This window comes from Cupriavidus sp. FW216-B1 (assembly GCF_058789195.1).
Genome location: NZ_JBYTEL010000013.1, coordinates 1 through 115,343, shown reverse-complemented (window position 1 = coordinate 115,343; position 115,343 = coordinate 1). Strand labels below are relative to the sequence as shown.

At 70.2% G+C, this 115,343-nt stretch carries 88 protein-coding genes and 1 pseudogene (1 of these 89 running past the window's edge); 53 read left to right on the top strand and 36 right to left on the bottom strand.

Annotated elements, in window-relative coordinates:
- Both AC3WXD_RS23995 and AC3WXD_RS23990 read left to right on the top strand, forming a co-directional pair.
- Window positions 1-1,199, top strand: partial view of a polysaccharide biosynthesis tyrosine autokinase gene (locus tag AC3WXD_RS23995; RefSeq protein ID WP_492324866.1) — the 3' portion only. 1,177 nt of this gene lie to the left of the window's left edge; only the last 1,199 of its 2,376 coding nucleotides appear in the window; its start codon lies off the left edge, out of view; its stop codon occupies window positions 1,197-1,199.
- A gap of 218 nt (window positions 1,200-1,417) precedes the next feature.
- Window positions 1,418-3,241, top strand: a complete 1,824-nt coding sequence (locus tag AC3WXD_RS23990; RefSeq protein WP_492324851.1) for an alpha/beta fold hydrolase — start codon at window positions 1,418-1,420, stop codon at window positions 3,239-3,241.
- A 12-nt stretch (window positions 3,242-3,253) separates the two neighbouring features.
- Here AC3WXD_RS23990 and AC3WXD_RS23985 read toward each other — a convergent pair whose 3' ends face one another.
- The 3 genes from AC3WXD_RS23985 to AC3WXD_RS23975 form a co-directional block, all read right to left on the bottom strand.
- Window positions 3,254-4,507 carry an alpha/beta hydrolase fold domain-containing protein gene (locus AC3WXD_RS23985; protein WP_492324850.1) on the bottom strand — a complete coding sequence of 418 codons (1,254 nt, stop codon included), beginning with the start codon at window positions 4,505-4,507 and terminating at the stop codon, window positions 3,254-3,256.
- A 59-nt stretch (window positions 4,508-4,566) separates the two neighbouring features.
- Complete coding sequence (locus AC3WXD_RS23980; protein WP_492324849.1) at window positions 4,567-5,730, bottom strand: porin; 1,164 nt, start codon at window positions 5,728-5,730, stop codon at window positions 4,567-4,569.
- A 74-nt stretch (window positions 5,731-5,804) separates the two neighbouring features.
- Window positions 5,805-7,778, bottom strand: a complete 1,974-nt coding sequence (locus AC3WXD_RS23975) for a cellulase family glycosylhydrolase (RefSeq protein WP_492324848.1) — start codon at window positions 7,776-7,778, stop codon at window positions 5,805-5,807.
- Window positions 7,779-7,915: 137 nt separating this feature from the next.
- Between AC3WXD_RS23975 and AC3WXD_RS23970 the strand changes: the two genes are divergently transcribed.
- From AC3WXD_RS23970 to AC3WXD_RS23945, 6 genes are all read left to right on the top strand, one after another.
- On the top strand, window positions 7,916-8,530 hold the full coding sequence (locus AC3WXD_RS23970) for a TetR/AcrR family transcriptional regulator (RefSeq protein ID WP_231401609.1): 615 nt from the start codon (window positions 7,916-7,918) through the stop codon (window positions 8,528-8,530).
- Window positions 8,531-8,701: 171 nt separating this feature from the next.
- A complete protein-coding gene (locus AC3WXD_RS23965; RefSeq protein WP_492324847.1) occupies window positions 8,702-9,934 on the top strand; it encodes a formylglycine-generating enzyme family protein in 1,233 nt (410 codons plus the stop codon).
- Window positions 9,935-9,992: 58 nt separating this feature from the next.
- Window positions 9,993-11,819: a sulfatase family protein gene (locus AC3WXD_RS23960; protein ID WP_492324846.1), complete on the top strand. Its 1,827-nt coding sequence runs from the start codon at window positions 9,993-9,995 to the stop codon at window positions 11,817-11,819.
- Window positions 11,820-11,877: 58 nt separating this feature from the next.
- Window positions 11,878-13,557 (top strand): sulfatase-like hydrolase/transferase, encoded by a 1,680-nt coding sequence (locus tag AC3WXD_RS23955; RefSeq protein ID WP_492324845.1) that lies wholly within the window; start codon window positions 11,878-11,880, stop codon window positions 13,555-13,557.
- Window positions 13,558-13,613: 56 nt separating this feature from the next.
- Window positions 13,614-14,042: a DUF2141 domain-containing protein gene (locus tag AC3WXD_RS23950; RefSeq protein WP_155888084.1), complete on the top strand. Its 429-nt coding sequence runs from the start codon at window positions 13,614-13,616 to the stop codon at window positions 14,040-14,042.
- A 74-nt stretch (window positions 14,043-14,116) separates the two neighbouring features.
- Window positions 14,117-14,425 carry a hypothetical protein gene (locus AC3WXD_RS23945; protein WP_059412010.1) on the top strand — a complete coding sequence of 103 codons (309 nt, stop codon included), beginning with the start codon at window positions 14,117-14,119 and terminating at the stop codon, window positions 14,423-14,425.
- A 34-nt stretch (window positions 14,426-14,459) separates the two neighbouring features.
- On the opposite strand, the gene AC3WXD_RS23940 is transcribed toward AC3WXD_RS23945, so the two are convergent.
- The 4 genes from AC3WXD_RS23940 to AC3WXD_RS23925 form a co-directional block, all read right to left on the bottom strand.
- The gene (locus tag AC3WXD_RS23940; protein WP_492324844.1) at window positions 14,460-16,706 is read right to left on the bottom strand and encodes a polysaccharide biosynthesis tyrosine autokinase; all 2,247 of its coding nucleotides are present in this window, start codon (window positions 16,704-16,706) and stop codon (window positions 14,460-14,462) included.
- Window positions 16,703-17,167: an arsenate reductase/protein-tyrosine-phosphatase family protein gene (locus tag AC3WXD_RS23935; RefSeq protein WP_492324843.1), complete on the bottom strand. Its 465-nt coding sequence runs from the start codon at window positions 17,165-17,167 to the stop codon at window positions 16,703-16,705. Before AC3WXD_RS23935 ends, AC3WXD_RS23940 begins: the two co-directional genes overlap by 4 nt.
- A gap of 5 nt (window positions 17,168-17,172) precedes the next feature.
- A complete protein-coding gene (locus AC3WXD_RS23930; protein ID WP_029043679.1) occupies window positions 17,173-18,267 on the bottom strand; it encodes a polysaccharide biosynthesis/export family protein in 1,095 nt (364 codons plus the stop codon).
- 413 nt (window positions 18,268-18,680) lie between these two features.
- Window positions 18,681-19,553 carry a helix-turn-helix transcriptional regulator gene (locus AC3WXD_RS23925; protein ID WP_020203300.1) on the bottom strand — a complete coding sequence of 291 codons (873 nt, stop codon included), beginning with the start codon at window positions 19,551-19,553 and terminating at the stop codon, window positions 18,681-18,683.
- A gap of 868 nt (window positions 19,554-20,421) precedes the next feature.
- On the opposite strand from AC3WXD_RS23925, the gene AC3WXD_RS23920 reads away from it, so the two are divergent.
- The 7 genes from AC3WXD_RS23920 (at window position 20,422) to AC3WXD_RS23890 (ending at window position 28,453) form a co-directional block, all read left to right on the top strand.
- Complete coding sequence (locus AC3WXD_RS23920; RefSeq protein WP_043366688.1) at window positions 20,422-21,291, top strand: class I SAM-dependent methyltransferase; 870 nt, start codon at window positions 20,422-20,424, stop codon at window positions 21,289-21,291.
- Window positions 21,292-21,298: 7 nt separating this feature from the next.
- A complete protein-coding gene (locus AC3WXD_RS23915) occupies window positions 21,299-22,486 on the top strand; it encodes a glycosyltransferase (RefSeq protein WP_492324842.1) in 1,188 nt (395 codons plus the stop codon).
- A 4-nt stretch (window positions 22,487-22,490) separates the two neighbouring features.
- Window positions 22,491-23,813 (top strand): lipopolysaccharide biosynthesis protein, encoded by a 1,323-nt coding sequence (locus AC3WXD_RS23910; protein ID WP_492324841.1) that lies wholly within the window; start codon window positions 22,491-22,493, stop codon window positions 23,811-23,813.
- Window positions 23,810-24,949, top strand: a complete 1,140-nt coding sequence (locus AC3WXD_RS23905) for a glycosyltransferase family 4 protein (protein ID WP_059412016.1) — start codon at window positions 23,810-23,812, stop codon at window positions 24,947-24,949. Before AC3WXD_RS23910 ends, AC3WXD_RS23905 begins: the two co-directional genes overlap by 4 nt.
- Window positions 24,949-25,884, top strand: coding sequence for a DUF6625 family protein (locus AC3WXD_RS23900; protein ID WP_059412017.1), 936 nt, complete (start codon window positions 24,949-24,951; stop codon window positions 25,882-25,884). The genes AC3WXD_RS23905 and AC3WXD_RS23900 overlap by 1 nt, the downstream gene beginning before the upstream one ends.
- Before the next feature lie 100 nt (window positions 25,885-25,984).
- Window positions 25,985-26,971 (top strand): glycosyltransferase family 2 protein, encoded by a 987-nt coding sequence (locus AC3WXD_RS23895; RefSeq protein WP_492324840.1) that lies wholly within the window; start codon window positions 25,985-25,987, stop codon window positions 26,969-26,971.
- A 33-nt stretch (window positions 26,972-27,004) separates the two neighbouring features.
- Window positions 27,005-28,453, top strand: coding sequence for a hypothetical protein (locus AC3WXD_RS23890; protein WP_492324839.1), 1,449 nt, complete (start codon window positions 27,005-27,007; stop codon window positions 28,451-28,453).
- 92 nt (window positions 28,454-28,545) lie between these two features.
- Here AC3WXD_RS23890 and AC3WXD_RS23885 read toward each other — a convergent pair whose 3' ends face one another.
- From AC3WXD_RS23885 to AC3WXD_RS23860, 6 genes are all read right to left on the bottom strand, one after another.
- Window positions 28,546-29,817, bottom strand: a complete 1,272-nt coding sequence (locus AC3WXD_RS23885) for a glycosyltransferase WbuB (protein ID WP_492324838.1) — start codon at window positions 29,815-29,817, stop codon at window positions 28,546-28,548.
- A 38-nt stretch (window positions 29,818-29,855) separates the two neighbouring features.
- On the bottom strand, window positions 29,856-30,923 hold the full coding sequence (locus AC3WXD_RS23880; RefSeq protein WP_492324837.1) for a glycosyltransferase: 1,068 nt from the start codon (window positions 30,921-30,923) through the stop codon (window positions 29,856-29,858).
- Window position 30,924: 1 nt separating this feature from the next.
- The gene (locus AC3WXD_RS23875) at window positions 30,925-31,926 is read right to left on the bottom strand and encodes a GDP-L-fucose synthase family protein (RefSeq protein WP_020203309.1); all 1,002 of its coding nucleotides are present in this window, start codon (window positions 31,924-31,926) and stop codon (window positions 30,925-30,927) included.
- Window positions 31,919-33,136 carry a GDP-mannose 4,6-dehydratase gene (gene gmd / locus AC3WXD_RS23870; RefSeq protein ID WP_454732528.1) on the bottom strand — a complete coding sequence of 406 codons (1,218 nt, stop codon included), beginning with the start codon at window positions 33,134-33,136 and terminating at the stop codon, window positions 31,919-31,921. Before gmd ends, AC3WXD_RS23875 begins: the two co-directional genes overlap by 8 nt.
- Window positions 33,123-34,547, bottom strand: a complete 1,425-nt coding sequence (locus AC3WXD_RS23865) for a mannose-1-phosphate guanylyltransferase/mannose-6-phosphate isomerase (RefSeq protein ID WP_454732529.1) — start codon at window positions 34,545-34,547, stop codon at window positions 33,123-33,125. Before AC3WXD_RS23865 ends, gmd begins: the two co-directional genes overlap by 14 nt.
- A 218-nt stretch (window positions 34,548-34,765) precedes the next feature.
- Window positions 34,766-35,092 (bottom strand): hypothetical protein, encoded by a 327-nt coding sequence (locus tag AC3WXD_RS23860; protein WP_492324836.1) that lies wholly within the window; start codon window positions 35,090-35,092, stop codon window positions 34,766-34,768.
- A 686-nt stretch (window positions 35,093-35,778) separates the two neighbouring features.
- Here AC3WXD_RS23860 and AC3WXD_RS23855 point away from each other — a divergent pair.
- The 5 genes from AC3WXD_RS23855 (at window position 35,779) to AC3WXD_RS23835 (ending at window position 49,423) form a co-directional block, all read left to right on the top strand.
- Window positions 35,779-35,904, top strand: a complete 126-nt coding sequence (locus AC3WXD_RS23855; protein ID WP_020203314.1) for a hypothetical protein — start codon at window positions 35,779-35,781, stop codon at window positions 35,902-35,904.
- A 33-nt stretch (window positions 35,905-35,937) separates the two neighbouring features.
- Window positions 35,938-36,381: a cyanase gene (gene cynS, locus AC3WXD_RS23850; protein WP_454732531.1), complete on the top strand. Its 444-nt coding sequence runs from the start codon at window positions 35,938-35,940 to the stop codon at window positions 36,379-36,381.
- Window positions 36,382-37,055: 674 nt separating this feature from the next.
- Window positions 37,056-37,391: a type II toxin-antitoxin system ParD family antitoxin gene (locus tag AC3WXD_RS23845; protein WP_492324835.1), complete on the top strand. Its 336-nt coding sequence runs from the start codon at window positions 37,056-37,058 to the stop codon at window positions 37,389-37,391.
- A gap of 135 nt (window positions 37,392-37,526) precedes the next feature.
- Window positions 37,527-49,271 (top strand): hemagglutinin repeat-containing protein, encoded by an 11,745-nt coding sequence (locus AC3WXD_RS23840; RefSeq protein ID WP_492324865.1) that lies wholly within the window; start codon window positions 37,527-37,529, stop codon window positions 49,269-49,271.
- 17 nt (window positions 49,272-49,288) lie between these two features.
- Entirely contained in the window at window positions 49,289-49,423 is a 135-nt protein-coding gene (locus AC3WXD_RS23835; RefSeq protein ID WP_492324834.1) for a hypothetical protein, read from the top strand.
- A gap of 1,108 nt (window positions 49,424-50,531) precedes the next feature.
- On the opposite strand, the gene AC3WXD_RS23830 is transcribed toward AC3WXD_RS23835, so the two are convergent.
- A complete protein-coding gene (locus tag AC3WXD_RS23830) occupies window positions 50,532-50,894 on the bottom strand; it encodes a hypothetical protein (RefSeq protein WP_492324833.1) in 363 nt (120 codons plus the stop codon).
- A 309-nt stretch (window positions 50,895-51,203) separates the two neighbouring features.
- Here AC3WXD_RS23830 and AC3WXD_RS23825 point away from each other — a divergent pair, with 309 nt between their 5' ends.
- A complete protein-coding gene (locus tag AC3WXD_RS23825) occupies window positions 51,204-52,940 on the top strand; it encodes a ShlB/FhaC/HecB family hemolysin secretion/activation protein (protein WP_492324864.1) in 1,737 nt (578 codons plus the stop codon).
- Window positions 52,941-53,931: 991 nt separating this feature from the next.
- Here AC3WXD_RS23825 and AC3WXD_RS23820 read toward each other — a convergent pair.
- Window positions 53,932-54,534 (bottom strand): response regulator, encoded by a 603-nt coding sequence (locus AC3WXD_RS23820; RefSeq protein WP_020203316.1) that lies wholly within the window; start codon window positions 54,532-54,534, stop codon window positions 53,932-53,934.
- 450 nt (window positions 54,535-54,984) lie between these two features.
- Between AC3WXD_RS23820 and AC3WXD_RS23815 the strand changes: the two genes are divergently transcribed.
- Together AC3WXD_RS23815 and AC3WXD_RS23810 are read left to right on the top strand one after the other, a co-directional pair.
- Complete coding sequence (locus AC3WXD_RS23815; RefSeq protein ID WP_492324832.1) at window positions 54,985-57,075, top strand: ATP-binding protein; 2,091 nt, start codon at window positions 54,985-54,987, stop codon at window positions 57,073-57,075.
- Window positions 57,072-58,760, top strand: a complete 1,689-nt coding sequence (locus AC3WXD_RS23810; RefSeq protein WP_492324831.1) for an EAL domain-containing protein — start codon at window positions 57,072-57,074, stop codon at window positions 58,758-58,760. The genes AC3WXD_RS23815 and AC3WXD_RS23810 overlap by 4 nt, the downstream gene beginning before the upstream one ends.
- A gap of 276 nt (window positions 58,761-59,036) precedes the next feature.
- Here the strand turns inward: AC3WXD_RS23810 and AC3WXD_RS23805 are convergent, their stop codons facing one another.
- Complete coding sequence (locus AC3WXD_RS23805) at window positions 59,037-59,219, bottom strand: hypothetical protein (protein WP_020203319.1); 183 nt, start codon at window positions 59,217-59,219, stop codon at window positions 59,037-59,039.
- Window positions 59,220-59,355: 136 nt separating this feature from the next.
- On the opposite strand from AC3WXD_RS23805, the gene AC3WXD_RS23800 reads away from it, so the two are divergent.
- Both AC3WXD_RS23800 and AC3WXD_RS23795 read left to right on the top strand, forming a co-directional pair.
- The gene (locus AC3WXD_RS23800) at window positions 59,356-59,610 is read left to right on the top strand and encodes a hypothetical protein (RefSeq protein ID WP_155888087.1); all 255 of its coding nucleotides are present in this window, start codon (window positions 59,356-59,358) and stop codon (window positions 59,608-59,610) included.
- A 28-nt stretch (window positions 59,611-59,638) separates the two neighbouring features.
- Entirely contained in the window at window positions 59,639-60,334 is a 696-nt protein-coding gene (locus AC3WXD_RS23795) for a phosphoribosyltransferase (RefSeq protein ID WP_020203321.1), read from the top strand.
- 49 nt (window positions 60,335-60,383) lie between these two features.
- On the opposite strand, the gene AC3WXD_RS23790 is transcribed toward AC3WXD_RS23795, so the two are convergent.
- Genes AC3WXD_RS23790 through AC3WXD_RS23775 form a run of 4 tightly spaced genes read right to left on the bottom strand, consistent with a single transcriptional unit; the run spans window position 60,384 to window position 64,144 of the window.
- Window positions 60,384-60,926, bottom strand: coding sequence for a LeuD/DmdB family oxidoreductase small subunit (locus AC3WXD_RS23790; RefSeq protein ID WP_020203322.1), 543 nt, complete (start codon window positions 60,924-60,926; stop codon window positions 60,384-60,386).
- Window positions 60,923-62,257 carry a 3-isopropylmalate dehydratase large subunit gene (locus AC3WXD_RS23785; RefSeq protein ID WP_492324830.1) on the bottom strand — a complete coding sequence of 445 codons (1,335 nt, stop codon included), beginning with the start codon at window positions 62,255-62,257 and terminating at the stop codon, window positions 60,923-60,925. Before AC3WXD_RS23785 ends, AC3WXD_RS23790 begins: the two co-directional genes overlap by 4 nt.
- Window positions 62,254-63,312 (bottom strand): tripartite tricarboxylate transporter substrate binding protein, encoded by a 1,059-nt coding sequence (locus AC3WXD_RS23780; protein WP_454732535.1) that lies wholly within the window; start codon window positions 63,310-63,312, stop codon window positions 62,254-62,256. Before AC3WXD_RS23780 ends, AC3WXD_RS23785 begins: the two co-directional genes overlap by 4 nt.
- 52 nt (window positions 63,313-63,364) lie before the next feature.
- Entirely contained in the window at window positions 63,365-64,144 is a 780-nt protein-coding gene (locus AC3WXD_RS23775) for a GntR family transcriptional regulator (RefSeq protein ID WP_059412027.1), read from the bottom strand.
- A 665-nt stretch (window positions 64,145-64,809) separates the two neighbouring features.
- Between AC3WXD_RS23775 and AC3WXD_RS23770 the strand changes: the two genes are divergently transcribed.
- From AC3WXD_RS23770 to AC3WXD_RS23740, 7 genes are all read left to right on the top strand, one after another.
- Window positions 64,810-66,315 carry a hypothetical protein gene (locus tag AC3WXD_RS23770; RefSeq protein WP_059412028.1) on the top strand — a complete coding sequence of 502 codons (1,506 nt, stop codon included), beginning with the start codon at window positions 64,810-64,812 and terminating at the stop codon, window positions 66,313-66,315.
- A gap of 194 nt (window positions 66,316-66,509) precedes the next feature.
- Complete coding sequence (locus AC3WXD_RS23765) at window positions 66,510-66,953, top strand: hypothetical protein (RefSeq protein WP_059412029.1); 444 nt, start codon at window positions 66,510-66,512, stop codon at window positions 66,951-66,953.
- On the top strand, window positions 66,950-67,645 hold the full coding sequence (locus AC3WXD_RS23760) for a C39 family peptidase (RefSeq protein WP_492324829.1): 696 nt from the start codon (window positions 66,950-66,952) through the stop codon (window positions 67,643-67,645). Before AC3WXD_RS23765 ends, AC3WXD_RS23760 begins: the two co-directional genes overlap by 4 nt.
- A 10-nt stretch (window positions 67,646-67,655) precedes the next feature.
- Window positions 67,656-68,903: a hypothetical protein gene (locus tag AC3WXD_RS23755; protein WP_492324828.1), complete on the top strand. Its 1,248-nt coding sequence runs from the start codon at window positions 67,656-67,658 to the stop codon at window positions 68,901-68,903.
- 211 nt (window positions 68,904-69,114) lie between these two features.
- A complete protein-coding gene (locus AC3WXD_RS23750) occupies window positions 69,115-70,530 on the top strand; it encodes an acetate kinase (protein WP_059412031.1) in 1,416 nt (471 codons plus the stop codon).
- Between the two features lie 230 nt (window positions 70,531-70,760).
- Window positions 70,761-71,273, top strand: a complete 513-nt coding sequence (locus AC3WXD_RS23745) for a hypothetical protein (RefSeq protein ID WP_020207109.1) — start codon at window positions 70,761-70,763, stop codon at window positions 71,271-71,273.
- A gap of 937 nt (window positions 71,274-72,210) precedes the next feature.
- Window positions 72,211-72,969 carry an SDR family oxidoreductase gene (locus tag AC3WXD_RS23740; protein WP_492324827.1) on the top strand — a complete coding sequence of 253 codons (759 nt, stop codon included), beginning with the start codon at window positions 72,211-72,213 and terminating at the stop codon, window positions 72,967-72,969.
- Window positions 72,970-72,984: 15 nt separating this feature from the next.
- On the opposite strand, the gene AC3WXD_RS23735 is transcribed toward AC3WXD_RS23740, so the two are convergent.
- Complete coding sequence (locus AC3WXD_RS23735) at window positions 72,985-73,890, bottom strand: LysR family transcriptional regulator (RefSeq protein WP_492324826.1); 906 nt, start codon at window positions 73,888-73,890, stop codon at window positions 72,985-72,987.
- Window positions 73,891-74,076: 186 nt separating this feature from the next.
- On the opposite strand from AC3WXD_RS23735, the gene AC3WXD_RS23730 reads away from it, so the two are divergent.
- From AC3WXD_RS23730 to AC3WXD_RS23710, 5 genes are all read left to right on the top strand, one after another.
- A complete protein-coding gene (locus AC3WXD_RS23730) occupies window positions 74,077-75,456 on the top strand; it encodes an acyclic terpene utilization AtuA family protein (RefSeq protein WP_492324825.1) in 1,380 nt (459 codons plus the stop codon).
- Window positions 75,453-75,815 (top strand): AtuA-related protein, encoded by a 363-nt coding sequence (locus AC3WXD_RS23725; protein WP_492324824.1) that lies wholly within the window; start codon window positions 75,453-75,455, stop codon window positions 75,813-75,815. Before AC3WXD_RS23730 ends, AC3WXD_RS23725 begins: the two co-directional genes overlap by 4 nt.
- 72 nt (window positions 75,816-75,887) lie before the next feature.
- On the top strand, window positions 75,888-76,874 hold the full coding sequence (locus AC3WXD_RS23720) for a Bug family tripartite tricarboxylate transporter substrate binding protein (RefSeq protein WP_492324823.1): 987 nt from the start codon (window positions 75,888-75,890) through the stop codon (window positions 76,872-76,874).
- A 103-nt stretch (window positions 76,875-76,977) separates the two neighbouring features.
- Window positions 76,978-77,568, top strand: a complete 591-nt coding sequence (locus AC3WXD_RS23715; protein ID WP_020206095.1) for a nuclear transport factor 2 family protein — start codon at window positions 76,978-76,980, stop codon at window positions 77,566-77,568.
- 56 nt (window positions 77,569-77,624) lie between these two features.
- Complete coding sequence (locus AC3WXD_RS23710) at window positions 77,625-78,626, top strand: MBL fold metallo-hydrolase (RefSeq protein ID WP_492324822.1); 1,002 nt, start codon at window positions 77,625-77,627, stop codon at window positions 78,624-78,626.
- Between the two features lie 34 nt (window positions 78,627-78,660).
- On the opposite strand, the gene AC3WXD_RS23705 is transcribed toward AC3WXD_RS23710, so the two are convergent.
- Both AC3WXD_RS23705 and AC3WXD_RS23700 read right to left on the bottom strand, forming a co-directional pair.
- Window positions 78,661-79,095 (bottom strand): EamA family transporter, encoded by a 435-nt coding sequence (locus tag AC3WXD_RS23705; protein ID WP_020206093.1) that lies wholly within the window; start codon window positions 79,093-79,095, stop codon window positions 78,661-78,663.
- Window positions 79,096-79,106: 11 nt separating this feature from the next.
- Window positions 79,107-79,496: a GNAT family N-acetyltransferase gene (locus AC3WXD_RS23700; protein ID WP_020206092.1), complete on the bottom strand. Its 390-nt coding sequence runs from the start codon at window positions 79,494-79,496 to the stop codon at window positions 79,107-79,109.
- Between the two features lie 171 nt (window positions 79,497-79,667).
- Between AC3WXD_RS23700 and AC3WXD_RS23695 the strand changes: the two genes are divergently transcribed.
- The gene (locus tag AC3WXD_RS23695; RefSeq protein WP_059412059.1) at window positions 79,668-81,164 is read left to right on the top strand and encodes an AMP nucleosidase; all 1,497 of its coding nucleotides are present in this window, start codon (window positions 79,668-79,670) and stop codon (window positions 81,162-81,164) included.
- Between the two features lie 151 nt (window positions 81,165-81,315).
- Here the strand turns inward: AC3WXD_RS23695 and AC3WXD_RS23690 are convergent, their stop codons facing one another.
- A complete protein-coding gene (locus tag AC3WXD_RS23690) occupies window positions 81,316-81,966 on the bottom strand; it encodes an OmpW/AlkL family protein (protein WP_020206090.1) in 651 nt (216 codons plus the stop codon).
- A gap of 955 nt (window positions 81,967-82,921) precedes the next feature.
- Between AC3WXD_RS23690 and AC3WXD_RS23685 the strand changes: the two genes are divergently transcribed.
- A complete protein-coding gene (locus tag AC3WXD_RS23685; protein ID WP_492324821.1) occupies window positions 82,922-84,307 on the top strand; it encodes a hypothetical protein in 1,386 nt (461 codons plus the stop codon).
- A gap of 218 nt (window positions 84,308-84,525) precedes the next feature.
- On the opposite strand, the gene AC3WXD_RS23680 is transcribed toward AC3WXD_RS23685, so the two are convergent.
- The 3 genes from AC3WXD_RS23680 to AC3WXD_RS23670 are packed head-to-tail and all read right to left on the bottom strand — an operon-like array spanning window position 84,526 to window position 87,056.
- Window positions 84,526-84,840: a DUF6587 family protein gene (locus tag AC3WXD_RS23680; protein ID WP_492324820.1), complete on the bottom strand. Its 315-nt coding sequence runs from the start codon at window positions 84,838-84,840 to the stop codon at window positions 84,526-84,528.
- Window positions 84,841-84,857: 17 nt separating this feature from the next.
- Window positions 84,858-86,729, bottom strand: coding sequence for a ferrous iron transport protein B (gene feoB, locus AC3WXD_RS23675; RefSeq protein ID WP_029044258.1), 1,872 nt, complete (start codon window positions 86,727-86,729; stop codon window positions 84,858-84,860).
- A gap of 21 nt (window positions 86,730-86,750) precedes the next feature.
- Window positions 86,751-87,056: a FeoA family protein gene (locus AC3WXD_RS23670; RefSeq protein WP_020206086.1), complete on the bottom strand. Its 306-nt coding sequence runs from the start codon at window positions 87,054-87,056 to the stop codon at window positions 86,751-86,753.
- 314 nt (window positions 87,057-87,370) lie between these two features.
- Between AC3WXD_RS23670 and AC3WXD_RS23665 the strand changes: the two genes are divergently transcribed.
- Window positions 87,371-87,670, top strand: a complete 300-nt coding sequence (locus tag AC3WXD_RS23665) for an antibiotic biosynthesis monooxygenase family protein (RefSeq protein WP_059412063.1) — start codon at window positions 87,371-87,373, stop codon at window positions 87,668-87,670.
- A gap of 185 nt (window positions 87,671-87,855) precedes the next feature.
- On the opposite strand, the gene AC3WXD_RS23660 is transcribed toward AC3WXD_RS23665, so the two are convergent.
- Window positions 87,856-88,731 carry a LysR family transcriptional regulator gene (locus AC3WXD_RS23660; RefSeq protein ID WP_454732543.1) on the bottom strand — a complete coding sequence of 292 codons (876 nt, stop codon included), beginning with the start codon at window positions 88,729-88,731 and terminating at the stop codon, window positions 87,856-87,858.
- A 282-nt stretch (window positions 88,732-89,013) separates the two neighbouring features.
- Here AC3WXD_RS23660 and AC3WXD_RS23655 point away from each other — a divergent pair, with 282 nt between their 5' ends.
- From AC3WXD_RS23655 to AC3WXD_RS23640, 4 genes are all read left to right on the top strand, one after another.
- Entirely contained in the window at window positions 89,014-90,840 is a 1,827-nt protein-coding gene (locus tag AC3WXD_RS23655) for an acyl-CoA dehydrogenase family protein (RefSeq protein WP_492324819.1), read from the top strand.
- Between the two features lie 234 nt (window positions 90,841-91,074).
- Window positions 91,075-92,055, top strand: a complete 981-nt coding sequence (locus AC3WXD_RS23650; protein ID WP_020206081.1) for a Bug family tripartite tricarboxylate transporter substrate binding protein — start codon at window positions 91,075-91,077, stop codon at window positions 92,053-92,055.
- A 174-nt stretch (window positions 92,056-92,229) separates the two neighbouring features.
- Entirely contained in the window at window positions 92,230-92,691 is a 462-nt protein-coding gene (locus AC3WXD_RS23645) for a PaaI family thioesterase (protein WP_020206080.1), read from the top strand.
- Window positions 92,692-92,763: 72 nt separating this feature from the next.
- The gene (locus tag AC3WXD_RS23640) at window positions 92,764-93,927 is read left to right on the top strand and encodes a CaiB/BaiF CoA transferase family protein (protein WP_029044257.1); all 1,164 of its coding nucleotides are present in this window, start codon (window positions 92,764-92,766) and stop codon (window positions 93,925-93,927) included.
- 859 nt (window positions 93,928-94,786) lie between these two features.
- Here AC3WXD_RS23640 and AC3WXD_RS23635 read toward each other — a convergent pair.
- From AC3WXD_RS23635 to AC3WXD_RS23620, 4 genes are all read right to left on the bottom strand, one after another.
- On the bottom strand, window positions 94,787-96,511 hold the full coding sequence (locus AC3WXD_RS23635) for a lactate permease LctP family transporter (RefSeq protein WP_492324818.1): 1,725 nt from the start codon (window positions 96,509-96,511) through the stop codon (window positions 94,787-94,789).
- A gap of 194 nt (window positions 96,512-96,705) precedes the next feature.
- On the bottom strand, window positions 96,706-98,184 hold the full coding sequence (locus AC3WXD_RS23630) for a LutB/LldF family L-lactate oxidation iron-sulfur protein (RefSeq protein ID WP_020202417.1): 1,479 nt from the start codon (window positions 98,182-98,184) through the stop codon (window positions 96,706-96,708).
- The gene (locus AC3WXD_RS23625; RefSeq protein WP_492324817.1) at window positions 98,181-98,885 is read right to left on the bottom strand and encodes a LutC/YkgG family protein; all 705 of its coding nucleotides are present in this window, start codon (window positions 98,883-98,885) and stop codon (window positions 98,181-98,183) included. Before AC3WXD_RS23625 ends, AC3WXD_RS23630 begins: the two co-directional genes overlap by 4 nt.
- On the bottom strand, window positions 98,882-99,673 hold the full coding sequence (locus tag AC3WXD_RS23620) for a (Fe-S)-binding protein (RefSeq protein WP_059412069.1): 792 nt from the start codon (window positions 99,671-99,673) through the stop codon (window positions 98,882-98,884). The genes AC3WXD_RS23625 and AC3WXD_RS23620 overlap by 4 nt, the downstream gene beginning before the upstream one ends.
- A 168-nt stretch (window positions 99,674-99,841) precedes the next feature.
- Here AC3WXD_RS23620 and AC3WXD_RS23615 point away from each other — a divergent pair, with 168 nt between their 5' ends.
- The gene (locus AC3WXD_RS23615; RefSeq protein ID WP_029043472.1) at window positions 99,842-100,537 is read left to right on the top strand and encodes a FadR/GntR family transcriptional regulator; all 696 of its coding nucleotides are present in this window, start codon (window positions 99,842-99,844) and stop codon (window positions 100,535-100,537) included.
- Between the two features lie 44 nt (window positions 100,538-100,581).
- Here AC3WXD_RS23615 and AC3WXD_RS23610 read toward each other — a convergent pair whose 3' ends face one another.
- Window positions 100,582-101,619, bottom strand: coding sequence for an AI-2E family transporter (locus AC3WXD_RS23610; RefSeq protein ID WP_029043473.1), 1,038 nt, complete (start codon window positions 101,617-101,619; stop codon window positions 100,582-100,584).
- Window positions 101,620-101,869: 250 nt separating this feature from the next.
- Window positions 101,870-102,883 (bottom strand): helix-turn-helix domain-containing protein, encoded by a 1,014-nt coding sequence (locus AC3WXD_RS23605; protein WP_492324816.1) that lies wholly within the window; start codon window positions 102,881-102,883, stop codon window positions 101,870-101,872.
- A gap of 222 nt (window positions 102,884-103,105) precedes the next feature.
- On the opposite strand from AC3WXD_RS23605, the gene eat reads away from it, so the two are divergent.
- From eat to AC3WXD_RS23575, 6 genes are all read left to right on the top strand, one after another.
- The gene (eat, locus tag AC3WXD_RS23600; protein ID WP_020202423.1) at window positions 103,106-104,545 is read left to right on the top strand and encodes an ethanolamine permease; all 1,440 of its coding nucleotides are present in this window, start codon (window positions 103,106-103,108) and stop codon (window positions 104,543-104,545) included.
- 9 nt (window positions 104,546-104,554) lie between these two features.
- The gene (locus AC3WXD_RS23595; RefSeq protein WP_454732550.1) at window positions 104,555-105,937 is read left to right on the top strand and encodes an ethanolamine ammonia-lyase subunit EutB; all 1,383 of its coding nucleotides are present in this window, start codon (window positions 104,555-104,557) and stop codon (window positions 105,935-105,937) included.
- Window positions 105,938-105,947: 10 nt separating this feature from the next.
- Window positions 105,948-106,760: an ethanolamine ammonia-lyase subunit EutC gene (gene eutC, locus AC3WXD_RS23590; RefSeq protein ID WP_492324815.1), complete on the top strand. Its 813-nt coding sequence runs from the start codon at window positions 105,948-105,950 to the stop codon at window positions 106,758-106,760.
- A gap of 94 nt (window positions 106,761-106,854) precedes the next feature.
- Window positions 106,855-108,150, top strand: a complete 1,296-nt coding sequence (locus AC3WXD_RS23585; RefSeq protein ID WP_492324814.1) for a haloacid dehalogenase-like hydrolase — start codon at window positions 106,855-106,857, stop codon at window positions 108,148-108,150.
- Window positions 108,151-108,256: 106 nt separating this feature from the next.
- Window positions 108,257-108,535, top strand: a complete 279-nt coding sequence (locus AC3WXD_RS23580) for a type II toxin-antitoxin system RelE/ParE family toxin (RefSeq protein ID WP_492324813.1) — start codon at window positions 108,257-108,259, stop codon at window positions 108,533-108,535.
- Window positions 108,536-108,547: 12 nt separating this feature from the next.
- Window positions 108,548-108,862, top strand: coding sequence for a HigA family addiction module antitoxin (locus tag AC3WXD_RS23575; RefSeq protein WP_059412076.1), 315 nt, complete (start codon window positions 108,548-108,550; stop codon window positions 108,860-108,862).
- Between the two features lie 19 nt (window positions 108,863-108,881).
- On the opposite strand, the pseudogene AC3WXD_RS23570 reads toward AC3WXD_RS23575, so the two are convergent.
- Window positions 108,882-110,308 (bottom strand): annotated as a pseudogene (locus AC3WXD_RS23570) (FAD-binding oxidoreductase).
- Between the two features lie 108 nt (window positions 110,309-110,416).
- Window positions 110,417-112,015 carry a MocR-like pyridoxine biosynthesis transcription factor PdxR gene (gene pdxR, locus AC3WXD_RS23565; RefSeq protein ID WP_492324812.1) on the bottom strand — a complete coding sequence of 533 codons (1,599 nt, stop codon included), beginning with the start codon at window positions 112,013-112,015 and terminating at the stop codon, window positions 110,417-110,419.
- A gap of 178 nt (window positions 112,016-112,193) precedes the next feature.
- Here pdxR and AC3WXD_RS23560 point away from each other — a divergent pair, with 178 nt between their 5' ends.
- Complete coding sequence (locus AC3WXD_RS23560; protein ID WP_020202430.1) at window positions 112,194-113,543, top strand: ArgE/DapE family deacylase; 1,350 nt, start codon at window positions 112,194-112,196, stop codon at window positions 113,541-113,543.
- 88 nt (window positions 113,544-113,631) lie between these two features.
- The gene (locus tag AC3WXD_RS23555) at window positions 113,632-115,248 is read left to right on the top strand and encodes an ABC transporter substrate-binding protein (protein WP_020202431.1); all 1,617 of its coding nucleotides are present in this window, start codon (window positions 113,632-113,634) and stop codon (window positions 115,246-115,248) included.
- Window positions 115,249-115,343: the final 95 nt, after the last annotated feature.

Here is a 115,343-nt window from a genome sequence, read left to right as displayed (position 1 = left end):
ACCGCGAGCAGCAGCTCTCGCTGGCGCAGTCCGACCGCTCCAGCACCATGCGCATCGTCGACCCGGCGCTGCCGCCGGCGCGCCCGGACGGCCCGGGTCCGCTGCCGCTGGCCGGCGGCGGCGCGCTGCTCGGCCTGTGCCTGGGCCTGATCGGCGTGGCCGCGCGCCAGCGCCTCAAGCCCTCGGTGGCCGACGCGGCCGACGCCGAGGCGCGGCTCGGCATGCCCATGCTCGGCGAGATCGCCTTCAGCAGCGAGCAGGCCGAGCTCGAGCAGCAGGCCGAGGTGCATCGCCGCCTGGGCATGATGATGGGGTTCGCCGGCGCGCCCGGCCCGCGGCTCTACGCCCCGGCGCCCGGCACCGCGCTGGCCGAGCCCGGCGAGTTCGCCTCCAGCGAGGGCGACCGGCTGCTGCGCTGCGGCCTGCACGACCGCTTCCTGCTGGCGCGCCGCTCGCCGCATTCGGTCGCGGTGGAAGGCCTGCGCAGCGTGCGCGCGGCGCTGCATTTCGCCGTGCGCAACGCGCCCGACTGCGTGCTCGCGGTGACGAGCCCCGCGCCCGGCGCGGGCAAGACCTTCGCCGCGGTCAACCTCGCGGTGCTGTTCGCCGAGGCCGGCCAGCGCGTGCTGCTCATCGACGCCGACCTGCGCCGCGGCAGGGTCGCGCACTGGTTCGACCAGGCGCCCGAGCCGGGGCTGGCCGACCTGCTGGCGGGGCGCGCCGATCCCGCCACGGTGGTGCGGCCCACGGTGGTGTCCGGCCTGTCGCTGATCACCGCCGGCGCCACGCCGCCCAACCCGTCCGAGCTGCTGATGATGCCCGCGCTGGCCGAGACGCTGCGCATCTGCAAGGCGCGCTTCGACCTCGTCATCATCGACACGCCGCCGGTGCTGGCGGTGGCCGACGGCACGCTGGTGGCCAACCTCGCCGGCGCCACGCTGCTGGTGGTGCGCGCCGACGTCACGCCGGCCAGCCAGGTCGACGAAGCGCTCAAGCGCCTGGCGCGCGCCGAGGCCCGCCTGGCCGGCGGCATGCTCAACGGCGTCACGCGCCGGCGCAGCAACCGCGCGGACTTCGCCGCGATGAACCCGTACCTGGGCCTGCCGCTGCCGCCCGCGCGGCCCGAAGCGCTGGCGCTGGAGGCGCGCGCCGCGCCCGCTCCGGGCGCGGACCAGCATGGCTCCATGCCGGCGGCCTGACGGCCCGCGGCATGGCGCGGCGGCCGGCAGCGTACCCGTTTCTGCGTGCCCGCGGGCAGGCCGCGAGTGGGGCGCAAACGCGGTGCTTTCCGGCCCCGCATGCGCGCCGGCAGCGGGCTTCGGCGCCGCCGCCGGCACGCGCGCAACAACAAAGCGTACCCGTTTCTGCGTGCGCAAGATGCCAGGGGCCCAAGCCCCGTTTTTCATTGGGAGAGGTGATGAAACCGGTCTTGTTCGAAGGATGCGCCGGCTGGCTGCATGAAGCCGCGGGCAGCACGGGCGTGGTGCTGTGCAACCCGCACGGCCACGAGGCGATGTGGTCCCACCGCGCGTTCCGGCACCTGGCCGACGACCTCGCCGCGGCCGGGGTGCCGGCGCTGCGCTTCGACTATCCCGGCACCGGCGACGCCGCCGGCAGCGGCGCCGAGCAAGAGCACATCGCGTGGTGCGTGCACGGCATCCTGGCCGCGGTCGGCACCCTGCGCGAGCAGGGTGGCGTGGAACGCGTGGTGCTGTGCGGCCTGCGCCTGGGCGCGGCGCTGGCGGTGCTCGCGGCCGAGGCGCTGGCCGCGCGCGACCCCGCCGTGGTGGCCGGGCTGGTGCTGCTGGCGCCGGTGGTAAACGGGCGCAACTACCTGCGCGAACTGCGCGCGCTGCATACCGGCTGGCTCAACAACGTGATCCCCGACATCGCGCAGGCGCCGCCCGCCGACGGCGCGCTCGACGTGCTCGCCTACCGCTTCCAGGCCGACACCGTGGCCGCGCTCGAAGGCCTGCGCCTGGCGCGCCGCAAGGGCTGCCCGGCGCCGCGCGTGCTGCTGCTCGACGCCTGGCCGGGCACCGCGTCGCCGGTCGCAGAAATGGGTACGCTTTACCGCGCGTCGGGCGCCGAGGTCACGCTGGACGGCTTTCCCGAGTACGCCGGCATGATGCAGGCGGCCGAGTACGCTCGCGTGCCGGAGGCCGCCTGGCAGGCCGTGCTGGCGTGGCTCGGCCCGGTGCCCAGGGCCGCCGCGCGCGCCGCGCCGGCGGCGCAGGAGCCGCGCCCGGCGCTGGAGTGGGAGGTCGACGGCGTGCGCGAGCAGCGGGTCTGGCTGGACCACGGCCGCCAGTTCGGCATCCTGTGCCAGCCGGCGCGGCGCGCGCCCAACGGCGTGGCCATCGTGTTCCCGAACACCGGCGGCAACCACCACGTCGGCGACGGGCGGCTGTTCGTCATGCTGTCGCGCGAGCTGGCGCGCCACGGCGTGACCGCGCTGCGCCTGGACCTGTCGGCGCTCGGCGACAGCCCCGCGCCGGCGCGCCAGATGAGCATCCCCGCCGTATACGACCCCTGCGCCTGCGAGGACGCCAGCGCCGCGGTGGACTGGCTGCGCGCGCAGGGCCTGCGCCGCGTGGTGGTCTCGGGCGTATGCTCGGGCGCCTACATCAGCCTGCACGTGGCCCTGCGCAACCCCAACGTGTCCGGCGTGGTGCTGGCCAACCTCGCCAAGTTCCGCTGGGACGAGGCCGACACGGCCGCCGCCAGCGAGCGCGTGCAGTCCATGCGCGGCTACGCCGCCGCGGTGCGCCGCGTCGAGAACTGGCAGCGGCTGCTGCGCGGCGAGGTCAGGGTGGTGCCGATCCTCCACGGCTTCGTGCGGCGCGGCGCGCGCCGCCTGGGCCAGCGCGCCGCGTCCGCGCTGGCGCGCTGGCGCCGCGGCGAGGACACCACCACCGTGACCGGCTTCGCGCGCGCCGCCATGCGCGAGCTGGACCGGCGCGGCGTGCAGACCGACTTCCTGTTCGGCATGAGCGACCTCGGCCTGGAAGAAGCCAGGGACCGTTTCGGCGGCAACCTGGAGGCGCTGCAGGGGCTCGCGCACATCCGCGTGCGGACCCTGCCGAAGTTCGACCATTCGCTGTTCCTCGAGGAAAGCCGCGCGGCGCTGTGCGCCTACCTGGTGCGCTACATGGAGCAGCAGGCCGCGCGCGGCGAGGCGGCCGGCAGCGGCGAGCGCGTGGAGCTGGCCGACGCCGTGGCGGGCAGCGCGGGCGCCTGAGCCCGGCGCGGTTCAGTGGTTGTCGCCGGCAGCCGGCGCCGCCGCGCCCGCGTAGCGCTCGAGGAAGGCCGCGATCCTGGCGCGTGCGATCTGCGTGGCAAAGCCGCCCCAGTGATGGGCGAAGGCGTGGTCGGTGGCGCGCAGCAGGCAGGTTTCGTGCGGCACGCCGTGGCGGGCCAGCGCGTCGTCCAGCAGCCCGGCCTGCTCGGACGCGATCACGCGGTCGCTCAGGCCGATGAGCGTGATGGTGGGCGGGGTTTGCGCGCCGACGTGGCTCAGCGGCGACAGCAGGCGGTAGCGCTGCGGCTGCGCCGCGGGCGTGCCGCCGGCATACGCCCGCAGGGCGGCCCGTATGTGCGGCGGCGTGGCCGGCGCATCGTGCAGCCGCGCCAGGTCGGCCGGGCCGAACAGGTTGACCACGCTCCTGACCGCGACCGGCCGCGCCGCGCACGACGGCGGCAGGCGCGCGTCGCCCGCGCTGTAGGCGGCCAGCGCGGCGAGGTTGCCGCCGGCGGAGCTGCCCATGATGCTGATGCGCGCGGGGTCGACGTGGTAGTCGGCCGCATGCGCGGCGACCCAGCCCAGCGCGCACTTGACGTCGCCGACCTCGTCCTGCCAGCGCGCATTCGGCGGCATGCGGTATTCCACGTCGAACACCTCGTAGCCGAGCCCGTTCAGCCAGCGGTTCCAGTCCGGCGTCATGCTGCGGTTGCCGCGCACCCAGCCGCCGCCGTGCACCTGCACGATGGCCGGGCGCAGCGGGCCGTCGCCGGGCCGGCCGCTGCGCCACACGTCCAGCACCAGCCGGGTGCCGTCGGCGGCGGTGCCGTAGACCACGCTGCGCGCCGGCTGCGCCGGGCCCTTGTTGACGTGGCGCGCATTGGCGAGATAGTCGCGCAGCGACAGCGGCACCCCGAGCGCGCGCGCCTGCTGCCACGTGGCGATGGCCGGGACCAGGCCCATCGCCGCGGTCAGGATGGCCACCACCGCGGACAGCGCCGCGGCCAGCCTGGCGCCGGCGCGCAGCGCCGCGTACCACGACACCACCGCCGCGGCCGTGACCAGCAGCAGGTGCAGCGGGAACGAGAGCGCGAGCATCGGCACCAGGTAGGACAGCACTGCCCCGGTCCTGCCCGGCCCGCCCCAGTGCCACGGGATGAGCAGGCAGAGCGTCAGCGGCGCCGTGATCGCCACCAGGGCGCAGGCCAGCAGGGTCCAGGGCCACGTCCGGGCGCGGCGCGTCCCCAGGCTTGCGGTCTTGTGCATCGTTTTGTCTCCGCGATGTCGCGTGCCGCCAGCCGGTACCCCGGCATGGCCGGCACGGCTCAGAACTTGGTCCGGATGCCGAGCGTGGCGGCGAACATGCTGTCCTTGCCGCTGGCGAGATAGTAGCCGTTGACGAAGCCGCCCGCGGCGGTGTCCAGGCCGATGCCGGCGTGCTTCGCGTAGGCGCCGAGCACGTAGACGTTGGTGCGCCTGGACAGGCTGTAGTCGGCGATGAACAGCATCTGCCAGGGGTTCTTCGCGTTGGTGGCGGGCAGCCGGTTGAGGCTGGCGTTGGCGAGCTTGATGTCGTCGTAGTAATACGCCAGCATCAGGTTCAGCGCCGGCGTGGCGAGATAGTTGGCGCCGATCCAGTACATGTTGTCGCGCATCAGCGTGGCGCCCGCGCCGTTCTTGTCCAGGCCCCAGCGCACGCCGCCCTGCAGCGTGAGCGCGCCGTTGACGTAGTTGCCCGCGACGCCGGCGCGCCGGAAGGTGCCGCTGTCGCCGGCCGCGGTCAGGGTCGGGTTGTACTGGTCGTAGGCGACGGCGACGCCGTAGCGGCCGAGCGCGTAGTTGAGCGCCGTGCCGTAGCCGGTGTCGCGGCGGAACTGGCCCGGCACCTCGCCCGACGAGAAGATGCCGTTGCCGAAGGACCAGTGCGCCAGCGCGATCAGCGGGCCGACCTGGGCGGCGAACTTGGCCATGTTGTCCGAGCGCGAACTGTAGCCCCCGAGCGCGCCGGCCGGCTCGTATTTCGTGTACGCGGCCGGCGCGAAGTTGGCGAAGCCGTCGTAGATGGAGGTGCTCTGGCGGCCGAAGGTCACGCGCCACGCGCCGTGGCCGCCGAGGCCGACCAGGGCCTGGCGCCCGAACAGGCGGCCGTTGAAGGCCAGCCTGCCGTCGTCGGCGGTGAAGCCGCTTTCCAGCACGAACAGGGCCTTGAGGCCGCCGCCGAGGTCTTCCTCGCCGCGCATGCCGAAGCGCGAGCCGGCCAGGTTGCCGGAGCTCATGCGCACCGTGTTGTGGCCGGCGCCGGTGGCGTAGCCGTTGGCGGCCGTGGGGACCTTGTCGGAAAAGTGGCTCAGGTATTCGATGCCGGCGTCCATCACGCCATAGAGGATCAGGTTCGACTGCGACTGCGCCTGCGCCGATCCGGCGATCAGCGCGGTGCCGCCGGTCAAGATGGCGTTGCGCAAGTGCTTGCATGCTTGGGGCTGCTTCATCCTTGTCCACTCCTTTTTTCCAGTTGTTGGCGACATGGATCGCCGGCCGCCGCGGCTGGCGCGCCGCGCGCCGGTCATGCGCCGCGCGGCGCGGCGCGGCGGCGGCACGTGACGCGCACGGCGCCGTCCGCGGCGGCCCAGATGCGGGCCCGCCCGCCGCGCCGGTCTTCCTCGCTGTGCCGCACCGGGCCGCTGGCGGTGATCTCCGCGCCGTGCGGAAACTGCGCGCGCGGCAGCACCAGCTCGGTCGGCGCCGGCACCGCCGCGTCGGCCTCGTACTCGACGACGAACAGGCCCGCGCCGCGCTCGAAGGACATCGCGCCCAGGCGCCCCTGCACCGCGCACGCATAGGGCCGCGCGAAGCCGGCCACCGCGCGGCCGCCGTCGCAGGCCGGGTCGGCCGGGTCGATCTGGTCGGCCGAGAAGATCGAGAGGTCTTCCTGGTTCCACTGGTCGCCGATGCGCGGGTCGTTGCGGTTGCCCGCCGTGTAGTTCCACTGCGTGGCGCTGAGCAGCAGCCGGTCCAGCGCCTCGTACATCAGCTCGAGCGCCACCGTGTGCGGCGCGAAGGCGTCGCGCCTGCCGGCGGCCCACTGCGTGTAGGCCAGGCCGTCGTCGAGATCGTAGGGAATGCCGAATTCGCCGATCAGCGTGGGCGCGCCGCCGCCGGGAAAGCGGCGCGCGGCGTCCCTGAGCGCGGCCAGTTGCCGCACGTGCCGCTCGCGCAGCGCCGCCGGCCCTTCGGCGCGCTCGCCGGTCAGCAGGTCGACGCTGGCGCCGGGGTCGAAGGTTCTGGCCATCACCAGCGCCAGGTCGTACCAGTGGCAGGTGTTGACCGACTGCGCCGGCATGCGCGCGGGATAGTCGCGCCCGGTGAGCATGCCGATCGGATCCATCTGCGCCATCAGCAGCCAGTCGGCGCGGTGGGCGCGGATGCGCGCCGCGGCCTGGGTGAAGAACGGCGCGAACACGTCCTCGGCGATGTCCAGCCCGCGGCCGTCGACGCGGTCGAAGGCGTGTTCGTCGAGCGGCACGGCGATGCCGTCGTCGAGCCGGTAGATGCCCGCGCGCTCGAACGGGCAGGCCGCGCCGTCGCGCCAGATCGGGCGGGCGGCCGCGTTGAGCACGCGGGTGGCGCGCGGCGCGGCGGCGCTCGACGGGTCCAGCGGATTCGACGGATTCAGCGCGACCTCGGTCGGGATGCCGCGCGCGGTCGCCAGCGCCGCGAGCGGCGTGACGACGGGCCCGGGCAGCGGCAGGCCGCGGTCGGTCGAGAGCGCCTGCCCGAGCCAGCCCAGCCCCGGCTCGTTGAGCATGTCGAAGCCGATCACGTGCGGCAGGTCGCGCACGCGCAGCGCGATCTGCTCGGCCGCGCCGAGGAAATGCTCCAGCAGATAGTCCTGCACGTTGCGTCCCGCGATGCGGAAGTCCGGCGTCAGCCGGCGGCCGGCCCAGAACAGCGTCCACATGATGCCGTTGGCCGCCAGCCGGTAGTTGAGCGGCCAGCTCATGCGCGCATAGCCGGGCTGGAGCGGGCTGGCGTCGGCGAAGTCGAAGCGGTGCTGCATGACGTGCGCCGCGTCCGCGGCATCGAACGCGCGGCAGTCGAGCCCGACCGCCTCGAGCGTCCAGCCCGGCGCGCCGTCGCCGCCGCTCATGCGCGACCACGCATCCTGGTGGAGGTCGACGAACACGTACAGGCCATGCTCGCCCGCCTTGCGGCAGATTGCCGCGAAGTAGTCCAGGTAAGCGTGGTCGTATTGTCCGGGGCCGGCATGCTCGATGGCCTCCCAGGTGGCGAGCAGCCGCAGGCAGTTGAAGCCCCAGCCGCGGATGCGCGCGAGGTGCGCGTCCGCCTCCGCCAGCGGAAACGGGCGGCCGACGAACGAGACCTCGCGGTGGTCCGCGAAGTCGGTCGGGTACTGGGTGCCGCCGCGCGGATAGGGGACCTTGCTGTCGCCGCCGAGGTTCACGCCGCGCAGCAGGATCTGCCGGCCCTGGACATCGATGAATCGTTCGGCTTCGGTATGCAGGCGTGTCAGTGTCATGTCGTTCCCTGTCGTTCCCATGTCGGAGGTCGCAAGTTATTAACTTTCCAGTAGGTTAGTTTGTTTGCGCGAAAAGTACACATGGGGTTTACAATGGCACGCGGCAATTGCCCCCAAATCCGAAATCGGAGCCATCAGTGAAGCCCAGGAGAACGCGCGAGCACAGCACGTCCAACGCCGAGATGTCCGCGCAGACCAAGGCCGGGATCCTGAACGCCGCGATCGCGTGCCTGGCCGAGCTCGGCTACGCCGGCACCACGATTTCGGAAATCGCCGATCGCGTCGGCCTGACGCGCGCGGCCCTGATTTACCATTTCGAGAGTAAACACGCGCTGATGGCGGCCGTGATCGACGCCATCTACGACGAGATGGCGGCGCGCTTCGCCGCCGCGGCGCCGCCGTTCCTGGCGCCGCGCGAGCGCCTGCTGGCCTTGCTCGACTCCGCCGGCAACCACGCCTCGTCGGTCAACCAGATCGCGCTGCTCGAGCTGCTGCTCGCGGCGCGCCGCGACCCGGGCTTCCAGGCCGAGGTGCTGCCGGCCATCGCGCAGCGCGAGGCCGCGTTCGACGGCGCCTGGCGCGAGGCCATCGGCGGCCTGCCCAACGCGCCGCGCCTGGAGATGCTGCGCGACCTCAGCGTCGCGGTGCTGCGCGGCGTCACCATCGGCCGCTCGCTCGGCCATGACGTGGTCCGCATCGACCACCAGCTCGCGGAGCTGCGCCGCCTGTTCGTCGAAGCCATCACGCCCTAGGCGGCGGGCGCGCCGTTCAGGGTTTGTCCCGGTTGTCCATGATATTTACTGATGTGATAGTAAATTATCGACGGCGCCGTGGCGCCGCCGCGACCGCAGCCGCGGCCGGCCCCGTGCCGCCGCGGTCCGCTCATGCCGGCATGGCGCCGGCGCCATGACCGGAAATGCCACATGCCCGCACGATCCTCGCGTTTTCGTCCGGTAGTCCCGATTGCCGCGCTCACCGCGCTCGCGGTGGTGGCCGCCGCCATCGGCATCGCCGGCGGCGGCGTCGCGTCGCTCGCCGGCACGCGCGCCGCGCCGGGCGGCCCGGCCGCCGCGCAAGCCATCGTCGGCGACGGTCTCCACGGCCCGCGCGGCATGGCGTGGATTCCCGGCGGCCGGTTCATGATGGGCAGCGACCACGAATTCGCGCAGGCCAACGAGCGCCCCGCGCACGAGACGCGCGTCAGCGGATTCTGGATGGACGTGCATCACGTGACCAACGCCGAGTTCCGCGCGTTCGTGGCGGCCACCGGCTACGTCACCAGCGCGGAGAAGGCGCCCGGCTGGGACGCGCTCAAGGCCCAGTTGCCGGCGGGCACGCCGCGCCCGCCGGACGGCGCGCTGGTGCCCGGCGGGCTGGTTTTCGTCGGCACCGAGCGGCCGGTGCCGCTGCACGATTATTCGCGCTGGTGGCGCTTCGTCGCCGGCGCCGACTGGCGGCACCCGGGCGGGCCCGGCAGCGCCATCGCGGGCAAGGACGACCATCCCGTGGTGCAGGTGTCCTGGCAGGACGCGCAGGCCTATGCGCGCTGGGCCGGCAAGCGCCTGCCGACCGAGGCCGAATGGGAGTTCGCCGCGCGCGGCGGGCTGGAGCAGGCCACCTACGCCTGGGGCGACCAGTTCGCGCCGGGCGGCCGGCAGATGGCCAACGTCTGGCAGGGCCGGCAGCCCCAGCCGTTCCCGGTGGTCAGCCCCAGGGCCGGCGGCGCGGCCGGCACCAGCGCGGCGGGCACGTTCCCGGCCAACGGCTACGGGCTCTACGACATGACCGGCAATGCCTGGCAATGGGTGGCCGACTGGTATCGCGCCGACCAGTTCCGGCGCGTGGCGCGCGCGGGCCGTGTCGAGGCCGACCCGCGCGGCCCGGACCATAGCTGGGATGCCGCCGGCGTGCCCGCGCGCGCGCCGAAGCGCGTGATGCGCGGCGGCTCGTTCCTCTGCAGCCAGGACTATTGCCTGAGCTACCGCCCGAGCGCGCGGCAGGGGACCGACCCGGACAGCAGCATGTCGCACCTGGGCTTCCGGCTGGCGCTGGACGAGGCCGCGTGGCAGGCGCAGCGGGCCGCGCAACAACCAGCACCGCAAGCCGCGCCACAGTCCGCACCACAGGTTGCACAACAGGCCGCCGCCGGCGGCTGAAGCGCGCGCCGGCGCGGACCCCTCCGCCCCAACCAGCCGACACGGGAGGCATCACCGCATGAATCCACGCAACCGCATGAGGGCCGCGCGCGCCGGCCTGGCCCGCGCGCTGCGCCACGCCGCGCGCTGGGCCGCCCTGCCGCTGCTCCTGTGCGCGGGCACGCCGCACGCGCAGCCGCAGCCGCAGCCGCAGCCGCAAGCCCGGCCGAACATCCTCTGGATCACGGTGGAAGACATCACCACGCTGATCGGCGCGTATGGCGACCGCGCCGCCAGCACGCCGAACATCGACCAGCTGGCCCGCGAGGGCGTGCTCTACACCCACGCCTACCAGACCGCCGGCGTGTGCGCGCCCGCGCGCGCGGCCATGATCACCGGCACCTATCCGACCTCGGTGGGCGCGCACCACATGCGCACCGGCAGCGCGGAGCTGCCCGGCGGCGGCGCTAGGCCCAGGCCGGAAGGCATTCCCGCGAGCTATTCGGTGGTGCTGCCGCCGCAGGTCAAGGCGTTCCCCGAGCATCTGCGCAAGGCCGGCTACTACACCACCAACAACCAGAAAGAGGACTACCAGTTCGAGGCGCCCGTCACCGTGTGGGACGAAAGCGGCCCGGCCGCGTCCTACCGCAACCGTCCCGCGGGCAAGCCCTTCTTCGCGGTCTACAACTTCTTCCTGACCCACGAGGCGATGGTGGCCCTGCGCAAGGACGCGCTGCTGGCGGAGCCGGCCGCGGTGGCGGTGCCGCCGGTCTTCCCCGACACCGCGGCGGTGCGCGGCGACATCGCCCGCATGTACACCAATATCGCGCTGATGGACCGGCAGGTCGGCGAGCTGGTCCGCATGCTCAAGGACGACGGCGTGTACGACGACACCGCGATCTTCTTCCTGGCCGACAACGGCGGCAGCCTGCCGTGGATGAAGCGCGAAGTGCTCGAGCGCGGCACGCGCGTGCCGCTGATCGTGCGGCTGCCCGGCGGCCGGCGCGCCGGCACGCGCAGCGACGCGCTGGTCAGCGGCGTCGACCTCGCGCCGACCGTGCTGTCGCTGGCCGGCGTGCCGGTGCCCGGCTACATGCAGGGGCAGGCGTTCCTCGGCGGGCCGCCGGCGCAGGCGCCGCGCAAGTACGTATTCGCCGCGCGCGACCGCATGGACACCGAGTACGACCGCGTGCGCATGGTGCGCGACGCGCGCTACCGCTACCTGCGCAACTACATGCCGGACAAGCCGTATTACCAGAACCTGCGCTTTCGCCTGATGCTGCCGATGATGCAGGACATCCTGCGGCAGCGCGACGCCGGCACGCTGTCCGCCGCGCAGGCGGCGTGGTTCGGGCCCAAGCCCGCCGAGGAACTCTACGACGCCGAGCAGGACCCGTGGGAGCAGCGCAACCTGGCCGGCGACCCGCGCTACCAGGACAAGCTCGCCGAACTCCGGCAGGCCCTCGACGCCTGGACCATGCAGTACGGCGACCTCGGCGCCGTGCCGGAGCGCGACATGCTGGCGCGCATGTGGCACGGCGCGAGCGAGCCGCCCGCGACCGCCACGCCCGAGGTGATCGCGGTGGCCGACGGCGTGCGCATCGCGTGCGGCACCGACGGGGCGTCGATCGGCTACTGGATCGAGCGCCGCGCCGCGCCGCCGCCCGCCGCCGCCCACATCGTGCAGAGCTGGGACTACGAGCGCCTGGCCGGCGAACTGTTCGGCGGCAACTTCGCCCGGCTCGGCGACAAGCGCCCGGCCGCGCCCGCGTGGACGGTCTACGGCGGCGAGGTCATCCCGCTCGCGCCGGGCGAGATCCTCCACGTCAACGCGATGCGCATCGGCTATCGCGCGGCGCGCGTCGACTACGCCGACGGCCGCGCGGTCGTGCCGCCGGCGCGCTGATGCGCGCGTCCTTATGCGTGCATCCTTATCCGCCAACACAGGCAAGGGAGAAAAACCCATGACAATCCGTTCGCGCATGCGCGCCGCCGCGCTGCTGGCCGCCGCGTTTGGTGCCGTGTTTGGCGCCACGTTTGCCGCCGCATCCGGCGCCGCGCCCGACGCGGCGCGGGCCGCGGCACAGACGCCCACACAAGCGCCCACACAAGCGCCCGCACAAGCGCCCGCACAAGCGCCCGCACGGACAGCCGCGCCGACGCGCCCCAACATCGTCGTGCTGGTCGCCGACGACCTCGGCTGGGGCGATCTCGGCAGCTACGGCCATCCGGTGTTCCGCACGCCCAACCTGGACCGCATGGCGGCCGAGGGCCAGCGCTGGACCAATTTCTACGTGAGCTCGCCGGTCTGCTCGCCGAGCCGCGGCGCCATGCTGACCGGCCGCGTCGAAACCCGCACGGGCCTGTACGGCGTGGTCAACATGGTGCAGATCGAGGACGATCCCTACGGCTTCCCGGACCGGGAGACGACCGTCGCCAGCCTGCTGCGCGACGCCGGCTACGCCACCGCCCTGTTCGGCAAGTGGCATCTCGGCGACGCGCCGCGCGCCTACCCGACCCGCCACGGCTTCGATTCCTGGTGGGGCACGCCGATGTCGAACGACGCCTACTTCATCGGCGGCGTGTCCACCAGCGAGCTGCGGCGCCGCTACGCGGCCGGCGAATCGCCGCTGGCGCTGTTCTCGCTGTACTACGAGCAGGCCACCGCGAGCTTCCGCCATCCCAGGAGCGAGTACTGGAACCTGCCGCTGATCCGCAGCGAGCGGATCGCGAAGGCGGGCGGGGCCGGCTATCGCGACGAGGTCATCGAGCGGCCGATCGACCAGCGGCAGTACAACCGGCGGCTGACCGACCAGGTGGTCGGCTTCGTCGGCGGGAAGCACGACAAGCCGTTCCTGGCCTGGGTCGGCTACGAGAAGCCGCACCTGCCGCACCTGCCGGCGCCGGAGTTCGCCGGCAGCAGCAAGGGCGGCCCGGTGGGCGACGCCATCGCGGAGCTCGACCACAGCGTGGGGCGCGTGCTCGATGCGCTGCGGCGCAGCGGCAACGCCAAGGACACCGTGGTGGTCTTCGTCTCCGACAACGGCCCCTGGATCCTGTACGAAGACATGGTGGGGTCGGCGGGCATCCTGCGCGACGGCAAGGCATCCACCTACGAAGGCGGCTCGCGCGTGCCGGCGCTGTTCTGGTGGCCCGGCACGATCCGTCCGGCCGTGGTGGACGGCATCGGCGCGACCTACGACTTCCTGCCGACCCTGGTCGCGCTCGCCGGGGCGAGGCTGCCCGACGCGGCCATCGACGGCGTCGACCTCGGGCCGGCCCTGCGCGGGCGCGCGCCGAGCGCGCGCCAGGTGCTGCCGTACTACTACAAGGGCCGGCTGCAGGCGTGGCGCGACGGCGACTGGAAGCTCAACCTCTACGAAACCAGCGGACGCCCGGGCGGCCCGCAGCGCAAGCTGGACAAGCCCACGCTCTATCACCTCGGCCGCGATCCCGCGGAGAAATACGACCAGGCGGCGGCCGAGCCGGCGATTGCCGAACGGCTGGCGCGCGCGGCGCTGGCCTTCGAGGCATCGATCGCCAGGGCCGAGCCGGAGTTCGACCGCGTCAATGCGGCATTCGCGCCGCCGGCGGCCGGCGGCGCGGAGCCGAAGCGGAGTTCAGACGGAGTCGAAGCGAAGTAACAGTGCAGCAGAAGTGAAATCGAAGCGCAACCGAAACAAAAAAGGAGACGAGGAACATGCAGAGAAAGATATCGCTCATGCAGTGCGCGGCCGCCCTGCTGGCATGCGCGGCCGGCGCGGCCAGCGCGGGAGACCTGAAGGTGGTGGTCCGCAACGTCCAGGGCAGCGAGGGCACGGTGCGCGTGGGACTGTTCAACAATGCCGGCGAGTTTCCGAAAGGCCCGCTGTTCCGGGGCCAGGAGCAGGCCGCCGCGCCGGGCGAGGTCGTCGTGATGTTCAAGGACCTGCCGGCCGGCGATTATGCGATCATCGCGTACCAGGACAGGAACGGCAACGGCGACCTCGACAAGAACGTCATCGGGATCCCGGTCGAGCCGCTGGGTTTTTCCCGCGGCGCGTGGATCACGAGCGGCCCGCCGGCCTTTGGCGAGGCGAAGTTTTCCTTCGACGGCGCCAGCCAGACCCAGGCCGTCGGGCTGCGCTAGGCGCGGCGGGGCGGGCCGCGCGGGGCGGCGCCGCATTGTTTCATGTTGGATCGGATCAGCAGCAGAGGAAGTTCATGACGGCAGAAATCAGCGGCCAGTGGGATTGCGTCTCGCAGACGCCCAACGGCGAGCAGCACTCGGTGCTCACCATCGTCGGCACCGGCGCCGGCACCTTCGGCGGCACCAACGCGAGCGAGAAGGCCTCGGTCGAGGTCACCGACGGCGAACTGGACGGCGACCGCGTGAGCTTCAGGATGAAGCTCACCTCGCCGCTGCCGCTGTCGCTCAAGGTGGAGGCCGTGCTGGCCGGCGACACGCTCGAAGGCACCATCGCCGCCGGCATGTTCGGGCGCTTTCCGATGCGGGCCACGCGCAGGGCCTGAGCGCGCCCGCCGTGCCCGCCGCGCGCCGGCGCGGTCAGCGGCCCTGCACCACCTCCGCGTCCTGGTAGCGGTAGCTCAGGTAGCGGTACTTGCCGAAGTTGTAGTGCGCGCGGTACCAGCGGCCCTGCACGTTCAGGCCGTTGAACAGCACGCCCCTGACCTCGCCGCCGCCCTGCCGGATCGCCTTGCCGGCCGCCTCGAGCTCGTCCATCGTGGTGGCGTCCGCGCGCGCGACCATGAACACGGCGTCGGCCTTGGTGGCCAGGATGCCGGTGTCGGACGCGGCCAGCACCGGCGGCGTGTCGATCAGCACCACGTCGTAGCTCGACTTCAGCGCGGCGAGCAGCGAGTCCATCATCGGGCTGAGCAGCAGGTCGGCGGAATGCGTGGGCAGCGTGCCGGTGGGAATGAAGTCGAGCCCGGGCACCACCTGCCGGCGCACCGTGTCCTCCACCGGCGCGCCGTGCAGCAGCTCGGTCAGGCCGGGGCCGCGCGCGGTGTCGAAGCGGTGGTTGAGGTTGCCGCGGCGCAGGTCCGCGTCGATCAGCACCACGCGCTTGCCGCCGGCGGCCAGCACCGCGGCGAAGTTGGCGCAGATGAAGGACTTGCCCACGCCCGGCGAGGGGCCCGTGACCAGCACCACCGGATGGCGCGTGCCCAGCAGCGAGAACTGCAAGGCGGTGCGGAAGCTGCGCAGGCTCTCCATCGCCGGGTCCTCCGGCATGCGGCAGGCCAGCAGCGCGTTGGGTCCGCCCTGCGCCGCCAGGCGCGACTGCTCGGGGCTGAACGGGATCGTGGAGTAGACCGTGAAGCCGGTCTGGTTCTCGATGTCGTCGGCCTCGGACACGGCGCCGTCGAGCAGGTGGCGCAGGAACACCACGATCAGCGCGCCGGCCGTGCCGAGCAGCGCGGCGAACATCACCAGCAGCTTGCGGTCGGGCCGCACCGGCTGCAGCGGCACCTCGGCCGGGTCGACCAGGCGCGCGGTGCCGACCTTGCTGGCCTTGGTCAGGCGCAGTTGCTGCGCGTCGTTGAGCAGGGTCTGGTACATCTCGGTGCTGACCTTGACGTCGCGCATCAGCCGCACCACGTTCTGCTCCACCTCGGGCAGCTTCTGGATGCGCGTGGTCACGGCGGCCAGCGCGGTGTTCAGGCTGCCGATCTGCTCGTCGATGATGCCGATGCTCGGATGGTTGCCGGTGAAGCGCGTCACCAGTTCCTGGCGCTTCTGGCGCAGCTCCTGCAAGCGGGTCTGGATCTGCACCGACTGCGCCAGGATCAGCCGCGACTCCTCGGTCAGGTCGATGGTGCCGCGCTGGTTGCGCAGCGCGTTGTAGCGCGTCTCGGCGGTCTCCACCTGCTGCTTGACCTGCGGCAGCTGCTGCTCGAGGAAGGCCAGCGATTTCTCCGCCTCCTCCGCCCGGCGGCGCACGTTCTGGTCCACGTACTCGGTGCCGATCTCGTTGAGCGTGGCGGCGATCAGGTCGGGGTCGGGGCCTTCGAGGGTGATGCCGATCACGCCGCTGGACTTGCCGCGCTCGGAGATCTGCAGGGTCTGCTGCAGCAGCGCGATCGCGTTGGCGCGCGGCACCCGCGTCACCGTGAATTCGGCGCCGGGCCGCGCGTCGAGCTCGGCCACCACGATCTCGACGTTGCCGCGCGCGGTCGGCGCCAGCAGCGTCTGGCCCACGGTGCCGGTGGCGCCCTTGTCGTCGCCGTCGACGGCCAGGCGGTAGCGCTGGCCGTCGAGCGCGGTGATCCGCATGCGCTTGCCTTCCAGGCGCGCCGGCACGTCGAGCCGCGTCACCGCGATGTGCTCGTCGCCCCAGACGAAGCCGCCCCAGCCGAACAGCCCGGGCTCGGACAGCCCCGGGTTGTAGCGCGCCAGCGGCTGGCCGATGAGCGGGAAGTAGCGCGGCCGCGCGTCGATGAACAGGCGCAGGTTGTCCACCGCCTTGCCCACCACCATGCGCGAATGCAGCAGCTCGATCTCCGCCGACGCGGCCGGCTTGACCTCGAACACGGGCGCGATGCTGGCGGCGAGCTTGCCGCCGGCGTTGCTGTTGCCGGTGTCCTCCACCTGCACCACGATGTCGGCGCGGTAGACCGACCTGGTGAAGAATGCATAGGTCGCGCCCAGCAGGAAGATCGTGCCGGCCACCGCCACGAAGGTCCAGCGGTAGCGCACCAGGATGTCGAGATAGCCGGTCAGGTCGATCCCTTTCTCCCGGGCCGGGTGCGGCGAGCCCGGCAGTATGTCGTGCGGATTGATCGTGTTCATGCTACCTCCCCGTGGTATGGATCCCGTGCCATGGCGCGAATCCGCTCCGACCATGTGTCGACGCCCTGTCCGACGAGCCCGAGCACGATCCGGAACATGTTCTGCGAACAGCCGTAGGGGTCGGGTACGTCAGCGTGCATGAACTCGCAAAGCCGGTAGATCTTGCCGCGTGCCTGCGGAAACTGGCGCTCCAGCGCCTCTCTTTGTTCTGTGTCCATCACCAGCACCAGGTCGGCGCCGCTGACCATGCCGCCGTCCAGCGCGCGCGCGCGGTGGCCGGACAGGTCCAGCCCCCGCTCGGCGAGCAGCCGCACGGCATGCGGGTCGGCCGCGGCGCCCTCCAGCGGCGCCAGCCCGGCCGAGGCGATCGCGCATCCGGGCAGCGCGTCGCGCAGCAGGTACTGCGCCATCGGGCTGCGGCAGGTGTTGCCGATGCACACGACCAGGATCGAGCGGATCATGGCATCTACTTGATGGCCGTGGCCGAGCCGATGACCGGGCCTGTCGACGGAATCAGCAGGTTCATCACGCGGCTCCAGCGCACCAGCTCGCGCGCGTCCACGTAGACCACGTCCTTGGCTTCCAGCTCGAAGCCTTCGGCGATGGCCAGCGCCACCGGCGAGGTGCCGTCGAGGTGGTAGACCTTGGGCTTGCTGTCGGTGTCCTTGCGGATCACGAAGATCTGCTCGGCGTTGGCCGAGCCGGGGTTGACGCCGCCGGCGTCGCCGAGCGCCTCGTTGAGGGTCATGCGGCCGTTGCGCATGAGCAGCGTGGTGGGGCGCACGACTTCGCCGGTGACGAAGATCTTGCTGTCCTCGCGCTGCTCCACGCGCACGATGTCGCCGTTCCTGAGCAGGATGCGCGACGGGTCCACGCCGCGCGCCAGCAGCGCCGGGATGTTGATGCGCCAGCTGCGCTCGCCGCGCGTCAGGCGGATGCGGCTGTTGTCGCCGGTCAGGTTGACCACGCCGCCGGCGCGGTTGAGCGCCTCGATCAGCGTCATCGGCGCGTCGTCGATGGGCAGCATGCCGGGCGTGCGCACTTCGCCGTCGACGTAGACGCGCTGGCTGCGGAAGGCCAGCACGCGCACCGTCATCTGCGGGTCGCGCACCACGCGCGAGAGCACGCGCGCGATCTGGTCGCGCACCTCGTTGGCGGTCTTGCCGGCGACCTTCATCACGCCGGCGTACGGAAACTGGATGTCGCCCTGCGCGCTGACCACGTAGCCAGGCACGTTGGCGCCGCCGCCCACCGCCGGGATCTCGTAGGCCGCGCCGATGCTGTAGGTCTGGTTGGGGAACACCAGTTCGGGGTGGTCCCACACCACCACCGAGACGATGTCGCCGGGGCCGATGCGGTAGGGCTCGGGCGTGGCGAACAGTTCGTCGATCTTGTCGAGCTCGCGCTGGGCCACGTTGCGCTGGTTGCGCACCAGGTCGAGCGTGATCGGCGTGATGTCCGGCGTCGCGTCGGGGCCGACCGCGGTCACTGGCGCCTTGGCGTCGAAGTGCATGCCCGGCGAACTCGCGCACGCGCCCGCCAGCAGCGCCGCGCACAGCATGGCGAACGCGGCCAGCGGGCGCCCCGCGCGGCGCCGGCCATGCGCCTGTCCGCTCCGTGGTTCATCCCGCTGTTCGTCCGTGCCCCGCGCTTCCTGGTCGATGGTCTCGTTCACGGCAGCCTCCCCGCTCTGACGGGCCCGGCGCAACGACTGCGACAGTCCCCCGTGTTGTCATCCTAGGACGCCCGGCACCTCCCATCGGTGCGCTGTCCCACATTGGCGGGGGCTCGCGGAACCGGCGCAAAGCGGCGCCGGGCAAGGCGCGGCGGGCCGCGCGGGGGGACGCCGGCGGGCGGCTGGCGATGATCGATTGGCGGCTCGCGACGACAGAATGGCGAGGCCCAGAAGCACGGCGGGAAGCGCCGCCGGACAGACCCGGCCGCGCTTCCCGCGCGGGCGGCGCGGCGCGGGCGCTAGCGCATCGCCGAGGCGCCGGCGCCATACTCGGCGGCGGCGCGCACCGTGGCGCGCGGCGCGGCGTCGTCGCCGCTGACCCACTCCAGCGAGGCGCCGCGCTGGAGCGCCGCGTAGACCGCCTCGCCCTTGTTGCGCACCTTGAGCCGCTGGTACAGCGTGCAGGCGTGGCTCTTCACCGTGGCCACCGAGATATTGAGCATGCGGCTGACGGTCTTGATCGGGTGGCCGCGCGCGAGCAGCACCAGCACCTCGTACTGGCGCGGCGTGATCTGCAGCATCTCGGCCTCGTCGTAGGCGGTCTCGCCGTGGCTGCCGGCGTCGCCCGCCGGCGCGCCCTGGCGCGCCACGGCGGCCAGCGAGTCGCGCGAGCACGGCGTGGCCTGGATGCGCCCGCCCGCCGGGCCGCAGGCGGCGCCCTCGGCCAGCGGCGCCAGCACCGGCACGCGCCCGCCCGGCGGATAGCCGCCGACCGGCACGCCGGCCTGGCGGCCGCCGACGCCGCGCACGTGCTGGCCGCCCACCATCGCCAGCCGGATGCCAGCCTCGAGCACGGCCAGCGAAGCGGACTTGGGCAGGCAGCCGCAGATGCCCTGCGCCATCGCCAGCGCCGGGATCTGCAGGGGCAGGACGTCGGCGAGCAGCAGCAGGCGCTCGGCGCTGAGCACGGTGCGCACCTTGTTGAGAAGCTGCCAGCCGGTATCGGTGTCGGCCGGCATGCCGAACACGAGGAGGTCGCAGTGATTGCCGTCGAGCAGGGCGACGTCGGCCGGGTCGACGGTGATGACGTGGTCCACGCCGTGGATGCGTTCGAGCATCTGCAACAGGCCCAGACGCAACAGAGGATGACCCTCGATGAGCAGCGCGTTCATGTTCTTATTCCCCCGTTTGATTGCGGCAGGAAACAGGTTGAACGCAGCGGAATATGGACCTGCACGACCCAAGCTGCTGGCTTGCGTCGCCCCGATTTATCCCCGTACTACCGTCAGGCCGGTCCCGCTCGTCTTTATTTGTCGGAACCTGACTGCATGCCGGAAGGCTGACCCCCTGAACCCACCCCAAATGCCATTCGTCTTAAAACGAATTAAGGTCATCTTATGGTCTGCTTTGCGTTAAATCAAGTTGCTTTGCCGGCGCCTGGAACGGGGTGGAGGCATTTCCTTTCATCATCCGGAAAGCCTTGGTGGAAGCCGGATGGCGGGGTACCCGAAAGGGTGAGGCATATTCAAAAAGATTAAGTTTCAGCGGTGAAACAGTAATTCCGCGATTATGTTTCACCGCTGCAACGGATAGACCGCCGGAACGGGATTTTCAAAGCGCGCGGCGCGGCCGCGGCGGTGGCCTGACACAGATCTGAAACTTGTCCCCGGGGTGGAGCGTGGCGCATCCGCGCCCCCGCGGCGGGCTCCGCGCCCGTGCCGCCGCGCGACGCACGGATGAGAGTCATATCAGCCATCAGGATGAGGGGGATGGCCGCGCTCCGCCGGCGTCGGCGTGCTCGCGGACCGCCGCGCCGGCGCGGTCCGCGCATGCGGCGGCGCCGCTCCCCGCGCTCCCCGCGCTCCCCGCACTCCCCGCGCCGCATCGCGGCATGCCGCACCGCAGCGTGTGTGCCAACGAACAGAACCCGCCCCACCGCCCCGGCATCCTCGATGCAACGCAGGCCGCTGGCCCCGCCGCCGACGGCGGGACACGGCGGCGCATCCGTTCGCGGCGGCTTTTTCCTTTCCCGAGGTTCCCATGACAGCAGACACGGTGCAGGACCGCATCAACCGGCACGCCTGGCGCAGCTGGGGCGCGCGGCGGTGGTTCGGCACCGCCAGCGACTGGACCGATCCCGGCGAGGCCGCCGCCATCGCCTGGGTGGCCGACCAGGTGCGCGGCCAGCCGATCCTCGACGTGGGCGTGGGCGGCGGACGCACGGTGCCGCCGCTGCGCGCGCTCAGCAGCGACTACACCGCGGTCGACTACATGCCCGAGATGGTCGCGATCTGCCGGCGCAACCACCCGGGCGTGCGCGTCGAGCAGATGGACGCGCGCGACATGGCGGCGCTGCCCGACGGCCATTTCGCGCTGGTGATGTTCAGCTTCAACGGCATCGACGCGGTGGACCACGCGGGCCGCGAGGCCATCCTGCGCGAGTTCGCGCGCGTGCTGCGCCCGGGCGGGCTGGTGCTGTTCTCCACGCACAATCTGCGCGGGCCCAGCTACCGCGAGAATCTCTCCAAGTTCCTGCGCCTGCCGCGCCTGTCGGCCAACCCGGTCGCGGTGGGCGTCGACGCCGCGCGGGTGCTGTGCAACCTGCCGCTGGCCACCTTCAACTACCTGCGCCACTCGCGCCTGAACCGCGAGTTCGACGGCTACGCGATCCGCGTGTGCGCCGCGCACAAGTTCGGCATCGTGATCTTCTACACCGAGCTCGAGGCGCAGCGCCGCGCGCTGGCGCGGCTCGGCCTGCACACCGAAGTGGTGTTCGGCAACGTGGACGCGGCGCCGCTGCGCGACGGCCAGGATCTCGGCGAGGTCTACTGGTTCCACTTCATCGCGCGCAAGGCGGCCGGCGCCGCGCGGCAACCGGCGGGCAATGAGCGGGCGGTGAACGAGCAATGAGCCGGCCATGAAGCTCCTGCACGTCATCTCGTCGATCGATCCCGGCGGCGGCGGCCCCATCGAGGGCGTGCGCCAGTTGCGCGCGCCGCTGCGCGAGCGCGGCGTGCAGGTGCAGGTGTGCTGCGGCGACGCGCCCGATGCCGCGTGCGTGCGCGACAGCGAGCTCGACGTGATCGCGCTGGGGCCGTCCACGCTCAAGTACGGCTTCAACCGCCGCATGGTGGCGTGGCTGCGCGCGCACGCCCGCGACTACGACGCGGTGGTGGTCGAGGGGCTGTGGCAGTTCCACGCGCTCGCCGTGTGCCTGGCGCTGCGCGGCCAGCCGGTGCCGTACTTCGTCTTCGCGCACGGCATGCTGGACCCGTGGTTCCGCCAGCACTATCCGCTCAAGCACCTGAAGAAAAGCCTCTACTGGCTGCTCGGCGACTACTGGGTGCTGCGCGGCGCGCGCGCCGTGCTGTTTACCTCCGGCGAGGAGCGGTTGCGCGCCAGCGGCGCGTTCTGGCCCTACCGCTGCCATGAAGTGGTGGCCACCTACGGCACCGCGCGGCCGCCGCAGGATGCCGCGCGGCTGCGCGCGGCGTTCTTCGCCGCCTTTCCCGCCGCGCGCGGCAGGCGCAACGTGCTGTTCCTCGGCCGCATCCATGAAAAGAAGGGCTGCGACCTGCTGGTTGAGGCGTTCGCCGGCGTGGCCGCGCAGCATCCGGCGCTGCACCTGGTGATGGCCGGCCCGCAGGACGCGGCCCTGCGCGCCGCGCTGGAGCGGCGCATCGCCGCGCGCGGGCTGGCGGCGCGCGTGACGTGGACCGGCATGCTCGCCGGCGACCTCAAGTGGGGCGCGTTCCACGCCGCCGAAGTCTTCTGCCTGCCCTCGCACCAGGAGAACTTCGGCGTGGCGGTGGCCGAGGCGCTCGGCTGCGGCGTGCCGGTGCTGATTTCCGACAAGGTCAACATCTGGCGCGAGATCGTCGGGGAGGGCGCGGGCCTGGCCGGCCCCGACACCGAAGCGGGCACCCGCGCCTGCCTGCAGCAGTGGCTGCGCATGGACGCCGCCGCGCAGGCCCGCATGCGCGCGGCCGCGTCGCGGGCCTTCTGCGGGCATTTCCAGGCGGAGCGCGCGGCGCAGCGCCTGCTCGAGATCATCGGCAGCGAGGCCGCCGGCATTCCCGCGGCGGCCTCCGCGGTGGCGGGCTGACGCCATGCAGCCCGGCACCCACTTCCGCTTCGCGCCCGGCCGCCTGGCAAGCCTCTTCCACGTGGTGTGGGGCCAGGTGCTGCTGGCCTTCGTCGCCATCGCCGGGGTCCGCGTCTACACCGAGCTGCTGGCTACTACGGAGTTCGGTTACGTCATGCTGGCCCTCGGCGGCTACACGCTGCTGGACGGCCTGGTCGTCATGGCGTTCAGCCAGACCCTGGCGCTGTACTGCAGCCGCCAGAAGGAGGCCGAGGCGCGCCGCAGCCTCGCCGCCGGCCTGTACCTGGCATGCCTGCGGTGGTGGCTGATGCTGTCGCCGGTGGTGGTCGCGGGCGTCGCGGCCTTCTGCCTGCTCACCGGCCGGGGCGGCATTTCCGCCATCCTGCTGAGCCTGTCCACCTGCCTGTACCTGGCCGCCGAAACCGCCAAGGCGGCCATGACCACCCTGCTGAACGTCGACAGCGAGCATGCGCGGTTTTCCGCGTGGATCGTGGCGGAGGCCTGCGTCTGTTTCGCCGCCGTGACCGGCGCGCTGTGGTTCGGGCCGCGCGACGCAGCCACGTTCATCCACGCCTACGTCATCGCCAAGATCGCCACCACGGTTTTCTTCCACCATCGCTTCTACGGCGGCAGGTTCTTCCTTTCGGTCGACCGGAGCGTGCTGTCGGCGTGCCGCGCCGAGGCCTTGCGCTACGGCCTGCCGTTCAGCGTGATGGCCGTCATCGGCTGGCTCGGCAGCTACGTCGACCGCTACATCCTGAACTTCGCCGCGGCGCCCGGCACGGTCGGCGTCTATGCGGCGGCGGCCGGCACCATCGGCCGCCCGTTCGCCATCAGCGGCGCGATCCTGTCCAACTATTTCCGGCCGATCCTGTTTCGCCTTACCTCGCAGGACAACGCCGCGCAGGCGCAGGCGGTATTCCGCGCGTGGTGCGCGGCCGCCGCCTTCACCGGCGTCATGGGCATGCTCGGCGTCCATTACCTGGGCCCCCATCTGCTGCCGTTCCTGCTGGCCAGGCCGTACCGCGAAGGGGCGGTCACGATCATGCTGATCCTGTCGCTGGGGTTCTCCGCGACCATTGTCTGCCATGCGCTCGACAACATGATCTTCGCCGGCGGGACGAGCCGTTCGCTGGTGATGCCGCAGGTCGGCTCGGTGGTGGTCGGGGTGGTGGCGGTCGTGATCCTCGCGGGCCTGCATGGCGCGGTCGGCGCGGCGATCGGCAAGGTGGTGGGCGACGTGGCCAAGGTGCTGCTCACGGCGCTGCTGCTGGCGGCGCGCCGGCGCCAGGCCGGCAAGGCCGAAGCCTGCGGAGTGGCGCCATGAAGATCGCCATCGCGACCACCACGGGATTCCATCTCGTCCACCTGGCGCGCGAGCTGATCGCGCGCGGCAACGACGTGACCTACTACTCTTCCCATCCCCTCTACCGCATCGTCAGGGACGGCGTTCCGCGGCGCCATGCCCGCGCCCAGTTCGCGGCGCTCCAGCCCTTCGCCACCGGCGCGTTGCAGCGCGTGCTGCCCGCGCTCCAGGGGCGCTGCGTGGAGTCGATGCTGGAGCGGATGGACGAGCAGGTCGCGCGCCGGCTGGAGCCCTGCGACGTGTTCATCGGCCTGTCGGCGATGATGGACAAGTCGGGCGAGGCCGCGCGGCGCATGTACGGCGCGCGGGTGGTCGCCGACCGCGGCGCCATGCACGTGCTGACCCAGCGCGCGCTGACCGCGCACAACGGCGTGTCGACGCTGTCCGAGCGCTACGTGCGGCGCGAGCTGCGCAGCTACGAGGTGGCCGACTATGTCGCGCTGCCCTCGAGGAACTGCGTGCGCAGCTTCGTCGAGCACGGCGTGCCCGAGCGCAAGCTGTTCCTCAACCTGTACGGCGTCGACCTGGCGCGCTTCATGCCGACGCCGCGGCCCGCCGGCGACTTCACCGCGATCTTCGTCGGCAACTGGTCGCGCACCAAGGCCGTGGACATCATCTGCGCCGCGGCGCGGCGGCTGCCCGACGTGACCTTCCTGCACGCGGGCACCGCCGGCGACTGCCACATGCCGCAGATGAAGAACCTGCGCTCGCTCGGGCACGTTCCCAACGGCATGCTGCGCGAGACCTACGCGAAGGCGCACGCCCTGCTGCTGCCGTCGCGGCAGGACGGGTTCGGCATGGTCATGCTCGAGGCGCTGGCCTCCGGGCTGAGCGTGATCGCGAGCGAGAAGACCGGCGCGCCGGACATACGCCAGAGAATATCGAACAAGCACGCCGTGGAGATCGTCGAGGCGGAGTCGGTCGAGAGCCTGGTCGGCGCGATCACGCGCACGCGGCAGCGGGTCTGCGCGCAGCCGGCGCATGAACCGCGCCACCTGATGAGCGACGCGGACATCGCGTACTTCGGCTGGCAGGCCTACGCGCGGCGCTATGCGGCATTCATCGCCGCGATCGGCGGCGCCGGGGAGGGGGCGTGATGCCGCCGGTCGCCATCATCGCCGTGTACTTCGGCCGGCTTCCCTCGTATTTCGATCTGTGGCTGACTTCCTGCCGCTTCAATCCGGGGTTCGACTGGCTGGTGTTTACGGACTGCGACTGGCGCGCGTTCGACATCCCCGCCAACGTGCACATGCACGCGCTCACGCTGGACGAGTTCAGGCGGGTGGCGGCCGACGCCCTGGGCATACCGGTGCGGTTCGGCTCGCCGTACAAGGTGTGCGATTTCCGGCCGGCCTACTGGATGCTGCTGCCGCTCGCGGGCCGGCCATACGCGTACTGGGGGCATTGCGACCTGGACATGATCTTCGGGCGGCTCGACCGCTTCATCTGCGCCGACATCCTCGACGGCGCCGAGAAGATCTTCTCGGTCGGCCACCTGACGCTCTACCGGAACTGTCCCGAGGCGAACTTCATGTTCCGGCGCCATCACCCCGAACTGAACTGGGTCGAGATCCTCTCGGACGAGCGCCACCGCGGCTTCGACGAGCACATCGGCGTCAACCGGATCTGGCGCTATCACGGCGGCCGGACCTACGTGGACGAAACCATCATCGCCGACCTCGACCCCCACGTCAGGCGGCTCGAGTTCGTCAACGCGCTGCGCAACCGGCGGCAGCAGCTTTTCTATTTCGACCAGGGCAAGGTCCTGTGCGGGGTCTACTCGGGAGGGCGGTGGAGCACCAGCGAATACATGTACGTGCATTTCCAGAAGCGCGCGATGGCCAGGCGCAGCTGCGACCCCTACGCAAGCCGCTTCGCCATCGCGAGCGACGGCTTCGGCGGGCTCGCGGCGGTGCCGCCGGGCAAGGACCTGATCCGCGAGTACAACCCGGCGCGTCTCGCGGATCTTTCGAAGGAGCTGCCGCACCGGGTCAGGCGGCTGATCAGGAGCGTCAGGGGCAAGATCGCCTGAGGACGGGCGCGCCGTGCCGAGGGCGGCAGGGAACCGCCAGCGGGCATCCGCCGCGCCCGGCGATATGAATCGACATCACAATGACAGGTGTCCCATGAGAATGGATGCGAAATTCATCAGTGTCGTCATGCCGGTGCACAACGGCGCCCGCTATCTCGCCGAGGCGGTCGACAGCGTGCTCCGGCAGTCGTATGCCAACTTCGAGCTGATCGTCGTCGACGACGGCAGCACCGACGAGACCAGCCAGATCCTGGCGGGCTACCGCGATCCGCGGCTCGTCGTCGCCAGGCGGGAGCGGCTGGGCCTGGTCGGCGCCCTGAACGAAGGGCTGCGGCTGACCCGCGGCGCCTACATCGCGCGCATGGATGCCGACGACATCTGCGAGAACACGCGCCTGGAGGTCCAGGCCGGGTTTCTCGACAGCCACCCGGACATCCACCTGATCTGCACCGACATCACCACCATCGACATGAACGGCCGCGTCATCGGCAAGGAAACCGAGCGCGGCCTGACCAGCCGGGCGCTGGCCAACGCCCTGCTGTTCCGGGGCAAGATCAAGCCGATCATCCATCCGTCGGTGATGATGCGGCGCGAGGTGTATCTGCGCGTGGGCGGCTACCGCAATTTCGTCGGCGCCGAGGACTCGGACTACTGGCTGCGCTGCGTCGACGATTTCGAGTTCGCGCGCCTGCCGGAGCCGCTGCTGCGCTATCGCATCAACGTCGACGGCATCTCGTTCAAGCGGACCAGCCAGCAGGTGCTCAGCGCGATGCTCTGCGCCGTCACGCACAGGGTGAGCTCGACGACCGGGGTGGACATCTACGAGACGCGCTCCGACCTGTGGTCGCTGGCCGAGACCTTGCTGTCCGCGGAGGATCTCCTGCCGCCGACGATCAGGTCGATCGACCACTTCCGCGACTTCAAGTGGGCCCTGCGGCGCGGCTCGCCGGCGGCGGCCTACCGCGCCTTGCTGCGCGGCATGCTGGACAGCGGCCTGCTGCTGATTCCCTACGTGCACATGAAGCGCCTGACCGGCGCGGTGGACGCAGTCACCGGCATCATCGAAGCCAAGGTGCTGAAGGCCTGACCATGCTTCGTCAACGCTGACGCGGAGGTAACGATGGACATCGCCATTGGCTCGCTGTATTTCGCGGTCTGCATCACCCTGCTGGTCCGCATGCTCTCCCGGGGCTCGCTGCTGTCGATCCATCTCGGCCTGCTGGCCCTGTTCTCGATCGGCTACATGATCGTGCCGCTGCTGATGAAGACGGAGTCGCTGCTCGCACCGTTCGACCCCGAGACCATCGCGGTGGCGCTGTCCATCCACTTCCTCTACTTCCTGTCCCTCCTGCTGGGGTTCGCCTGCGTGGCCGCGGCGCGCAACATCCGCACCTTCTCGGCGCCGCGCCTCGATACGCTGATCGACACCCACCGCGGGCTGCTCTTTTGCGCATGCTTCGTCATCTATGTGATCTATTTCTTCACCAACGACCTGACCAGCTACTCGTCGGACGATTTCGAGCGGTTCTTCCACGAGCGCAGCCCCTACTCCGCGCTGATCGCGGCGGTGGCGGGCTATGCCCAGGCGCTGATGGCCGTGACCTTCGCGCTGAGCGCGCAGCGCTCGTCCCGCCTGGCGCGGCTCGCGATGGGGGCCGGCTTCGCCGTCATACTCGTTTTGCTGCTGTCCGCGGGGCAGCGGCTGGCCGTGCTGGCGCCCTGCATCATGCTGTTCGTGGCATTCGCCAACTTCGGCCAGAAGCGCAAGGCCTTCAAGATCCTGGCCGGCTCGGTGGCGATCCTGCTGCTGCTCAGCCCGTTCGCGGTCTATCTGCGCGAAGCCAGCACGCTGGCCACCGGCAAGGCCAAGATCCTGGAGGCCGCCTCGGGCTTCAGCTACGGCGACAGCACCGCGGGCACGGCGCTCAAGTCGATCGCGGAGCGGGCCGACCTGCTGGTCAACACCATCCACCTGAAGACGTACATCGACCATCACGACTACGTCGGCCCCGAGTACTACTATTCGGTGCTGATCAGTCCCGTTCCCCGCCTGCTGCTCGGGGAAAAGCCCTATCCGGTCAGCTCCGACGGCACCATAGACGGCGAGATATCCAATCTGGCGTGGCGCATCATCGTCGGCTGGTCCACCGGCAGCCTGACCGCGTTCGGCGCGATCACGGCGTACCGGCAGGGCGGCTGGCTGGTGCTGATCATCGATGGCCTGCTGGCCGGCGCGCTGGGCGCCTACCTGTGCCGGAAGCTGGCGGGGGGCGGCGGCGTCGGCGGGATGTTCTACGTCATCATCCTGCCGATCATCGCCGTCAAGCGGGTGCCCGCCAGCCTGATGGAGGCGCTCGCGGACATCCTGCCGATGCTGCCGGTATTCCTCCTGCTCGTGGTGCTGGACCGGGTGCTTCAGGGGCGGGCCCGGCGGCGCGCCCGCCGGTACGGGTACAAGGCGGCGCCCGGCTTCGGCGCGCGGCCCGGCCCGGCCGCGGCCATCCCGGTCGCGCCGGCTAGTGTGGCCAGCGCCGCGGCGCGCGAACCGACCCTGCCGGCGGGGCAGTGAGCCCCGGCGGGCCGGCATCGCGCGCGGCGCGGTGCGATGTCGTGAGTCGGCGTGAGTTGGCGTGGGCCGGCGTGAGTTGGCGTGAGCCGATGCTATTCCTGGCTCACGCGCGCGGCCGCGGAAGTCTGCGCGGGTTGCGGCCGCGCCAGCGCGAACAGCGCTTTCTCCAGTTCGCCGAGCACCATGTCGCGGTCCAGGTGCTGCTCGGCCCAGCGGCGCCCGGCCGCGCCCAGGTGCGCGCGCAGCGCGGGCTGCGCCGCCAGCGTGCCGATCGCGTCGGCCAGCGCCGCGGCGTCGCCGGGCGGCACCAGCACGCCGCACTGCGCCAGCGCGCGGCCAAGCTCGGTGGCCGGCTGCGCCGTGGCGACGACGGGCCGCGCGCTGGCCAGCATGCCGGTCAGCTTGGACGGCATCACGAGGTCGGCGGCGCCGGCGCGCTGCGGCAGCAGGTGGATGTCGGCGGCGCACAGCAGCGCGGCGAACATGGCGGCCGGCTGCAGCGGCAGGAAGCGCACGCGCGGCAGCCCGGCGCAGTCCGCCTCCAGCGCGGCGCGCCCGGCGCCGTCGCCGCAGAAGACGAAGTGCAGCGTGTCGTGGTCCTTCAGCAGGCGCGCGGCCGCGGCCATGACGTCGAGCCCCTGCTTGGCGCCCATGTTGCCGGCGTAGAGCGCGAGCACGGCGCCGGGCGGCAGTTCGAGCATGCGCCGCGCCAGCGTGGCGTCGGCGCCGCCGGCGGCGCCGATCTCGCGCAGGTTGACCCAGTTGGGCAGCAGCGCGGCGCGCTGCGCCGCGGCGCCCTTGCCGCGCGCCAGCGCGACCATCGCCTGCGAGATCGACGAGACCCGGTCGAAGCGCGCCATCAGGTGCTGCTCCACGCGCCGCGCCAGGCGCTGCAGCCAGGGCCGGCGCAGCAGCCCCAGCGCGAAGGCGGCGTCGACCTCGTAGTCCTGCACGTGCAGCCAGGTCTTGCAGCCGCTCCAGCGCGCGAACAGCAGCGCGGCCGGCGCGCACATCAGCGGCGGCTCCACCACGAACAGCACGTCGGGGCGCCAGCGCAGCTGCAGCATCAGGCTGGGCAGGCTGGACACGGCGAAGCTGGCCAGATGCAGCAGGCGCGCGAGGCCGGTGGGCCGGGCCGGCACCCACAGCGGCGCGCGGAACACCTCCACCCAGCGGCGGCGCTCGCGCCGGTACCGCCAGGCGCGGTAGCCCTCGGCCACGCGCCACGCCGGGTAGTACGGCGGCGCCGTGACCACGCGCACCTCATGGCCGCGCGCGGCCAGCCATTCGGCCTGCTCGCAGGTGTACTTGCCGATGCCGGTCAGCTCGGGCGCGTAGTTGAGGCAGTACATCAGTATCTTCATGGCGCGGCGTCCCCGGCATGGTGATGTGGCGGCGCGCGTCAGCCGGCCGTGTCCATGATCCGCACGCAGCCCGCGGCGATGGCGCGGCCCGCCGCGCCGGGCGAGTGGGCCAGCGCGGCGGCCTGGCAGCGCGCGGCGCTGGCGGCGTCGCCGAATTGCGCGGGCACCTGCGCCAGGCGCCGGGCCAGCGCGGCGGCGTCGCCGGGCTTGAAGTACAGGCCGGTGACGCCGTCGCGCACCAGCTCGCCGGCGTCGTCGTTGTTGACGCTCACCACCACCGGGCAACCGTAGCTCAGCGCCTCGCGCACCAGCGGGTGCCAGCGCTGGTCCGCCTCGGGCAGCACCAGGCAGCTCGCCTTGCGGTACTCGACCGCGACGTCGGCCGGCGCCATCGCGCCGAGAAAGCGCACCGAGGCGCCCAGCCCGAGCGCGTTGGCGGCCGCGCGCAGGGCGCCGTAGCCGGCGCCCTTGCCGACCAGCGACAGCGTGGCTGCGGGCCACTGCGCGCGCGATGCGGCGAACGCGCGCAGCAGCAGCGTCATGGCGGCGCTGTGCACCAGCGCGCCCACGTACAGATAGTGCGGCGCGTGCGGCGGCGGCGCCAGCTCGGCGCGCGCGCGCAGCTCGGCGGCGGCGTCGAAGCCCTCGGGCAGCGCCGCCGGCGGGCGGCAGGCGAAGATCCGGCGCGGCGGCACGTCGGCGGCGATGGCGCGCGCGCAGCCGCGGTCGGTGCCGACGAACACGCCGTGGCAGCGGCGCAGCAGCACCGCGTCGGCGAACGCGCCCAGGCGCCCGGGCATGCTGGCGAAGGCCGCGCCGTGGAAGAACGCCGCGCGCCGCCGCTGCATCGCCATGCTGGCCAGCAGCATGGTCCAGTTCTCGATGCGGGTCTGTCCGGCCAGGATCACCAGCGCGCCGGGGCTCAGCGCGATGGCGCGCACCTGCTGCAGGCAGCGCCGCCACAGCCCCGCGCCCGCCGCGCCGGCGGGAAACACGATCTGGCCCGGCCACAGGCCGCCGGCGCCCGGCGCCGCGGCGGGGGTCGCGCTTGCCGGGGCGACGCGCGCGGGCGCCGGCTTGTCGGGGTTGCGGAACAGCGGCTTCATGTCAGGCCTCCACACGTTGTGCGGGCGCGGTGCCGTGCGGCAGCCTCCCGCTCTGCAATGCATCCAGGTACGCCAGCCGCAGGCCGTCGCGCAGCGCCACCGCGGGCTGCCAGCCGGTGGCGGCGAGCGCCGCGCAGTCCAGCCGCTTGCGCGGCGTGCCGTCGGGCTTGCGGTGGTCGAAGACGATGCCGCCGCGAAAGCTCACGGTCTGCGCCACCAGCGTGGCCAGCTCGCGGATGCTGACCTCCTCGCTGCTGCCCACGTTGAGGAAGCCGGCCGGCGCGGTGCGGCGGTACACCTCGCGCGGCAGCGCCATCACGTGCAGGCAGGCCGCGGCGAGATCGTCGGCATAGAGAAATTCGCGCAGCGGCGCGCCGCTGCCCCACACCGGCACGTGCTCGGCGTGCGCCATGCCGGCTTCGTGGAAGCGCCGCAGCAGGCCCGGGATGACGTGGCTGTTGTCGGGGTGGTAGTTGTCGCCGGGGCCGTACAGGTTGGTCGGCATCACGCAGCGGTAGTCGGTGCCGTACTGGCGGTTGTAGCTCTCGCACAGCGCGATGCCGGCGATCTTGGCCAGCGCGTAGGGCGCGTTGGTGGGCTCCAGCGGCCCGGTCAGCAGCGCGGCCTCGCCGATCGGCTGCGGCGCGAACTTCGGGTAGATGCAGCTCGAGCCGAGGAACAGCAGGCGTGTCACGCCGGCGCGCCAGGCCTCGTGGATGACGTTGGCCGCGATCATCAGGTTCTGCTGGATGAACTCGGCCGGATAGGTGTGGTTGGCGTGGATGCCGCCCACACGCGCGGCCGCGAGGTAGACCTCGTCGAGCGCCTCGGCGGCGAAGAACGCGCGCACCTGCTGCTGGTCGGTCAGGTCGAGCTCGGCATGCGCGCGCGTGACGGTCTCGGCCTCGGCGCGCGCCTGCAGCGCGCGCACGATGGCCGAGCCGGCCATGCCGCGGTGGCCCGCGACGAAGACGCGCGGTGGCCGCGCGGCGCGCTCACTCATGATGGTCGTAGGCCCGGAAGCCGGCCAGCTTGACGAAGGCGTCGCGGCGCGCGGCGGCGAAGTCGGCCTGCACCATCTCGCGCACCAGCTCGGCGAAGCGCGTGCGCGGCGCCCAGCCGAGCCGCTCGCGCGCCTTGCCGGCGTCGCCCAGCAGGGTCTGCACTTCGGTCGGGCGGAAATAGCGCGGGTCCACGCGCACGATCACGTCGCCGACCTTGCAGCGCGCCGCCACCGGCGCCGCGTGGCGGTCGATGGCGGCCACCACGCCGGTCTCCGCCTCGCCCTCGCCCTCGAAGCGCACCGCGATGCCCAGCTCGGCCGCCGCGCACTGCACGAACTCGCGCACGCTGTGCTGCTCGCCGCTGGCGATCACGTAGTCCTCGGGCTGGTCCTGCTGCAGCATCAGCCACTGCATTTCCACGTAGTCGCGCGCGTGGCCCCAGTCGCGCAGCGCCGACAGGTTGCCCAGGTACAGCGTGTCCTGCAGCCCCAGCGCGATGCGTGCCACCGCGCGCGTGATCTTGCGCGTGACGAAGGTCTCGCCGCGCTCGGGGCTTTCGTGGTTGAACAGGATGCCGTTGCAGGCGTACATGCCGTAGGCTTCGCGGTAATTCACCGTGATCCAGTAGGCGTAGAGCTTGGCCGCGGCGTAGGGGCTGCGCGGATAGAACGGCGTGGTCTCGCGCTGCGGGGTCTCCTGCACCAGCCCGTACAGCTCGGAGGTGGAAGCCTGGTAGAAGCGCGCGTGCTTTTCCATGCCGAGGATGCGCACCGCCTCGAGCAGGCGCAGCGTGCCCAGCGCATCGGTGTTGGCGGTGTACTCCGGCTCCTCGAACGACACCTGCACGTGGCTTTGCGCGGCCAGGTTGTAGATCTCGTCGGGCTGCGACTGCTGCACCACGCGCACCAGGCTGGCGGTGTCGGTCATGTCGCCGTGGTGCAGGATCAGGCTGCGCCCGGGCGCTTGCGGGTCCTGGTACAGGTGGTCGATGCGCTCGGTGTTGAACAGCGAGCTGCGGCGCTTGACGCCGTGCACCTCGTAGCCCTTGGCGAGCAGCAGCTCGCACAGGTAGGCGCCGTCCTGGCCGGTGATGCCGGTGATCAGCGCGCGCCGCGCGCGCGGCGGCGTGCCGCCGCCGCCGGTGCCGGGCTCGGGCAGCGTTTCGCGCGCCGCGAGCCGGCCGAGGGGATCGAGTTCATGTGCGCCCATAGATGTCTGCCATGCGGATGATGTCGTCTTCGCCGAGGTAGGAGCCGGACTGGATCTCGATCAGTTCGAGCGGGATGCGGCCGGGGTTTTCGAGGCTGTGGGTCTCGCCGATCGGGATGTAGGTGGACTGGTCCTCGGTCAGCAGGTATTCGACGTCGCCGCGCCGCACGCGCGCGGTGCCCGACACCACCACCCAGTGCTCGGCGCGGTGGTGGTGCATCTGCAGCGAGAGCTTGGCGCCGGGTTTGACCGAGATGCGCTTGACCTGGTAGCGCGCGCCGTGGTCCACCGCGTCGTACGAGCCCCACGGCCGGTACACCTGCCGGTGCCGGGTGGCCTCGGGGCGGCCCTGGCCGCGCACCAGCTCCACCAGCTGCTTGACGTCCTGGCAGTGGTTCTTGTGCACCACCAGCACCACGTCGGGCGTCTCCACCACCATCACGTCGTCCAGCCCGGCCACCGCCACCAGCCGGTGCGAGGCATGCACCAGGCAGCCCTGCGCGCGGTGCGTGACCACGTCGCCGATCGCCACGTTGCCGTCGGCGGTCTTGTCCGCGGCCTGCCACACCGCGTCCCACGAGCCGACGTCGCTCCAGTCGGACGCCAGCGGCGCCATCTGCGCGTCGCGCAGGTGTTCCATCACGGCGTAGTCGATCGAGTCCGCGCGGCAGGCGGCGAACGATTCGGCATCGAGCCGGAAGAAGTCGAGGTCGCGCTGGCCGCGCACCATCGCCTCCTGCGCGGCCAGCAGGATGTCCGGCGCGAACTGCTCGAGCGCGGCGAGATAGGTCGAGGCGCGGAACAGGAAGATGCCGCTGTTCCAGAAGCAGTTGCCTTCCTGCAGGTAGGCCGTGGCGACGTCCAGCGAAGGCTTCTCGACGAAGCGCGTGACCGCCATCAGCGCGGCGGCGTTGCTGGGCACGGCCTTGATGTAGCCGTAGCCGGTGGCGGGAAAGGTGGGCGCCACGCCGAGCGTGACCACCACGCCGGTGGCGGCCACCGCGCCGGCCTCGCACACGGTGCGCGCGAACGCGGCGCGGTCGTGGATCAGGTGGTCCGAGGGCAGCACCAGCAGCACCGGGTCGGCGCCGCCCGTGCGCGCGTGCAGCGCGGCCACGGCCGCGGCCGGCGCGGTATTGCGCGGGTGCGGCTCGAGCATGATGGCGCCCAGCTCGCAGCCGGCCTCGCGCGCCTGCTCGGCCACCACGAAGCGGTGCGCCTCGTTGCTGACCAGGATGGGACACTGCGCGCCGGGAATCTCGCGCACGCGCAGCAGCGTGTCCTGCAGCAGCGAGTCGCGCCCGAGCAGGCGCAGGAACTGCTTGGGATGGCCGTCGCGCGACAGCGGCCACAGGCGCGAGCCGGCGCCGCCACACAGGATGACAGGCACGATCCGGTTGTCGTCAGGCATGGCACGCTCCTTCACGCAACACGAAGTCCGGCGCGCGCGGCGGGCCGGGTGGCGGGTAGTGAGCAGACTGTATGCCGCGCCCCGGACGGGGACTGTTGGCTAGCACACACAGGGGCGGGGGCCCCGAAAGCAACGTCCCCGCCGGGGCGGGGACGTTCGTTGCGAAGGTACTGCGACGGATATTGCGACGGATATTGCGACGATATGCGGCGCGCGCGTCAGCGCGCCCAGTAGCCGGGCCGCATGGTCCAGCCGCGCGGCCCCTGCACCCAGCGCTCGGGCACGTAGCGCTGGCCCGCGCGGGCGCGGGTCCAGTAGCCGCCGCGCCAGTCGTAGCGGTTGCCGGCGGCGACCCAGTGGCCGGGCACCCAGGCCTGGCCGGGACGCGCGCCCGGGCGCGGCTCGTAGCGCGGCGGCGGCGGGGCCGGGCGCACGTAGGCCGGCCCGCCGTGGTAGCCCGGCGGATAGGCCTGCGCCGGCGAGATGATGCCAAGCGCGGCGCCGGCGGCGATGGTGGTGAGGGCGAGCAGCAATTGGCGTTTCATGATTCGGCTCCCAGTGATGCGGTTGGTGCGTATGGTGCGTATGGTGCGGGTGGTACGGCCGCGGCGGTGCCGGCCGCGCGGCGCTCAGTAGCGGTCGTGGTAGCGGTAGGGCGGCGGGCCGCCGCGCGGCGGCACCACGATGCAGGCGGACAGCAGCGCGGCCGTGGTGGAAAGCAGGACGACGAGGGCGATGGCGCGTTTCATGTCGGGGGCTCCGTGACTGGCGTGGGGTTGAACACGGCTTCACTGTAGCCAGCGGCATGGCGCCGGTGTGCTTGCACTTGTAAGGGGTGTTCACATTTGCGCGGGCCCGCGCGGGGCGCGCGCGGCGCTTTCGCGCGAGTCCCGCGGCGGCTCGCCAGGCCTTGCCGGCATTGGGCGCGCGGCCCGCGCCGCGTACCTCGCGCGGCACCCGCCGCGCCGGCGCGAAGTCCCGCGCAGGCGTAATGTGGCGTTACATCGGAAATAATTCGCGCAAGGTTTTGCGCGTGCGGGCGGCGCGTTCCGGGCCTGCCGCCGCGTGTCCGCCGGCGCGCGCGGCGGCGCTGCACTGCTTGGGGGCGCGGCGGCCGGCGGCGGGTGCGCACTGCCGCCGGCGATCCCCGCGGCAGTGCGCCGGCGCCGCGCACGCCACGCCGGCCAGTGGCATGAACCTTGCGCGGTGCGCTTCGTCACGGGAGAACGCCATGCCCATCCTCGTCGTCGTACTCGCGCTGCAGGCCCTGGTGCCGGGCGCCACCACGTTCGTCGCGATCGCGCGCTACGACAGCGCGCGCATTGCCGCCAGCGCCGGGCCGGGCGGGCTGCCCTGACCTCATCCCAACCGCCGACAGGAGGCCAGTGAAATGAACCGTAGCGACGTAACCGACCTGATCATCGAAGCCAAGGTGACAAAGGGCATCCGCTGGGCCGACGTGGCCGCCAAGGTCGGCAAGAGCAAGGAGTGGACGACCGCGGCCTGCCTCGGCCAGATGGCCTTCGACGCGCCGGGCGCGCAGGCGGTGATGGAGATCTTCGGCCTGCCGCCCGAGGCCGGGCCCTGGCTGCGCGAGGTGCCGTACAAGGGTTCGCTGCCCACGGCGGTGCCAACCGATCCCCTGATCTACCGCTTCTACGAGCTCGTCAGCGTATACGGCACCACCTTCAAGGCGCTGATCCACGAGGAGTTCGGCGACGGCATCATGAGCGCGATCGACTTCCGCATGGACCTGCGGCGCGAGCCCGACCCCAACGGCGACCGCGTGCGCATCGAGATGTCGGGCAAGTTCCTGCCTTACAAGACCTACTGAAGCCCGCCGGGCATCCGGCGGCGCATCGCGCAGAAACGGGTACGCCCGCAGGGATTTCGCAAGAAAACCTCCGCAGAAACGGGTACGCACCCGGTGCCGGGAACGGGACCGGGGTGCGCTTTTTCGTGCAATCCGGCTGCCCCGACCGGCCCAGGGAGGCTGGCGCGCGCGTGAAACCGCCCGCGCGTCGGCTTTTCGGGGGGCTGGCGGCCTGCCGGCACGGCCGCCGCGATCACGCAGAAACGGGTACGCAACCGGGTTTTCGCTGCCCGCAGAAACGGGTACGCTGCGCGCCGCAGGCGCTGCGGGGTTCCCTCGATTCCCGTGCAATTTGCCGTGGTAGCCACTCCTACCCTAGCAGCCATGCGGGTCCGCGGGCGACGTTTGCCTGAAACCTCAATCAGATCAGCCACCTTCTGACTGGTCCTTTTCCCGCGTCTTTCAACTCGTGGTAGACCTTTCAGGCCGCTCACCGTGGCCCGCGGGCTCCGGTACCAGTTTCGGCAAGACAATAGGACGGATGAGCCGCCCCACGGCAATACCTGGGCGGGTTCGTGTCAGTGATATGAGATTAAGGATTTTCCGAATAAATACTGCCGGGGCAGTGATTGACCATCCGGATGCCTGGGTCTTGTTCAAATGGGTCGTATGGGATCGCAACCGCGCTTCTGATCTTGGCACGCTTTCCTGAAAACAGGAGGGCGATTATGCCGCGCGATTTATCAGCAACTCTCGGTGATCATTTTGTTGGATTCATTGACGCACAAGTGCGATCTGGCCGCTATGGGTCAGCAAGCGATATTGTTCGGACGGCGTTGAAGGCGGGTGAGTCGGGTGCACACAACCCGTTGGGCAACAAGAGTCTTCTGACCCGGATGCGTGCGGTTCAGCGGCTGGCAGTGTCCGGCCTCTTCCCGCTCTTGCTGCTCTTGCTGCTCTTGCTGCCTTCCGTTCGGCTTGCCACAGTTCTACTCAAATCAATTATCTATCTCAAATGTCAAAAATTGTGACGGCCGCTTAGATTCAGATTTTTCCGCATATTTTCGTCCAGTGCCGCCCGTACTATCGCGCTCAATTAGCGCGGCAGAGGGGCGTCGGTCAATGAGCTCTTCGTCGTTTCCCCATAGCACTTGAGCTTCAACAGCATGAACAAGGACAGTTTCCGCCTGGTCTACAGCCGGACCAAGGGCATGATGGTTGCCGTCGAAGAGACGGCGCTCGGCATGGGGAAAGGGCGCCAGGGCGGAACACGGGCGGCGCGGCGCGGCCGTCCAGCGATTGCCGCGCAGGCCGTCACGCTACCGACCCGATGGCTGTCCACGCCATTGGTATTGGCGGCGCTGTTGGGGATGACCGCTCCTGCCGGGGCGCAGATCGTGGCCGACCCGAGCGCCGGCGCCAATCGCCCGGGCGTGATCCAGACCGCCAATGGTCTCCCGCAGGTCAATATCACGCGGCCCTCCTCGGCAGGGGTGTCGGTGAATCACTACACGCAGTTCGACGTCAACCGGCCCGGGGCGATCCTCAACAACTCGCCGGTGATCACAACCACGCAGCAGGCTGGCTACATCAACGGCAACCCCAATCTGCTGCCTGGGGGCTCGGCACGGATCATCGTCAACCAGGTCAACAGCACGTCACCGAGCCAGCTGCGCGGCTACCTCGAAGTGGCCGGGGGACGGGCCGATGTGGTGATTGCCAATCCAAACGGACTGCTGGTCGACGGCGCAGGCTTCATCAACACCAGCCGCGTGACGCTGACCACCGGCACGCCCGTCTACGGCGGCAGTGGCAGCCTGGATGCCTTCCGTGTGACCGGCGGCCAGATCAGCGTCGAGGGCGCCGGCCTCAATGCTGCGAGCACCGACCAGGTGGACCTGATCGCGCGTGCGGTCAAGGCCAATGCCGCGATCTATGCGAACAGGCTCAACGTGGTGGCCGGCGCGAACCAGGTCGACTACAACGCGCTGTCAGCCAGCGCGATCGCTGGCAACGGACCGGCCCCGGCGGTCGGCATCGACGTGAGCGAGCTGGGCGGCATGTACGCCAACAAGATCCTGCTGGCGTCAACGGAGCTTGGTGTCGGGGTCTCGAATCGGGGTGTGCTGGCGGCGCAGGCCGGCGAGCTGACGCTGACCGCGCAAGGCAAGCTCGTGCTGGCCGGCCAGACGAATGCCACCGGCAATCTCGCGGTCTCGGCACGCGACGGCATCGACAATAGCGGCACGACGTATTCGGCCGGTGCTGCTTCGCTTCGCACCGATGGCACATTCTCCAACGGTGGCACGCTGGCGGCGCAGCAGTCGCTTGGCATCCATGCGCAGAGTGTGGTATCGACGGGCACGCTCGCGGCTGGTTTGAACCCGGATGGCACGCCGGGCCCGGCAGCCGACCTGACGGTGAGCGCAACCGGGGCCGTGTCTGCCACAGGCCGGAACCTGGCAAGCGGGAACGCCACAATCCAGGGCGCCAGTGTCAGCCTGGCAGGCAGCCAGACCGCGACAAATGGCAATCTGGGTCTCACCGCAAGCGCCGGCAATCTCGATCTGACGGGGGCGACGGCTGCCGCGGGCGCGGCCCTGGTCGTCAATGCGCAGGGGGCGCTCGTCAACGACCGGGGCCAGATGTCCAGTGGCGCGGTCACCAGCCTGAGCGCCGGCAGCCTGTCCAACCAGGGTGGCCAGATCGTGTCGCAGGGCGCCATGTCGATCCGTTCGGCTGGGGTCGTGAACAATGCCGGTGCAGACGTGCAGGCCGGTGGCGCGCTGAACGTCGATGCGGGAGCGCTGGACAATACGGCGGGGCGCTTGGTCTCCCTCAACGGCGACGGCCTGACCATCGCCGTGACGGGGGCATTGACCAACGTCGCCGGCGTGGCAGCGAGCGGCGCGCAGGGTGGCGTGATCGGCGGCAACGGCGCGGTGCGCCTGAAGGCGGCGGCGCTGCGCAACCACGGCGAGGTCGATGCGCAGACGACAGCCAGCCTCGATGCGCAGTCGCTGGACAACGACCAGGGCAGCATCGTGGCTGGGGATGCCATTGCAGCCAATACCGCCGGCGCGGTGAGCAACCGGCAAGGCACGCTGTCAGCGGCGAAGGTCGATGTATCTGCAGCCTCGCTCGATAACGACACGGGCCGTATCGAGGCCGACGCCCTTGGCATCCGTACCGTGGGCGACCTGTCGAACCGGGGCGGCACCATCAGTCAGTTCGGCCAGACCGACACCACGATTGTTGCTGGTGGTGCGCTCGACAACGCTGGCGGCGCGTTCGTCTCGAACGGACAAGACCTGTCCATCGAGGCGCTATCGGTGGCCAACGGCGGTGGCCGTATCGCTCTTGCAGGCGCCGGGGTCCTTGCCGTGACGAGCCGCGGCGCGCTGGACAATACCGGCGGCATCCTGCAGACCAATGGCGCCCTGGAAGCGCGTGCCGGCGGCGCGCTGGCGAACACGGCCGGGCGCATCGAGGCCGTCGGCGCGCGGGGTTCGCTGTCGCTGGATGCAGCCAGCCTGGACAACACGGCCGGGCGCGTCGTCAATGTGGGCGACGGCTCGACGCGGGTCCGGACCACGCAGGACCTGCTTAACGCCGAGGCCGGCCTGATCGGCGGCAATGGCGATGTGCAACTGCTGGCCGGCGCGCTGGCCAACCACGGACAGGTGACGGCCAAGGGCAATGCCAGCCTGGATGCGCAATCGCTGGACAATGACCGCGGCAGTATCACGGCAGGCCAGGCGCTCACCGCCAACGTGGCCGGGATGGCAAGCAATCGGCAGGGCCTGCTTTTCGGCGCGGCGCTCAAGCTGGCAGCCGGATCGATCGACAACGAGGCCGGCAGGGTGGAGGGCGACGAAGTGGCGGTCCGCGCGACGGGCAATCTGTCCAACCGAGGCGGCACCATCAACCAATTCGGGCTGTCGGGCACCACGGCAATCGGTGCGGGTGGCACGCTCGACAACAGCGCGGGCACGCTTGCCGCCAACGGCCAGAACCTTGCCATCGACGCCAATGCGCTCGACAACGCAGATGGGCGTATCTCGCATGCCGGCGACGGCATGCTGGCGGTGTCGTCCCAGAGCCAGCTTGGCAATGCCGCCGGTGTCATTCAGACCAATGGCGCGCTCGACGTCCGGGCCAGCGAGCTCGACAACGCCCGTGGCACTGTTTCCGCGCAAGGGAATGGCAAGATCGCCGTGCAGGGCGCACTCGACAATACCCAGGCAACTCTCCACGCCGGCAGCACGCTGGCGATCCAGGCGGGCGGCGCGTTGACCAATGCGGATGGCCGTGTCGAAGCGGCGGATGCGCATGGCGCGCTCTCTCTTGCGGCTGCCAGCATCGACAACAGCGGTGGGCGCATCGTCAACGCGGGCGACGGGCTGACCCGCGTCCAGGCGCAACAGTCGCTGCGCAATGCCGGCGCCGGACTGATTGGCGGCAATGGCGACGTGCAGGTGGTCGCAGCGGATGTGGCCAATCGCGGCCAGATCACTGCCAAGGGCGACGCAAGCCTGGACGCGCAATCCCTGGACAATGCGCAGGGCAGCATCACGGCGGGCCGGTCGCTGAACGCGAGTATCGCAGGCGCCCTCGGCAATCGGAATGGTGTGCTGTCGGCGGGTGCGGCCGATGTATCCGCAGCCTCGCTCGACAACGACACGGGCCGTATCGAGGCCGACGCACTCGGCATCCGCATCGCGGGCAACTTGTCCAATCGCGGCGGCAGCATCAGCCAGTTCGGTACGGCGGACACGGCGATCCGCGCCGGCGGTACATTCGACAACACCGCAGGCACGCTGGCATCGAATGGACGGAACCTGACCGTGGATGCCCTGGCGGTGACCAACGATGGCGGCCGTATCGCGCATGCTGGCGACGGTACGCTGGCCGTGACGACCGAAGGCGCATTGCGCAATGCCTTAGGCACGATCCTGACCAACGGCCGGCTGGTCGTGCGCGCCGCGGCGCTGGACAATATCGCCGGCAGGATGTCCGCGCAGCAGGCCGCAATGCTGACCCTCGGCGCGGACCTGATCAACCGCCAGGGCGTGCTCTATGGCCAATCCGGCCTGGAGATTGCCAGCCGCGGCGGAATGGACAACGCAGGCGGCACGGCGCAGACCGGCGGCGACCTGTCGGTCTCCGTGGATGGCGATCTGAGCAACGCAGGCGGCACGCTTACCGCCAACGGCGCGCATGGCAACGTCACCGTTGCGGCAGCCGGCATCGACAACCGCGGCGGCCGCGTGGCCAACGCCGGCGACGGTGCCACCCACATTGTCTCGGCCGGGGCGCTGGCCAATACGGGCGGCACGCTGGGCGGGAATGGCGACGTGACCATTGCCGCCCGGGATCTGGCGAACGACACCGGCGCGCAAGTCGTGGCGGCCGGTGCGCTGAAACTCGAGACCAACCGTAGCGTGGACAACCGCGGCGGCAGGCTCTACGGCGGCCAGGGGCTGACATTGGATCAGGCCGCGGTCACCTTCGCCAATGACGGCGGCGAAGCGCTTGGCGGCACCGACGTGCGGCTCAAGGTTGCCGCCATGACCAATCAGGGCGGCGCGGTGCGCGCCAACCAGGACATTGGCGTATCGAGCGGCAGTACCGCCGCAGGCAGCGGTGAGATGACCGCCGGGCGCAATCTGTCGCTGGACGTGGCGGGTGACTATACCAATGACGCCGCCAACAAGCTGCGCGCCGACGGCGACATGCAGATCCGGGCAGGCGGCACGCTGGCCAATACCGGCACGCTGGCCGCAGGCGGCAGCTTGACTGCGCGCGGAGCAGACATCAACAATGCGGCGGGCGCCGTTATCAACGCGCAGGCCACCACCGTCCAGGCCGACAATGCCATCGTCAACGCAGGGCGGATCGAGGGCGACACTGTCGCGACCTCGAGCAGCACGCTGGCCAACACAGGGGCGATCATCGGCAACGCCGTGCGGGTACAGGCGGCCGATGTGACCAATGCCGGCCCCGCCGCGGTCATCGCGGCAGCACAAGACCTCAAGGTCTACGGCACGAACGCCGTTTCCAATCTCGATGGCGCGCTGATCTACAGTGCGGCAAACCTGCAGATCGCCCGCGACGGCACGCGCGACCCGAGCACGGGCTTGCTGGTCAATCAGGTCAATGTACTCAACAATCGCTCTGCCTTCATCGAGGCCGATGGCGATATCGACATCGCCGCACGGACCGTCAACAACACGCGCACCAGCGTGGTCACGGAAGCCGGTACGCCGCAGACCAGCACGCAGACACTGACGCTCTGGCAGGCGGGGCTGAGCGGCGATGAGCTCAATACGCACTATAGTTACACGTTTCCCGGGTGGCGGTGGAACGGCCAGCTGTCGAGCATCAGCGCGGATCAGGTGAACGCGTTGCGTGCCCCGATCTCGGTGGTGGTGCCGAAATCCGCCGTGGCCAATCTCGATGCCGCCACGAAGTCGTTTTCTTTTTTGCAGGCGCCGGTCGAGCAATATGGCGGGGCGGCGATCTGCGATGCCACCGGCTTCTGTAGCAGCAATGACCAGTCGCGGCCACTGACCACCAACCCGACCCAGTACTACCAGACCATCCAGGACACCGGATCCACCTACCGGATCACGTTCTGGCCAGATTGGGACCCGGCCAAGCACATCCGCCCCGACGAGGTCCGTGTGCGCTACGACCTGGGACCGGACGTCCACGACTACAACGAGATCTCCCGCACGACCACCACCGCCATTGCCACCGACCGGTTGGTCAGCGCTACCCCGGCAGCAAGAGTGCAAGCCGCGGGCACGATCCGCATCAACAGCGACGGGGGCACCATCCTCAACCAGTCCTCCATCATGGCCGCAGGCGGCGATCTGGTCCGCCACGCCGCGGCCGGTGAGGTGCAGGACGTCGGCACGGTGCTGCAGCAGACGGTGAGCACCACCGACACATCCACCTTCTACTGGCACCAGAAGAGCGGTGGCAACAGCGACACGCAAACGGTGCCGTATCCCACGGTGCCGCAAGCGCCCAGGACGGTAGACGCATTGCCGGCGCTGGCCACCGCCAACGGGACGGTGCAGACCACCGCGCAGGACATCACGATCAATTCGGTCAACCGGGTCGGCCAGACCGTCGGCGGCAGTGGCGTGGCAGGTGGCGGCGCCTCCGGCACGCTGCTCGATGGCGTGTCCGGTACCGTGGCTGGGGGCGCGCCGCTGACAGCGGGTACCCCCGGCAGCGTAGGCGCAGCGTCTGGCGCGAGCGGTAACGCACCAACGCTCGGTGCCGGCGCCGTGGCAACCACCACTGGCGCGACCGGCCGGCCGCAGACGCTGGGCACGGCCACGGGCGGCCTCCCCAACCTGACCCTGCCCACCAACGGCCTGTATACCTTGCGCCCCGCCCCGGCCACGCCTTACCTGATCGAGACCGACTCACGCTTTACCAACTACAAGACCTTCCTTTCCAGCGACTACATGCTGGGTGCGCTGGGCCTGGACCCGCAGAAGGTACAGAAGCGCCTGGGCGACGGCTTCTATGAAGAAAAGCTCGTGCGCGACCAGGTGACGGCGCTGACCGGCCGCACATACCTGGCCGGCTACACCGACCAGATGGACGAATATCAAGCGTTGATGGACAGTGGCGTGACCTACGCCAAGTCATTCGGCCTTGCGCCTGGCGTGGGGCTGTCGGACGAGCAGATGCGCCAGCTCACCACCGACATGGTCTGGCTGGTGGCGCAGGACGTCACGCTGCCGGATGGCACGCAGCAGTCGGTGCTTGTGCCGAAGCTCTACCTTGCGCAGCCCAACACCGTCGACCTCAACCACAGTGGCGCGATCGTCGCAGGCAATCAGGTCGTGCTCGCCGCCAGCGGCGACGTGAACAACAGCGGCCGCGTCGTCGGCGATATGGCGACGCAGGTGCTGGGCAGCAATATCGTCAACCGCGGTGCCATCGGCGACGCGGCCGGCATCACCGTGGTCCAGGCCGCGCAGGACGTGCGCAACCTGGGCGGGCGCATTGGCGGACAGGATGTCCTGGTTCGGGCCGGGCGCGATGTGGTCAACGAAACCCAGACCATCACCGAGGTCCGGAAGATCGGCCCCAACGGCTACAGTGCCGGCGCCACCGGCGTGGGGGCGGTTGCCAGCATTGCCGCCACCGGCAATGCGGCCGTGCTGGCCGGGCGCGACATCGATTTGGTGGGATCCTCGGTGACGGCGGGCAACAGCCTGCTGCTCGGTGCCGGGCGTGATCTGAACGTCGGCGCCGTTGCGCTAGGCACCACGCAGGATGCGGTGTCGCGCGGTGGGCAGAGCTATGCTCATGACAAGACGATCACCATCGCCGGGAGCACGGTCAAGGCGGGTGAGAATGTCACGGCCGTGGCCGGACGGGATACGGTGCTGGCCGGCTCGCGTCTGGAGGCTGGCGCCGATGTCTCGCTGATCGCCGGCCGGGATCTGGCGGTCGCCGGACTCAAGGACGTCAGCGTCCATAGCGAAGGTTCGCTGGGCGGAAACAACGCGTCGTACACGAAAGCCAGTCAGGATGACACCGTGCGGGGCAGCACGGTAGCGGGCGGCAACCGCGTCACGCTGGCGGCCGGGCAGGCGCCGCTCGCGGCGGGACTGCTGGAGGCCACGGGCATCGCCGCGGTGCCGGTGGACGGCAAGGGCAGCGTGACGCTGATCGGTTCGGACGTCAGCGCGGGGACCGCGGGCAAGACGGGATCTTCGGTCAGTATCGTGGCCAGCCAGGATGTCACCATCGGCGAAGCGCGGGAAGTGCATGATGCCAGCGCCGAGAGCAGGAGCCGGCGCAGCGGCTTTCTCTCACGCAGTTCCAGCCATGACCAGAGCAGCAGCCATGTCGACCTCGGCGTGGGCAGCATGGTGAGCGCAGACAACGTGCGCGTGAGCGCCGGCAACGATCTCACGGTGCGCCAGAGCGCCATCGCGGCGGCGGACGGCGTTGCCCTGACCGCGACCCAGGGCAACGTGCTGATCACGGCGGGCCAGAACGTGCGGGAATCTAGCGTCTCGCACGAGGAATCGAAGTCTGGCGTGTCCGCCTTCGCGGGAGCCGGCGGCATCGGCGTGTCGGTGGGCAGCAGCGGCGGCAGCGCAAGCGACCATGTGCTGGCGGTGACGCAGAGCGATGCGCGCTCGACGGTCGGGGCGACCGATGGCAACGTGACCATCCTGGCCGGCCAGGATGCCACCGTCATCGGCAGCGACGTGATCACGGGCCGCAAGGACGGCAACGAGGATGTCGGCCATATCGACATCCTGGCGAAGAACGTGACGATCGCCGAGGGCATCGACCGCATCGCGCGGGAATCGAGCGCCAGCAGCCGGTCGAGCGGCCTGTCGGTGGCGCTGGTGGGTACCCCGTTGGATACGGCCAACAATCTGCGGGATGCGCAGCAGAACCCGAGCGGCGTGACGCGCGCGAAGCAGACGCTGAGCGAGCTTGGCGCCGCGGCCGGTACCACGCCGCAGGTCGCCATATCGTTCAGCAACAGCAAGAGCAGCAGCCAGTCGTCGAGCGTGGCCACCATCAGCAGCGGCAGCAGCCTGAGCGGCGCGGGCGACGTTCGCGTGCGGGCCACCGGCAACGGCGAGACCGATGCCAACGGGCGCGCATTGGACGGGAACATTCTCGTCTCGGGCAGCACCATCAGCGCCGGCCAGGCCGCGGTGCTGGACGCCGCACGCGACGTGGCGCTGCGGGCTTCCACCGATACCTACACCGAGTCCAACAGCGCCACTAGCAGCGGCTGGAAGATCAGTACCGCGACGCCCAGCCTGGGCGATATTGGCCGGCACATCGAGGGCGGTCCCAACAACAGCGGCGTGAGCATGGTGCCCTACGGCAGCCAGCGCGCCGATGCCAGTGGCGATCTGGCCAGCAGCCAGCAGAACGCAAGCGTCATCACCGGCAACACCGTGGGCGTGAAGGCGCGCACGGGCGACATCACCATCGCGGGCAGCGGCATTGCTGGCGAGGGCGACGTGACGCTGTCGGCGGCCAAGGGCAAGATCGACATCCTGTCCGGGCAGGACACGTTGTCGCAGCGTTCGGACAGCTCCAGCCGACAGATTGGCGACCTGGGCGGCACCGGCTATGCCGGCACCGTGGGGGTGCGCAGCGAATCGCACCACACCGACACCAACCAGGCGACGCAGAACACCATTCGCAGCCAGGTGGTCAGTCACACCGGAAACGTGGCGATGGTGGCCGGGGACGACATCACGGCGCGCGGCGCGGACATTGCGGCGGGCAATGACGTGACGATGATCGGCAAGAACGTCATCCTTGATCCGGGCACGGACTCGGCCAGCCAGAACGAAAGTCATCGCGTGAGCCAGTATGGCTCGACGCTCGCGCTATCGGGCTACACGGTGCAGGCGGCACAGGCCGTCGAGAATGCGGCCCGGGCCATCGAAGACGGCAAGGATGCTCGGGTTGCCGCCCTCTATGGTGTGCAGGCGGGTATTGCTGCGCTCAACGCGGTTAGCCCGCAACCGGTGAGCACCGCCGAGACCGGCAACCCGTCCAACAGCAACGGCGGCAGCGCCCTCGTCAAGGTAACGGCGAGCATCGGCGGCGGTAGCCAGAGCAGCGAATCGCACATGCAGGCCAGCGGCAACCAGGGCACCACAGTCACGGCAGGCAACGCGGTCACTATCGTGGCGACCGGCTCCGGCCAGAAGGACATCGAGGGCTTCTCGTCCGATGGCGAAATCCGTGGGCGCGGTGTGCAGATCAGCGGCAAGGACGTAACGCTGGCGGCTGCGCGCGACGTGGACCTGCAAAGCGCGCAGGACGTGTCCAGCCAGACCAGCCAGTACAGCGGCAGCAATGCGAGCATTGGCGTGGGCTTCGGGCTGGGCGGCACTCAGAATGGCTTCACGCTGGAGCTGGCCGCGAGTCAGAACCGGGGCAATGCCAATGGCGATGCCGTCACGAATCAGGATACCCACGTGGCGGCGAGCGACACGCTGACGATATCGAGCGGCCGTGACACCAACCTGCAGGGTGCGCAGGTTGCCGGCGACAAGATCGTGGCGGACGTGGGCCGCAACCTGAACATCGAGAGCCGGCAGGACACCGATACCTATCACAGCAAGGAATCGTCATCGGGGGCGCAAGTCAGCTTGTGCGTGCCGCCGTTCTGCGCGGGGACCACGGTGAGCGGCAGCGCCAGCGTGAGCAGCGGCAACACCGACAGCACCTACCAGTCGGTCACCGAGCAGAGCGGGCTGTACGCGGGTAACGGTGGCCTGGATGTGACTGTGAAGGGCAACACGGATCTGAAGGGCGGCGTGATCGCCAGCACGGCCGATGCAAGCCAGAACAAGTTCACCACCGGGACGCTGACGACCCGCGACATCGAGAACAAGGCCGAGTACAAGAGCGATAGTTCGACGATTGCGGGGAGCTTCAGCAGCGCCACGTCGGGCCTGCGCAATTTGACAAACTCCGCCATGTCCACGGCTATGGGCAACGCGGTCGCGCCGAGCACGGGTGCCGCCTCCGGCGTGACACACAGCGCCATCGCCCCCGGCACCGTCACGATCACCGACAACGCCGGCCAGTTGGCGCTGACGGGCAAGACGGCGGACGAGACCGTCACCGGGCTGAACCGGGACACGGCGAACGCCAATCAGGCGATCGGCAAGATCTTTGATGCGCAGCAGGTCAAAGACCAGCAAGACCTGCGGAAGCTGGCCGGGCAGACCGTGCAACAGGCCATGCCGATCGTGGACAAGCAGATTGGCGAATGGCTGGAAGACAAACCGGAAGCCGTGAAGGTGGCGGTGCACGGTCTGGTGGGCGGGCTGATCACGGCAGCAGTCGGCGGCGACTTCGCGAAGGGCGCGGCGGGTACGGCGGCCGCCACCGCAGCGATCGCGGCGCTCAACGACAACCTCGGCAGCCTGGGCATGGACGAACCCACGCGCAACGCGGTACTGCAGACGGTTGGGATGGTGGTGGCGGGCGCGGTGGCGGGCGGCGGAGCCAATGGGGCGGCTGCAGCGGGGGCGGCAGGTATGGCGGATGCTTACAACCGGCAACTGCACCCGGATGAACGCGCGCTAGCACGACAAATTGCGGCGGCCAGTGGCGGGAAGTACACCGACCAGCAAGTGAGCGATGCCATGCGAGTGGCCAGTAACAGCAAGCTGGGCGAAAACGTGACGACCGGAATGGTCGTAGACGGTGTCAGCAATCCACAGGGGGTCTACGACCAGGGCGCGAGCTTCACGGTACCGTCCGGCGACGGGCGTACGCTAGTGCAATCTGTGCCCAGCCAAGTAGATCCAAGCTTGGCAAGCTATATCCAATCGATGACGGGTGGCAAATCGTCTGCGTATAGTTGGAATGACGCCACACTTGGAAAGACTACAGGCACATCTACGGGCATACCGTCCAATCCCTTTACGCCAGCGCCCAACGGGTGCATTACTGCGGAATGCGCGGCCGGCTTGGGGCAGCAAGGGCGGGGACTCCTACCTGATTATGCAGCGGTCAGCGGAGGAGTCTTGTCGGGAACCGTCGGCGGATCTGTAAACCTTTATGACGGCACGAAGTATCTTTCCACGGGAGTGGTCCAGACAAATCCGTCAGCAATCTCGTTCTCACCTGGCGGAGCAATGAGCTTTGGTTGGATATTTGGGGCAAACAATGCGAGGGATACGAATTCGTTCATGAATGGCAATGGAAACCAAGCCTTTGTTTTGATTCCCACACCTTTCCGTGTTAATGGCTTTGCCGCAATTACACATTCATACGGCGGCGCTACCGCAATTGAATTTGGCGTTGCACCACCTGGAGCGATTAGCTTCGGCGTCATGCCATGGGGGAATTCGTCACCGATCAAAGCAGACTAAGAGTAAAGGAAATAACCATGGCAATCGGCGGTGGCCCAACACCTGAGCAATGGAAGAAGATGAGTCGGTCAGATAAAATCGTCTACTTCGTATTCATTGCGATCGTGTTCAGCGTGATTATTTATTTTTCCTACGAAAAATGGTTCGCGTAGCGTCGTAGCACATGCTTACAACCGGCAACTGTATCCTGCGGAGTATGACTTTGCGAGGAAAAATGCGGAGGTTGTCGCTCAGAAGAGTGGCATTTCGGAGCAAGATACTGAAGGCCGAATTGCGGTGGAGATTCTGAGCAATCTCGGACAAGTAGACTACGGATGCCGCAGGTGGCAAGCACGACTATGAAGTGCGCAGCACCCTTGGCGGCCAGAGCTTGAATTGCAATGGCTGCAAATCTGATCCGAATTACGCCGACCACAATTACGACAGTCAGTACATTGCGCGAAATCAGGACGAGTAAAACCGTGGACAAGCCCAGTTGGGCAAAGGCCAGAATTACACTGAACTAGTGATTAAGAAGGGTCCATTATAGGCGGTGTGGGTTCAAGCGTCTCTCAGGAGCCAATTGGCAACGCAACAAAGGATCGAGTGATGGACGGACAGAAATGAGCCAACACAACAGATCGAGCATCTTTATTATGCTCTACGTTATCTTTTCTTTCATCGCCATGATGGTAGCCATCGTGACTGTGCTTAATTTCCTGATTGAACCAGTTCTTCGTGAATTATTTGTAGAACCACATGTGCGCGGATGGTGTGGCCTTCTTTCGCGCTGCGCGAGTCAGAGCCAGGTTCCTTTGTTGAATACGTATCTGAGGGAACCTTATGGAATAGCCTGGATGGCGCACACATTGTGCACCGACTTAAGATAGCCGCTATTCTTGGCCTTATGATTGGTATCGGTTGTAAAGCTAGCGGTTCTTCGGGGGCGATCCTAAGACGCCCACAATCGGCAGTTGCGCAATGTAAGCGATGCTAGGAGCGTTGAATGGCTGCGCCAGGAGGCCCTGACGAGAAAACGTGGAAATATGATGCCCCTGGAGAAAAAGGTCTACTGGGCAGCTATTGCGGAATTCTGGCTGGTTCTTATAGGAGCTTTAGCTTACAAATTCTTGCGATAGCTTACACGCGCAACAGTAAATCTACACAATGGGTAGCCATACCTAGGAAGTGGTGGCACGGTGCCAATTTCACCAGCCGGCAGTGTCATCTGGAGGTTCATCATCAACAAGCAGGGAGACTCTGCCTCGGCAACAGATTCTTTTATTGATGGCGCGTCTTACGTTGGCGGCGGATGTCGGGGGTTCTGCATAAATCTATTGGCAGATTATATGCTATCGAATTTGGCTTTGGCTCGCTAGGTATAGCAGCAGGTACCGGAGTTAGCAAGCCAATCAGAAAGTAAGGAATGGATAGAATAAAGGGGTTACTTGCATCTGGTGTTGTAATCGCAATAATTTGGATTGGAATCGCATATTCTTTCTCGTCTTCTCCCTCTCTAAAGGAAATACGTGAGGCAAGAGAGATGATGCGTACTGATATGAACTTGATCCTCCAGCAACGGGCAAGAATTATTGATTTTGATGATGATAGAAAAACAAAGATTGGAAGTGCAATCCTTTCCATTTCGGTTGCTTCAGAGTCGTGGACAACAGGGCAAATTTCAAATTATGAAAATTTGCTTCTATCTCTTGGTTGGCGGAATTCATTGCACACTGAAGATCGACACTATTTTTGCAAGAGGGGCGCATCGGCTCTGATATTGACGATCAACCAAGGAGCAGACCGATCAGGGTATGTCTACATGAAATACCCGAGGGATCCTCTCGCGCGTTGCCCCACATGAATCGCAGCATCGGTACGTTGGGGTAATGCCACGCCACTCCGCAACGCAATGCGTAGTCCAAAATGAATAAAACAAATCTCATTGCCGCCATGCTGCCGTTCGCCGGCGTGCTGGCAGCCTCGGGCCCGGTGTGTGCTCAAGTCAGCCCCTCGCCGGCCCAATCCGCCGCCCTCACCAACGCCGAACAAGACCAGCGCACCCGCCAACAGCAAGAAGCCCGCGAGCGCGCCCAGACCGTGCAGGCACCGGCCGTGCGTGCGGAGGATGTTGCTCCGGTCGAATTTCCGTCGCTGCCTACCGAAGCCCCATGTTTCCGCATCGACCGCTTCACCCTGGACGTCTCGCCCGACCTCCCGGCCGACGTGCGCGCGCAAGGCGCCTCCGCCCTGCCGCAAGATCCATTCGCCTTCGCACGCGCCTGGCTCGATCACTATCAGGGCGCGTGCATCGGCAAGAAAGGCGTCGAGCTACTGGTCAAGGGGGTCTCACGGGTCATTCTGAGCCGGGGCTACGTCACCACCCGCGTACTGGTGCCTGAGCAAGACCTCTCCACTGGCACGCTGCGCATGGCTCTGATTCCCGGCGTCATTGGCGACCTGCGCTTTGCCGAGCCGGACCTGTGGGGTACCTGGAAGTCCGCGTTCCCGGCCCGCCCGGGTGACCTGCTGAATCTGCGCGATCTGGAGCAAGGGCTGGAGCAGATGAAACGCCTCGCCAGCCAGGACGCCGATATGCAGGTGGTGCCCACCGGCGCCCCGGGCCGCAGCGATGTGGTGATCACGGTCAAGCGCAGCAAGCCGTGGACCGTGGTGGCCTCGGTGGACAACGCCGGCACGCGCGCCACCGGCAAGTGGCAGGGCAACCTGAGCGTCGGCATCGACAATCCGTTGGGCCTGAATGACCTGTTCAACATTGGCTACACCCAGGATTTGGGCTTTGCCAACAAGGAACACGGCACCCGCGGCTGGAACGGCTATTACTCGGTGCCGTGGGGCTATTGGACGGCGACGCTCTCGGCCTACTCGAGCAACTACTTCCAGCAGATCGCCGGGGTCAACCAGACCTTCATTTCCAGCGGCCAGTCGGAAACGGCGGACCTGAAGCTGCACCGCGTGCTCAGCCGCAGCCAGAACGATGTGTTTGGCATGCAGTTCCGGCTGACCCGGCGCTTCGGCAAGAACTTCATCGAGGACACGGAGATCGCGCAGCAGCGGCGCAACAACACGATCGTCGAGGCGGGCATCACCGACCGTCATTACTTTGGCGCGGCGCAGTTCGACGGCACGCTGGCCTATCGCCAGGGCATCGGCGCGTTTGGCGCGCAGGAGGATGTGCTGGCGGCGACGGATGGGCCGACCTGGCGCTACCGCATGCTGGTGGCGGACGCCAACCTGTCGGTGCCGTTCAAGCTGGGCGAGCAGACATTGCGCTATGTGACCACCTTCCACGGCCAGTTCACCAATGACCCGCTGTATTACGTCGACGCGCTGACCATCGGTAGCCGCTACACGGTGCGCGGCTTCGATGGCGAGAACCTGCTAGCGGGCGAGCGCGGCTTCTACTGGCGCAACGAGTTGCAGGCGCCTCTGGGCGGCAGCGGGCAGGCCATCTACGCGGGACTCGACTACGGGCGGGTGTCCGGGCCGCTTACCACGGCGCTGGCGGGTACACAGTTGGCAGGAGCGGTCATCGGGATGCGCGGGGGAGCGGGTTCACGGTTCGGGTCGTTCTCGTATGACGTGTTCGTCGGCACGCCGGTCTACAAGCCGGCGGCGTTCCACACGGCGGGCGTCACAGCAGGCCTGCAGATGGTCTATCAGTACTGACATGCCCAGGCGCTCGCAGTCACCCCACGCCGGCGGCGACACGCCAACACCCCAGCGCCAGTTCGACGCCACGCTGCCACTGAGCGTCAACCGTGCTCCTATTTTGTCGCGCTCCTGTCGGCCTGGCGGATCGCGCCGCCGCGACACACCACCGGCGCGGCGAGTCGCCGGATGTTCGACACGTTTGCCCAGGAAGAGGCCGAGGAGCTGGCCGCGCTGCAGAAGACCAGCCGGATCGACAAGGGACAGGCCAACGCGCGCCCCACGCAGTAGCCCAGGCCAGCAGTGTCGCATCATCGTTCTTGTCCTTGCCTCCCGGAGCGGATGGCCCCTCGGTCGTTGGCCCCCCGGGGTGTCCGCAAGCGTCTGTTCGACAAAGCCGCGCAGTTGGCCCAGATCGGTCCGGGCGTAGGCCGTCGTGGTCTGTACCGAGGCGTGGCCGAGCAGCGCCTGCGTCGGCTTTCGCTCCTGCAGGCCATCGGCGACGGCGGCAAAGACCGCCTTGACCTCCCGGTACAGGCCTGCCGACTGGAGCGCCTCGCCCTTGTGGCCGTGGATCACCGGCAGCGCTTCGCGCACAGGCGGCGCAGTCGATCGGCCGCGAGCGCATCGGTAGGCGCGCAGCATCGCTATGCACGGCGTGGGCAGCGGGATGGCCCGCATCTTGTGGCCTTTGCCGCGGACATAGCATCGTCGGTGGCGCCCAGCGTGTTGGCGGCTGCGTGCGGCTGGGCGAAGCAGCCGGCGCGCGCGAGTCTGGCCAGTTCTGCCGGGCCGTGGGAGGTCAGCCACGAACTTGGCGCGGCCGGCACCGTCGCCTCCGCGCCAGCCACCGCCTGTGTCTCGGGGGACACCACGGAGGTGCGCCGCGCAGGCGGGCGGCAGCGCCCGGGCGCGGGACCAATTGCGTAAATATGAAAATGCGTGCTGGCGGCTAGATGAAAAAAATGATATACAATACCCGCGCTGATTTCCGCCGGCGCGCCGGGGTCTAGGCGGGCGTGCCCGGGCTGACCTGCAAGGTCACCACCAGCGACTGCAACACCGACATCGGGATCGGTTTCGAGAACACGCGGATATGGGGCGGGACGCCCCCGCGGTCGGCGATCGCGTGCTTGTCCAGCGACGTGACCACCGCGATGCGGGTGGCGGCGAATTCCTGCTGCGCGTCGATGGTGCGGCACAGGCGGAAGCCGTCGATGCCGGGCATGATCAGGTCCAGCACGACCAGGTCGGGCTTGCTGCTGCCGATCAGCAGCAAGCCGTCGTAGCCGTTGGTGGCTTCGAGGATCTCGACCGGCGGATCGAGCGTCTCGAGCGCCATGCGGTAGATCTGCAGCAGATGTTCGTCGTCTTCCACCAACAGCACGCGAAACGGCCTGGCGGGCGGCGCCGGTGCCCTGCGCGCGGGCGCGGACTGGTGGCGCTGCTCCGCCACCATGCGGTCCACCGCGTCGGCCGGGATCCGGCGATGCCCGCCGTCGGTCTTCCACGCGGGCAGCCGGCCGTTCTCGACCCACAGCTGGACCGTGCGCAGGGAGACGCCAAGCATCTCGGCCGCGGTCTTGGTGGAATAAAAGCGCAGATCGGTCATAGAGCCTCTTCAACTGCCGCAGCGTGCACGGGGCGAATGTGCGGCGTTGCATATCGTATTTTTTTCATTATTCTTCGGAAAGCGGCCAAAACGCAACTTAATGCCAGAAAAGCGCGCAACGATGATAAGGCATCGCTAAATGAGACCGGAGGAAATGGCGCGCGCAGCACCGGGGCCGGCAGCGCCGCGCGGCCTCTCCCGCGGGCCCGGGCCGGCTTGCCGGTGCCGCCCGATGGATCATACTGTGAAGCTTTGCCACAAGGAGAGACTGCCCGGAACGCCCAAGGGCAGCGGCACCGGGGGAGCGCACGGACCGCAGCCGCGCGCGGATAGGTGCGCAGGGTCATAGGAGTGGCGCGAGCCGGTTCCGGTTATCCGGCGCACGCGCGTATCGAAGGCTGGGATTCACGGCTGTGACGAACAATATTCTGGTTTTTTGGTAGCTTTCCCATGAGCCTGGAAATCTACCGACAGGCACTGGCAAGCCCGCATCGTTCCGCGCGACATCCGTTCTGGTCAGGTGTGGTCATCGTCGTCGGCATCTGGGCCGCGCTGGGCGCCTGGGCGCTGTGGGACCGCGCCACCGAGATGCGCCATGTCCATGCCAGCCTGGCGCGCGTGGCCGCCATGCTGGGCGAACAGGCCGAGCGCACCCTGGCCGAGGCCGATCACGTCGCCTCCCTGATCGGCGGCACCGTGGCCGAACGCGGCCGCGCGCCGCCGCTGGCGCATTGGGCGCGCAGCGGCACCCTCGTGATCGAGCCCTTCAGCGAAGTCTCCGTGTTCGACCGCGCCGGCACCCTGCGGGCCTCGACCAGCGCGAGCCTCGCGCCGCCCGACCCGGGCGACCCCCAACTCTTCGACCTGCACCGCCAACGCTTGCCGCCCGCGCTCTACGTGGGCGTGCCGCTGCCCGGGCGCATCGGCGGCCCGTGGTCGATCCAGCTTTCCAAGGGCATCGTGTCCCGGGCCACGGGCCGCTTTCTCGGCGTGGTGGTGGTGTCGCTCGATCCGGGCTACCTGTCGCAGGCCTACGCGCGCGCCGGGCTGGGCGCGTCCGGCGCGGTGCTGCTGGCCGGCACCGACGACTACGTGGTGCGCGCGCGCTGGAGCGAGCAGGGCCGGCAGCCGGGCCAGGTGCTGATGCCCGGCTCGGCGCTGCGCCGGGCGCTGGCCGCCACCGGCGAGAGCCAGGTCACGAGCATCGGCGCGGGCGGCGTGCGCGACCGCGTGGCCGCCGGCACGCCCGACGGCGCCGAGCGCATCTACGCCATCCGGCGCCTGCCGGGCTACGACCTCGCGCTGCTGGTCGGCGTGAGCCGCCGCGCGGCGATGGCCAGCTACCACGACCGCCTGTGCGCCGCGTTCGGCATCGCCGCGCTGGTCACGGTGCTGGTGCTGTTCTTCCAGGTGCGCCAGCTCGCGGCGCTGCGCGCGCTGGCCGCGCTGGCCGACCGCGAGCGCGTGGTGCGCGACATCCTCGCCGAGAAGAAGCAGCACCTGCGCGGCCTGTTTCTCGCCATGCCGGACGGCGTGGCCGTGTTCGGCGCCGACCGCGTGATCGACGAGACCAACACCGCGCTGTGCGAGCTGCTCGGCGTGTCGCTGCAGCGGCTGCGCGGCGCCACCCAGCGCGAGTTCGTCCACTGGCTCTACCGCGGCCGCCAGCCGGCGCGCCAGGCCTGCCGCGCCGAGCAGCTGCTGGCCGAGCTGGACCGCGCGCAGGCGGGCGCCGAGTTCGCCGGCATCATCGAGTTCGACATGGCGGTGTCGCCGGCCTACGAGGTGCGCATCGTGCATGCCGGCGGCGGTGGCGGAGGGCTGGTGCTGGTGCTGCGCGACATCACCTCGCAGCTGCGCCACGACCGCATGAAATCGCATTTCGTCTCGGCCGCCGCGCACGAGCTCAAGGCGCCCGTGGCGGGCATCGCCGGCTACGCCGAGCTGCTCGGCGCGGACGTGGTGCCGCCCGAGCGTCGCCGCGGCATCTACCACGCCATCCACGCGCGCGCGCGCCAGCTCAACGACCTGCTTTCCGACATGCTCGACCTGGCCCGCATCGAGGCGCGCAGCAGCGGCGCGCTCGAGCGCCAGCGCGTGGACATGGCGGCGCTGGTGCGCGATGTCGTGGCGGGCGATTTCGCCGAGCACGGGCGGGTGCGCGTGAGCGCGCCGCAGGCGCCGCTGTGCGTGCTCGGAGACCGCGTGCAACTGACGCAGGCGGTGCGCAATCTGGTGGAGAACGCGCTTAAGTATTCTGACGGCAAGGACGAGGTCATCGTGACCGTGTGGACGCCGCAGCAGGAGCCCGACAAGGTGTCGGTGCGGGTGGAAGACCGGGGTATCGGCATGACGAAGGAAGAAGCAGGCATGGCGTTCGACAACTTTTACCGGGCCAACCGCCGCGGCAATGCCAAGGGCAACGGCCTCGGGCTGGCGATCGTGCGCGAGATCGTGGCGGTGCATCAGGGACAGATCGCGCTGAGCAGCGAGATCGGCAAGGGCACCGTGATCACGCTCAGCCTGCCGGCGGCGGCATGATGCGCTGCTTGCGGGTGGTGCCGGGCCAGGGCGCGCGGCCGCCGGCGTCGGCATGGGTGGCGGCGTTGGCCGCGGGCTGCCTGGCGCTGTGGCTGGTCGTGCTGCTGGCCGCGCACGACGCGCGCGCGCGGGTGGAGCGGACCGCCACGGCGCTGCGCGACAACCTCGAGCTGGCGCTGGCCGACACGCTCGGCATTGCCCACCAGGACCACGCGCTGGCCGGCGTGCCGTGCCGCGGCGTGGCGCGCCAGTTGCGCGAGCAGGGCGCCTACACCGCCTACGTGCTCGACGTGGAGCTGGTGGCGCGCGGCATGCGCTACTGCTCGGCCGTGCGCGGCGAGATGGCGCTGCCGCTGGACGAGCTGCTGCCGTGGCGCCCGGGACTGCAGTACCGGCTCGCCGCGGCCGGCCCCGGCAAGGGCACCGCGCTGGCGGTGTTCTCCGGGACCGCGCCGGGCCAGGGCGTGCTGGTGTGGGTGGACGGGCGCTACCTCGCCGACATGGTGCAGTCGGCCGGCCGGCTGGGCTTCGCCGACATCGGCATCGAGGTCGCCGGCACGCGCTTCATGCTGGGCGCCGGCAAGGCGGCCGGGGCGGCCGGGGCGGACGAGGCGCCCGGCCACGGCGAGGCCGCCGGCGTGCCCGCGCTGGTGCCGCGCGACACCGTGTGGCAAGGCGGCGACGGCATCGTCGACGTGCGCCAGCTTGCCGGGCATCCGATCGCCGTCGTCGCCGGCGCGCCGCGCAGCATGATCTTCCACGAAGGCCTCAAGTACCTGCTGCTGCCGCCGCTGGCGGCCCTGCTGGCCGCGCTGGCGGCGTGCGCATGGCAGTCGCGGCGCGCCGCGCGCCGCTCGTTCGCGGCCGAGCTGCGGCGCGGGCTGCGCCAGGGCGAGTTCGTGCCGTACTACCAGCCGCTGGTCGATCTCGAAAGCGGCCTGTGCACGGGTGTGGAAGTGCTGGCGCGCTGGCAGCATCCGCGGCGCGGCCTGCTCGAGCCGGATGCGTTCATCCCGGCGATCGAGCGCCAGCGCCTGGCGGTGGCGCTGACGCTGTGCCTGATCCCGCAGGTGCTGCGCGACTTCGCCGCGCTGGCGCCGGTGCCGGCGTTCCACATCGCCTTCAACATCACCGCCGAGCACTTCGACGACGCCGGCTTCTGGGCCGACGACTCCGCGCTGTTCGCGCTGCTGCAGGCCAACGTCACGCCGGTGCTGGAGATCACCGAGCGCGACGCGGTCTCGCTGGCCGAGCCCCAGCGCAGCGCGATCCAGCGCGCCAAGGCGCGCGGCATCAAGCTGGCCGTGGACGACTTCGGCACCGGCTACTGCGGCCTGGCGTACTTCAAGCGCTTCGAGGTGGATTTCCTCAAGCTCGACCGCCTGTTCGTGCAGGCCGAGCCCGGCGACAAGGTCAGCGGCCAGATCGTCGACGCCACGCTGAACTTTGCCTACGCGCTGGATCTCGCCGTGGTGGCCGAAGGCATCGAGTCCGAGCCGCAGCGCGCGCTGCTCGCGGCCAAGGGCGTGCGCCTCGGCCAGGGCTATCTTTTCGCCCGTCCGATGACGGCGGCCGCCCTGCGCGAATGGCTGCCCGCGCGGCTCGAGCCGGCGCCGCCGGCGCCGTCCTCATGGCGTGTCCACAAGCCGCACGATCCGGCCCGCGAAGTGCCGCTCGGTGCGTAAATATGAAATGGACACCCTATTCAAAAGTGAAAAAAATGATATAGAATCGAATCTATAGCCTTGCTTCCCCGTCGGGCTATGCGACTCCCTGCCGGGATCCCCTTGCCGGCCAGCGCCTCGTGACGACACGCGAGGCGCTCTTTTCATTCCTCTCCCGCTCTCCCCCCGCCGCGATGCCGGCCATGCCGCGCGAACAAAGCAAGACGCCGCCTGCGTGTGCCTGCCGGGGGCAGGCGCGCGCACGCGGCGTCGCGGTTCGTGCGCGGGCCGCCTGTCTTAGCTGAAGCACTCGTTGTAGTAGCGCGTGCAGGTGCCCACGGGGCGGAAGGTGTACGGCAGCTCGGCCAGCGCGGCGGATTCGAGCGAGCCGAAGGGGATGTCGAGGCCCAGGCCGTTCGCGTCGGTCGCGGCGCCGTCGGTGCGTTGGGGGTCGTGCGCGGGTTTGTGATGCGTGCTCATGGTGTTTCTCGCAGTGGGTTCGCATGACACCGGCCGCAAGACCGGCAGGCCGCCATGCCTCTGCGCGCCGCCCTGATCGAGGGATGGCGCGCCGTGGAGACGGCAGCGCGGGTGGTGGCTGCCATCGGTACGGGCCATGTTAGCCAAATCCCGCCGAAAGAAAATCCAGGCGCGGCAAAACACACTGTTGCTGAATCGCATTCAATCGCGCGCGCTGCGCGCCGTGCGCATCACCCGCATCGTCCGCGCCACCCGCGCCGTGCCGGCGCCGCCGCCTGCCCCGGCCCCGCGCGGCGCGAGAAAAAACGCATGCAGGCCCGCCTTCATTCGCGCGCCCGATCCGCCTATATTTGGCCTTGTCCCCGCGCTCTCTTGCTCACCGCGCCACTGAACCCGGAGGTCAGGCCATGTCCCGCCCGATGCCGTTGCCGCCGTGCTTTGCCGATCGCCGCGAGGCCGGGATCTATCTTGGCCGCCACCTGGCCGGCCTCGGCTACGGCGCCGCGGCGCTGGGCGAGGCGCCGCTGGTGCTGGCGCTGCCGCGCGGCGGCGTGCCGGTCGCGTTCGAGGTGGCGCGCCTGCTCGAAGGCCGGCTCGACATCCTGCTGGTGCGCAAGATCGGCGCGCCCGGTTATCCCGAGCTGGCGCTCGGCGCGGTGGTGGAGGGCGACGCCGCCGGCGGCGCGCCGCACACCGTCGCCAACGACGACCCCTGGACCCGGCGCGCGCTCGACAGCGGCGCCTTCGACGCCGAGCGCGGCCGCCAGCTCGACGAGATCGCGCGGCGCCAGCAGCGCTATCGCGGCGGCGCGCCGGTGCCGGCCGTGGCCGGGCGCACCGTGATCGTGGTGGACGACGGCGTGGCGACCGGCGCCACCATGCGCGCCGCGCTCGAAGGCGTGCGCGGCGCCGGCGCGCGCACCGTGGTGGCGGCGGCGCCGGTGGCCTCCGCGGACGGGCTGGCCAGCCTGCGCGCGGCGGCCGACGAGGTGGTCTGCCTCAACGTGCCGGCCAGCTTCGGCGCGGTGGGCGCGTTCTACCTGGATTTCCGCCAGACCACCGACGAGGAGGTCGTGGCGCTGCTGCGCCAGAGCGCGTGCGGGCGGCCCGCGTGATGCCGGCGCGGCAATGTTTCGGCGTTGGCCTGGCGATGGCCGCCGGCGCCTAGCGCGGCTGCGCCGCCAGCCTGGCCTTCAGGTGCGGCACCAGCCCGCCGGCCCGCAGCAGCGCGCGCAGGAACGCGGGAATCGCATCGCAGGCGACCGGGCTGCCGTCGGCCAGCCACAGCGCGGGAAGGTCGAGGTCGAGCCGCGCGCGCGCGCCGTCGGCCAGGCGCGCGGTATCGGCGCAGGTCAGCACCGGCAGGCCGAGGTTGATGGCGTTGCGATAGAACAGCCCGGCGAACGAGGGCGCGATCACCGCGGCCACGCCGAGCTGGAGCAGGGCCTGCGGCGCCTGCTCGCGCGACGAGCCGACGCCGAAGTTGTGCCCGGCCACCACCACGTCGCCCGTTCGCACGGCGCCGGGAAACTCCGGGCGCAGCCCGGCCAGGCAATGGCGCGCGATCTCCTCGATGCCGCCCTTCATGTGGGCGCCCGGCGCCATCTGGTCGGTGTCGACGTGGTCGCCGAAGCGCCAGATGCGGCCGCCGTGCGGCGGCGCGCCGGGGGCCGCAACGGGGACGGGGGCGGGAGGAACCGGGCTCATGCCAGCATCTCGCGCGGGTCGGTGATGCGGCCGGCCACGGCGCTGGCCGCCACGGTCAGCGGCGACGCCAGCCACACCGCGCTGCCGCTGTCGCCCATGCGTCCGGCGAAGTTGCGCGCGGTCGAGGCGATGGCGCGGCTGCCGGCCGGGAAGCGCGAGGCGCCGTAGCCGGCGCAGGCGTTGCAGGCATTGGGCAGCAGGTGCGCGCCGGCATCCAGCAGGACCGCCAGCGTGCCTTCGCGCTCGGCCTGCTGCTGGTCGCGCAGCGAGGCCGGCGCCAGTTGCAGGCTCACGCCCGGCGCCACGCGGCGCCCGCGCAGCACGCTCGCGGCCATGCGCAGGTCTTCCAGCTTGGCGCCGGTGCAGGCGCCCAGGTAGGCGATGTCCACGGGCTGGCCCGCCGCGTCGCCCACCGGGCCGGTATTGGCCGGCGAGTGGGGCGCGGCCACCTGCGGCGCCAGCGCGGCGGCATCGAAGCACAGGCTCTCCAGCAGCGCGGCGCCGGGGTCGGTGCGCCAGTGCTCCGGCGCGATGGCGTCCAGCGTGGCGGCCGGCACGCCGGCCTCGGCCAGCCACGCGAGGGTGGTGGCGTCCGGCGCGATCAGGCCGGTCTGCGCGCCCAGCTCGGCGCTCATGTTGGACAGCGTCATGCGTTCCTGCATGGGCAGCGCGGCCACCGCCCGGCCGGCGAACTCGACGGCCTCGTAGCGCCCGCCGCCCAGGCCCAGCCGGCCGCACAGGAACAGCATCATGTCCTTGGCGCACACGCCCGCGCCGAGCGTGCCGTCCCACTGCAGGCGGATGGTGTGCGGCACGCGCAGCCAGATCTCGCCGGTGGCCAGCACGCCTGCCATCTCGGTGGCGCCGATGCCGAACATGTAGGCGCCGAAGGCGCCGCCGGTGGGGCTGTGGCTGTCGCCGCCGACGATGAAGCGCCCGGGCAGCACGTGGCCATGCTCGGGCAGCACCACGTGGCAGATGCCCTTGCCGTCGATGAAGTGGGGCAGGCGCGCCTCGCGCACCCAGTCGCGCGTAAAGCGCACGATCGCCTCGGCCTCGGGGTCGGCGGCGGGCACGTAGTGATCCGTCACCACCACGTAGCGCTCCGGGTCCCACACCGTGGCGCCCAGCTCGCGCAGCAGCGGCGCCACGCGGCGCGGGCCGCTGGAGTCGTGCGACATGGCCAGGTCCACCTTGCAGGTCACCACCGTGCCCGGCGTGACCGTCTCCAGCCCGGCGGCGCGCGCCACCAGTTTCTGGGCCAGGGTGGCCGGCAAGGCCGACGGGGTCGGCTTGGCCGGCGCGGGGGCGGGCGCGGCGAGTGGCATCATTCGGGCGTGGCTCCCGAGTATTTGACCACCTTGGCCCAGCGCTTGACGTCCTCGCGCACGAAGGCGGCGAATGCCTGCGGCGTGCTGCCGACCGGCTGGGCGCCATCCATCTCCATGCGCTTGCGCACCGCGGGCGTGTCCAGGCCCTTGCGGGCGGCCTGGTAGAGCGCCTGCAGGACGTCGGGCGGCAGCCCGGCCGGGCCGAACAGGCCGAACCAGGCGCTCGACTCGAAGCCCTTGACGGTGTTGCCGATCGGCGCCACGCCGGGGAACTGCGGCAGCGGCGCCGGGCTGGTCACGCCCAGCACCTTGAGCTTGCCGCTCCTGACGTGGGGCAGCACGTTGAGCGTGCTGGCGAACATCAGGTCCACCTGGCCGGCGAGCAGGTCGGTCATGGCCGGCGCGGTGCCCTTGTAGGGAATGTTGACGATGTAGGTGCCGGTCATCATCTTGAACATGTCGCCGGCCAGGTGCACCGACGAGCCCACCGAGCCGATGGCGAAGTTCAGCTTGCCGGGCTGGCTCCTGGCCAGCCGGATCAGCTCGGGGATGTTGTTGGCGGGCAGGCCGGGCGTGGCCACCAGCACGCTCGGCACGCTGGCGACCAGCGTGATCGGGGTGAAGTCCTCGATCGGGTCGAACGGCAGCTTCTTGTAGAGCGTGGCGTTGATGGTGTGGCTGGTGAAGCTCATCAGCAAGGTGGTGCCGTCCGGCGCGCTTTTGGCCACCAGGTCGGCGGCGATGTTGCCGCCCGCGCCGGGCCGGTTCTCCACCACCACGCCCTGGTCCAGCTCGCGCGCCATCTCCTGTGCGATGGTGCGCGCCAGCGTGTCGGTGGTGCCGCCGGCCGGCGCGCCGACCAGGATGCGGATGGGCTTGCCGCCGGCGATCTGCGCCGCCTGCGCCGGCACTGCCAGCGCGAGGCCGGCGGCGGCGCCCAGCAGCGCGGCCAGCGCGCGGCGGCGCGAAAGCCGTGCGGCTCGTGCGGCGGGTGCAGACCGTGCGGAAGGCCGGCGGCGCGGCAGCGGTGATCGGGCCGTGAAGTGAACTGGCATCGCGAATTCCTTCAGGAAGAGTTCGGGAGCGCGCAGTATCGCTTGTCCCGGCCTATTCGCGCAGCCCCGTGCGCGCTTCGCTTTCCACCCAGACGTTGGCGCTGTCGCCGCCCGCGGGAGACAGCTCCATGCGGTATTCGTAGCGGTCGGGGCGGTACTGGCCCAGCAGGAACTGCACCGGGCGGCCGGTCTTGTCCAGCACCACGCGGCGCACCGCCAGCAGCGCGCCGCCCACGGGCACGTCCAGCAGCGGCGCCACCACCACGTCGGCCAGCCGCGCCGACAGCGTCTGGCTGGCGCGTCCCAGCTGCACGCCCGCGCCTTGCAGCAGGCGCAGCATCGGCGTGGTCTCGAGGTCCTTGCGGGTCAGGCCGCGGCCCAGCTCGCCCGGCAGGTAGGTGGTGATGTGCGACAGCGGGCGGCCGCCGTAGTGGCGCACGCGCACCACCTTGACCACCGGGTCGCCGGCCTGCAGCCCGAGCGCCTCGGCCACTTCCGGCGTGGCGTGCACGTCGTCGATCGAGATCACCTTGACCGAGGTCTTCTGCCCCATGTCGATGATGTTGTCGAGCAGGCTGCCGGGCCGGTCGCCCACGGTGACGGGCTTGATCGGGTGCGGGTTGACGAAGGTACCCAGGCCGCGGTGACGGCGCACCAGTCCCTCCTGCACCAGCCGGTCGAAGACCCGGCGCATGGTGACGCGCGACGCGTGGAACTGCTTGGCGAGGTCGATCTCGCCCGGCAGCGGGCCCTGGCCGAAGCGGCCTTCCACGATCTGTTGGCGTAGTACCACGTAAATCTGGTGATACAGGGGAACGACGGCTTCACTCATGGTTTCCCTTGCGTATGGGTAACAAGTCTTGAATAGTCCTAATGTACTTTAAATCAGACATAGAGCCTAGTTATGTCGGCGTTTGTGCCGCATTCCACGCACCGGGCGGCGGCAATCGTTGCGCGCGCGCCGCGCATATGCCGCGCGCGCCGCAATCGCGCCGGCGAATGTTTGCGTCCCGCGCGCGCGCCCGGGCCGGCCGCGCGATTGCTGCGGTGCCCCGCGCGGTCCCGCCCGCGCCGCCCCTCATGCGGCGACCAGTGCACCGGCCACGGGGCCTGTTTCACGTCCGATACAGCGGCGGCCGCCAAGGGTTTTCCTTAGGAGCCGCCTCCGGACCCCTGACAGGCAGCGCTTGTTCCGGCGCCCGGGAGACCCATGCGCGGTGACGTTCGGTGCGCGCTGTCACAACTGTGTGACATGTCGCGTGCGCCGCATGGCGGCCGCGCGCGCGCAAGCCGCGCGGCACGGGTTCCCGCCCCGCGCCGGGCACTTCGCAGCCCTTGTATTTCAAGGGATTACAGCGCGGCCGCCGGCCGCTGGCACTGATTATGCGGAACGGGAGGCTGGTTTGGCCGTGAAGCCGGACCCGCACCTCTGGCCGCCGTTCTCCCCGAGCGCCGGCCAGAGGCCGAGCCGCTGTGAAATCCTCCTGGGAGCTTTGTATGAAAAAGACCTTACTTGCGTCGGCGATTGCCTTAGCCCTTGGGGCCGGCGGTCAGGCCATGGCCAACCCGACGAACAACAATGACGTCAAGTGGAACGGCGACAACACGCAGACGGCCACTGCGAACTCCACGCAATCCGGCGGCGGCGCTCTGGCAAACGAAAACTCCTCCGCCTGGCAGGACAACAGCACGTCGAGCAAGACCTCGAGCTTCGCTTCCACCAAGACCTCCACCAGAACCACCACCAAGACCAACGCCGACAACAAGGGCAAGGTGACTTTCGATGAAGGCTACGGCAACGCCGGCGCCAACAACGGCAGCACCGCCACCGCCAACTTCACCAACTCGTTCAACAGCAGCAAGGCCATCGCGGTGAGCAAGCTGTCGGGCGCGGTCACGGGTGTGGTGGTCCACGGCATCGGCAATATCGCCACCAACAACGGCAACGCCAACGGCGGCTGGGGCGGCAAGGGCGGCACCGGCTATGGCGGGACCGGCCAGGGCGGCTCGGGCGGCAATGGCGGCAACAGCGGCAACGGCGGCGCCGGCGGCAGCGGCGGCTCGGCCACCAACGGCAGCGCTACCGCGGGCTATGCCTCGGCCGGCAGCGCGTTCGCCGGCCGTGGCGGCAGCGGTGGCGACGCCAAGGGCTACGGCGGCGACGGCGGCGGTGCCAAGGGCTATGGCGGCGACGCGCTCAGCGCCAGCGCCGGCCGTGGCGGCAGCGGCGGCGGCGCCAAGGGCTCCGGCGGCGATGCGCTCGGTGCCAGCCTGTCCGGCTCTGGCAAGGGCGGCGGCGCGCTGGCCGGTGGCGGCAGCGCCGGCGGCCTGGCGGCGGGCGTGGGCGGCAGCAGCGGCTCGCGTTCGGGCAGCGGCGGTGACGGCGGCTTCTTCGGCAACGGCGGCGGCAGCGGCACCAGTACCGCGGGCGCGGGCGGCGCCGGCTCCACCGGCACCACCACCACCACCGCCGGCGCGGCGGCGGCGAACGGCGGCGCGGGCGGCAGCTCGGCCTCGGGCGCGGTGAGCCCGACCGGCGGCGCGGGTAGCGGCACGGGCGGTGCGGGCGGCGCAGGCTCCGGCGGCGCGGCTACGGCCACGGCCGGTGCCGGCACCGGCACGGGCGGCGCGGGCGGTGCGCAGACCAGCGTGGCCGGCAACGGCGGCGCGGGCGGCAACGCCAGCGCTGGCGGCGCCTCGACGCAGGCCAGCAACGGCAGCGCCACGGCGGGCGCCGGCGCGGTCGGCGCGGCTTCCGGCGCGGGCGGCGCGGGCGGCACCGGCAACGGCGGCACCGGTGGCGTGGGCAATGGCGCGGTGGGTGGAGCCGGCGGCGCCGGCGGCACCAACTACGTCGATGCCGGCACCTTCAACATGTCCAACATGATGAGCAGCGTCGGCCAGTCGGCCGCGGGCATCATGATCGCCAACCAGAACAGCGGCATGGCATCGCTGGTGCAGCAAAGCGTCAACGTCCAGGCCAACCTGGCGGTCGGCAAGTAAGGCAGTGCGTGGCGGCGGCGCGCCGCGGGTGGATGGCCCGCGCGCATGCCCCGCCGGCACGGCACCAAGCCGGCAACTCAGGGCATCCGCGCGCGTTGTCCGCGCGAGGATGCCCGTTCGACGAAGCGTCCACTCGTCTCCCGCTTGCCCGTCCGGATGGGGGCGGCAGGCAAGAGGCCGAAGGAGACACCAACATGCGATCGGTCCGCTTTGCCGCCGCCGTCATGGCGACGGCCGTCCTGGTCTGGCCGGGCCTGCAAGCCCTGGCCGACCCGTTGCCCGACGGGCCATCGGCCGCAGTGCCTGCGGCAGACTCCGCCAGCGCCGCCAACACCGGCGCCGCGGTCCGGGAACCGGTTCCCCCCGCGGTGGCGCGCGGCGTATTCGCCGGCCTCGGCAAGCCGGTCGCCAGCAACAGGCTGGACGGCATCCGCGGCGGCTCCGAACTGGTGGCCAACGACATGCGCCTGGCCGGCACCGTGGCCGACAACAGCGCGAGCCACATCATGAGCGGGGCCAACAGCATCGCCGACGGCTCCTTCGCCAGCGCCGCGGGCCTGCCCACCGTGATCCAGAACTCGGGCTCCAACGTGCTGATCCAGAACGCCACGATCATCAACGTCCAGTTCAAGCCATGACGCTGCGCAAGCTGCTACTGCCGGCCGCGCTCGCGCTGGCCGCGGCGGCCGCGCCGGTGGCGCGCGCCGACGACGCGGCCGTTCCCGCCGACGGCAGCCATTTCTTCAGCGTGCGCGTCACCAGCCTCAAGGAGGCGCGCTACAAGACCACCATCCGCCAGCAGTACGACTTCAGCTGCGGCTCGGCGGCGGTGGCCACGCTGCTGACCTACCAGTACGGCTACCCGGTCACCGAGCAGGTGGTGTTCGCCAACATGTACGTCAACGGCGACCAGGCCAAGATCCGGCAGGAGGGTTTCTCGCTGCTCGACATGAAGCGCTTTCTCGAGTCGCGCGGCTTCATCGCCGACGGCTACGAGCTGCCCTTGTCCAAGCTCGAGGAAACGCAGATCCCGGCCATCGTGCTGGTGGTCGAGAACGGCTACCACCATTTCGTGGTGGTCAAGGGCGTGCGCGGCAACCGCGTGCTGATCGGCGATCCGGCGCTCGGCACGCGCGCGATCTCGCGCGAGCATTTCGAATCCATCTGGGACAGCCAGCTGCTGTTCGTCATCCACAACCGCGAGGAGCTGGCGCGCTTCAACCTGGCGGCCGACTGGCGCGTGGCGCCGACCGGCCCTTATTCAATGGGTATCAACCGGGATAGTCTGTTCTTCACTGTCATGCCTTCGCATGGCAGCAGCGACTTCTAAGGAACGCATCATGTTCCAGGCATCCTCGAAGCCCACGCAATCCCGCCGCAGCGCAGCCGGTCCGGCTACTGCGATGGTGCTGCTCGGCGCAGGGCTGGCTTGCGCCGGCCACGCGCGGGCCGATGAAAACACGGGGCTCGCAGTGCCGGATCTGCATGGCGCAAGCGATGCCGCCGGCCTTGCCGTCCCGCCTGCCGCGCAGGCGGAATCCACCAACCCTTCCTTCGCTGCCGCACTGGGCGGCATGGCCGGCCGGACGCCGGCAACGCAGGACAACGCGGCGCGCGGTCCGGCGCCGCAGGACATCGTGGCGGTGCCGCCGGCGCCGACGGAATTCGATGTGTTTGCCGCTGCCGTCGACGAGGCGGCGCCCGCCATGTCCGGCGCCGACGTCGCCACTGCCGCGGACACGCGCGAGGCCTTGCCGCCGGCGCGGGAAGTGCCACCGGCAGCCGCCGCGCCGCGCCCGCCCGATGTCATCGCTGCAGCGCCAGCACTGACGCCGCCGCAGCCGCCAGTCTCGCGCGGCGCGGCGCCCGGCGCGCGCGCGCGCGAAGCGGCGCTGGCCGCCGCGGCGCCGTCCGGCGCGCAGGACCGGCCCGAGGGCCAGGCCCCGCCCGCGCGCGCCGCGCGCAGCATCATGGCGAGCTGGAAGCCGGTGGAGCAGGACCGCCTCGACGACCTGCGCGGCGGCTTCGACGTGGGCTCCAACCTGCAGGTGTCGTTCGGCATCCAGCGCGCCGTGTACATCAACGGCGACCTCGTGGTGGCGACCAGCCTGACCATTCCCAACCTGAGCCGCATCACCGCCGACCAGGCCACGCGGCTGGCGGCGGCGCTGGGCGTGGCGACGGGAGCCGGGGCGGCGGCGGTCAACAACGCGCTGGCTTCCCATCCGGCCACCGCCGGCAATGGCAGCAGCAGTGGCGGCAATGGCGGCAGCGGTAGCGCGGGCGGCAGCGCCGGCGCCGCGGGCACGGCGATGACCAGCCTGCCGGCGGCGATGGTGTCCGCGGGCGCGGCCACGGTGACCACCAACGGCGTCATGAGCCTGATCCAGAACGGGCCGGGCAACAGCGCCGCCGCCAGCGCGCTGGCCGGGTCGCCGGCGACGGTGATCCAGAACACGCTGAACAACCAGTCGATACAGAACCTGGTGACGATCAATGCGGGCGTGAACACCTTGCAGGCATTCCGCGCGCAGGTGGCCAACCAGACATTGACCAACGCCCTGCTCGGCACCACGGGCCTGCGCTGAAAGCCCGGCCGGCGACGGCGGGCGGCATGCGCGGATGGAGAGCGGCAAGCCGACGAGCAGCAGGCAGCAGGCAACAGGCAGCACAGGCAGCAGGCAAGAAGCAGGCAAGAAACAGGCAGCAGGCAACACACGCAAGAAGAGAGGCTGTATGCGGTAGGCAGGTTGCGGACTCCTGCACCAAACAGTCCGCCGACCGGGGGAGGAAGGCGAAATGAAAACAGGGTCGCTGCGCGGCATCCGGCAGGCCGGATGCTCGACATTGCTGTTGCTCGGGAGCATGGCGCAAGGCCAGACTCCGCCAGACCAGGGACCGGCTGCGGCAAAGCTGGAGCAGCTCCGGCGCGAGGTGGCCGAGCAGGCCGCCGTGCTCGAGGCGATGAAGCGCTCGATGGCGGAGCAGGAGGCCACCATCCGCGAGCTGCGCAGCGTGCTCGGCACCGACGTGCTGGCCAGGAAGCGCGGCGGCCAGCGCGCGCCCGGCACCGGCCCCGCGCCGGCCAGCGCGGGCGAGGACGCGGCCACCAACGCCGCCTCGGCGCCGCCCAGGCCCGGCGCGCAGGACGGCGGCAACACCGCGATGGAGCAGAACGCCACGGCGCAGGCCGCGCAGGCGCAGCTCGCGCTGGCCGGCGACGAGCAGCCGGTGGGCCGGCCTCCCGAGGAAAAGACCGCGCCGCCGGCGATCGCGCCGATCTTCGACCAGCCCGGCGTGCTCACGCCCGCGGGCAAGCTGGTGGTCGAGCCGAGCTTCCAGTACGGCTATTCGTCGAGCGACCGCGTGGCGCTGGTCGGCTACACCATCATCCCGGCGCTGCTGATCGGGCTGATCGACGTGCGCGAGGTCAAGACCTCGACCTACATCGAGACCATCGCGCTGCGCTACGGCCTGACCAAGCGCCTGGAGATCGAGGCCAAGGTGCCCTACGTGCAGAGCTCCGGCTCCACCGTCAGCCGCGAGGTCTTCACCGGCACCGCGATGGACAACGTCTTCAACGCCAGCGGCAAGGGCCTCGGCGACGTGGAGGCGACGCTGCGCTACCAGCTCAACTACGGCAACGAGAAGATGCCGTACTTCGTCGGCTGGCTGCGCTACAAGTCCAACACCGGCAAGAGCCCGTTCGACGTCGTGACCGACTGCGTGACGCGCTGCGTGGGCAATACCACCGGCACGGGCCTGCCGCTCGGCCTGCCCACCGGCTCCGGCTTCCAGGCCATCCAGCCCGGCATCACGTGGCTGCTGCCGAGCGACCCGGCGGTGTTCTTCGGCACCTTCAGCTACCTGCACAACTTCGCGCGCAACGACGTCAGCCGCACCGTGCTCAACGGCGAGAAGGAGAACCTCGGCAAGATCGCCCCGGGCGACATCTTCGGCTTCAACTTCGGCATCGGCCTGTCGCTCAACGAGCATGCCTCGTTCAGCATCGGCTACGACCAGAGCATCATCTGGCCGACCAAGCAGAACGGCCAGACCGTGCCGGGCTCGGTACGCGTGACGCAGGGCACCTTGCTGGTGGGCTACTCGTACCGCTTCAACAGCCGCTACACGCTGAACCTCTCGGTGGGCGCGGGGCTGACCACGGATACGCCCAACCTGACCGTCACGCTGCGGCTGCCGATCACGTTCTGAGGCCGGCCGCGCACATGGCGGCGCGCCGGGTGATGCCGGGCCGGCATGCGGCCGGGGCCGCCTTGCGCTGGCCACGCGGCTGGCGTACAACTGAAGAAACCCGTCCCCCGGGGCGGATACGGATACACCTTCGCCTGGCAGGTCCGGCCGGCGTGACGGCGGCTCCGCATGCACGGCGCCGCCGGGACGGCCCGGGGATGGCCTGGAGTGACCTGAGCGAGGAGACAGTCATGCGCAAACGCATCTTCTGGTTGTTGCCCGATCTGGAGAGTGCCCGCCGCACCATGGACGACCTGCTCCTGGCGCGCGTCGAGAACAAGCACATCCACTTCATCGCGCGCGACGGCGCCGACATGAGCGGCCTGCACGAAGCCAACCTGTTCCAGACCTCCGACATCGTGCATGCCGCCGAGATGGGGCTCATGGTGGGCGGCGGCATCGGCATCATCGCCGGCGCGCTGGTGGCGCTGTTCCCGATCGTCAGCGACACGCCGCAATGGGGCCTGGTCGGCGTGCTGGCCGTGCTGGGCGCGGCGTTCGGGGCGTGGGCCTCGAGCATGATCGGCTGTTCGGCGCCGAACAGCCGGCACAAAGCGTTCGAGAAAGACATCGAGGAAGGGAAGATCCTGCTGATGGTCGACGTCTCGCGCGGGCGCATCGAAGAGATCGAGGCGCTGTTGCAGGCTTCGCATCCGGAGGCGAGGTTTGCGGGGATGGATCCGGCGGTGCCGGCGTTTCCTTAAAGGGTTTTTCTTGGTGGGTTGTTTGTTTGGCTTCTTGGCCTGAAGGTTAACGGCTTTAACTTTAAATTCAACTTCAAAGGCTTAAAGTCAAAGGCTTTCGCTCCTCCGGAGCGACCTACTTTCTTTTGTCCGAAAAGAAAGTAGGCCAAGAAAGCGGACTGCCTTGCCGGCAGGGGCCGAGCCGAACAGGGTTTCTTGGGTTGGTGGTTTCGTGGTGGGGGCGGTGGTTCTGCTGACCTGCTGCCGTTACCGGTTCGGCTGGCCACGATCTGGCTGGCGGTATGGGTTGCGGGGTCAGACCTATGATGGCGAGCGCATTGCTGGTTCGAGCATCTGCCGTTACCGGTTTTGGCGATCACGGCGTAGCACCGTCACTGGTTTCGTGGTGGGCGTGGTGGATCCCGCGCGAGTGTGCTGGGTTGCTGGAACCGAATTACCTCTCAAGTCAAAACCGTCCGGCACTGCGTTCAAACAGGGGCCACCGCGCCCACCACGAAACCAGCGCCGTCTCTATGCCGTATGCATCCGCCCCGGTCGCGGCAGCAGCTTGAAGGGCCTGGACCTCCGCCATCATGCAGCGCCACCACGAATCGAACGCCACCCGAGAGAACGTGGCCACCAAAACCGGTACCGGCAGAATCCCTGCAGAACCACCACCCCCACCACGAAACCACCAATCCAAGAAACGCTGTTCGGCTCTGCCCCTGCCGGCCAGGCAGCCCGCTTTCTTTGCCTACTTTCTTTTCGGGGAAAAGAAAGTAGGTCGCTCCGGGGGAGCGAAAGCCTTTGACTTTAAGTCTTTGATTTTGAGCCTTTGACTTTGAAGTTAAATATTTTAAATTTTGAATTTAAACAATATAAGAGAATATCCAGATAATTAAGAAATAATAAACCAACCACGCCCCCCCCATATCCCCCCCTGAGGTATAGTCCCCAAATGACTACCTCCCCCTTCTCCCTAACCAACCGCGTGGCCCTGATCACCGGCGGCGCCCAGGGCCTCGGCCTGGCCATCGCCACCGCCCTTCGTCAGGCCGGCGCCCACGTGATCATCGCCGCCCGCAATGCCGACCGCGTGCACGCGGCCGTGGCGCGGCTTGACGGCGGCGCCGAGCCGCTGGTGCTCGACATCACCGATGAAGCCGCGGTCGCGGCCGCCTTCGCGCGCATCGACGCCAGCCACGGCCGCCTCGACATCCTCGTCAACAACGCCGGCGCGCGCAAGCGCAGCGGCATGGCCGAGCTCGGCGCCGGCGACCTGCGCGAGATGCTGGAGACCAACCTGGTCGCGCCCTACGCGCTGTGCCGCCACGCCGCGCGGCGCATGCGCGATGGCGGCTACGGCCGCATCATCAACGTTACCTCGATCGCCGGGCAGGTGGCACGCGCCAACGACGTGCTCTATCCCGCCACCAAGGGCGGCCTCGACGCGCTCACGCGCGCGATGGCGGCCGACCTCGGCCGCGACGGCGTGACCGTCAACGCCATCGCGCCCGGCTACTTCGCCACCGAGCCCAACCAGCCGATGGTGGCCGACGAGAGCGTGGCGCAATGGCTGCGCCAGCGCACCGCGCTGGGCCGCTGGGGCCAGCCGGAGGAGGTCGCGGGCGCGGCGGTGTTCCTCGCCTCGCCGGCCGCGTCCTACGTCACCGGCCACGTGCTGGCGGTGGACGGCGGCTACCTCGCGCACTTCTGACGGCAGCGCCGCCGTTCAGCGCGCGCCGCCGCCCGCGGCGCGCCCGAAGTGCGCCCGCACGGCTTCGATCAGCGCCGCGGCGGCGGCCGAATCGCCGCGCTCGCGCAGCCGCACCAGACAGATGTCGCGCACCAGCGACGGCAGCTGCAGCGGCCGGATCGCCAGGCTCTCCTGCTGGAACTGGAACAGCGCCAGCGCCGGCACCACCGTCACGCCGAGCCCCGCCGCCACCAGTGCCGCCACCGTGGCGAGATGCTCCACTTCCATCACGCCGTTGAGCTTGAGCGGATGCAGCGCCGCGTCCAGGTGCTGGCGCACGCTGCTGGTGCGCGACAGCTGGATGAACGGCAGCCCCGCCAGCGCCTGCGGCGCCACGCGGCGGCGCCGCGCCAGCGGATGGTCCGCCGGGCATACCAGGTGGAAGCGGTCGGCCACCAGCGGCTCCACGCGCAGGTCGCCGTCCTGCGCCGGCGCGGGCGCCAGCGCGAAGTCGGCGCGGCCGCGCCGGACCATGTCGATGCAGCCGTCGGCCAGCAGGTCGAACAGCTCGATGGCGATGCCCGGATAGCGCTGGTGGAACGCCGCCAGCAGCGGCGGCAGGTCGCCCGCCGCCAGCGAGGGCAGCGCCGCGACCGAGACCCGCCCCTTGCGGCGCTCGGCGTGGTCGCGCAGCTCCGCGAACGCGGTCTCGAAATCCGCCAGCAGGCGCGCCGCCACTTCCTCGAAGCGCCGCCCCTCCACGCTCAGCTCCACATGGCGCGTGGTGCGCTCGAACAGGCGCGTGCCGGCCTGTTCCTCCAGCGTCTGGATCAGCGCGCTGAAGGCCGATTGCGACAGGTGGCAGGCCTGCGCCGCGCGGGTGAAGTTGCGGTGCGCGACCAGCGCCACGAAGGCGCGCAGGTGCTTGACGGAGAGGTTCATCGCAGCGGGCGGCGGCGGGGTGCGCAAGCGCATTTCCCGCGGCCGCGCTTTTATCCGGAAAGTCGATAGATTAATCCAAATTATCAGTTTTTCGGCGCAGGCCGGCGGCCCTAGAATCTGCCCACGGTGCCCACGGGCGCCGACCTTGCATCGCGGGCCCGCGCCCGCTTCACCAGGCTTCGTCCCATGACCGCTTCCGTCCCCGCCAGCGCCACCTTGCAGATCGGCTGCGGCGCCGGCTTTTCCGGCGACCGCACGGATGCCGCGCTGCCCGTGGTGCGCACCATGATCGCCGCGGGCGGCCCCGCCGTGCTGATGTTCGAGACGCTGGCCGAGCGCACGCTGGCGCTGGCGCAGCTCGCGCGGCGCGCCGACCCGGCGCGCGGCTACGAGCCGCTGCTCGACGCGCTGCTGGCGCCGGTGCTCGGGCTGTGCCTGGCCCACGGCATTCCCATCGTCGGCAATTTCGGCGCCGCCAACCCGCGCGCCGCCGCCGCGCGCGTGCGCGCGCTGGCGGCCGAACTCGGCCTGGCGCCGCCGCGCGTGGCGGTGGTGGAGGGCGACGATCTCTCGCACGAGGCCGGCCGCGCGCTGCTGCGGCAGGCCATCGGCGCCGGCTTTCCCGAGGCGCGCTTCGTCTGCGCCAACGCCTATCTCGGCGCGCGCGGCATCGCCGACGCGCTGGCCGACGGCGCGCAGGTGGTGGTGTGCGGCCGCGTGGCGGACCCGGCGCTGGCGGTGGGCCCGGCAATGGCGCATTTCGGCTGGTCGTGGCAGGACTGGGACCGCCTGGCGCGCGCCACCATCGCTGGCCACCTGCTCGAATGCGGGGCCCAGGTCACGGGCGGCTATTTCGCCGATCCCGGCATGAAAGACGTGCCCGACGTGCACGCGGTCGGCTACCCGATCGTGCGCCTGGACGCCGACGGCAACATCGAGGTCGGCAAGGCCGCCGGCACCGGCGGCTGCGTGGACCTGCGCGCCGTCAAGGAACAACTGCTGTACGAAGTGCACGACCCGGCCGCCTACCTCACGCCCGACGTGGTGGCCGACATCGGCGCGGCCACCGTCGAGCAGCTCGGCCCCGACCGCGTGGCGGTGCGCAACGTGCGCGGCCACGAACGGCCCGCGCAGCTCAAGGCCAACCTGTTCTGCGAAGGCGGCTGGATCGCCGAGGGCGAGATCTCCTACGCCGGCCCCAACGCCGCGGCGCGCGCGCGCCTGGCCGCGGACATCGTGCGCCGGCGCATGGGCGTGCTCGGCCACGACGCGCCGGTGCGCTTCGACCTGATCGGCGTGTGCAGCGTGTTCGCCGACGACGCCGGCGAGCTCGTGCGGCAGCCCCAGCCCGGCGAAGCGCAGGCGCAGGACGTGCGCCTGCGCGCCGCGCTCGCGCACGAGGACAAGGCGGTGGCCGAAGCGCTGCTGCGCGAAGTCAACGCGCTCTACACCTGCGGCCCCGCCGGCGGCGGCGGCGTGCGCACCGCGCTGCGCGCGCGCCTGAACGCCATGTCCTGCCTGGTGCCGCGCGGCGCCGTCACCGCCAGCCATACCCTGCTGCCATGAATACTGCCCACACCAGCGCCACCGCCGATATTGCCCTCTACCAGCTCGCGCACGGCCGCACCGGCGACAAGGGCGACCGCTCCAACATCAGCGTGATCGCCTACGACCCGCGCGACTTCGACCATCTCGCGGCCCACGTCACCGAGGAAGCGGTGGCCGCGCTGTTCAGCCATCGCCACCCGGCCGCGGTCAGGCGCTACCTGGTGCCGTCGCTGCAGGCCATGAACTTCGTCATCGACGGCGTGCTCGACGGCGGCGTCAACGACGCGCTCAACCTCGACACGCACGGCAAGGCGCTGTCCTTCCTGCTGCTGCAGCTCCGGCTGCCCCTGCCGCCGCGCCTGGCCGGCGCCGGCTGATCTGCCTGACCCGGTACCACAGCCGGCCATCGCCACAAACCACAACATCAGAATTCCAACTGGAGACCCAACATGTCCGTACACACCCAGCTTGCCCCCGCCCTCAAGGCGGCCACCGGCATCGCCGCCGCCGCGCTCGCGCTGCTGGCGGGGCCGGCGCGCGCGGAGTTTCCGGACAAGCCGATCCGCTTCGTGGTGCCGTTCGCCGCGGGCAGCGCCACCGACCAGCTCGCGCGCGCGATCGGCCAGTCCATCACGGTGGATGCCAAGGTCACGGTGGTGGTCGACAACAAGCCCGGCGCCAACGGCTTCATCGCCGCCAGCGACGTGGCCAAGGCCGGCCCCGACGGCTACACCGTGCTGATCACCACCAACACCACGCACGCCGCCAACGAGCACCTGTTCAAGAAGCTGCCCTACGACCCGGTCAAGGACTACGCGCCCGTCACGGCGCTGGGCCGCGGCGGCCAGATCATGGTGGTGAACCCGCAGTTGCCGGTCAACAGCGTGGGCGACTTCATCGCGCTGGCCCGCAAGGAGCCGGGCAAGCTCAGCTTCGGCAGCGGCAGCTCCTCGTCGCGCATCGCCGGCGAGCTGTTCCAGCAGATGGCGCACGTGCAGCTGCTGCACGTGCCGTACAAGAGCAACCCGCTCGCCGTGACCGACCTGCTCGGCAACCAGATCCAGATGATGATCACCGACACCGCCACCGGCCTGCCCCAGGTCAAGAGCGGCAAGCTCAAGGCGCTGGGCGTGTCGGGCAAGACGCGCTCGCCGCTGGCGCCCGGCGTGCCGACCATCGACGAGGCCGGCGTGAAGGGCTACGAGATGAGCTACTGGTTCGCCGCCTACGCGCCGGCGAAGACGCCGCCGGCGGTGGTCGACAAGCTCAACGCGCTGATGGTCAAGGCCGCGAAGAGCGAGACCGCGGCCAGCTTCTACCAGTCCACGGGCACCGACGTGTTCACCAGCACGCCGGCCGAACTGGCGAAGTTCCAGGCCGCGGAATCGGCCAAGTGGGGCAAGATCATCAAGGCGGCCAACATCCAGCCGGAGTGAGCGCGGCGGCGGGCAACCTTGCCGGCAGCAGGGCCGCGCCGCCGCGGCGCGCCGCCACGGGCTACCATGCGCGCAGATCCGCAAGTCACGACACAGGCCCAACATGCACTCTTCTTCCGCGCCGGCGTTCTCGCCATCCTCCGATCCCCAGTCGCTGATCGTCGCCTACATCCGCGCCAAGGACGAAAACCGCCCGCACCGGATGGCGCATGCGTTCGCCGCCGACGCGGTGCTGGAGATGACGGTCAAGTCCGAGGCCATCGCCTTTCCCGCGCGCAGCGAGGGGCTGGCCGCGATCAGCGAGGTGCTGGTGCGGCGCTTCGGCCAGACCTACGACAACGTCTACACCGTCTGCCTGGCCGATGCGCCGCCGGCCGCCGACGCCGCCACCTACCGCTGCGACTGGCTGGTCGGCATGACCGACAAGGCCAGCGGCAGCGTGCGCGCGGGCTGCGGCCGCTACGCCTGGACCTTCGGCGGCACCGGCGGCGAGCGCCGCGTGCGGGCGCTGGAGATCGTGATCGAGGCGATGGAGGTCCTGCCCGCCGAGGCCGCGCAGCCGGTCATCGACGGCTGGCTGGCGCGCCTGCCCTATCCGTGGTGCACGGCGGCGCGGGCGGTCGAGGCGGCGCCCGCGCTGGCCGGGCTGGCGCCGGTGCTGGCGTACCTCAGGTCCGCCGGATCCGCCGCGTAGTGCACTTTGCGGGGATAATGCAGGATCGCCGCCCCCGGATTGCTTTGGAGCGCTGCATGACGACCCTGCCTTGTTTCCTCCGCCGCCGCCGGCTGGCGGTTTCCCTGAGCGTGGTGCTGGCCCTGGCCGGCGCGCTGGCCCAGGCGCCGGCGGCCTCGGCCCCGCCGGCCCAGCAGAAGACGCAGGTGCCCGGCTACTACCGCATGATGCTGGGCCAGTTCGAGGTGACCGCGCTGTACGACGGGCATGTCGACCTCGACACAAAGATATTCCGGTACAGCAGCCCGCGCGAGGTGCAGCGCCTGCTGGCGCGCATGTTCGTGGCCAGCACGCCGGGCATGCAGACCGCGGTCAATGCCTACCTGATCCACACCGGCGGCAACCTGGTGCTGGTCGATACCGGCACGGCGGCCTGCTTCGGCTCCGCGCTGGGCCACGTGGCGCAGAACCTGCGCGCGGCCGGCTACGAGCCCGCCCAGGTCGACACCGTGCTGCTCACCCACCTGCATCCCGACCACGCCTGCGGCCTGGTGGCCGACGGCAAGCCGGTGTTCGCCAACGCCACGGTGTACGTCGACCAGGCCGATGCCGCCTACTGGCTGGACGAAGCCGCCGCCGTGCGCGCGCCGCAGGACGCGCAGGCGGTCTTCGCGCTGGCGCGGGCCGCCGTCGCGCCCTACCAGGCCGCCGGCCGGCTGCGCGCCTATGGCGCCGGCGACACACTGGTGCCCGGCGTCACCGCGGTGCCGGAGCACGGCCACACGCCGGGCCACAGCGGCTACCTGTTCAGGTCGGGCGGGCAGGGCATGCTGGTCTGGGGCGACGTCGTGCACAGCCACGCGGTGCAGTTCCGCCGGCCGGAGGTGGCGATGGCGTTCGACGTGGACAGCCGCCAGGCCGTGAGCGCGCGCAAGGCGATCCTGGCGCAGGCCGCGCGCGGCAAGCTGTGGGTGGCCGGCGCGCACCTGCCGTTCCCGGGCATCGGCCACGTGCGCGCCGAAGGCCACGGTTATGTCTGGGTGCCGGTCGAGTACGGGCCGGTGCGCACCGACCGGTAGCGCGCGCGGGCGCCGCTGCCGCGACGTGCCGGCGCTAGCGCCGCAAGCCGAGCACCAGCACGCCGGCGCCCACCAGCAGGATGCCGGCCCACTCGCGCAGGCTCGGGCGCTCGCCCAGGAAGACCACGGCGAACACCGCCACCAGCAGCAGGCTGAGCTTATCCACGGGCGCCACCTTCGAGGCGTCGCCGATCTGCAGCGCGCGGAAGTAGCACACCCATGAAGCGCCCGTGGCGAGGCCGGACAGCAGCAGGAAGGTCCAGGTGCGCGGCGACAGCGCCAGCGGGTTGCTCCACTTGCCGGTCAGCACCACGAACAAGGCCAGCGCCACGATGATCACCGCGGTGCGCACCAGCGTGGCGAGGTCGGAGTCGATGCCCGCGAGGCCGATCTTGGCGAAGATCGCGGTCAGCGCGGCGAACACCGCCGACAGCAGCGCCCAGTGGAACCAGCCCGCGGCGGAAGACATGATGCGGCGGCTCAGAGGCGCCGGCGTTCCATCGCCACCAGCGACGGCACGAAGCCGAGCTGGCCGAAGAAGGCCGCCTCGGAAGAGCGGCCGGCGCGCAGCACCCAGGTGATGTCGGGATCGTTGCCGACGATGTGGCGCACCAGTGCGCGGCCGATGCCGCGGCGCCGGTGGCTCGGCGCCACCGCCACCATCGACAGGTAGCCGTTGGAGACGTCGTCGCACAGGGCGCGCGCGAAGCCGACGATCTCCCCCTTGTCGACCGCGACCGCGACGCGCTGCGAATTGGCGATCAGGCGGGCGAAGCGCTCGGTGTTGGCAACCCGGTGTGCCCAGCCGTTGGCCGCAAGCAGTTGCCTGGCCGCCTCGATTTCGTCGGGCAGCAGATTGCGGATTTCCATCGGGGCTCCCATGCAAGCACATACGGCAACTCGGCGCAGCCCTTCTGTCGGGGGGCGTCACGAGGCGAGGACGGCGCGGGGCCGCCAAAGACTGCTGGCAGTGTAGCGAGCGCGCGCAGGCCCGTCAATTTGGCGGCCCGCCATGTTGCTTCCCTCTTGCGGCGGGGTATCATGCTTGCCATGAACGCCTCGATCTTCTCTTCCGCCCATCCGGCCGATCAGCTGGCCGAGTTCAGCGACGCCGACGCGGCGCTCGCCCGCATCCTCGAGATCTACGAGGCATCGGTCGGCGCCATACGCGCGCGCTTCGACGCGTTCGCGCACGGGCAGCCGCTGCCGTCCGCGGCGCACGCCTGTTATCCCTATCTCGGCATCTCGGTCAACCTCGAGACGATGGTGACCGACAGCCGGCCCTCGTGGGGCACGGTGGCCTACCCCGGCGTGTACGGCACCACGGTCACGCGCCCCGACCTGCTGGCCGATTACTACCGCGACCAGATCGAGCGCCTGCTGCGCTACCACCGCGTGCCCGTGGTGGTCGGCGTGAGCCGGCGGCCGATCCCGCTGCCGTTCGTCATCGAAGCCTCCACCACCGACATCAGCTACACGCAGGCGCGCGAGCTGGAGGCGTCGTTCGTGCTGCCGGAGCTGAGCCGCATCGACGACGCCATCGCCAACGGCACCTTCGAGCCCGTGTCCGGCGAGGCCTGGCCGCTGTCGCTGTTTACCGGCGAGCGCGTGGATCTCGCGCTGCAGCGCCTGTACCACTACACCGGCACCGCGCCCCAGCATTTCCAGCGCTTCGTGCTGTTTACCAACTACCAGCGCTACGTCGACGAGTTCATCGAGCTGGGCCGCTCGCTGATGGCGGCGGACGATGCGCAGGGCGCCGAAGGCTACGCGCGCTTCGTCGAGCCCGGCGACGTGGTGCAGGTGCGCGGCGCGGCCGAGCCCGACGACGCGCAGCGCCCGCGCGCGCTGCCGCAGATGCCGGCCTACCATCTCGTGCGCGAGGACCGGCTCGGCGTGACGCTGGTCAATATCGGCGTGGGTCCGTCCAACGCCAAGACCATGACCGACCACCTCGCCGTGCTGCGTCCGCATTGCTGGCTGATGGTGGGCCACTGCGGCGGCCTGCGCCGCTCGCAGCAGCTTGGCGACTACGTGCTCGCGCACGCCTACGTGCGCGACGACCACGTGCTCGACCACGACCTGCCGCCGTGGGTGCCGGTGCCGCCCATCGCCGAGATCCAGGTCGCGCTGCAGGAAGCGGTGGCGCGCATCACCGGCCTGTCCGGCAACGAGATGAAGACGCGCATGCGCACCGGCACGGTGGTCTCCACCGACGACCGCAACTGGGAACTCAAGTCCAAGTCGCTGTACGCGCGCTTCAACCAGTCGCGCGCGATCGCCATCGACATGGAAAGCGCCACCGTGGCGGCCAACGGCTTCCGCCTGCGCGTGCCCTACGGCACGCTGCTGTGCGTGTCCGACAAGCCGCTGCACGGCGAACTGAAGCTGCGCGGCATGGCCAATGCGTTCTACCGCCAGCGCGTGAGCCAGCACATGACGATCGGGCTCGAGGCGATCCGCATCCTGCGCGAGGCCGGCGCCGAGCAACTCCACTCGCGCAAGCTGCGCAGCTTCGACGAGCCGGCGTTCCGCTAGCTCGTCGGTCCCGCGGTCACGACAAAAAAACAAAAACGCGCAACAAACGCACGCGCGGCGCGAGCGCCGTCACCGGCCCTGCGCGCCGCCGCGTTGCCGCCGCCCGCGCATCCCGCCGCGGACGACCGCTTGCCTTGCGCATGCGCCCGCCTCAGAAGCGGTAGCCCACGCCCACGCTGAACAGCCACGGATCGAGGCTCGCGTTCGAGAGCTTGACGCCGCCGGCCTTCACGTCCGACGAGATCCAGGTCTTCTTGACGTCGGCGTTGAGGAACCAGTTGCGCGTGAGCTTGTAGTCCATGCCGATCTGCAGGACCGGGCCGACGCTCCAGCGGTCCAGCGACAGCGTGTTGCCGGCGAGGTTGGCGCCCCAGATGCGGGTGACGTTGATACCGGCGCCCACATACGGGCGGAACGTGGCTTCAGGCAGGAAGTGGTACTGCAGCAGCAGGCTCGGCGGCAGGTGCGAGAACGTGCCGATCTTGCTACCGCCCAGGTAGACGTCCTGCTTCTGCGGCACCGTCAGCACCAGTTCGGTGGCGATGTGCGGCGTGATGAAGTAGGTGACGTCGAGTTCCGGGATCCACTTGTTGTTGACCGTGATCAGGTCCGAAGGGCCGACCCCGCCGATCGGGTCCGACTTGTCGGCCATGTCGAGATAGGTGGCGCGCAGGCGCACCATCCAGTTGCCCTGGGCTTCGTCCGCTGCGGCTGCCGGCGTGGCGGCAAGCGCGCCGAACAGGGCCAGGACGGCGACGGCGGTGGTGGCGAGACGGGTGGGGACAAGCAGACGATTCTTCATGATGTTGGCTCGTTAATTGGAAGACTTCACGCACAGTGTGGCGGAGCGTTCCCATGTGAACCTTGACCAAGAGCAAGAATAGCAGTATCGGCTGCCGGCGCTGGCGGCTGCGTCGCGAAGCCGCGACAGTGGGCTGCCGGGCCGTCGCCGGGCGGGCCGCTGGCCCCGCCTGGCTCCCTGCCGGACTCCCGGCATGGCGGCCGGGGCGCGCGTTGGGGCGCGCGCTGGAGTGGATCGGCGCCCCGGGTTTGCGGCGATGCAGCAACGCCGGAACCGCGACGCCCGGCCGCGGCCCGGGGCCCGCTCCGGCCTGGCGTGGCCGGTTCCCAAGCGCCAGACACGCTCTAAGGACATGCGCAAATATTCGTGGCCGCGCGCGGCGGCTGGCCTTACGCTGTGCACACGGTTACAGCAAAGAGCAACACAGCAACGAGCATGTCGTGGGCGCCCCGCAAAGGCGTCTTTCCGGGTGTGCCCCGTGGGGGCGGGGCACACCGGCTTTTCTGCGCGGGCCTTGCTGTACGGATCATGCCACACGGGCTTCGCCCTCACAGGCCCCATCCGCGCAAGTTCTGTCCGCATCACGGCAAGGCCGTCTCCATCTGTCCTTCATCCATCCTGGCGATTCCAGCCGGCGCGGGTTCGCGCCGGCTTTCGGGCGTTCCGCTCCCGGGCCGATCGGCCGGCATTGCATCTCCCCGGCCGCGGCGCTGCCCTGGCGGATCGCATCCTGCCGCGAGCCAGAGATAGAGCGCGCGCCGGCGTGACGGGGTCCGCGTTGCCGGACCGGCGGCTTTCCCTGCGGCCCACATTCGCGCGTGCGACGGCGCACACAGGCCTCGAACCTTCAACCGTATGGCTGGTACAGCCACGCGCGCATCGTGACTAGCCTTGAGAAGAATCGAAGTGTTTCGCTGCCGGCGCAGACAAGACACCAACGGAGGAGGCAGGCATCATGAAGAACACCGGGAAATGCGCCGGCGGACAGCGGGCGTGGCCGGCGTGGCTGGCGTGCGCGTGGATGGCCCTGATGCTCGCCGCGTGCGGCGGCGGCGGCAGCGGTGGCGGGGGTGGCGCCGGGACCGCGCCGTCCACCACCGGCACCGCGGCGGACCTCGCGCCGGTGCAGTACTCGGTCTCGCTCTCCACGACCTCGGGACAGGTCGCCATCGGGCGCAGCATCTCGGTGAGCGCGTCGGTGGTGGACAGCAAGGGCAACGACCTGACCGCCGGCAGCACCTTTGCGTGGGCTTCCTCCAGCACCACGCTGGCCACCGTGGTGCCGGCCGCAGCCAACGGCACCGCCACCGTCACCGGCGTGGCCGCCGGCACCGCCGTCATCCAGGTGCTGGCCACCATCAGGACCTCCGACAGCAGCACGCTCACGCTGCCGGCGCAGGCCGCCACCATCACCGTGCTGCCCACCGCCGCCAGCTACAACCTGGCGCTGTCCAACCCGGTGCTGTCGCTGGCCGACGGCCAGGCGCAGCCGGTCAAGGCCACGCTGCTCGACGCCAACGGCAGCGACGTCAGCGCCGCCGTGCACGACTGGGCCTGGGCCAGCTCCAGCGCCAACGTGCAGGTCAGCGCCGCGCAGAACAGCGCCACGCTCACCGGCAGCAACAGCTCGGCCACCGCCGCGCTCGGCACGGTCACGGTCTCCGTCACCGCGCCCAACGGCGTCGCGGTCAGCGGGCAGATGCTGGTCACGGTGCTGAAGAACGCCGGCTACACCTACCGGCTGGCGCTGTCGCAGGGCGGCACGCCGGTCAACGCGCTGTCGGTGCTCAACGGCTATCCGCAGACCTTCGCCGCCCGCGTGATCCGCAGCGATGCGCAGGACGTGACGGCCGATTTCGACGGCGCCTGGACCTATGCCGCGGCCTCGCCCACGCTGTCGGTGGCGGCGGACGCGGCCACGCGGCAGGCCACGGTCAGCACCGCCATCGCGCCCGGCATGCCCACCGTGCAGAGCGTGCTGCAGGTCACGGCGGCCAGCAGCAAGATCGCCGCCACGCCCAGGGCGAGCCTGGCCGTGACCGAGCAGCCCAAGTGGGCGCTGGTCTACAACGGGCCGCAGCCGCTGCGTCTGCTGCTGGGCCTGCCGCTGCCGATTCCGGCCACCGCCACGCTCAAGCTGTACGGCGCCGACGACGTCTTCTCCGACTGCGCGGGCTGGAACTGGACCGCCAGCGCCAACGTGGCGCTCGCGCCCGGCGTCAATGCCGCGCAGGTCCTGGTGACGCCGCTGGCCGCGGGCAGCTTCTCGGTGACGGCAACGTGCACGGCTGGCCCCGAGCAGGAGCCGGTCACGGTCACGATCCCGGGCACGGTGAGCTGAGCGCGCAACGCAACGATGCCCGGCGGGGAAGCCTGCCGGGCATCGTCTTGTGCTGGGGAAAGCTGGGGAAGCGCGCGGAGAAAAGCCGCGTCGCGGCCGTGCCGGAGGGCTGCAGGTAAACCGGCCGGAAGCCAGGGCGTACCCAATTCTGCGTGGCCCGCGCGAGGGCCGGATGCATTCTCCGGCGGGCGGTTTCGCGCCGCCGGGGCCGCCGCGCCTCAGCGCTTGGCGACGAAGCGGATGACCTGCTCGTTGCGCGCGGACTCGGCCGGCTGGCTCTCGGTGGTGCTCGAACCGCAGGTATTGCAGCCGCCGCTGTCGCAGCCGCTGGCGCAGCCCGCCACCGCCTGCGGCGCCAGCCACGCCACCGCGCGCAGGCGCCAGCCGGTGGCCGCCGCGCCGCCCAGGCGCGCCGCCAGCCAGGCCTTGAAACGCTCGCGCGAGCGCGGCGCGTAGCGCGACAGCACGGAAACCGCGCAGACCAGCACGATCAGCGGCACCAGCAGGGTTTCGAAGGCGTGGTAGAGGCTCATGGCAGCGGCACCTCGGGTCAGCTGAACATCAGGGCGATGCGGTAGGTGGCGAACGCGGCCAGGTAGCCCAGCGCGAACAGGTAGAGCGTGGAGGCGGCCATCACCTTCCAGGAATTGGTCTCGCGGCGGATCACCGCCATCGTCGAGATGCACTGCGGCGCGAACACGTACCACGCCAGCAGCGCCAGCGCGGTGGCCAGCGACCACTGCGAGGCGATCATCGGCGCGAGCTGGCTGGCCACGGCGTCGTCGCTGCCCGACAGCGCATAGACGGTGGCCAGCGCGCCCACGGCGACCTCGCGCGCGGCCAGGCCCGGCACCAGCGCGATGCAGATCTGCCAGTTGAAGCCCACCGGCGCGAACACGTGCTCCAGCGCGCGCCCGATGATGCCGGCGAAGCTGTAGTCGATGGCCGGCGCGGTGGCGCCGTCCGGCGGCGACGGGAAGGTGGCCAGGAACCACAGCAGCACCGTCAGCGTCAGGATCACCTTGCCCACGCGCGACAGGAAGATGCGCGCGCGCTCCCACAGCCCGATGGCGATGTCGCGCGGGTTGGGGATGCGGTACGACGGCAGCTCCATCAGCAGCGGATGGTCGGTGCGGTCGCGGCGGAAGTACTTCAGCACGTAGGCCACCACCAGCGCGCTGACGATGCCCGCCACGTACAGCGCGAACAGCACCAGCCCCTGCAGGTTGAACAGCCCGGCCACCGTGCGCGCCGGGATGAAGGCGCCGATCAGCAGCGCGTACACCGGCAGGCGCGCCGAGCAGGTCATCAGCGGCGCCACCAGGATGGTGGTGATGCGGTCGCGCGGGTCCTGGATGGTGCGCGTGGCCATGATGCCGGGAATCGCGCAGGCGAAGCTCGACAGCAGCGGGATGAACGAGCGCCCGGACAGGCCCGCGCCCATCATCAGGCGGTCCAGCAGGAAGGCCGCGCGCGGCAGGTAGCCCGATTCCTCGAGCGTGAGGATGAACAGGAACAGGATCAGGATCTGCGGCAGGAACACGATCACGCTGCCCAGGCCGGCGATCAGGCCGTCCACCAGCAGGCTGCGCAGCATGCCCTCGGGCAGGTGGCTGCCGACCAGCTCGCCGAACCAGTGCACGGCGGCCTCGATGCCGTCCATCACCGGCGCGGCCCACGAGAACACCGCCTGGAACATCAGGAACAGCAGCACGGCCAGGATCGCCAGGCCGAACACCGGATGCAGCACGATGCGGTCGAGCCGGTCGTCGATTGCCGCGGTGCGCGCCGGCATGGTGACGGCGGCTTCCAGCAGGCGCTTGACCTCATGGTGCACGTCCAGGTCCGAGGGCGGCGCGTCGGTGGCCGGCGGCGCGTCGGGCAGGGCCGCGTCGAGCGCCGCCAGCAGGCTGGCCGCGCCGTCGCGCCTGACCGCGATGGTCTCCACCACCGGCATGCCGAGCGCGGCGGCGAGCTTGTCGCGGTCGATATGGATGCCGCGCCGTTCGGCGGCGTCGCTCATGTTGAGCACCAGCACCATCGGCAGGCCCAGGCGGCGCAGCTCCAGCACGAAGCGCAGGTGCAGGCGCAGGTTGGTGGCGTCCACCACCGACACCAGCAGGTCCGGGCGCGGCTCGCCCGGGCGCTGGCCCAGGCAGACGTCGCGCGTGATGGCCTCGTCGAGGCTGGCCGCGTGCAGGCTGTAGGCGCCCGGCAGGTCCAGCACGCGCACCTGGCGGCCGGCCGGCGAGACGAAATGGCCTTCCTTGCGCTCGACGGTGACGCCGGCATAGTTGGCCACCTTCTGGCGGCTGCCGGTCAGGCGGTTGAACAGCGCGGTCTTGCCGCAGTTGGGGTTGCCCACCAGCGCCACGCGCAAGGCGGGACGCTGGGCGGCGGAGGTCGGGGATGCGGCGGACATGTTCTTGGCAGGGGCCGCGCTTCAGGCGGCGGTGCGTTTGGCGGCGGGCGCGTCGGGCTGCGCGGCCGGCGTGATGCTGGATACGGAAGCGCTCACGGCCTCCACGGTGATGCGCGCCGCTTCCGAGCGGCGCAGCGCGAACCGGGTGAAGCCGACCTGGGCCACCAGGGGGTCCATGCCGAACGGTCCCAGCGCGATGACCTGCACGGCTTCGCCGGGCACGAAGCCGAGCTCGCGCAGGCGCCGCGCAACGGGATCGCTGGAGGAGGTGTCATCGACCGAGACAATGACAGCGGCAGTGCGCCGCGGAAGTTCAGACAACCGCATGAGGCTTCCAGTCCGTTGGCGCGAGGCACGGCACGCGGTCGGCAAACTCACGCCAGGGTACGTAAATGAAAATCGTTCCCATTGTAGCCGCTTTTGCCTGGGGACGTCCGGTTTTCGCCGTGCCGCCAGCGTGCTGACGGCGGGGCCGGACAAGGCTCTGCGCCAGGCTCCGGCGGCGAAGGCGCAACAGCATAGCGTGCCCCGGCATAGAATGCGAGTCGACACATGCCGCCGTCATGGCATGGCCGCCGCGCCCGGCGCCCGCGGGGCCGGCTTTCCCATCCGCAAGACAAGCAAATACGGAGTCAAGAGACATGATCCTCGAAATCGCCCAGTTCCAGATCAAGGCCGGCTCGGAGTCGGCCTTCGAAGCCGCCGTGGCCAAGGCCGCGCCGCTGTTCCGGCGCGCCCGCGGCTGCCACGGCCTGCGCCTGCTCCGCTCGATCGAGAACCCGTCGCGCTTCACGCTCGAAGTGAAGTGGGAGACGGTCGAGAACCACATGGTGGATTTCCGCGAGTCCGAAGACTTCGCCGAATGGCGCAAGCTGGTCGGCGAGCACTTCGCCTCCGCGCCCGACGTGGGGCACGTCAGCATCGCGGTCGAAGGCTTCTGAGCGGCGGGGGCCGCCCGCCGCCCGCGCCCCCTCCCAGATGGGGGGAGGGGAATAACGCATTTGCGTTATTGGTTGAGGCCGGTGCAGGCGGTAAGCTGGCCTCACGCTGAACACCCCGTTCCACGCGTACTTGACAATGCTGCCTGCCGGTAAAGCAGGCGGCATTTTTCTTTCCGGGGCGGCGCTCACCCCGCCCTGACCATCTCCAGGAAGCGCTCGCGCGCCGGATCTTCCACCGCGCCCTTCCAGGCGCAGTACACCTCCGACGGCACCGTGGCCTCGGCCAGCGGCAGGAACACCGCCCCCGCCATCGCCGAGCGCTGCAGCGCCGCCGGCACCACCGCCACGCCGGTGCCCTGCGAGACCAGCGACACCACCGACAGCCAGTGCCGCACCTCGTGCCGGATCTGCGGGTAGAAGCCCTGCGCCGCGCACATCTCGAAGATGCGGTTGTAGTAGTCCGGCGAGACCTTGCGGGAAAACAGCACGAACGGCTCGCCGCGCAGCGCGGCCAGCGCCACGCTCGGCTGGCCGGCCAGCGCATGGTCGGCCGGCACGCAGCACAGGAACGGCTCGCTGTGGACCAGCGCCGTGGCCAGCTCGTCGGGCACGCGGTTGGTGTGGATGAAGCCGGCGTCGAGCCGGTCGTGCAGCAGCGCGTCGATCTGTTCCTGCGAGTTGAGTTCGGTCAGCGTCACCTGGATGCCGGGATAGCCGGCCTGGAACTCGCGCAGGCGCTGCGGCAGCCCGCGGTACAGCATCGAGCCGACGAAGCCGATGCGCAGCCGGCCGATGGCGCCGGCCTCGATCTCGCGGGCCTGCTGGCGGGCGTCCTCGGCCTGCGCCAGCAGCGCGCCGGCCGCCTCGCGGAAGGCGCGCCCGGCCGCGGTCAGGCGCACGCCGCGGCTGTCGCGCTCGAACAGGCGGGCGCCCACCGACGCCTCCAGTTGCTGGATGTTGAGCGACAGCGGCGGCTGCGAGATCGACAGGCGGCGGGCGGCCCGGCCGAAATGCAGCTCTTCGGCCAGCACGAGGAAGTAGCGCAGGTGACGGAATTCCATGTCGATACAAAAAATATATGGATCAAGCCAATTTTAGAATTAGACACGAATCGCCGCGCTTTGAATAATGCAGGTAAGGCATCCGTCCCGCGCCAGTGTGGCGGATTGCCGCAGCGCCCCGTCCTGGAACGACAGGAAGCCAGAAAGGGCTGCGAAAAGCACAAATACAAGCAACAGAGACAACCAACACCCGCTACCGCAATACCGCCGGCCCGCATGCAGCCCCGCTGCCAGCGCGGCCCGGCGCCGCCGGCATGTGCCGGCCAACACAGGAGATCCCTCATGCAGACCAGCGCTGCGCGCCAGCCGGCCGCTTCCGTTTCCGCCTCCGCTTCCGCTTCCGCTTCCGTTGCGACCCCGGCCACCCCGGCCCATCCGGTGCCCGACCAGCAGGGCGTGAACCTGTTCGCCAGCGACCCGGACCTGCGCGCGCTGCTGCCGCTGTACCTGCCGCCCGACCTGTTCGCCCACCTGCTGCCGCACCTGGACCGCATGGGCGTGCTGGCCGGCGGCGTGCTGGACCGGCTGGCGCACACCGCCGACCACAACAAGCCCGTGCTGTCGCACCGCACCCGCACCGGGCTGGACGCGCAGGCCATCGACAAGCATCCGGCCTACGTGGAGCTGGAGCGCGTGGCGTTCTCCGAGTTCGGCCTTGCCGCGGCCTCGCACCGCGGCGGCGTGCTCGGCTGGGACAAGCCGATGCCGGCGGCGGCCAAGTACGCGCTGACCTACCTGTTCGTGCAGGCCGAGTTCGGGCTGTGCTGCCCGCTCTCGATGACCGACTCGCTCACGCGCACGCTGCGCAAGTTCGGCGACCCGGCGCTGGTCGCGCGCTATCTGCCCAACCTGACCACCCAGGTCTTCGAGGACCTGTACCAGGGCGCCATGTTCATGACCGAGCAGGGCGCCGGCTCCGACGTGGCCGCCACCACCGCGCGCGCCGTGCGCGACGCGCGGGCCGAAGGCGGCTGGCGCCTGTCGGGCGACAAGTGGTTCTGCTCCAACCCGGACGCCGCGCTGGCGATGGTGCTGGCGCGCGTGGAAGACGAGCACGGCAATGCCGCGCCCGGCATCAAGGGCGTGTCGCTGTTCCTGCTGCCGCGCACGCTGGCCGACGGCAGCGCCAACCAGTACCGCATCATCCGCCTCAAGGACAAGCTCGGCACGCGCTCGATGGCCAGCGGCGAGATCCGCCTCGAAGGCGCGCAGGCGCACCTGGTCGGCGAACTCGGCCGCGGCTTCGTGCAGATGGCCGACATGATCAACAACTCGCGCCTGTCCAACGGCGTGCGCGCCGCCGGCCTGATGCGCCGCGCGCTGTCCGAAGGCCAGTTCATCGCGCGCGAGCGCCGCGCGTTCGGCAAGCGCCTGGTCGACATGCCGCTGATGCGCCGCCAGTTGCTCAAGCTCGCGCTGCCCACCGAGCAGGCCCGCACGATGGTGTTCCAGACCGCCGAGGCGCTGCGCCGCGCCGACGCCGGCGAGGCAGGCGCCTACGCGCTGATGCGCGTGCTCACGCCGCTGATCAAGTTCCGCGCCTGCCGCGACGCGCGCAAAGTCACCGGCGACGCGATGGAGATCCGCGGCGGCTGCGGCTACATCGAGGAATGGAGCGACCCGCGCCTGGTGCGCGACGCCCACCTCGGCTCGATCTGGGAAGGCACCAGCAACATCGTCGCGCTCGACGTGCTGCGCGCGATCCGCCGCGAAGGCGCGCTGCCGGTGCTGCAGGCCCATCTGGACGGCCTGCTGCGCGACACGCCGCTGCACCCGGGCGCGCGCGCCGCGTTCGACGCCGCGCTCGGCCGCGCCGTGGCGCTGGCCGCGCGCGCCGCCGAGGCCGGCGCCGACGGCGACGTGCTGGCGCGCCAGGCCGCCTCCGCGCTGTACCACGTGACCAGCGCCGTGGCGATGGCATGGGAAGCCGGCCGCATCGGCTCCGAGCGCCGCATGCGCCTGGCCCAGCTCGTGCTGGTGCACCGCGTGCTGCCGCAGGACCCGCTGGCCGGCGAGGCCGAGCCCGACTGGCTGGCCGACACCGTGGCGCCGCCGGCCGACGGCACCGTGCGCGCCGCCGCCGCGGTCGACCACATCAACCTGTTCTGAACACACCGCGGAAAAAAGAGATCACCCGTTGCGTGCTCCCCTCTCCCGCCCGCGGGAGAGGGGCCGGGGGAGAGGGCCAGCGCAAGCCACGCCGCAGTCCCCAAAGCACCACGAACCGCAACACCGCAACACCGCAACACCAGCAAGCCCCCGCGGCCGCGCCCACCCGGCGCCCGCGCACTCCGCCCGGGCGCACCTCGCCCGGCGGAAGACGACTGACAACAGGAGACCACCATGACCCTCTGGCAACGCCTTGCCGCCGTCGCCGCGTGCACCCTGTGCGTGGGCATCGCCCCCGCGCTGGCGCAGAAAGACTACCCGTCCAAGCCGATCATGATGATCGTGACCTACCCGCCCGGCGGCCCCACCGACGTGATGGCGCGCACACTGGCCGCGGCGCTCAAGACCAGCCTCGGCCAGACCGTGGTGGTGGAGAACCGCGCCGGCGCCGGCGGCAACATCGGCGCCGAGGCGGTGGCGCGCGCCGAGCCGGACGGCTACACGCTGATGTTCGGCACCTCGGCCCCGCTGGCCATCAACGTCAGCCTCTACCGCAAGATCAACTACGACCCGGTCAAGAGCTTCGCCCCGGTGATCCAGATCGGGCAGCTGCCCAACGTGCTGGTGGTCAGCCCCACGGTGCCGGCCAGGACCGTGGGCGAACTGGTCGCCTACGGCAAGGCGCACCCGGGCGAGCTGACCTATGCCTCGTCCGGCAACGGTGCCTCCTCGCACCTCGCTGGCGTGCTGTTCAACAATCTGGCCGGCACCGACTTCCGCCACATCCCCTACAAGGGCACCGGCCCCGCGCTCAACGACCTGCTCGGCGGCCAGGTCAGCATGACCTTCACCGACGTGCTGACCGCGCTGCCGTTCATCAAGGGCGGCAAGGTGCGCGTGCTCGGCGTGACCACCAAAGGCCGCTCGCAGGCGCTGCCCGACGTGCCCACCGTGGCCGAGCAGGGCGTGCCCGGCTTCGACGTCTCGGTATTCTTCGGCGTGGTGGCGCCGGCCGGCACGCCGCCGGCGGTCATCGCCAGGCTGAACCAGGCCTTCGCTGACGCGCTCAGGCAGCCCGAGGTGCGCAAGACGCTGCAGGCCCAGGGCCTGGAGTTCCCGCCGTCGACCACGCCCGAGCAGCTGGGCGGCTTCGTCAAGGCGGAAGTCGCCAAGTGGCGCGGCGTGGTGCAGAAATCGGGCGCGCAGCTCGACTGACGCGGACGGCCTGCCGCGCGATGCCGCCGATGGCCGATCATCGCGCAGCATTACGACGGCAACCCGCGCCGGCCGGTCAGGGAAGGGCCAATCGGCGGTAGTATCGACCTCCGTCCGCCGGGCGCCGCGCTTGCGCCGCGGCGCGCCCCTTCCTTTTTTCGTATCCGCAACGCCATGAACGATCTTCGCACCGCCACGCCCGCCAACGCGCCCGTCAACGAATTCGCCGGCGAGCCCCCCGGCACGCTGTTCGGCCTGACCATGCCGATGTCGCGCGTGTTCGGCCTGCGCGGCGTGCAGATCGACGCGCGCGAAGCGCGCGTGAGCATGCCCTACCACCCGGACCACACCAACAGCCGCGGCGAAGTCCACGGCGGCGCCATCGCCACGCTGCTCGACTGCGTGCTGTCGTGCGCCGCGCGCGGCCACGACCCGCGCAACTACGGCGTGGCCACCATCGACCTGACCGTGCACTTCACCGCGCCCGGCCGCGGCGAGCTGACCGGCATCGCCTGGTGCGAGCGGCGCGGCCGCGCGATGTGCTTCGCGCGCGGCGAGATCCGCAACGAGCAGGGCGAACTGCTGGCGCTGGCCACCGGCACCTTCAAGCTGGTGGAGCGCGTGCCCGCCAAATAACCGGACACCGCCTCGCCGCGCCGCCGGCGAGGCCACTTCCCAAGCCATTCCCGCCATGAACGGAGCCCCCTGATGAGCCAATCCCCGAGCCAACCCCCTGCATCGCCCGGCGCGCTCGCCGGCATCCGCGTGGTCGATCTCTCGCGCATCCTCGGCGGTCCGTTCTGCGGACAGATCCTCGGCGACCACGGCGCCGACGTGCTCAAGATCGAGCCGCCGCAAGGCGACGACACGCGCACCTGGGGCCCCCCGTTCAAGGACGGCGTGGCCTCGTACTACTTCGGCCTCAATCGCAACAAGCGCGTGATGCGGCTGGACCTGACCACCGAGGCCGACCGCGAAGTCCTGCTCGCCCTGCTGGCCGACGCCGACGTGCTGGTGGAGAACTTCAAGACCGGCACGCTGGAGAAATGGGGCCTGGGCTACGACGCGCTGTGCGCGCGCTTCCCGCGCCTGGTGCACTGCCGCGTGTCCGGCTTCGGCGCCGACGGCCCGCTCGGCGGCCTGCCCGGCTACGACGCCGCGATCCAGGCGATGGCCGGCATCATGAGCATCAACGGCGAAGCCGGCGGCGACCCGCTGCGCGTGGGTTTGCCGGTGGTGGACATGGTCACGGGACTGAACGCCGCGCTCGGCGTGCTGCTGGCGCTGCAGGAACGCGAGCGCAGCGGCCGCGGCCAGTTCGTGGAGGCCGCGCTGTACGACTCCGGCCTGTCGCTGCTGCACCCGCATGCCGCCAACTGGTTCATGAACGGCAAGGAGCCGGCGCGCACCGGCAACGCGCACCCGAACATCTATCCCTACGACACCGTGGCCACCGCCACCGACCCGATCTTCCTCGCGGTCGGCAACGACCGCCAGTTCCGCATCCTGTGCGAGCACCTCGGCATCGCCGAATACGCCGACGACGAACGCTTCGCCACCGCGGGCGCGCGCTCGGTCAACCGCTCGGCGCTGAAGGTCGAGCTGGAGTCGCGCATGGCCAGGCTGGACGGCAAGGTCCTGGCCGACACGCTGGTAGCCGCCGGCGTGCCGTGCGCGCCGGTGCTGTCGGTGGCGGATGCCTTGCAGCATCCGCATACCGCGCACCGCGGGATGGTGGTGGAGATGGCGGGGGGGTATAAGGGGCTGGGGGCGCCTGTGAAGCTTAGCCGCACGCCGGCGACGTATCGGTTTGCGCCGTTGGCGGAAGGGGAGAGGTTTTTGCCGGTGGTGGCGGCGAATGATGGGGAATAAGGGGGTTTCTTTTTGGGGAATTTACGGTCAAAGGCTTTAAAGGATTAACTTCAAAGTCAAAGGCTTAAAGTCAAAGTCAAAGTCAAAGGCTTTCGCTCCTCCGGAGCGACCTACTTTCTTTTGTCCGAAAAGAAAGTAGGCCAAGAAAGCGGACTGCCTTGCCGGCAGGGGCAGAGCCGAACAGGGTTTCTTGGGTTGGTGGTTTCGTGGTGGGGGTGGTGGTTCTGCAGGGGTTCTGCCGGTACCGGTTTTGGTGGCCACGTTCTCTTGGGTGGTGTTCGATTCGTGGTGGCGCTGCATGATGGCGGTGGCCCAGGCCCTTCGGGCTGCTGCCGCGACCGGGGCGGAGGGGATCGTCGTAGGGGCGGTGCTGGTTTCGTGGTGGGCGTGGTGGCCCCGCTTTGAACTCAGTACCGGATTTTGAAACGCACTCGAGAGCGCTCAGCGTTCACCGAAACCCAACACACCCGCGCTGGGTCCACCGCGCCCACCACGAAACCAGTGCCGGTGCTACGCCGTGACCGCCAAAACCGGTAACGGCAGATGTCCGAACCAGCAGTGCGCCCGCCATCATAGGTCTGACCCCGAAACCCATACCGCCAGCCAGATCGTGGCCAGCCGAACCGGTAACGGCAGGATGCCAGCAGAACCACCGCCCCCACCACGAAACCACCAACAAGAGAAATCCCAACGTTTCTGCCCCTGCCGGCCAGGCAGCCCGCTTTCTTTGCCTACTTTCTTTTCGGGGAAAAGAAAGTAGGTCGCTCCGGGGGAGCGAAAGCCTTTGACTTTAAGCTTTTGAATTTGACTTTGAAGTTAAAACCTTCGACTTTAAAGTCAAAAACCAAAATACCAAAAACTACGGCACCATCCCCGTCAAAACATAAGCCTGCACCATCGTAATCCCCCCCACGATCACCGCGAACAGCAGGCTATGCTTCACCGTGAAGCGGAACAGTTCCGACTCCTTGCCCACCAGCCCGGTGGCCGCGCAGGCCACCGCGATCGACTGCGGCGAGATCATCTTGCCGGTCACGCCGCCCGTGGTGTTGGCCGCCACCAGCAGCGTGTCGGACACGCCGATCTGGTGCGCGGTGGTGCTCTGCAACGAGCAGAACAGCGCGTTGGACGAGGTGTCCGAGCCGGTCAGGAACACGCCCAGCCAGCCCAGGAACGGCGAGAAGAACGGGAACGCGGCGCCGGTGCCGGCCAGCAGCAGCGCCAGCGTGGACGACATGCCCGAATAGTTGGCGACGAACGCGAAGGCCAGCACCAGCCCGATCGACAGGATCGGGCGGCGCAGTTCCGCCACGGTCTCGCCGAAGGTGGCCAGCGCGTCGTGCGGTTTCATGCGCAGCAGCACGGCGGAGATCAGCGCGGTCAGCAGGATGGCGGTGCCCACGGCGGACAGCAGGTCGAGCTTCAGTACCGCCTCGTAGGCCTTGGGCTGCGCCACGATGGGCGCGGCCTTGATGACCAGCTGGTCCAGCGCCGGCACCTTGAACTTGAGCACCGATCCGGCCAGCGCGCCGTTGCCGGCGAACAGCGCCTTGAACGACGGCAGGCTCCACACCGTGACGATGGCCGTCAGGATGCCGAACGGCGCCCACGCGCGCAGCGTCTGCGCGGTGGTGTAGGGCGAGGCGCGGCGGTTGTCGCCCGCCACCTTGCCGAGGCCGCCCGCGGCCAGCCCGCCGCCCACGCGCGCCAGCGCCGCCGCGCCGCCGCCGCCCACGGCCACCGCGCCGCCGGCGCGCTGGCTGGCGCTGCGCGGCTGCCAGACCTTCAGGAACAGCGTCAGCGAGATCAGGCTCACCAGCGCCGAGGTGATGTCCGGCAGTTCCGGCCCGATGTGGTTGGAGGTGAAGTACTGCGTCACCGAGAAGCTGGCGCCCGTCACCAGCGCCGCCGGCCAGGTCTCCTTCACGCCGCGCTTGCCGTCCATGATGAACACCAGCCAGAACGGCACCGCCAGCGACAGCAGCGGCAGTTGCCGGCCCGCCATCGCGCCGATGCGCATGGCGTCGATGCCCGTCACCTGCCCCGCCACGATGATGGGGATGCCCATCGCGCCGAACGCCACCGGCGCGGTGTTGGCGATCAGGCACAGCCCCGCCGCGTAGAGCGGGTTGAAGCCCAGCCCGACCAGCAGCGCCGCGGTGATCGCCACCGGCGCGCCGAAGCCCGCCGCGCCTTCGAGGAAGGCGCCGAACGCGAAGCCGATCAGCAGCATCTGCAGGCGCTGGTCGTCGGTGATGGCCAGCACCGAGGCGCGGATGATGTCGAACTGCCCGGTCTTGACCACGATCTTGTAGAGGAACACCGCGGTCACGATGATCCACGCGATCGGCCACAGGCCGTAGGCAAAGCCGAACCCGGCCGCGGCCAGCGCCTGCGGCACCGGCATGCCGTAGGCCAGCACGGCCACGCCCAGCGCCAGCAGCAGCGTGATCGCCGCGGCCACGTGGCCCTTCATGCGCAGCACGGCCAGCGCGAGGAAAAAGAACAGGATGGGCAGCGCCGCCGCGAGCGCGGACAGCCACAAGCTGCCCAGCGGCGTGTAGATCTGGGTCCAGGGTTGCATGGTCGGGTCTCCTCCGATGGATGCGTTTGAAATGAACTTGAAGGGGGCGCCTTCTTGCGTGGTTTTGGTTTGTGTTTTGTGTTTTTCTTGTGGGCTTGTGGGCTGCAGGAGCGGTCCCGTCGCTGCGGGTTTGTTCCCCTCTCCCACTGCGTGGGAGAGGGGAGCAAACCGAGGGCAGGCCCAAAAGGCCGCGCCTACTCCGCCTGCCCCCGCTCGCGCAGCAGGTCCGACAGGCTGCGCGGCGCCGGCGTCAGCGGCGCGCGGTGCCTGGTCCAGCCCAGTTGCCGCGACGGCGCGAACGCGCGCAGCCGCGTCGCGGCCCAGCGGAACACGCGGTACGTGAACGGATGCGCGAACGCGCCGCTCCAGAAGCGCCACACCAGGTGCTCGCTGCGGCTGAACTTCGCGCCCTGGCCGCGCAGCGGGTGCGCGACCTGCTCGGCGGGATCGCGGTTGGCCTCGGTGCGCAGGCGGATCAGCAGCTGCGGGATCGGGATGCGCACCGGGCACACCTCGCCGCACGCGCCGCACAGGCTCGACGCGGTGGCCAGGTCGGCGGTGGCTTCGAGCCCCAGCAGGTGCGGCGAGATGATCTTGCCGATCGGCCCCGGGTAGGTGGTGCCGTAGGCATGGCCGCCGATGCGCGTGTACACCGGGCAGTGGTTCATGCACGCGCCGCAGCGGATGCATTGCAGGGTGGCGCGCAGCTGCTCGTCGGCGTAGGCCTGGCTGCGGCCGTTGTCGAGCAGCACGAGGTGGACCTCGCGCGGGCCGTCGCGCTCGCCGCGGCCGGCGTTGCGCGGGCCGGAGATCAGGTTGAAGTAGGTGGTGATGGCCTGGCCGGTGGCCGAGCGCGTCAGCAGGCTGGCCAGCGGCACGATGTGCTCGAGCTTGGCCACCACCTTCTCCATGCCCATGATGGCGATGTGCACGTCCGGCACGGTGGTGGACAGGCGCCCGTTGCCCTCGTTCTCCACCAGCCACAGCGTGCCGGTGTCGGCGGCGGCGAAGTTCACGCCGGACAGGCCGATGTCGGCCTCGACGAAGGCCTGGCGCAGCGCACGGCGGCCGGTCTGGATCAGCTCGTCCACGTCCTCGGTGTAGGGCGTGTCGGGGATGTGCTGCTCGAACAGCGCGGCGATGTCGCCGCGCGTCTTGTGGATGGCCGGCATCACGATGTGCGAGGGCTTCTCGCCGGCGAGCTGCACGATGTACTCGCCCATGTCGGACTCGATGCAGTCGATGCCGCGCTCGGCCAGGTAGTGGTTGAGCTCGATTTCCTCGCTGGCCATCGACTTGCCCTTGATCACGCGGCGCGCGCGGTGCGCCTGCGCGATGCCGTGGACGATGGCGTTGGCCTGCTCCGCGGTCTCGGCCCAGTGCACCTGCACGCCGGCCGCGGTGAGCTTGTCTTCCAGCTGCGCCAGCAGGTCCGGCAGGCGCGAGAGCGCATGCTGGCGGATCGCCTCGCCGAGGTCGCGCAACTGTTCGAGCTCGTCGCCGTCGGGGAACTGCACGGCGCGCTTGGCTTGCAGGAAATCCATCGCGCCGCGGAAGCTGCTGCGCAGCTTGGGGTCGTCCAGCGCGGCGCGCGCGCGCGCCTTGAAGTCGGCCGCGGGGACGAAGTGCAGCGGGGCGGCGGCGGGTGCGCCGGAGGTGGCGTGTGTGCTCATCGTGCGTCTGCGCCGGCGGCGCGCGTCACGATGACCACCCACAGCGCGCGCGGGCCGTGCGCGCCGTAGGCCAGCGTCTGCTGGATGTCGGAGGTCTTGGACGGGCCGGACACCAGCACCAGGTTGGTCGGCATGCCGTCGCGCCAGCGCTCGGCGCGCGCGGCGGCGTGCAGGTCCGCGTGCAGGGTGTCGGCGTACACCAGCGCCACGTGCAGCGGCGGCACCAGCGAGACCGTGCGCGGCGTGCGCGCGTCCGGCGCCAGGATCAGCGTGCCGGTGGCGGCGATGCCGGAGCGGGCCACGGTGAAGCCGGCGTCCACGGTGTCGAACAGTTCGGCCTTCCAGTCCTCGATGGGGCGGTCGTAGGCGAGCGCGGCCACGCCGGCGGGCAGCGCCTGCGCCAGCGCCGCGCCTTCCGCGCCGGCCGGGTCCAGCAGCAGGCGGCGCACGCCGGCGGCGGCGAGCCTGTGGGCCAGTTGCGCCGGCCAGGCGTCGCCGCTCGCGCACCAGACCTGCGTGTGCGCGGCGTCCAGCGCGGCCTGCATGGCCTGCGCCAGGCCGGCCGGCGTGGCCGGCGCGCGGCGGTTGTCGAAATGCGCGTCGATGCGCGCGTCCAGCGCGTCGACGGTGACGGCGGCGGCGGCCGGCGCGGCGGCGCGCAGGCGGCCCAGCATGCGCTCGCGTGCGGAGAGTGCGCTCATGCCGGCTCTCCGTTGCCGCCGGTGCGCCGCCACAGGAAGCTGGCCAGGTGCTCCACCGGCAGCGGCGCGCCCTGGTGCCGCGCGGCGTGGCCGATGTTGAGCAGGCAGCCGCAGTCGGCGGAGACCAGCCGGTCGCAGCCGGTGGCGCAGGCCGAGGCGATCTTGTCCTGCACCATCGCGCCGGAGATGTCCGGATGCTTGAGCGAGAAGGTGCCGCCGAAGCCGCAGCATTCGGATTCGCGCGCGTGCTCGGCGCGCGTCACGCCGGGCAGCGCGTCGACCAGGGCCACGCCGTGCTGGCGCGTGCCCATTTCGCGGCGCGCCGCGCACGAGGTGTGCAGCACCACGGTTTCGTCGGGCTGGGCGGACACGGTGGCGTCGAAGCGCACCTTCAGCACGTGCAGCAGGAATTCGCTCAGCTCGTAGACGCGCTCGGCCAGCGCGCGCGCCTTGGGGCCGGCCACCGGGTCGTCGGCGAACAGCAGCGGCCAGTGGTGGCGCATCATGCCGGCGCACGAGCCGGAAGGCACGACGACCGGCCACGGCTCGGCGAACAGGTCCAGCTGCGCCAGCGCCACCTTGCGCGCCTGCTCCGGGTTGCCGCTGCTGTAGGCCGGCTGGCCGCAGCAGCTTTGCCCGCGCGGGAAATGCACGGTCAGGCCTTCGCGCTCGAGCAGGCGCACCGCGTCCAGGCCGGCTTGCGGCACGAACAGGTCAACCAGGCAGGTGGCGAACAGGTAGGCCTGCGCCGGGGCGGCGGCGGCGGGGGGGTAGCGCCTTGGATTCATGTCTCGCTCCGTGGGGGGCGGTCGCCTGGCCATCAGGTCCGCCACTGTTTGGCGCATAATTCCGCGAGACGCGCCGCAGTTCAAATTGGTTGGACCAGCGGCGGGCGGGATGACACGGGGACGAGGATGGCGGGGGGCATGCAGGCGCGCGGGCGCGTGGAACAGGTCATGCGGAAAATGGAGACGGCGCTGCTCGACGGCACCTGGCCGGCCGGCACCCGGCTGCCCGCCGAACGGCTGCTCGCCGCGCAATACGGCGTGGCCCGCAACACCATCCGCGAGGCCATCCAGCGCCTCGGCGCGCGCGGCCTGCTGCAGAGCCGCCGCGGCGCCGGCGTGTTCGTCACCGAGCAGCTGCGCGCGGGCATCGCCTCGCCGTGGCGGCAACTGGTGGCCGACCACCCGGTGCTGCGCGACGACATCCTGGAGTTCCGCCGCGTGCTCGAAGGCGCCACCGCCTACTTCGCCGCGCTGCGCGCCGATCCGGCCGACCTCAAGCGCATCCGCGCGCTGCTGCGCGCGCTGGAGACCTCGCGCGAGCGGGACGACAAGGCCGCCGAGGCCGAGGCCGACGCGAAGCTGCACGAAGCCATCGCCCAGGCCTCGCACAACACCATGTTCCTGCACCTGCACACCAGCGTGATCGGCATGCTGCGCGAACACATCACCATCAACGGCACCGGCCTGCGCGTGCAGGACGAGGGCGCCTCGGCGCTATTGCTGCTGCAGCACCGCACGCTGTGCGAAGCCATCCTCGCGCGCCGCCCGGAGGAGGCGCGCACGGCCATGCAGACGCATATCGATTTCGTGCGCAGCCGGGTGGAGGTGGAAGCGGAAGCGGAAGGCGGGCCGGCGGGGCCTTGACCGGCGCCGGCGGCCGGATTGGTCCGACCTGGCGCGCGCCGGCCTCAGATCAGTTCTTTCGCCGCCAGTTCGCGCTTGAGATAGGCATAGAAGATCGGCCCGGCGATCACGCCGGCGATGCCGTAGACCGACTCCATCAGCAGCATCACCGTCAGCAGCTCCCACGCGGCGGCGTTGATGCGCGCGCCGATGATGCGCGCGTTGAGGAAGTATTCGAGCTTGTGGATCACCACCAGGTAGACCAGCGAGGCGACCGCGATCGGCAGCGAGATCGACAGCGACGCCACCACGATGCCCGCGTTCGAGATCAGGTTGCCCAGCACCGGCAGCAGCCCCACCAGGAAGGTCAGCGCCACCAGCGTCTTGGTCAGCGGCAGGTGCACGCCGCACAGCGGCAGCACCACCAGCAGGTAGATCGCGGTCAGCACGGTGTTGATCAGCGAGATCTTGATCTGGGCGAAGATGAACTGCGCGAAGGCCCGCTGCAGGTTGCGCGCGCGTTCCACCAGCGCGGCGGCTAGCGGCCTGCGGTTGGGCTTGGCGATGGCGCGGTACAGCGCCACCATCGCGCCGATCACCAGGCCGATCAGGATATGCGCCAGCGTGCGCAGCACCTCCGCGCCGAACTTCTGCGCCATCTGCGCGTGCTCGCGCAGCCACGCGATCAGCGCGTTGGCCAGCTCGTCCACGCCGCGCGGCAGCGCGTCGCTGACCCAGCCCGGCAACTGCGCGCGCGATTTGTCGATGATGTCGGCGGAGCGGATCAGCAGCGTGTCCAGCCGGTTGCCGTCGCCGCCGACGAAGCGGATCAGCGCCCAGCCGCCGAGCGTCAGCACCAGCAGCGTGATGGCGGACAGCAGCGCCACCGCCAGCGCGTCATGTTTCTGGTGCAGGCCGGCGAGCCTCGGCGCCAGCACGTCCACCAGCGAATACAGCAGCAGCCCGGCCAGCAGCGCCGCGACCAGGTTGGCCTGCATCACCACCCACAGGGCCAGGGCGGTGAGGACGTAGGCGGCCAGGCCGACGTTGAACCACGCTGCCTCCGGCAAGCGGGGCAGGCGTGGCGGATCGGGTTGATTCATCGAGACTCCTGCATGGACGGCCGCCCCACGCTGGCGGCCGGCATCTGTGGATAGTACGGCGCTCGATTGTCGGTCCCGCAGGCGGCTAAGGCAAGCGCGCCCGTGCGCGCAAAGGCGGGCGCGGCGGCGGGCCGGGCAATTTCCGGGGCAGCGGCGCGGCGGGAAGATGCAGGAGGAGGTGGGAAGAGGGCAGGAAGCGGGCAGGAAGCGGCGGGGGAAGGGCGCCGGGGAGCGGCCGGCGGGCGCGGGCCTAGTTCGCGCCGCCGCGCAGCGCCGCCGAAGGCAGCTCGCCGAACATGCGGCGGTAGTCCTGGGCGAACTGCGAGAGATGGTGGAAGCCCCAGGCCGCGGCCACGTCGGAGACGGTGCGCTGTCCGGCGCCGGCGCGCAGGTCGCGGCGCACGCCGTTCAGGCGCAGCGCGCGCAGGTAGGCCGCCGGCGACATGCCGGCCACGTCCTCGAAGCAGTATTGCAGCGCGCGGCGGCTCAGGTGGAAGTGCCGGCACAGGTCGGGCACGGCGATGGGGTCCGCGGCGTGGGCCAGCAGGTAGTCGCGGATGCGCTGCACGGTGCGCTGGCGGTTGATGTGCGTGATGGTGGGGCGCGCGGCGCTGTCGTTCGCGGCCATCAGCAGGGTGACGAGGCTGCCCAGCAGGCGCTCCTGCAGGTCGCCGCAGGCCTGGGCGGCCTCGCTGGCGTCGGCGGTGGCGATGCCGTTCGGCGGGGCGGGGCGCGCGGCCTCGGACAGGATCTCCAGCAGCGCGCGGCACAGCCGGGCGCGCGCCCACGGCTGCACCGACAGCACCGCGCGCTGGCCCAGCACGCTGGCGGGGTCGCGGTGTTCCACCTCGTCCATGTAGCGCGCCAGTTCCTCGGCCCGCACCACGATGCCGAAGATGCCGAAATCCTCGGGCGTGCGCAACTCGAATTCCGTGCCGCCGGGCCGCACCGCGATGTCGGTATGCGCGATGGCGGTGCCGCCCACGGTGGCCGGCGCCTGCGCGGAGGGCAGCGGCACACCGAACCAGATCGCATCGGGCCAGGCCATGCAGGACTGGCGCAGGCTGCGGTTGGTGCGCTCGACGAACACCTGCGCATGCGGCAGCCACAGTTCGCGCACCTCGCCGGCGAAGGCGCCCGGCGAAAGCTGGTCGTAGGTCTGGTTCCAGCGCGACAGGTTGGCGGCGTGCTCGTCGGCGTCGCGCGCGGCGGTGACGCGGAAGGTGGCGAGGGCTGCGGGCGGGATGTCGCGGGTGGTGTTCATGGCGAAGATTTGGGTACGCAGGGCGATCCTGCGCGTTGCAAGTTCCATTCCACCGGGGGTGCCGCGCCTGCCGGCCGCCGCATGCCACATCCGCGATGGTGCCGATTCGCAATGGTGCCGATTTTCGATAACGCTGCCCGCGCGCTTTTGGCGATGATGCCGGAAACGCCGCGGCCGGGGCAACGATCCGCCGCCGGCACACCGTCCGGAGAAACCCTAGCCATGTCCAGCCAGCCCCCGCATCCGCCGTCCCCGGCCAGCCCCCCGCACCCGGCCGGCGGCGGCACGCTCACCCGGACGCTCGGCACCGTGCAGCTGTGGGGCATCGCCGTGGGGCTGGTGATCTCGGGCGAATACTTCGGCTGGAGCTTCGGCTGGGCCAGCGCCGGCACGCTGGGCTTCATGGTCACGGCGCTGGCGGTGGCCACCATGTATGCCACCTTCATCTTCAGCTTCACCGAGCTGACCACCAGCATCCCGCACGCGGGCGGGCCGTTCGCCTATGCCTACCGCGCGTTCGGCCCCGGCGCCGGCTACCTCGCCGGGCTGGCCACGCTGATCGAGTTCGTGTTCGCGCCGCCGGCCATCGCGCTGGCCATCGGCGCCTACCTCAATGTGCAGTTCCCGGGGCTCGATCCCAAGCATGCCGCGGTCGGCGCCTATATTGTGTTCATGGGCCTCAACATCATCGGCGTGCGCATTGCCGCCACCTTCGAGCTGGTGGTGACGCTGTTCGCCATCTTCGAGCTGCTGGTCTTCATGGGCGTGGTGGCGCCGGGCTTCTCGGTGGCCAATTTCGCCCGCGGCGGCTGGGCCGGGCAGGACGGCTTCTCGCTGGCGGCGGTGCCCGGCATGTTCGCCGCGATCCCGTTCGCGATCTGGTTCTTCCTCGCCATCGAGGGCGTGGCGATGGCGGCCGAAGAGGCGCGCGACCCGCGCCGCTCGATCCCGATCGCCTACACCACCGGCATCCTCACGCTGCTGGCGCTGGCCGTGGGCGTGATGGTGTTCGCCGGCGGCGCCGGCGACTGGACCCGGCTGGCCAACATCAACGACCCGCTGCCGCAGGCCATGAAGATGATCGTGGGCGAGCACTCGGGCTGGCTGCACATGCTGGTGTGGCTGGGCCTGTTCGGGCTGGTGGCGTCGTTCCACGGCATCATCCTGGGCTACTCGCGGCAGATCTTCGCGCTGGCGCGCGCCGGCTTCCTGCCGGGCTGGCTGGCGCGCGTGCATCCGCGCTTCGCCACGCCGCACCGCGCCGTGCTGGCTGGCGGCGTGGTGGGCATCCTCGCCATCTACAGCGACGGCCTGATCGTCATCGGCGGCCAGCCGCTGACCGCCAACATCGTCACCATGTCGGTGTTCGGCGCGCTGACCATGTACCTGTTCAGCATGGCCAGCCTGTTCCGCCTGCGCCGCAGCGCACCGGACATGGCGCGGCCCTGGCGCACGCCGTGCTATCCGGTCTTCCCGCTCGTCGCGCTGGCCGGCGCGCTGGTCTCGCTCGGCGCGATGGTCTGGTTCAACCCGCTGATCGCGCTGCTGTATGCCGGCGTGCTGGCCGTGGGCTACGCGCACTACCACTGGCGCGCGCGCCACCAGGTGGCGCACGGCGACCTCGCCGGCGGCGCGCCCGCGCAGGTGCCCGCCGCCGACTGAGATACCGTCATGGCCTTCACCCACACCGTCGGCGCGCGCCGCCACCTGTTCGCCGACCTCAAGACGCTGCTGGCCAAGGCTAGCCCGGCGCGCTCGGGCGACTACCTGGCCGGCGTGGCCGCCGCCAGCGAGGAGGAGCGCATGGCCGCGCGCATGGCGCTGGCCGAGGTGCCGCTCGCGCATTTCCTGCGCGAAGCGCTGGTGCCGTATGAGGACGACGAGGTCACGCGCCTGATCCTCGACCGGCACGACCGCGAGGCCTTCCGCGAGATCGCCGCGCTGACCGTGGGCGACTTCCGCAACTGGCTGCTGCTGCACGAGACCGACAGCGCTACCCTGGCGCGCGTGGCGCCCGGCATCACGCCAGAGATGGCGGCGGCGGCGAGCAAGCTCATGCGCAACCAGGACCTGGTGGCGGTGGCGCGCAAGTGCCGCGTGGTCACGCGCTTTCGCAACACCATCGGCCTGCCCGGCCGGCTCTCGGTGCGGCTGCAGCCCAACCACCCGACCGACGATCCCAAGGGCATCGCCGCCTCGATGATCGACGGCCTGCTGTACGGCTGCGGCGACGCCACCATCGGCATCAACCCGGCCACCGACAACCTCGGCGCCATCGTCACGCTGCTGCGCCTGATCGACGACCTGCGCTGCCGCTACGACGTGCCCACGCAGTCGTGCGTGCTGACCCACGTCACCAACACCGTGCGCGCCATCGAGCAGGGCGCGCCGGTGGACCTGGTGTTCCAGTCGGTGGCTGGCAGCGAGCGCGCCAACGCCGGCTTCGGCATCGGCCTGGCGCTGCTGGCCGAGGCGCACGACGCCGCGCAGAGCCTGGCGCGCGGCACCGTGGGCAACAACGTGATGTATTTCGAGACCGGGCAGGGCAGCGCGCTGTCCGCCAACGCGCACCACGGCGTGGACCAGCAGACGATGGAGGCGCGCGCCTACGCGGTGGCGCGCGAGTTCTCGCCGCTGCTGGTCAACACCGTGGTGGGCTTCATCGGCCCCGAGTACCTGTACGACGGCAAGCAGATCATCCGCGCCGGGCTGGAAGACCATTTCTGCGGCAAGCTGCTGGGCGTGCCGATGGGCTGCGACGTCTGCTACACCAACCACGCCGAGGCCGACCAGGACGACATGGACACGCTGCTGACGCTGTTCGGCGTGGCCGGCATCAACTTCATCATGGGCGTGCCCGGCGCCGACGACATCATGCTGAACTACCAGAGCACCTCGTTCCACGACGCGCTCTACCTGCGCGACACGCTCGGCCTGCGGCCCGCGCCGGAGTTCGAGGACTGGCTGCGGCGCATGGGCATCCTCGGCGACGACGGCCGCCTGCTGGAGCCGGGCGAGCGGCAGCCGCTGCTGCAGCTGGCGCACGGACTGTGAGCCGCCCGCCATGTCCCGCAAGCTGACCCAGCCCAATCCGTGGCAGCGCCTGCGCCAGTTCACCGCGGCGCGCATCGCGCTGGGCCGCGCCGGCAACAGCCAGACCACCGAGACCGTGCTCGCCTTCGGCCTGGCCCACGCGCAGGCGCGCGACGCCGTGCACCTGCCGCTGGCGCGCGCCGACATCGAGCAGGCGCTGGCCGCGGCCGGCTTCGCCAGCGTGCCCGTGCACAGCGCCGCGGCGGACCGCCAGCACTACCTGCGCCGGCCCGACCTGGGCCGCCGCCTCGACGACGACAGCCGCGCGCGGCTGGCGCAGGCGCGCCCCGCCGAGGCGCCCGACGTGGTGTTCGTGATCGCCGACGGCCTCTCCGCGCTGGCCGCCGGGCGCCACGGCGTGCCGCTGCTGCTGGCCGCGCGCGCGCGCCTGCCGGGCTGGTCCATCGGTCCGGTGGTGGTGGCCGAGCAGGCGCGCGTGGCGCTCGGCGACGAGGCCGGCCACCTGCTCGGCGCGCGCCAGGTGGTGATGCTGATCGGCGAGCGGCCGGGGCTGAGCTCGCCGGACAGCCTCGGCATCTATCTCACCCACGCGCCGCGCCCGGGCCGCAGCGACGCCGAGCGCAACTGCATCTCCAACGTGCGCCCCGAAGGGCTGCCCTACGCGCAGGCGGCGGACAAGCTCGCCTTCCTGCTGCGCGGCGCGCTGGCGCTCGGGCGCAGCGGCGTGGACCTGAAGGACGACAGCGGCGAGGTTGCGCTGCCGCCCTCTCCGCCAGACATCGCGCCAGACATCGCGCCGGACGCCTTGCCCGCATCCGAGTGAACCCCCGCCCGACCAAGCCGCCGGCTCCGGCCGGCCGGCTTCGTGACGCCTTTTTTCCCGCTGCACCCACGACAACGAAAACGAGGAAATCGCCATGAAGCAAAAGCAAAAGAGCCTGCTGATCGCAACCCTGCTGGCCGCCGCGCTCGCCGCGGGCGGCTGCGCCACGCAAGACCCGCGCGCCGGCGCCTCCGCCGCGCAGAGCGCGGTGCAGCCGCTGGCGCAAGGCAGGTGGGACGCCTTCAACCGCGCCCGCATCGACGCGCTGATCGCCGCCCACGGCAAGGGCAGTCCCGGCTACGACGCGCGCAAGCCGCCCTACGCGGTGTTCGACTGGGACAACACCAGCATCTTCCTCGACATCGAGGAAGCGGTGCTGGTGTACCAGTTGCAGAACCTGCGCTTCGGCGCCACGCCGCAGCAGCTCGACACCGCCATCCGCCTGAACATCCCGCACAAGGCCTTCAACGCGCCGTTCAACAATGCGGCCGGCCAGCCGGTGGACATCGACAAGGTGGCGCCCGACATCATCGAGAGCTACACCTGGCTGTACCGGAACTACAGCGGCCTGAAGGGCAGCCAGTCGCTCGAGCAGGTCAAGGCCAGCCCGCACTACCAGAACTTCGTCGCCAAGATGCGCTACCTGTACGAAGCCATCGGCGACAGCTTCGACCACGCCGTGGCCTATCCGTGGGTGACCTACCACTTCGCCGGCATGACCGAGGCGCAGGTGCGCAACCTGACCGCCGACACCGTGGCCTGGCAGCTCGGGCAGCCGATCGAGAAGGTCAGGTGGACCAGCCCCGCCGCGCTGCCCGGCCGCGCCGGCGTGGTCTCGGTGAGCTGGAAGAACGGCCTGCGGCTGGTGCCCGAGATGCAGGACCTCTACGCCCGCATGCGCGCGGCCGGCTTCGACGTCTGGGTGTGCTCGGCCTCGTTCGTCGACGTGGTCAAGGAGATTTCGTCCAATCCCGCCTACGGCTACAACAATCCCGCCGACCGCGTGCTGGCGATGGAGCTCGAGCGCGACGCGCAAGGCGTGATCCAGCCCGAGTTCCGCCGCGGCTACGCGCAGACGCAGGGCAAGGGCAAGACGCAGACCATCGAGCGCTTCCTGGTGTCGCGCTACGGCTACGGCCCGGTCTTCGTCGCCGGCGACAGCGAGGGCGACCAGAACATGATGCAGGACTTCGCCGACACCCGCGCCGTGCTGATCGTCAACCGCCTGCGCGCCAGCGACATCGGCAAGCTCTCCGGCGTGGCGGTGCAGACCTACGGCAAGGCGGATGCGAAGTACCTGCTGCAAGGCCGCGACGACAACGCCGGCGTGTTCGTGGCGTCGCAGGCGCATACGCCGCTGGGGGCGAAGGAAGGGAAGTTGCTGAAGTAGCGTTCCCCGACTTCGGCAGCGTGCTTCGTTCTCCACACGGGCCGCGCGAATTCGCGGCCCGCTTTTCTCTTATACCGTTTATCGGTAAGCGATATATAATTCCGCCATGATCCAGTCGTTCAAATGCGCAGACACGGCGGCGCTGTTCACCGGCCGGCGGGTACCCAGGTTCGCGAACATCAAGGCAGCGGCGGAACGCAAGCTGGAGATGCTGGCCGCTGCCACTTCGCTCGACTTCCTGCGCTCGCCGCCCGGCAACCGGCTCGAAATGCTGGGCGGGCGCCGCAAGGGGCAGCACAGCATCCGCATCAACGATCAGTGGCGCGTCTGTTTTGTCTGGACGCCCGATGGCCCGGAGGCCGTCGAGATCGTGGACTATCACTGAAAGGAAATCATCATGGCCCGCTTCCAGAACGGCATGCGTCCGGTCCATCCGGGCGAGATCTTGCGCGAGGAGTTTCTCGTCCCGTTCGGCATGAGCGCCAACGCACTCGCCGTGGCGCTGCACGTCACCCCGGCGCGCATCAACGATATCGTGCGCGAGCGCCGCGGCATCACCCCCGACACTGCCCTGCGGCTGGCACAGTACTTCGGCGGCGATGCGGAATCCTGGCTCAATCTGCAGCAGTCCTATGACCTGAAGATCGCCCGGCGCGAACATGGCGGGGAGATCACGAGCGAGATTGCGCCACGCGATCTCGAACCGGTCTGACTGCGTGCCTGTCCCGCTTTCACCCCAGATCGAACACCCGCCCCGGACTCAGAATATGGTTCGGGTCCAGCGCTCGCTTCAGCAGCCGCATCAGCGCCAGTTCCTCGGGCGAGCGCGAGCAGTGCAGGTAGGGCTTCTTGTGGAAGCCGACGCCGTGCTCGGCCGAGATGCTGCCCTGGAAATCCCGCACCACGCCGTAGGCCAGGTCGGTGATGTCGTGCTCGGGGAAGTCCGCGGCGTCCACGCCGGGCAGGCGCACGCCGAAGTGCAGGTTGCTGTCGCCGACGTGGCCGAAGTGCATCATCTCGGCGCCGGGCCACGCGGCCAGCACGCGCGCGCGCAGCGTCTCGGCGAACTCGCCGATGCGCCCGATCGGCACGCTGACGTCGAAGCCCACGCTGGGCGTCCACATGGTCGGGAACTCGGCCACCGCGTCGCGCAGCAGCCAGAAGCTCGCGGCTTCCTTGTGGCTGGCGGCGACCGCCGCGTCCTGGATCAGGTCCGCTTCCAGCGCCGACTCCAGCATGGCCTCGAAGACCGGCGCGTCCTGCGCGCTGTCATTGCCCTGCAGGTCGAGCAGCACGTAGAACGGATGGCCGGCGGCAGCGGCGCGCGCACGCCGGCCACGCGCGTGGTGACGAGCGCGTAGAAATCGGCCCACATCACTTCGAACGCGCTGAGGCGGCCCGAGAGCGCGCGCTGGGCATGGCGCAGCAGACGCACCACGTCCTCGTAGCCCGCGAGCGCGCACAGCGCGGTCTGGGTGGCGGCCGGCAGCGGCGCGAGGCGCAGCACCGCGCGCGTGATCACGCCGAGCGTGCCTTCGCTGCCGATGAAAAGCTGGCGCACGTCGTAGCCGGCATTGTTCTTCTGCATCTTGTTGAGCGAGGACACCACGGTGCCGTCGGCCAGCACCGCCTCCAGCCCCAGCACCTGGTCGCGCATCATGCCGTAGCGGATCACGCGGTTGCCGCCGGCGTTGGTGGCGATGTTGCCGCCGATCTGGCAACTGCCGCGCGCGCCGAGGTCCACCGCCAGCAGCCAGCCGGCTTCGCGCGCGGCGTCCTGCGCGGCCTGCAGCGTGGTGCCGGCCAGCACGGTCATGGTGCCGGCCTGCGCGTCGATCTCCTCCACGCCGCGCATGCGCTCGAGCGACAGCACCACCTCGCCGCCCTGCGGCGTGGCCGCGCCGGCCAGCCCGGTGAGCCCGCCCTGCGGCACCACCGGCTGGCCCAGGCGGTTGCACAGCGCCAGCACGGCGGCGACTTCGGCGGTGCCGCGCGGGCGCGCCACGGCCAGCGGCGGCGCGCCCAGCGGCGCGTACCAGTCCTTGCGGAAGCGCGTCTCGATGGCGTCGCCGGCCTGCAGGCCGGGGCCGTCCAGCAGGGCTGCCAGCGCCCCGAGGATGGCGCCGGGCGCCTTGCGTGCGGGATCGGAGTCGGTCATGTCGGCCTGATGGCGATGCGAAAGCCGCAATACTAGGCCACGGCCGCAAGCAGCGGGAAGGGCCAATCGCCGCCCCCGGCATGGCGCCACGGCCGCACGCGGGCCGCGCTACGCCCCGCTCCACGCCTCCTGGTTGATCGCCGCGGCGGCCGCGCGGCGCGGCGCCTGCGTGCGCGCGAGGTGTTCCAGCGCGGGCTCGATCACCTCGGCGAGCTTGTGGAAGGCCGGCGCGATCTGGTCGTCCGGCACGCAGGCGTAGCCCAGCAGCAGGCCCTGGCTGGCGGCCCGGGCCGGGTCGGCGAAGTAGCGCGACAGCGGCCGCGTGGTCAGGCCCTGCGTGCGCGCCGCCATGCTGATGCCGAGGTCGTCGGCGCCGGGCGGCAGGTGCAGCACCATGTGCAGGCCGGCCTCGTGCGTGGAGGTCGGCCAGTCCGCGCCCAGGCGCGCGGCGATGGCTTCGCGCAACAGGCCCTGGCGCTGCGCGTAGCGCTGGCGCACGCGGCGGATGTGGGTGGCGTAGTGGCCTTCCTCGATGAAGTCGGCCAGCACCGCCTGCTGCATCAGCTGGCCCTCGCGGAACAGCTCCGACAGCCCCGTGGCGAAATGCGGCGCGAGCGGCTTGGGCAGCACCATGAAGCCCATGCGCAGCCCCGGGAACAGCGTCTTGGAGAAGGTGCCCATGTAGATCACGCGGTCGTGCTCGTCCAGGCCCTGCAGCGAGGCCAGCGGCCGGCCCTCGAAGCGGAATTCGCTGTCGTAGTCGTCCTCCACGATCCACGCGCCGCGCTGGCGCGCGTATTCGAGCAGCATGCGCCGGCGCGACAGGCTCATCACCATGCCGAGCGGATACTGGTGCGACGGCGTGGCGAAGATGAAGCGCGGCGGGTTCTGCAGCGTGACCGCGTCGGGCGCGATGCCCTCGCCGTCCACCGGGATCGGGATGGTCTCGATGCCCGCGCTGTTGAGCAGGCTGCGCGTGCCCCAGTAGCCGGGGTCTTCCATCCACGCCTTGTCGCCGGGGTCGCCGAGCAGCCGCGCGATCAGGTCGATGGCCTGGTGGATGCCGGTGGTCAGGATGATCTGCTCGGGCTCGCAGCGCACCGAGCGCACCAGCCGCAGGTGCTCGGCCAGCACCCGGCGCAGCGGCATGTAGCCGCCGTTGTGCGCATACGTCAGCAGTTCGGGTTTGGGCGCGCGCCAGTGCTTGTTGAGCAGGCGTGCCCAGACAGCGTGCGGAAACAGCGAAACGTCGGGCACGCCCGCGACGAACGCGCCCCATTGCCGGTCCGATGCACCGGAATGCGACACCAGGTGCTGGCCGCGCCGCGACAGCGTGAAGCGGTTCGGGTTTTGCTGCGCTGCGGGCACAGTCATGGTGCCACTTTGCGCCCTAACGTTGTGCAATGCACTATGGTCGGGAAAACTCTGCGACACGAAGGTGCCACTTCCGCTCGATGCGGTGACGTAACCCTCCGCCAGGAGCTGTTCGTAGGCATACAGCACGGTGTTGCGCGAGACCCCGACCTCCTTCGCCAGGAGCCGCGACGCGGGCAGCTTGCTACCCGCAACCAAAGACCCAGCAAGGATTTCCTGCCGAATGATCTCGTAGAGCTGGCGGTTCATATGCGCGCCGTTCTTGTCTTCCGCACCATCGGCGGGCCTTTCCAGACGCTGCAGCAGCAGCTCCGACAAAATGGTCTCTTTCAAAGTGGCACCGGCTAAAAAGCGAAACATGGACCTACCGATGGTACCAATGATCGGCTAACTTTCGATACATCTTGTTGGGTTCGTCGTTTTTTTGAACGACGTCTTGCCGATTCGGCTGATTCGATCCCCCTCCGGAAGCGCCCCCCTCGCGCATGCCGGGCCAGTCAGTGGAGCCACCATGCAACGTCCCGCCGGCAGTGCCGCGATTGCCGCCACGCCAGATCTTCCCGCGCTCACAACCGATGCCATCGCCGCCGCCGTGCGCGCGCTCGAGCCGTACATGGTGCGCACGCTGTCGGATTTCGTGGCGGCGCCCAGCCCGTCGGGCCAGGAGCAGCCCGCCGTGGCCTTCATGGAAGGCGCGCTGCGCGAGCTCGGCCTGGCGTCCGAGCACATCTACCTGCGCAGCGAAGCGCTCAAGGACCTGCCGCTGTTCTCGCCGCCGTGCTGCCCCGACGGCGGCCGCTACAACCTGCTGGCCACGCACCGGCCCGCGGCGAAGGGCGGGCGCTCGGTGCTGTTCAACGGCCACCTCGACGTGGTGCCGACCGGCCCCGAGTCGATGTGGCGCCAGTCGCCGTATGCGCCGTTCGTCGAGGACGGCTGGCTGTTCGGCCGCGGCGCGGGCGACATGAAGGCCGGCATCGTCTGCACGCTGGCCGCGTTCAAGGCGCTCAAGGACCTCGGCGTGCAGCCCGCCGGCGCGGTCGGCTTCAACTCCGTGCTCGAGGAGGAGAACACCGGCAACGGCGCGCTGGCCACGGTGGCCGCGCTGCGCAGCGCGGTCGGCGCGGGCAAGCTGGCCTCGTTCGACACCGTGGTGATTCCCGAGCCGTTCGGCGAAACCCTGATGAGCGCGCAGATGGGCGTGTTCTGGATGTTCGTCGATCTCACCGGCCACCCGGCGCATGCCGCCTACATGTCCAGCGGCGTGAACCCGGTCGAGGCCGCCATCGAGGTGATCGCCGACCTGCGCCGCCTCGAGGCCGAGTGGAACCTGCCGCAGAACCGGCCCGCCGCGTACCGCGACCACGCGCACCCGGTCAATTTCAACATCGGCCAGATCCAGGGCGGCGAGTGGAATTCCTCGGTGCCGTGCACCTGCACGCTGGGCGTGCGCATCGGCTTCTTCCCGGACATGGACGTCAACGACGCCAAGGCGCGCGTGGCGGACTGCGTGCGCGCCACGCTCGCGCGCCTGGCCAGCAACCTGCAGCTCGGCATCCGCTACGAGGGTTTCCACGCGCCGGGCTGCGAGTTCGACCTGGAGGTGGCCAGCATGCAGACGCTCGCGGCCGCGCACCGGAAAACCACCGGCGAGCCCGTGCGGCACGAAGCCTCCACCGCCACCACCGACGCGCGCCATTTCCGCATGATGCTGGACACGCCCGTGACCTGCTACGGGCCGGTGGCGCGCAACATCCACGGCATCGACGAGTCGGTCTCCATCGAGAGCATGGTGCGCGTGGCCACCACGCTCGCGCAGTTCATGCACGACTGGTGCGGCGTCGAGCCCGCCGCCGCCTGAGCCACCACGCAGTCACCGCAGCCGCAGCAATCGTCTTTCGTACCTTCCGTATCCGCAGAGCACGATCACTACCACAGGAAACTGACCGATGAAATCCTTCACCCAACACCTGAAAAAGAGCTTTGGCAAAAGCCTGGTGTCGATGGCGCTGGCCAGCGCCGGCCTGGCCCTGGCGCCGGTGCTGCTGCCCGCGGGCAGCGCCGCCGCGCAGACCGTGGGCGGCACCTTGTCCGGCATCGTCCAGCCCGAGCCGCCGATCCTGGTGAGCGCGATGAACTCGCAGGCGCCCACGCAGTACATCGCCGGCAAGATCTACCAGGGCCTGCTGACCTACGGCCCGGACCTCAAGCCGCGCCCCGAGCTGGCCAAGTCGTGGAAGATCTCGCCGGACGGCCTGACCTACACCTTCGAGCTGCAGCAGGGCGTGAAGTGGCATGACGGCAAGCCGTTCACCTCGGCCGACGTGGTGTTCTCGATCGACAAGATGCTGCGCGAGGTGCACGTGCGCACGCGCGCCGTGATCAACAAGTACATGGACTCGATCCGCGCGGTCAACGACAGCACCGTGGAGATCAAGCTCAAGGAGCCGTTCCCGCCGTTCATCTCGATGTTCGAGACCGGCACCATGCCGATGATGCCCAAGCACATCTACGACGGCACCGACTACCGCAACAACCCGGCCAACCAGAAGCCCATCGGCACCGGCCCCTTCATGTTCAAGGAATGGAAGAAGGGCGCCTACATCAAGCTGGCCAAGAACCCCAACTACTGGAAGAAGGGCAAGCCCTACCTGGACGAGCTGGTGTTCTACGTGATCCCGGACTCGGCCTCGCGCGCGGTGGCCTTCGAGAAGGGCGACGTGCAGGTGCTGCGCGGCGGCGACGTCGACAACGTGGACGTCAAGCGCCTGCGCGCGCTGCCCAACGTGGAATACACCACCAAGGGCTGGGAGATGTTCGCGCCGATGTCCACGATGCTGATGAACGAGCGCAAGCCGCCGTTCAACAACATCAAGGTGCGCCAGGCGGTGATGCACGCGCTCAACCGCAAGCTGATCGTCGACAACATCTTCTTCGGCATGGGCAAGCCGGCGGTGAGCCCGTTCTCCTCGAGCACGCTGTTCTTCGACAAGAACATGCCGGCCTATGACTTCAACCTGAAGAAGGCGCGCGACCTCATCAAGGAGTCCGGCGTCAACGTCGGCCAGTACCCGGTCAAGATCCTGTCGACCTCCTACGGCGCCAACTGGGACCGCCTCGACGAGTACGCCAAGCAGATGCTCGAGCAGCTCGGCTTCAAGGTCAGCATCGAGTCGGCCGATGCCGGCACGTGGTCCAGCCGCGTGAGCAACTGGGACTTCGACCTGACCGTCACCTACACCTACCAGTACGGCGATCCGGCGCTGGGCGTGGAGCGGCTCTACGTGACCAAGAACATCGTCAAGGGCACGCCGTTCGCCAACGTGCAGGGCTACAGCAACCCGCAGGCCGATGCGCTGTGGGCCCAGGCCGGCGTCGCGCTGGACGCGGGCGAGCGCCAGAAGCTGTACAGCGAGGTGCAGAAGATCCTGGTGACGGAAGTGGCCGCCGGCAACCTGTTCGAGCTGGAGTTCCCCACGCTGTACCGCAAGAACGTCAAGAACCTCGTGACCACCGCGATCGGGCTGAACGAGTCGTTCGACAACGTTTCCATCGAGAAGAACTGAGTCGTGCGTGACGGGCGCGGGGGGGGGGGGGGGGGGGGGGGGGGGGGGGGGGGGGGGGGGGGAGGGGGGGGGGGGGGGGGGGGGGGGGGGGGGGG

Bases quoted from the DNA above. Each gene is read 5' to 3' on its own strand.
- AC3WXD_RS23990 (WP_492324851.1), top strand. From the start codon at position 1,418: ATGAAACCGGTCTTGTTCGAAGGATGCGCCGGCTGGCTGCATGAAGCC.
- AC3WXD_RS23985 (WP_492324850.1), bottom strand. From the start codon at position 4,507: ATGCACAAGACCGCAAGCCTGGGGACGCGCCGCGCCCGGACGTGGCCC.
- AC3WXD_RS23980 (WP_492324849.1), bottom strand. From the start codon at position 5,730: ATGAAGCAGCCCCAAGCATGCAAGCACTTGCGCAACGCCATCTTGACC.
- AC3WXD_RS23975 (WP_492324848.1), bottom strand. From the start codon at position 7,778: ATGACACTGACACGCCTGCATACCGAAGCCGAACGATTCATCGATGTC.
- AC3WXD_RS23965 (WP_492324847.1), top strand. From the start codon at position 8,702: ATGCCCGCACGATCCTCGCGTTTTCGTCCGGTAGTCCCGATTGCCGCG.
- AC3WXD_RS23960 (WP_492324846.1), top strand. From the start codon at position 9,993: ATGAATCCACGCAACCGCATGAGGGCCGCGCGCGCCGGCCTGGCCCGC.
- AC3WXD_RS23955 (WP_492324845.1), top strand. From the start codon at position 11,878: ATGACAATCCGTTCGCGCATGCGCGCCGCCGCGCTGCTGGCCGCCGCG.
- AC3WXD_RS23950 (WP_155888084.1), top strand. From the start codon at position 13,614: ATGCAGAGAAAGATATCGCTCATGCAGTGCGCGGCCGCCCTGCTGGCA.
- AC3WXD_RS23945 (WP_059412010.1), top strand. From the start codon at position 14,117: ATGACGGCAGAAATCAGCGGCCAGTGGGATTGCGTCTCGCAGACGCCC.
- AC3WXD_RS23940 (WP_492324844.1), bottom strand. From the start codon at position 16,706: ATGAACACGATCAATCCGCACGACATACTGCCGGGCTCGCCGCACCCG.
- AC3WXD_RS23935 (WP_492324843.1), bottom strand. From the start codon at position 17,167: ATGATCCGCTCGATCCTGGTCGTGTGCATCGGCAACACCTGCCGCAGC.
- AC3WXD_RS23930 (WP_029043679.1), bottom strand. From the start codon at position 18,267: ATGCTGTGCGCGGCGCTGCTGGCGGGCGCGTGCGCGAGTTCGCCGGGC.
- AC3WXD_RS23925 (WP_020203300.1), bottom strand. From the start codon at position 19,553: ATGAACGCGCTGCTCATCGAGGGTCATCCTCTGTTGCGTCTGGGCCTG.
- AC3WXD_RS23920 (WP_043366688.1), top strand. From the start codon at position 20,422: ATGACAGCAGACACGGTGCAGGACCGCATCAACCGGCACGCCTGGCGC.
- AC3WXD_RS23915 (WP_492324842.1), top strand. From the start codon at position 21,299: ATGAAGCTCCTGCACGTCATCTCGTCGATCGATCCCGGCGGCGGCGGC.
- AC3WXD_RS23910 (WP_492324841.1), top strand. From the start codon at position 22,491: ATGCAGCCCGGCACCCACTTCCGCTTCGCGCCCGGCCGCCTGGCAAGC.
- AC3WXD_RS23905 (WP_059412016.1), top strand. From the start codon at position 23,810: ATGAAGATCGCCATCGCGACCACCACGGGATTCCATCTCGTCCACCTG.
- AC3WXD_RS23900 (WP_059412017.1), top strand. From the start codon at position 24,949: ATGCCGCCGGTCGCCATCATCGCCGTGTACTTCGGCCGGCTTCCCTCG.
- AC3WXD_RS23895 (WP_492324840.1), top strand. From the start codon at position 25,985: ATGGATGCGAAATTCATCAGTGTCGTCATGCCGGTGCACAACGGCGCC.
- AC3WXD_RS23890 (WP_492324839.1), top strand. From the start codon at position 27,005: ATGGACATCGCCATTGGCTCGCTGTATTTCGCGGTCTGCATCACCCTG.
- AC3WXD_RS23885 (WP_492324838.1), bottom strand. From the start codon at position 29,817: ATGAAGATACTGATGTACTGCCTCAACTACGCGCCCGAGCTGACCGGC.
- AC3WXD_RS23880 (WP_492324837.1), bottom strand. From the start codon at position 30,923: ATGAAGCCGCTGTTCCGCAACCCCGACAAGCCGGCGCCCGCGCGCGTC.
- AC3WXD_RS23875 (WP_020203309.1), bottom strand. From the start codon at position 31,926: ATGAGTGAGCGCGCCGCGCGGCCACCGCGCGTCTTCGTCGCGGGCCAC.
- gmd (WP_454732528.1), bottom strand. From the start codon at position 33,136: ATGGGCGCACATGAACTCGATCCCCTCGGCCGGCTCGCGGCGCGCGAA.
- AC3WXD_RS23865 (WP_454732529.1), bottom strand. From the start codon at position 34,547: ATGCCTGACGACAACCGGATCGTGCCTGTCATCCTGTGTGGCGGCGCC.
- AC3WXD_RS23860 (WP_492324836.1), bottom strand. From the start codon at position 35,092: ATGAAACGCCAATTGCTGCTCGCCCTCACCACCATCGCCGCCGGCGCC.
- AC3WXD_RS23855 (WP_020203314.1), top strand. From the start codon at position 35,779: ATGCCCATCCTCGTCGTCGTACTCGCGCTGCAGGCCCTGGTGCCGGGC.
- cynS (WP_454732531.1), top strand. From the start codon at position 35,938: ATGAACCGTAGCGACGTAACCGACCTGATCATCGAAGCCAAGGTGACA.
- AC3WXD_RS23840 (WP_492324865.1), top strand. From the start codon at position 37,527: ATGAACAAGGACAGTTTCCGCCTGGTCTACAGCCGGACCAAGGGCATG.
- AC3WXD_RS23835 (WP_492324834.1), top strand. From the start codon at position 49,289: ATGGCAATCGGCGGTGGCCCAACACCTGAGCAATGGAAGAAGATGAGT.
- AC3WXD_RS23830 (WP_492324833.1), bottom strand. From the start codon at position 50,894: ATGGAAAGGATTGCACTTCCAATCTTTGTTTTTCTATCATCATCAAAA.
- AC3WXD_RS23825 (WP_492324864.1), top strand. From the start codon at position 51,204: ATGCTGCCGTTCGCCGGCGTGCTGGCAGCCTCGGGCCCGGTGTGTGCT.
- AC3WXD_RS23820 (WP_020203316.1), bottom strand. From the start codon at position 54,534: ATGACCGATCTGCGCTTTTATTCCACCAAGACCGCGGCCGAGATGCTT.
- AC3WXD_RS23815 (WP_492324832.1), top strand. From the start codon at position 54,985: ATGAGCCTGGAAATCTACCGACAGGCACTGGCAAGCCCGCATCGTTCC.
- AC3WXD_RS23810 (WP_492324831.1), top strand. From the start codon at position 57,072: ATGATGCGCTGCTTGCGGGTGGTGCCGGGCCAGGGCGCGCGGCCGCCG.
- AC3WXD_RS23805 (WP_020203319.1), bottom strand. From the start codon at position 59,219: ATGAGCACGCATCACAAACCCGCGCACGACCCCCAACGCACCGACGGC.
- AC3WXD_RS23800 (WP_155888087.1), top strand. From the start codon at position 59,356: ATGTTAGCCAAATCCCGCCGAAAGAAAATCCAGGCGCGGCAAAACACA.
- AC3WXD_RS23795 (WP_020203321.1), top strand. From the start codon at position 59,639: ATGCCGTTGCCGCCGTGCTTTGCCGATCGCCGCGAGGCCGGGATCTAT.
- AC3WXD_RS23790 (WP_020203322.1), bottom strand. From the start codon at position 60,926: ATGAGCCCGGTTCCTCCCGCCCCCGTCCCCGTTGCGGCCCCCGGCGCG.
- AC3WXD_RS23785 (WP_492324830.1), bottom strand. From the start codon at position 62,257: ATGATGCCACTCGCCGCGCCCGCCCCCGCGCCGGCCAAGCCGACCCCG.
- AC3WXD_RS23780 (WP_454732535.1), bottom strand. From the start codon at position 63,312: ATGCCAGTTCACTTCACGGCCCGATCACCGCTGCCGCGCCGCCGGCCT.
- AC3WXD_RS23775 (WP_059412027.1), bottom strand. From the start codon at position 64,144: ATGAGTGAAGCCGTCGTTCCCCTGTATCACCAGATTTACGTGGTACTA.
- AC3WXD_RS23770 (WP_059412028.1), top strand. From the start codon at position 64,810: ATGAAAAAGACCTTACTTGCGTCGGCGATTGCCTTAGCCCTTGGGGCC.
- AC3WXD_RS23765 (WP_059412029.1), top strand. From the start codon at position 66,510: ATGCGATCGGTCCGCTTTGCCGCCGCCGTCATGGCGACGGCCGTCCTG.
- AC3WXD_RS23760 (WP_492324829.1), top strand. From the start codon at position 66,950: ATGACGCTGCGCAAGCTGCTACTGCCGGCCGCGCTCGCGCTGGCCGCG.
- AC3WXD_RS23755 (WP_492324828.1), top strand. From the start codon at position 67,656: ATGTTCCAGGCATCCTCGAAGCCCACGCAATCCCGCCGCAGCGCAGCC.
- AC3WXD_RS23750 (WP_059412031.1), top strand. From the start codon at position 69,115: ATGAAAACAGGGTCGCTGCGCGGCATCCGGCAGGCCGGATGCTCGACA.
- AC3WXD_RS23745 (WP_020207109.1), top strand. From the start codon at position 70,761: ATGCGCAAACGCATCTTCTGGTTGTTGCCCGATCTGGAGAGTGCCCGC.
- AC3WXD_RS23740 (WP_492324827.1), top strand. From the start codon at position 72,211: ATGACTACCTCCCCCTTCTCCCTAACCAACCGCGTGGCCCTGATCACC.
- AC3WXD_RS23735 (WP_492324826.1), bottom strand. From the start codon at position 73,890: ATGAACCTCTCCGTCAAGCACCTGCGCGCCTTCGTGGCGCTGGTCGCG.
- AC3WXD_RS23730 (WP_492324825.1), top strand. From the start codon at position 74,077: ATGACCGCTTCCGTCCCCGCCAGCGCCACCTTGCAGATCGGCTGCGGC.
- AC3WXD_RS23725 (WP_492324824.1), top strand. From the start codon at position 75,453: ATGAATACTGCCCACACCAGCGCCACCGCCGATATTGCCCTCTACCAG.
- AC3WXD_RS23720 (WP_492324823.1), top strand. From the start codon at position 75,888: ATGTCCGTACACACCCAGCTTGCCCCCGCCCTCAAGGCGGCCACCGGC.
- AC3WXD_RS23715 (WP_020206095.1), top strand. From the start codon at position 76,978: ATGCACTCTTCTTCCGCGCCGGCGTTCTCGCCATCCTCCGATCCCCAG.
- AC3WXD_RS23710 (WP_492324822.1), top strand. From the start codon at position 77,625: ATGACGACCCTGCCTTGTTTCCTCCGCCGCCGCCGGCTGGCGGTTTCC.
- AC3WXD_RS23705 (WP_020206093.1), bottom strand. From the start codon at position 79,095: ATGTCTTCCGCCGCGGGCTGGTTCCACTGGGCGCTGCTGTCGGCGGTG.
- AC3WXD_RS23700 (WP_020206092.1), bottom strand. From the start codon at position 79,496: ATGGAAATCCGCAATCTGCTGCCCGACGAAATCGAGGCGGCCAGGCAA.
- AC3WXD_RS23695 (WP_059412059.1), top strand. From the start codon at position 79,668: ATGCTTGCCATGAACGCCTCGATCTTCTCTTCCGCCCATCCGGCCGAT.
- AC3WXD_RS23690 (WP_020206090.1), bottom strand. From the start codon at position 81,966: ATGAAGAATCGTCTGCTTGTCCCCACCCGTCTCGCCACCACCGCCGTC.
- AC3WXD_RS23685 (WP_492324821.1), top strand. From the start codon at position 82,922: ATGAAGAACACCGGGAAATGCGCCGGCGGACAGCGGGCGTGGCCGGCG.
- AC3WXD_RS23680 (WP_492324820.1), bottom strand. From the start codon at position 84,840: ATGAGCCTCTACCACGCCTTCGAAACCCTGCTGGTGCCGCTGATCGTG.
- feoB (WP_029044258.1), bottom strand. From the start codon at position 86,729: ATGTCCGCCGCATCCCCGACCTCCGCCGCCCAGCGTCCCGCCTTGCGC.
- AC3WXD_RS23670 (WP_020206086.1), bottom strand. From the start codon at position 87,056: ATGCGGTTGTCTGAACTTCCGCGGCGCACTGCCGCTGTCATTGTCTCG.
- AC3WXD_RS23665 (WP_059412063.1), top strand. From the start codon at position 87,371: ATGATCCTCGAAATCGCCCAGTTCCAGATCAAGGCCGGCTCGGAGTCG.
- AC3WXD_RS23660 (WP_454732543.1), bottom strand. From the start codon at position 88,731: ATGGAATTCCGTCACCTGCGCTACTTCCTCGTGCTGGCCGAAGAGCTG.
- AC3WXD_RS23655 (WP_492324819.1), top strand. From the start codon at position 89,014: ATGCAGACCAGCGCTGCGCGCCAGCCGGCCGCTTCCGTTTCCGCCTCC.
- AC3WXD_RS23650 (WP_020206081.1), top strand. From the start codon at position 91,075: ATGACCCTCTGGCAACGCCTTGCCGCCGTCGCCGCGTGCACCCTGTGC.
- AC3WXD_RS23645 (WP_020206080.1), top strand. From the start codon at position 92,230: ATGAACGATCTTCGCACCGCCACGCCCGCCAACGCGCCCGTCAACGAA.
- AC3WXD_RS23640 (WP_029044257.1), top strand. From the start codon at position 92,764: ATGAGCCAATCCCCGAGCCAACCCCCTGCATCGCCCGGCGCGCTCGCC.
- AC3WXD_RS23635 (WP_492324818.1), bottom strand. From the start codon at position 96,511: ATGCAACCCTGGACCCAGATCTACACGCCGCTGGGCAGCTTGTGGCTG.
- AC3WXD_RS23630 (WP_020202417.1), bottom strand. From the start codon at position 98,184: ATGAGCACACACGCCACCTCCGGCGCACCCGCCGCCGCCCCGCTGCAC.
- AC3WXD_RS23625 (WP_492324817.1), bottom strand. From the start codon at position 98,885: ATGAGCGCACTCTCCGCACGCGAGCGCATGCTGGGCCGCCTGCGCGCC.
- AC3WXD_RS23620 (WP_059412069.1), bottom strand. From the start codon at position 99,673: ATGAATCCAAGGCGCTACCCCCCCGCCGCCGCCGCCCCGGCGCAGGCC.
- AC3WXD_RS23615 (WP_029043472.1), top strand. From the start codon at position 99,842: ATGCGGAAAATGGAGACGGCGCTGCTCGACGGCACCTGGCCGGCCGGC.
- AC3WXD_RS23610 (WP_029043473.1), bottom strand. From the start codon at position 101,619: ATGAATCAACCCGATCCGCCACGCCTGCCCCGCTTGCCGGAGGCAGCG.
- AC3WXD_RS23605 (WP_492324816.1), bottom strand. From the start codon at position 102,883: ATGAACACCACCCGCGACATCCCGCCCGCAGCCCTCGCCACCTTCCGC.
- eat (WP_020202423.1), top strand. From the start codon at position 103,106: ATGTCCAGCCAGCCCCCGCATCCGCCGTCCCCGGCCAGCCCCCCGCAC.
- AC3WXD_RS23595 (WP_454732550.1), top strand. From the start codon at position 104,555: ATGGCCTTCACCCACACCGTCGGCGCGCGCCGCCACCTGTTCGCCGAC.
- eutC (WP_492324815.1), top strand. From the start codon at position 105,948: ATGTCCCGCAAGCTGACCCAGCCCAATCCGTGGCAGCGCCTGCGCCAG.
- AC3WXD_RS23585 (WP_492324814.1), top strand. From the start codon at position 106,855: ATGAAGCAAAAGCAAAAGAGCCTGCTGATCGCAACCCTGCTGGCCGCC.
- AC3WXD_RS23580 (WP_492324813.1), top strand. From the start codon at position 108,257: ATGATCCAGTCGTTCAAATGCGCAGACACGGCGGCGCTGTTCACCGGC.
- AC3WXD_RS23575 (WP_059412076.1), top strand. From the start codon at position 108,548: ATGGCCCGCTTCCAGAACGGCATGCGTCCGGTCCATCCGGGCGAGATC.
- AC3WXD_RS23560 (WP_020202430.1), top strand. From the start codon at position 112,194: ATGCAACGTCCCGCCGGCAGTGCCGCGATTGCCGCCACGCCAGATCTT.
- AC3WXD_RS23555 (WP_020202431.1), top strand. From the start codon at position 113,632: ATGAAATCCTTCACCCAACACCTGAAAAAGAGCTTTGGCAAAAGCCTG.